This is a genomic window from Microbacterium jejuense (assembly GCF_019511665.1).
Classification (GTDB): Bacteria; Actinomycetota; Actinomycetes; order Actinomycetales; family Microbacteriaceae; genus Microbacterium; species Microbacterium jejuense_A.
On sequence record NZ_JAEUAW010000010.1, the window covers coordinates 1 to 113,244 of the forward strand.

Sequence of the window (113,244 nt, forward strand, 5' to 3'; positions counted from 1 at the left end):
CCCACACCCAAGGAGACCCCCATGCCCACCCCCAACGACGTCGCCAAGACGTCCAAGCCGCTCACCGTCGAGCCCACTCCCGAGGTCTCCGACGACGTCGTCGGAGAAGCGCCCGAGGCGCCGCAGAAGACCGCACCCGTGGCCGCACGCGACATCCGCCGCTGGGCCAAGCACGTCGGCGTCGACTGCCCTACGCACGGCCGCATCCCGACCGCCGTCCGCCAGGCGTACGACGACGCCCACCCGACCGCCCAGAACGCTGCACAGCCCCTTGCAGAGAGCGCTCAGGACCCCGAACCCCACGACATGCCCGGTGGTGAGCCGGAGGCAGTGGAAGAGGCCCCAGCAGAACGAACGCTGGACGCCGAGGGCGAGGCGATGGGGCACCCCGAACTCTGCTCGAAGACGTACGACGAGGAGTACAACGGGCAGCCGGTCATCGTTTGGTGCTCGCAGAAAGCCAACCACGACGGCGACTGTGGCCCGTTCGTTCGTCAGCTCGCATCCGACAACACCACGCCGATGGACCCGGCCGAGTTCGACGAGGCGATGGCAGCCGCACGGGAGCGCGCCGAGCTCGTCGAGCTCAACCGTGAGGCCGACGGAGAGCCCGACCTGCCCGTCGCGATCGGGCAGCAGGTTATCGTCGAGGCCCACCTCGATCGGGTGACCATCGTCCCCGAGCCGGCAGGGCCCCGACCCGAGTGGGCCGATGTCACGATCCCCGAGGACATCGAACGCGCCCGCGCACTGGCCGTGCGCCTCGAGCAGGAGCTCGCGCACACCGAGGAGCAGCTCGCCACGGCGCACGCCGCGCTCGACACCACCCTCGCCAAGTGGAACGCCGACACGTCGGTGCTGCAGGAGAAGATCACGCAGCTGACCGTCGACCTCCGAGCCGCGCTGCAGACGGCCTCCATCTGGTCCGGCCTCTACCATGACACCTCGAACGAGCTCATGCGCCACCGTCTCGCCGACGAGGAGCGGCTCGCCGGCGTCCTGCAGGACCTGTATGTCGAGGCCGCTCGACGCGAATCCATCACCTACGCGAAGCCGGCCCGCCGCCGCTGGTTCGGGGGCCGTCGATGAGTGCGACACTCCGCCACCGCATTGCCGGGGCCATCGCGTACCGCATGTGCCAGCGCGGAGGTCACATCCCAAATCGCGATCGCACACTCCCCGACGCGTGCGACTTCCACTACAGCGAAGCGCTCGCGCTCGCTGCACTCATCGAGCCCGTGGTCACCGTGCCACCCATCGACGTCGAGCGCGAGGAGCTGATCGAGAAGGCGACGTGGACGCTGATCGAGTGGGACACGGACACCGCCGACCGCGGTGTGCGCGACGAGCACTACCGGGAGCGTCGTACAGACGTCGAGCGCATCTTCCCGATCCTGTTCCGCCGACAGGGGCCGATCACCGACGCGGACGTAGAGCGCATCCGCGCGGCGCTGAACGCGGCCGACATCGACTACTCGGCGCGCGAGCAGCGCGCGGACGCTGGTGGCGCCGACAGGGAGCCGGGCGACTGGTTCACGTTCATGGCGCGCGCCGCTCTCGAAGCCGCGCAGGAGGCCGAGGAGTGAGCGCCGACCCGCGGCCCGACGCGCTTGCCGAGGACGAGCACCCGGTCACCATCGACCAGGTGCTCGCCCTCGTCGACGAGCTCGCCAACGTCTCCACACCCAACCCGGCATCCGGCATCGTCCGCCTCGGCCTCGTCACCGAACTCCGCGCAGAACTCCGCCCCTCACTCGGCTCCACCGGCACCGGCCGCGGCGGCACCACCCGGATCCCCATCGACGCCGCCGCCATGACCCTCTGGGAAGACATCACCACCCGCATCCAAGCGCTCCCCGTCGACCTCGGCGACGAACCCGCGACCAGAGGCAGCCTCGAACAGATCCTCAACACCTGGTCCCGCGGCCTCACCGCCGCCGACGCCGAAACCCGCCGCATCCAGCGCTACAACCACACACCCGAAACCGGCCTCAACACCGACGCGCTCCGCACCATGCACCGCCGCCTCGAACGCATCCGCGACCTCATCGACAACCACTTCAACCCACCCCGCCGCGTCGAACAGCCCTACTGCCCCGAATGCCGCAACACCCACGTCACCATCGACGACGACGGCGAAGACATCCAACAACGCGCCCTCACCATCACCTTCTGGCCCACCAACCCCGACCGCCCCGCGCTCGCCGCATGCGCCGTGTGCGGAGCCACCTGGACCGACGTCGCCGGCATCGAACGCCTCGTCGACCTGATCACCGAGATCGACAAGTGCGACGCCTTCAACCGGCAGTACTCGATCGGGCAGGCCGTCACCATCACCCGCGGCAACCGCCAGGGCCACGCCACCATCACCACTACCGAGGCGCACCTCGACGAGGACGAAAGGGCAGCCGTCTGGATCGACGTGGACAGCGGCGGAGAACTCATCCCGCTCGACCGCATCACCCCCACCGAAGGAGACCCGACATGACCGACTGCGGGATCCCCGAGCGCACCACGGGCGTCGACGCCCACTCGGCTGGCAACTCGAACGCATCGCGCAAGCGGCCGATCGTGCGATGACGCGGGGCGACGCGATGGGAGAGTCAGCCCCCGCTCGTGATCGCCGCCAGGATCGCAGTACCACCTTGAAGAACGCCGCTTGATAGCAGGCCAGCCGTGAACTGGACGCCGAGATCCCGCCAGAGCCCACTCGCCTTCGTGCTCGCTCCCGCAGCAGCCCGCACCGCGACGTAGAGCTGCTCCACGCCAGCGGCGAAGTCGTACGACGCCCCCACGGCAGCATCATCGAGAGCGCGCTCGATCTCAGACAGCAAGCGATGGATGTACATCTTCAAGCCGTCGTCGAGGCTGTCATCCTGCTCGAGGAGATCGCGAGCGGACCGAAGGATCTGGCGGATATTTGCCTCCCCACCAGTGTTGAAGACGGCCACCTTGCCATCGAGGTAGTTGGCGAAACCCTCGAGACTGTCGAAGTCGGCCTCAGGCATCACCGTCTCGGCGCCGATCTGGTTCTGCCACCCGCTGTAACCGACGACCGGAAGCACCCACCGCGGGAATTGGCGGCGGTACAGACCAACGTGCGCACCCTGGCGTTCCATCTCCGACAGCAAGTCGCTGATGCGCACGAGGTAGCGGGCTGCACGCAGAACTTGCCCCGCCCCATCTGCCGTTGTCGGATTGACAATCTGCTGCAACGCCAGCGTCCCGTTCGAACTCGCCGCCACGGTCGACCGCCACGCGCCGTACAGCTCGTGAAGCTCCCTTGCTGGATTCCCCATGACCAGCCACCCTAACGACGCTTGTCCGTCGAAGCCACCACAACTGCGACAAGATCGAACACGTGAAACCACTCCGCATGACCGACAAGGGGGATCTCGATCTCACCGAGCAAGTCCTGCGCAGACTCTCGATGATGGTCGCCGCGAACGCGCGATACGACGAGCTTCGAGGCGCGGAACCCCTGCCGCACTCCCAGCTCGCGGAGGACGACCGAGCGACCGCCTGGCTCAATCTCTCACACCAAGTGCGTAGCTACCTCAACCTCGCGTCGGACATGGTCCGCGCCCTCGAACGCCTCCTCATCGTCGACGACACGTTCCAACTCCCCCTCCACGCCCACTACCCCCTCCTGCGCTCCATCATCGAGGCGTCGGCGCAGGCGCTCTGGGTGCTCGAACCGGAGAGCCACAGGGAACGCGTCCAACGGTCCCTTCGCGCCCGCATCACCGAACAGAAGTGGGACGACGACATGCACGCGGAAGTCGTCAAGAGCGGCATACTCTTCGGGCAGGCGACAGCTGAATTCCTCGCCGCCGGACAAGCCAAGATCGACGAACGCCGTGAGACGCTGCGCGCGAAGGTGCGCGAACTCAGCGACAACGCAGGCCTCGTTTGGGGAACGACCGCATCAGGCCTCCCGGCCACCGTCACGATCCTTCGCAACGTCGGCAAGCTCGGCGACGTTCCCGGCGAATACGCCGCCAGCATCTGGCGACTGATCAGCGGGCTCACCCACCCATCCGCAAGCCGAGCCACCCATTACTCCTCAGTCGAGATACTCAGCGAGGACAGCAACGGCATCCTCTCAACCCGCATATCAGCTTCCGTCGACTGGACACACTCAGCACTGCTCCTCGCCCTCACGCTGTACGCCAGTGCCATCACCAAGTACCGCGTCCGCCGTACCAAACCCCACGCGCCCGAGCCCCACGCGCCCGAGGATCGACCCGCGCCGACACGCGCCCCGGAGAAGCGACACGCCGACGACTGACGCGCTCGCCGCGGCAAGCTGTCGTTTCGAAGTGCTACAGTGACGATCACGCGGTAGAAGTGTCTCTACCGCCAGACGCCCCGAGGCCAACGCCCGGGGCGTTCGTCATGTCAGGCCACCGTGCAGCATCCAAGAGCGCACGGTGCACGCCAGGGTGCGGGGGTTCCCGAGCGTGCAGCCCCTCGGCCCTTCGTCGGGTCGGGCCGAGGGGCACCATCGACGAGGAGGTCGCCATGCCGCGACGTCGCGCAACGGTACCGCAGCACATGGTCGCCTGCATCCACGGGAACAGCTGGCCCTCAGTCTGGGCGGCTGACGAGTGCGACTGCATCAACCCGGATGCCGCAGCAACCCAGCTCGTCTGAGATGCGCGTCGCGATCGCAAGCGCTGCAGGCCTGGTCGCCGGCGTCGTCGCCGCGACCTACTGCCGCCGCTATTTCGGCTCGTTCGTCTGGTGGCTGTTCACGACGGACCTGCGAGGTCGGCGGTGAGCTGGTTGCATCACACCCGCGAGTATCAGGCGTGTGTGCTCGAGCTCAAGAGCCGCGGGCGGTACCAGCAGTGCATCACGTGCCCCAAGATGCTCGACGCCACCAAGGGCCGCGGTCACCCCCAGCACATGACGCTCGGCCACCACATCGACGTGGACATAGCACCCGAGCTCGCCTACGACCCGAACAACTACGGCCCGCAATGCGAGCCGTGCAACGCCGCCGGAGGCGCAGCCATCACCAACGCCAAGCGCCGCGGCGCACGAGCCAACGACCTCACCGTCTCACCCGACTGGGCGTGAGCATGAGCGTGACCATGTGCTCGACGTCAGCCCCCGACGGGGCGATCCTGGCGGGCCGCGACCTTCTGCACCTCTTCGACCACATCCGTGACGCCCGTCGCGGGTTCGCCGCGCAGCACTGCATCCCACTGCCCAAGATCAATCCTCTCGATCCACGCGGACGTATCGCTCGGCATGTTGTTGGCGAAGTCCTTCGACGTGAGAACTCCGCGTAGCCAGAGTTCCAAGGCTGTCGCCACCCACAGCATCGTTCGACCCATGTTGCGCCTCGGGTACCGGTCGAATCGATCGACGACGACGCAGACGAACTTCGCTACCACGACATCGCGCTTCCCTAGGTACGCCGCGAAGGCGTTGAGTTCCTGCTCGTACTGTGCGTACACAGTGTTCGCGTCGTCCTCGTCGCTAAACGCGGTGCGCCCTAGCGCGTTCAACGCCTGGATGAGCTTCGCCGCTTGGGCGCGCACCTGGGCCTTATCTGAAGAGCGACGTTCGCCACCAGCGATGAAGATGGCGATCAATGCGCTGATGAGGATCGCCGCGACGGGGATCACCACGGCGGTGATGAAGTCGAACGGCTGCTCCACAACCACGGTGACATCAGGATTCATTGCCGCACTATATCCGTGATCGCGGCTGCTGAACCTGCCCAAGCGACGGCCGATTTTTAGCGTCTGACGGGACCGACCCGACCGCGCCGTGTTCATTTTCTCTCTCTCTTACCGTGGGGGCCGCGATGTCGTCACGGCAGAAATTGCCACCGCACGGCACGCCCGAGCGGTACCGGATCGAGCGCAAGACCGGCACAACCTGCGATCGCTGCAAGGCCCGCATGGCCGCGCTGCGCAAGGAGCAGCGCGCCAACGCGGCCGCTGCCGAGGCGCGCGCTCAGATGCACATCGTCGAGCCGCCGTCCGACGACACGGTTAACGACACGAAGCCGGCGACGACACGCAAGGCCGGGCAGAACGATCGCCGCAAGGTCGGCGAGATGGAGACCGCGGTCGAGAAGGACATCGAGGAGATCGACGCCGGCCTGCAGGTTCCGTTCCACCGGTCTCTCTCCGTCCTTGCCCGGCAGCTCGCACGCGACATCGACGAGCCGAGCACCCCGCCGAACGTGCGGTCGCAGTACTCCCGCCAACTCTTCGAGGTGCTCAGATCCCTGCGCACCCAGAAGGAGGGCGATGACAACTCGGCAGTCGCGGTCGCGCTCCAAGCTGCAGGCTTCGGGGTTCCCCTCGTACCTTGACATCCCGCCGCGGTTCGGCACCCTGCGCAATTTCAACAACCCCACGTACGGCACCCGCATGGGCATCACTGCCCGTCTGCTCAAGCAGCCGTTCATGCCATGGCAGCAGTACGTCGCCGACGTCATCGGCGAGGTCGACCCGAAGACCGGCATCCGGATCTATCGCGAGGCGTACCTGACGTGCATGCGTCAGGTCGGCAAGACCACGTTCGTCATTGTCCTCAAGGCGACGACGGCGCTCGACACCCCGAAGCCACTCACCATCCAGTTCGCCGCGCAGGAGGGCAAGTCCGCGGTGATCAAGATGATCGAGCACGCCGAGCTCGTCAAGTCGACGCCGCTCGGCAGGATGCTTGACCCGGGCGCACCCTCGAAGAACAACAACAACCCGCACGTGAAGTGGATCAACGGATCCGTCGAGAAGCCGCTCAACTCGAACGAGGAGTCGGGCCACGGCGACACGATCGCGCTCGGTGCGATCACCGAGGCCATGGCGCACAAGGACGACCGGTACATCCAGGCGATGCAGCCGGCCATGAAGACCAACCCGAACGCGCAGCTCTTCGTCGAGTCAACGCAGGGCAACGCCCGGTCGATCTACTGGAACGAACAGACCGCCGAGCTCCGCGAGCGGTTCGCCGCCAACGACGGCGACCTCGGCCGCGTCGCGTTCTTCGACTGGTCATTCGCAGACGACGAGGATCCCTTCGCCGAGTCGACCTGGCGCCGGCGGATCCCGTCACTCGGTCACACACTGCGCATCGAAGAGGTGCAGCACGAAGCGTCTCAGGCGACCACGCCCAAGAAGATCCGCGCGTTCAAGCGCGGTACGGGAAACATCGCCGACCTAGGTCTCGGTGAGGGTGCGCTCTTCAACGAGGAGTACTGGCAGGACACCGAGACAGACGACATCATCGTCGGCTTGCGCGCTCTCACCTTCGATGTCACCAACGATCGGTCGTGGGCGAGCCTCGCGTGGGCTGGCGTGAACCGCGCCGGCGACATGCAGTCCGAGCTCATCAAGCACGAGCGTGCCCCGCACTGGGTGGTCGCCGAGGCCGGCGCCATCTTCGACCGCAACCCGAAGATGCGTCGTCGGGTTTACTGCGTCGCAGGCGGGCAGGCCCCCACGCTCGAAGACGCGTTCACTCGCGCCGGCATCGAGCTCGTCGTGCTAAGCCGCGCTGACTACGCCGGCGCCGCTGGCGAGTACTTCGACGGGTGCGGCAACGCCGAAGAGTTCACCGCAGACGAGGACCCTGCGCCGCGGGTGTTCCACACCGGGCGCAAAGGGCAGGGCCCCCTGCACATCGCGATCGCCGGCGCGACGTGGACCAAGGAGAAGGGCCCGCGGATCTGGGACAGCATCCGTTCGACCACGGTCATCTCACCGCTCGTCGCGTGCTCGATCGCCCCCTGGGCCTACCAGGTCGAGCTCGAGGCGCAGCCCGTCGACGACCTGCTGCAGACGTTCGCCTGACCCGATGGAGGCACTCATGACCGCGAAGACGATCGCCGTTCTCACGACGGTGCTCGAGCTGATCGGCCTGGTGCTCATCGTCACCGGGATCTGGCTCGCGTTCGGCGCAGCCGTGGCGATCATCGCCGCTGGCGTGATGCTCATCGGTGTCTCGTTTCTGCTCGCATCACGTGGAGGTCGCAAGTGAGCTTCATGTTCCGTGAGCGTCGCGACGCCGATCTGTCCAGCCTCATCCCCAGTCGTGGGTGGCGGAAGTCGCGGACGACGAAGGGCGCGCTCGCCCAGTCCGCAGGCTGGGCGTGCATCCGTCTCCGCGGCGACCTGATCTCGACCCTCCCTGTCGACGCGTTCCGCAAGACGTCGTTCGGTCAGATCGAGGTGCCCAAGCCGCCCATCCTCGTCGAGCCGGGCGGGTCCGAGGTCGACATCGTCGAGTGGCTCTACTCGACGCAGTCGGATCTCGACAGTGTCGGCAACACCGTCGGGCTCATCACTGAACGCGACGGCGTCAACCTCCCGCGTCGCATCGACCTCGTCGCACAGGAGGACGTGCGCATCACCTCGGTCGCCGGGAAGGTGACCTACTACATCGCCGGCAAGAAGACCGAGCGCGAGCACCTCTGGCATGAGCGGCAGTTCACGGCATCCGGCGTCGTCGTGGGCCTCTCACCCGTGTTCTATGCCGCGCTCGCGCTACAGCAGCACGCGGCCGCACAGGAGTTCGCTGCCGCATGGTTCGGTGGCGGCCTGGTCCCTATCGGTCACCTGAAGTACTCCGAGGCGAAGGTGCCGACAAGGGAGGCCGAGGCGATCAAGCTGCGCCACAAGCTCTCGATCGAGAACGGCGACCCGATGGTCACCGGCAAGGACTGGGAGTACAAGCCCATCGAGGCCGCGCAAGCGCAGGCGAACTTCATCGCCGCGATGCAGTTCAGCGACGTCGAGATGTGCCGCTACTTCGGTGTCCCCGGCGACCTCATCGATGCGAACGTGTCGGGCGCCTCGATCACCTACGCGAACATCACGCAGCGCAACCTGCAGCTGCTCGTCATGAACCTCGGCCCAGCGATCAAGCGCCGTGAGACGGCGCTGTCGAAGCTGCTGCCGGCACCCCGGTTCGTGAAGCTCAACAGCGACGCGCTGCTCCGCATGGATCCCGAGACCGTCTCGCGGATGCTCGGCCAGCAGGTCCGCGATCGCCTCGCCGCGCCATCCGAGGCGCGCGAGCTCCTCAACCGTGGCCCCTACACCGAAGAGCAGATGGCCGAGTTCCAGGCTCTCTTCCCCGCCCAGTACCCGAACCAGTCCCAGCCGACCGACCGCGCCGGCTACACGATCGGAGTCGACGCATGACCTTCACCGCCACCATGGAAGCCGACATCGCCGGCCGCCGCGCGGCCTGCAGCGGCACACGTGCCATCCCCTCGTCGGAGCTGCGAAGTGAGGCATTCGCCGCGCAGCTGCGATCGAGCATCATCGAACAGAACGGCAAGGAGTTCGTGCAGCTCGAAGGCGTCGCCTCCGTCGTCGACACCTGGTACGAGATGTACGACTTCTGGGGCCCCTACTCCGAGAAGGTCGCCCGCGGCGCCTTCGACAAGACGCTCGCCGCGATGCCGGACGTCGCCTTCCTGCTCAACCACCGCGGCATGACGATGGCGCGCACCAAGGTCTCCCGAACCCTCACGCTCTGGACCGACGACGCCGGCAGCCTCGCCATGCGGGCGCTGCTGAACGCACAGCGCCAGGACGTGCAGGACCTGCGCCACGCCGTCGACGACGGTGACGTCGACCAGATGTCGTTCGCGTTCCGCATCACCGACGGCAACTGGAACATGGACTTCACCGAGTTCACCATCACCGAGGTCGACCTCGACCGCGGCGACGTGTCGGCCGTCAACTACGGAGCCAACCCGTACACGTCGATCAGCGCCCGGAGCAAGCAGGCGCTCGCATCCGTCGACGACCTTCCGGTGCCCGTGCTGCGCGCCCTCGTCGCGCGCGGGCAGGAGCGCCTCAGCGGCGCCGACGTCGACCAGGCGAGCGACGCCACCGTCGAGGAGCGGACGCAGCGCTCCGCGGCATCCCTCGCCCTGTCCGCCGCGCTCGCTCGCGACGAGCTCCGCGCCGCCATCGCCTGAACTTCCGTCGCCGACCGGCCACGGATCCACCGCGCACGCATTCGGCCCATGCAGATGACGGACGGCCGACGCCAGATGAGCGACGCACCGCGCACCCATGAATCCCACTACTTGAGGAGAGATCATGTTCGAACAGCTCATCGCGCGGCTCAACGCGCAGCGAGCAGCCCACGCCGCCCAGATCGAAGCCCTCCGCACCGAGGGCACCGCGCTCGCCGCACGCGAGGTGATGACCGACGACGAGCAGGCTCGCTCGCTCGCCATCGTCACCGAGCTCGCCCAGGCGCGCAGCGCACTCGCCGAGGTCGACACCCAGCTCGCCGCCGTGCGCGCCGAGCAGGAAGCCGACCAGCGCTCGACGGAGCAGGCGCAGGAGCGGCACTCCACCGCCGCCGATGCCCCGCTCGCGCGAGTCGGTGCCGAGCCTCGCACGTACACGCGCGAGAACGACCGCCGCGGCATGGAGTTCGCGCGCGACGTCGTGCTGCAGTTCATGCGCAACGACGCCGGTGCCAACGAGCGCCTCGCCCGTCACATGTCCGAGGAGCGCGTCGAGCGCGAACGCGCCGGCCACCCGCTCGTCGAGCGCGCCGGCGGCACGGCGAACTTCTCGGGCCTCGTCGTCCCGCAGTACCTGGTCGACGAGTTCGCGCCGCTCGCCCGCGCCGGCCGTCCGTTCGCCGACGCCTGCCGCCACCACGATCTGCCCGAGACGGGTATGACGGTGAACATCGGCAAGGTCACGACCGGCTCGACGGTTGACGACCAGGCGGCGGAGCACGCCGCGGCGTCGGAGACCGACATCGACGACACCCTGCTCACGATCAACGTGGCGACCGCATCGGGCGCCCAGACCGTGTCGCGGCAGGGCGTCGAGCGTGGCGTCGGCGTCGAGGACACGATCGTCCAGGATCTCTTCGGGGCCTGGGCGATGAACCTCGACAGCAAGCTGCTCAACAAGGCGACCATCGGTCTCACGAACGTGGCGACCGCGATCACCTACACGTCGGGTGCGCCGACCGCCACTGAGCTCTACCCGAAGCTCATCGGCGGCGCGGCTGCGGTCGAGGCAGCGCTGCTGAACGTGATGCTCGGCGACACCATCGCCGTCATGCACTCGCGTCGGTGGTACTGGCTGCAGACGCAGCTGTCGTCGACGTGGCCGCTGTTCGGGCAGCCGGGCGTCGCGGCGCAGCTGGCTGGCGAGAACTTCGGTGAGCGGTACGGTGCGGGCTTCCGTGGCGTGCTGCCCAACGGCACACCGGTGATCGTCGACAACAACGTCGCGACGAACCTCGGCGCGGGCACCAACCAGGACGAGATCTACTTCGGCGCCCAGTCGGAGAACCACCTCTGGGAGGACCCGAACGCGCCCGTGCTCATCAAGGCCGAGCAGTCGCAGGCCAAGAAGCTCGACATCGACCTGGTCGTGTACGGCTACTACGCCTACACCGCGACGCGTCGCGCGCACGCCCAGAAGATCTCGGGCACCGGTCTGGTGGCACCCACCTTCTGATCGTGACCGGCCGGGGCGGGCATCCGCCCGCTCCGGCCTCCACGATCCCGACCCCCAACGGGAGGAGCCGCCATGGCGGAGAGCAAGAAGCCGGCCGACAAGGAGTTCGCCGGCAACCAGCGCAAGGAGTACCTCGACGGCCTGAAGGTCGAGCTCGCGGGATACAAGCGCTACGGCAACAAGGAACGCGAGGCCGACGTCCTCGCCGAGATCAAGCGCGTCACTGGCGGCCGCGGCAACGCCCAGTCGGCGAAGGCGCCCACGTCGAACGCAGCGAGCACACCGCCCGCGCAGGCGTGACAGGAGGACGGTATGCCCATCGACATCGGAACCCAGACGGAGGTCCAGTGGACCCGGGGCGCTGGGCATACCGTCACCCTCGCCGTCACCAAGCCCGACGGCACAACCCTCACGCCGGCACCCACCGTCACTGAGACGAGCGGCGTCTACAAGGCGACGGTTCCGGGGGCCCAGCCCGGGCGCTACGTACTGCACTGGACCGACACCACCGCGCCCACCACCACCTACACCGACACGCTCGAGGTGTGGCCGGCGGATCCCCGGTTCCTCATCAGCGTCGCCGACGCCGTGCAGGGTCTCAAGTGGACGCCGGCGCAGGTGGCAGCCGAGGCCGACAAGCTGCGCCTCTACATCGCGACCGCGACCGAGGTCCTCGAAGACATCGCGGGCGCGCTGCTCGCACGCACCGTCGAGCAGTACGCCGACGGCGGCCGCACCGGCGTAGCCCTCTGGGAACGCCCCACGGAGATCCTCTCTGTCACCGTCGACGGCACCACGACCGAGAAGTACATCCCGAACCTCAACGCCGCGATCGTCTACTCGAAGCCCGCCGGGTCGCGCTTCTCGCCCGGGATCCAGAACGTCGTCATCACGTACCAGACCGGGTCCGAGCAGACATCGCCGTCGGTGCAGCTCGCCGCGCGCGAGCTCGTTCGACACCTGATCCAGGTCGGGCAGCAGGCACTCAGCGGAGCGCCTTCCGAGCCGGTCGTGCTCGACCCACGCCAGACGTCGCTCACCAGGTCCGGCTTCGCCGTCCCGAACCGGGTCATCGAGTTGATCGGCAACCATCACGCACTGCCTGGGACCGCCTGATGCCCGCTCAGCTCGCGATCGCTACGCACCAGTACAAGCTCGCGATGTTCACGGCGGCGAAGGAACTGTGGGCCACCAGCAACCCGGAGTTCCTCGTCTGCTGGGGCAGGGTCGGCACCAACGTCCCCGATCAGTACGTCGAGTTCCACGGCGTCGACAACGTCGACACCTTCGCGACCATGGATACGAAGCGCACCGCAGAGGAGACGCTCAACCTCGAGGTCACCTGGTGGGTGACGAGGTTCGGGGATCCCGAGTTCGCGGGCCCCGCTGCCGAGGAGTACATGTACGCCCGCATGGCTGAGTTCGAGCGATACGTGCGCGTGACCAACACGACCCTCGCCGGCATCCTCGACGGGTTCAACGTCCGCCACACTCGCCTCACACGGCAAGCCACCGACGACGCCCAGGTCGAACGCGACAGCGTGCAGGGACGTCTCGCGGCCGCAATCACCATCTTCGAAGCCAAGACCCGCCTCACCAGCTAGGAGCCGACCGTGACCAAGCAGCTCATCCACCGCTCACCACTCGGCGAGCTGGAGATCCCCACCGTCCTCGAACCCGTCGCGGCCGGCGTCCCCTTCGAGGTCGACGACGACATCGCCGCCAGCCTCCTCGAACAGCACGAGCTCTACGAGCTCGCCAAGAAGCCCACCGTCCCCGAGCTCAAGGCGATCGCCGCCGAACGCGGTATCGACATCACCGGCCTCAAGAAGGCCGCCGACATCAGCGCCGCGATCGCCGCGGCCGACGCCGAGGAGGAAGGCGAATGATCCAGGCGGACTGCTCCATCGGTTTCAAGAAGGAGACCACGTACGGCACCGCCGTCACGGTCGACCGCTTCGCCGAGTTCACCAGCGAGACCCTCGACTTCGAGCGCACCTTCTACCAGGGCAACGGCCTGCGGCCGGGATCCCGGCTCGCGCGCTCCGGACGCCGCTCGCTGGTCAAGGACGGCGGCGCCGGCGACATCGAGCTTGAGGTGCTGTCGAAAGGCCTCGGCACTCTCTACGAGGCGCTCTTCGGGACCGCGACCTCGACGCTCGTCTCGGCCGGCCTGTACCAGCAGCTGTTCACGCTGCAGAAGACGGACTACCTGCCGTCCCTCACGATCCAGAAGGGCATCCCGCGGCTCGGCGCCGACCTCGTCGACGCCTACACCTTCAAGGGTGCGACGAACACCTCGTGGGAAATGTCGATGGGCAACAGCGAGGTCCTCAAGCTGAAGACCTCGTGGACGGCCCGCGAGGTCGACACCACCATCGCCTACGCGACGCCGTCGTACCCGAGCGCTGCCGAGCTGTTCAGCTTCATCTCTGGGCAGATCGTCATCGGTGGGGCCGTCACCGTCCCCACCGCCACGGCACTCGCGACGGGCGGCACCGCGGCCGGCAACATCCGCGACTTCTCGCTGTCCGTCGACCAGAAGCTCGACGACAACGGGTACAACCTCGGGGGCAACGGCAAGCGATCCCGCCGCGGCGCGGTGCAGCTCGCGGAGGTGAAGGGCAAGGTGACAGCCGAGTACGACTCGACAACGCTGCGCGACGCTGTGCGCGACCAGCAGCCGATCGCGCTCGTCGCCACCTTCGCCGCGGCCGCCGACATCACCGCGGGGCAGAAGCCGACCGTGCAGATCACCATCCCCGACATCCGGTTCGAGGGCGAGCTGCCCAAGTCCAACGGCGGCGACGTGATCACGCAGGCGCTGGACTTCACCGCGTTCGACGGCCTCGTCGCGGCGCACGCCCTGTACCTCGCAGTCCGCACCGCCGACACCGCCCTCTGACGATGCCACTCAGCGGGCCCGAGTTCGACATCGAGACGCCCCGCCTGAAAGAGGTCATCGACCGCCTCAAGGCGATCAACCCGAAGCTCGCGACTAACCTCCGTCGCGAGCTTCGGGCGTCAGGCGAGGAGATCATCGCGGCACAGCGGGCCGAGCTCGCCAAGCGCCCACCGCGAGTCGGCTCGTCGCAGAAGAAGCTCCGGCTCATCACGCCGCGCAACGGCGACAAGCCTTACTTCGCCTTCCGCCGTACCTACCAGCCGGGCGACACCCGCGAGGGCGGCGTGAGCAACCTGCGCGACCAGATCGCCGCAGGGCTGCGCACCCGCGTCGTCACCGCAGCATCCCGCGACGGCGTCGAGGTGAAGACCAACGGGCCGCGCGTCGGCGGCTCGAACATGGCGCGCGTCTGGCAGTCGAAGGAGTTCCGTCACCCCGTGTTCGGGAACGACAGCGAGTGGGCCGTCCAGTTCGGCTCCCCGTACTTCTTCGGCCCCGTCACCGACGAGCTCCGCAACAACATGCGCGACCGCATCACCCGTGCTGTCGACGACGCCCTCGCCGCCGCTGGCGGCTGACGAAAGGAACCCCCGTGAAGGTCAAGATCAACGTGCGCCTCGAAAGCGCACCCGCAGCCGAGGGACACACCCTCGTCGTCAAACGCCGCACCCGTGACATCGCGAACTTCCAGCGCGCGACCGGCTGGACGATGGAGCGGATGCAGAACGAGGTCAGCGAGGCCGACGTGCTCGGCATCCCCATCGCCACGTTTTTCGCGCTCACCAACGCCGGCTTCACGCCGGACTGGGACGAGCTGCTCGACCAGGAGCCCGACGCGTTCGAAGCGATCGAGGAGCCCGGAGACGAGAGGGAGGCGGAGGAACCCGCGGACCCTCACCAGCTCCCCGCGGATTCCGCTCCGGACGGCGACGCGCCCGCACCGGCTCAGGCGTAGTCGATCAGTTCCTCGCCGCGGAACCGTGGATCGAGGAACAGATCATGCGCCGGTTCGTGGGGATCGGGCACGTCTTCCATCACACCCTGCACGACATCGAGCAGCTGGAGCTCCACCACTGGCTGCAGCTCGCGATCGCGTACGACGAGCACGTCGAAGAGACCAAGCGGCAAGCGGCCAAGCACCGCACATCCCGCACGCCCATCCGCAGGAGGTGACGCCACATGGCATCGAGCTCCACCGACTTCACCGTCCGCATTCTGGGCGACGCGAAGAACGCGAACAAGGTCGTCGACCAGTTCGGCAACGACCTCGGCACCAAAGCCGGCGGCTGGGGCTCCATCTTCAAGAACGCCGCCGCAGTCGCCGGCGGCGCGCTCGCTGCGATCGGGATCGAGAACGTCGCCCAGAAGGTGGTCGACTTCGGCCAGCAGAGCGTCGACGCCTTCAAGGAGGCGGAGCAGTCGCAGGCCGAGCTCGAGCGGGCGTACGAGAAGTTCCCGGCGATCGCGGACGTCAATATCTCGAAGCTGCGCGAACTCAACTCGGCCCTGCAGGCCAAGACCGGGTTCGACGACGACCAGATCGCAGCCTCCCAGGCGACCCTCGCTCAGTTCGGCCTGACGGGTGAGCAGATCCAGAAGCTCACCCCGCTCATGCTCGACTACGCCACCAAGACGGGGAGTGACCTGACCACCTCCGCGGAGGCGATGGGTAAAGCGGTGATGGGCCAGGGGCGGGCGCTCAAGGCGGTCGGCATCGACTTCACCGACACGGGATCTTCGGCCGGCAACTTCGATCAGATCGTGTCCGGACTCGACGGCACCGTCGGTGGCCTGGCCGAGACGATGGGCACCACGGGCGCAGGCAAGGCCAAGATCCTCGAAGCGACCTTCGGAGACCTGCAGGAGAGCATCGGCGAGAAGCTGCTCCCCGTCATCACGTCTGTGCAGTCCTTCCTCATCACTGACCTCATCCCGGCGTTCTCGTCCCTCATCGGCTGGATCAGCGACAACGCGTGGGTGTTCGCCACCGTCGGCGGCGTCATCCTCGCGCTGCTCGTGCCTGCCATCTGGGCGTGGGTCGCGTCGATCTGGGCGTCGACGATCGCGCTCCTCGCCAACCCGGTCGTGTGGATCGCACTCGCGATCATCGCCCTGATCGCCGTGATCGTGCTCCTGGTGCTCAATTGGGACACCGTCGTCAAATGGATCACCGACATCTGGTCTGGATTCATCACCTGGCTGACGACGGGTCTCGCCAACCTCGGGCTCGCCTGGAATTCGTTCTGGGCCGGGGTCGGCCGGTTCATCTCGGACGCGTGGAACAACTGGATCGTCGCGCCCATCCGTACTGCTTGGACGTGGGTCCAGAACATCATCGCCCTCGGCCTCGCGGCGATCGACAAGATCTGGAAGGACACCTGGAACGGATTCGTCGGCATCCTCCGCGGCATCTGGAACAGCATCATCGGCTTCATCGAGGGCGGCGTTAATGGCGCGATCGGACTCATCAACAACCTGATCCGCGGCGTGAACGCCGTGGGCGGGGCGTTCGGTGTCCACATCGACCTCATCCCGAATGTGCATATCCCACGTCTCGCGACGGGCACGATCACTTCGGGCCCGATGCTCGCGATGGTCGGAGACAACCCAGGCGGCCGCGAGGTGATCGCGCCATACGACTCCTACGTGGCCGAGCTGCAGCGCGCGGCCGCGGCTGGCGCGCGGTCGGCGTCCGCGAACGGGCCGGTGAGGATCGCACGTGAGGATCTCGACTACCTCGCGGGGAAGACGGCGGAGATGCTGCAGCCGCGCATCGTCGCGGGTGTGCAGAAGCAGATTGCCGCGTTCGCCCGTTGACCGGGAGGGATGACCAATGCCGGTGACTCTCACCGCGGTGCTGCTATCGGCAGCGGATCCGCAGCCCGTCCAGATCGCACTCAACGGCGCACCGGCGGGCGCTGCGTTCACGGTAGTGGGCACCGCGCCGGACGGGTCGCGCTGGCCGGTGCCGGGCGGCGAGGGTGTCTCCGGCGGGTCGCAGATCCTGCTCGTTGACAACAGGTCGGCACTGAACACCCCCATCACGTACTCGGCACTGGTCGCCGGCGTCACCTACACGGCGGCGCCGGTGACCGTGACGTCGACCGACGTGGCCGTGATTCAGACCGTCGACGGGCTCACCGTCGTCGGTGTCGAGGTCGCGTCCGTGACAGAGCCGCGCAAGCGGACGATCCGATCGTCGACGTTCGAGATCGCAGGTCGCACCGACCCGGCGGCCCGCCTCGACGTCCCGGGCTCCGCTGAGTACTCGTGGGTGCTCGAGACGCAGGGCGCCGACTCTGCCGTGCTGGAAGAGATCCTCGACTCGGGGCGCCCGATCGTCCGGCGACTCTCTCCGGGTATGCGCGACCTGAAGTCGGTCGTTCTTGGCGTCGTGCTGGATTGGAGCGACGAGCTCCTGACGACGGGCGGTGACACCTGGCGGCGATGGAATCTCACGGTGCGGGAGATCTCGGACCCGCAGCCGTCGACTCCACTGGCAGCGTTCACGTGGGAGGACTTCGACGTCGCGGTCGCCGACCGGGTGTGGTCGTGGCACACCCTGTTCGCATCGCTCGCGGGGTGGGCGGCCACCAACGGCACGCTGTCGCTGGTTACGTCCGGTGGGTACTCGACGCCGAACTACGCTCGGGCGTCCGCGACGGCCGCCGCGACCGCCGTGGACATCTTCGAGTCCGCGTTCACCGCGGCCGCGGCCAGCCTCGGCGGACCCGTTGCGCCGGGCGACGTGATCACCCTCACCTGCCGGGTGAAGGGCACCGCGGGCCGGTCTGCGTCGGCGGGGATCAAGTGGTCGGGCGGAACTGTCGTGACCGGCGCCGCGGCCACGCTCACGGGTGCATGGCAGATGGTGTCGGTCACCGCGACCGCCCCTGCTGGAATGACCGGGCTGGCGTTGGGTGCCCGCATGGCGGCGACCGGAGTCGTCGCCGGGAACCTGCTCGAGTACTCGGCGCCCACCATCTCTCGTGGCGCGACCGTCCCGAACGGGACCTTTGACGAGCTCTTCGACACGTGGGATGAGTTCGACGCGGCCGATTGGACGCTGATCTGAGGGAGCGCGAGTGATCGCACTGACCATCGCGGCCGCCTGTATGTGGCGCGGCCTGACCTCCGAAGAGACAGACGCTGTCGCAGCCGAGGTCCAGACGCAGCTCGCAGCGATCGGGCTCGAAACGCTCACGGCCGGCGTCGCGCGCGACGTCCTCGAAGCGGCCATATCGACAGTGCTGGCGGTCACCCGCCCCGGCTGAAGGAGAGCGCATGCGTGATGGTGCCCCCGACGAGGTGATCGCCGGCGCATGCTTCTGGTACTCCCGCGTGACGTCGTGGCTCGGCGGCCGCCTGCTCGCCAGCACGGTACCGATCATCTCCGGCCGAGCAACAGGCAAGGTCGACCAGGAGGTCATCGAGGAGGTCTCGCTCACGGTCCCGCGGTTCGCAGCTGCCGCTGAGGGCGAAGACGTCGCCGATTGGCGTCCGGGAACGGACACCCTGCACCCGCTGGCCAGGTACGGGCAGGTGCTGGACGTGACCGTCGTGGTCGTCTCCGTGATCACCGGCACCGCGTGGGAGACGCGGGTAGGCCGTTACCAGGTCAAGGACTGGGATGACGACGACGCCGGCCTGATCTCAGTGAAGGGTGAGTCGTTGCTCGCGCGGCCGCGCGACGACAAGCTCACCGCGCCGACATCTCCGTCAAGCACCGCGACGTTCATCTCGGAGGCGAGGCGCCTGGCCCCGGCGGGCATGGGTGTGAGTTTCGAGGCTGGCCTCATCGATCGCGCGCTGCCGCAGGCGTTCGCTTGGTCGGAGTCACGACTGGATGCGTGGCGCGAGCTCGCCGCCGCCTGGCCGGCACTGCTGCGCATCGACCCGTGGGGGCAGGCGCGTTTCCGCGCCCCGCTGCCGGCCGTCCCGGCTCCGGTGATCACGCTCACGGATGGGGCGCGAGGCACACTAATCTCTGCGCCGCGCGCCGATTCGCGCGCGGGCGCGCCCAACCTGGTGGCCGTCACCACGCAGGGCTCGGACACCGCCGACGTCGTGGGGATCTCCGCGATCACGTCGGGTCCGATGTCGGTCAACGGGGACTACGGCATCGTCACCAAGAAGTGGTCCTCGGGAGCCGTCACGAATCTGGCGGAGGCGACCGCCGCGGCGAAGGCCGACCTCGATGCGTCATCCCGCCCGGCGCAGATCGTGCCGGCGCAGATCGCGCCGGATCCACGGCTCGAACTCGACGACCCTGTCGAACTGCTCCGCGAGGGCGACCAGCTGTGGGGCTACGTCACTGCGTACGACATGCCGCTGACTGCCGGCGACGGTGCGATGCGGGTGGATGTGGGGCTCACGTGAACGACACGAGCATCCTCAACATCTCGGGCCTCCTGGCCCGGGCTACAGCTCAGGGCCCGGGCCAGGAGGACGACACTGCGCTCACGATCACGGCACCCGTCCTGGAAGTGGATCCGGCGAAGGCGCGTGTACGGGTCGCGGTCCGAGGCGGAGACGTGTGGCTGCCGGCGATCGCCGCCCGCTACTCGGTGAGCTCACTGGCTCGCGTGCAGTTGGACCCGACCAGCGCGCGTCCGGTTCTCGTGCTCGGCGCAGTTTTTCCCCGCAAGCCGGCGGAGCTCGGCGCGGTCACGGCCACCGGATCCGGCACCGTCACGGTCACCGTCGCGGGAGTCAGCGCCACGATCCCAGCACCGCTCGGCACGTATAGCGTCGGGCAGTCCGCCTGGGTCATGCTCGACGATTGGGGCGCGCCCGTCATCGCGCTCGGCCCGTCGACCACCACCGCACCGGGCGGCGGCGGCGGCGCGGCACCAGGCGGCGGGGGGACGGTCTCGGCGACCGCCACCATCACCCCGCAGTGGTCGGGCACGTACCGAACCGGCTACGGCTGGGACTCCTGGAACACCACGCGCTATGGCGGCCGCAGCGACATCTACCAGGGCAGCGGCTTCAACTCCGGGTTGCTGATCGGGCTCGCCACCTACGGCGACCAGCTCGTAAACCTCGGCGCTGTCTCGATCGACGAGATCACGATGGCCGCGAAAAAGACCGACACGAACGGCCTGTCCGCAGCGCTCGCCGTGCAGGGATCCGCGCACGCCTCGAAGCCCGGCGGCGCCCCGTCCGGGTCCGGCGAGACCGCAGCAACGGGCACCATTGCGCCCGGCGCATGGGGAGGTCTCGCGTTCACCGCGAACATGCGGAACGCGTTCCGCACCGGTGCAGCCAAGGGGCTCATTGCTGTCGGTGGCGCCTATGGCGGGTTCGGCGGCACGGGCACGCCTGGGTCGTTCGTCCTGCAAGTCCGCTACACGAAGAACGTCTAGGAGAAGCCGATGTCGACCGACGTCAAGAAGCACACAACCCTGGCGCCCGGCGAGGTTCCGTCTCGTGCCGCGATCGCTGCCGCCATCCTGTCGATCAACGACGTCATCCCGGTTGCGAATTCGGTCGAGGCCAACCAGGTCGCGGCCGCCATCGGCGTCTACCCGGTGTTCGTCGCGCGCGCCGATGCACGCGGCCTGCACCGCATCGAGTACACGTACAACGGCACCGTGTGGCTGCCGTTCTCCGGAACCCTGCAGTTCGCCAACGACGCCGCCCGTGACGCGTGGACCACCTCGAACAGTGCGTACCTCGTCGCGGGGGACCAGTGCATCAGCAACGGCTTCGATGGCTGGTGGGACGGCACTGCCTGGATCCAGGACTACGGTCCCACCGCTCCGTCGTACGCGGCGGGCTGGTCCGATTACGTCGCGTCCGGGTGGACGGGCGTGAGGATCCAGCGTCGTAGTCGGATTGTGTTCGGCACAGGCGCCGCAGCAAAGGCGACGATCACCGCTGGCGAGACGCTCATGACGCTGCCCGTCGGTTCGCGTCCCTCAGCTCAGACCAAGGGCGTCAATGTGCACGTCACAACGGCAGGGCTGGTGATCGCTGGCGCAGCGGGGTCCGTCGCCATGGACCTCTCCTTCGCGTTCCCGGTCTGAACCAGAGAAGGGGATGCCGACGATGACGATCGAATCTCTCAACCCGCCGGCGCCGGTCGAGCTGACTGCCGAGGCAGCCGATGCTCTCCGCGATCTCGACGCGAGCGACGACCGGTCGCCCTCGGCGTACGTCCTCCGCCACGGTCAGCCGACGTGGGTCGTCGTCTCGTGCGAGGGCGTCATCGCCAACGTGCCCGAGTCGATGATCGAGCCCGACGGGAGGGGCGGGTTCCGTGCCGTACTCCTATAGCAACGGACGCGTCCCCGAAGCGGCGCTGGTGCAGCTGGATTCCGGCACCACCGGTCGCGGCCGCCACGTCTCCACCCCCGCTTCCGCGCTGCGGTGGTACCTCGTGCGCCGCGATGTGCAACGCGAGACGGGCGTCACGCTGCACATCTCGCCGGGCATGAACGCCTACCGCGACTACGACGAACAGGTCATCGGCCGCACCAACGCGTGCGCCGCCGGCAACTGCCTCGCTGCAGCCTCCGCGGGGTCGTCGAGCCACGGCGGCAACATGGCCTACCCGTTCACCAACTGGGTGCGGGTCGACGCCATGGCGTTCGACATCGGCGACTACTGGCGCATCCCGTGGGCGACGTTCAAGGGCATCTGCGAGCGGTACGGCCTCGAGGTGGGGCTGATCACCCGCGCCATCGCCGGGATCGACGAGCCCTGGCACATCATCGACCGCCGCCCGTACCAGGCGCTCGCCGAACTCGAGGCGCAGTACGGCGTGACGCTCACCCGCGGCGCCGACGGCGTGTACCGCCTCACCGAACTCACACCCGAACCCAAGGGAGACGACGCCATGCAGATCTTCGTGGCAACCAGCGACGGCGCTCAGGGCCTCATCCAGAAGGGCGTGTCGTACGTCCAGGACGCGGAGGGCCCGCTCCGGCCGCTGTCGACCGACGAGTACAACTCGTACGTCTGGTGGCGCGACAAGGGACAGCCGCTGCCCGTGCCCGTGCGCATCACGACCTGGTCGGGCGATCTCATCGAAGGCCAGGTGAACCGGTACGGCCTCCGTGAGATGGTCGGCGGTTCCGCCGCCGATCCGGTCAACAACAGCCGCCTGTCCGGGCGGATCCGGTTCTCGGCGACCGACGTCCGCGCGGCCGTCGGGGTCGACCCCGCCCAACTGGCCATCGAAGTCTGGAAGCACGGCATCCAGGCGCAGGACCAGAACGGCAACTGGATCCCCGGCGTCTTCTGGGAGGCGCGCGGCTACCTCGCATCCATCGCAGCACAGGTCGGCGCCACCTCCGTAGACGTCGACGAGGCGGCCCTCGCGACGCAGCTTGCGCCGCTGCTCATCGGTTCGCTGGACCGGCTCTCCGCGGAGGACGTCGAGCGCCTCGCCGTCGCGGCCGCCGACGAACAGGACCGTCGCGAACGGGAACGGCTCGCCCAGTGACGGCTCGTCAATCCCGGGTACCGCGGTGGGTGTGGCCGGCCGTCACGGCTACGGCCTGCATCCTCGCGACTGTCTGGGTCATGGCGGCCACTCGCATCGACGCGCCGACGGCGGCAGCCATCGGCGCGATCACCACACCCACCGCGACCGTGCTCGTCGTGATCCTGCAACGCACCCGCACGGCAGACCACGAGCTGCGCCCCAACTCAGGGTCATCCACGAAGGACCAGATGAACCGCGTCGAGGCGATGGTCAAGACCCTCGTCATCGAACAGGGCGACATGCGTCGCGACATCGGCGGCCTGCGAGCGGAGAACCGGGACGACCGGAAGGCCGCGGCCGACGATCGTCGTGCGGCGTCCGATCAGTTCGAAGAACTCCGCGGCTGGGTCCGCCGCATCGAGAAGCAACTCAAGGAGAATCCGTGAATCTCGAAATTCCCACCGCGCCGGCCGGCGTGCTCGTGCTGCTGGCGTTCTTCTCGCCGTACGCGATCGGCGCACTCAACGGTGCGCTCCCGTTCGTCAAGAAGGCGTGGCAGCGCAAGCTGGTCGCGGTCGTCGTGTCGCTCCTGCTCACGGCGATCGTGCTCGCGTTCTACTACCTGCTCACCGGAGACACGATCCCGGCGTGGCCGGCGCTCGTACTCCTGGTGCTCGTCGTCGCGACCTCGTCGTATGCACTGGTCACCAAGGACTCGGCCAGCAAGCTCGAAGCGAAGCTATCCCCGCCCGCCTGAGCGCCCCGTACGCGAACGAATCGGCCCCGCCTGCACTCCGTGTGCAGGCGGGGCCGATTCGTCGTGTCTACGGGGCGCGCAGCGGTCAGTGGTTGTTGAGGACCGCCCAGCCGAGAAGGCTGTCGATGCGGCGGATGTCGGCACCCTTCGTGAGCTTGACCTTGATGTGGCCAGCCTTGGTCCAGAGCTCGACCTCGGCGTCGCGATCGAGCAGCCCGCCAGCGTTCTCCGTCGACCACATCTCGATCGAGCTGTATGGCAGGGAGTAGATCTCGATCTTCTTGCCGGTGATGCCCTGCGCGTCGCGAACGATGAGTCGCTTCGTCGTGAACGTGGCCGAGTCGCGGAAGGTCTTGAACGACGCGACGGCGGACTCGCCCTCGACGAGCAGTTCGTTGACGTCGGCGGGCGTCGGGATCTCCTGCTGCAGCGTCCAGGCGAGGATGGCGGCGGTTTCGGCCATGGTGGAGCACTCCTGTGAGCTCGGGGCGCGGACCCCAATGCCGCGCCAGTGCGCTCACGCTACCGGATCACAAGCGGCGACGACCGTTTCCTGTGAGCTCACCCCAGTCGGCCTTTGGCGCGCCACCAGGGCCGTGTGCCGCTATGAATGCGTAGTGCACCCGCGCGCACGCTTCCCGCAGCGTCGTCGACCAGCCGAGCAGCTCGCCATCGAACGCCGCCTTGTAGCGCACCTCGGCGCCGCCGGCCACGCGACGCAGCTCCACGAGCCCGTACTCGAGCCCTGCCGGGTCGACCATCCGCCACACGCCGGTCGGGCCTTCGACAGCGGCCATGATCGGATGCCAGTCGGCCACGAGGAGAACCCCACTTCCTCCGGCCGAGATCAACCAGGTTACTCGCCGTCACCCTCGTCGTAGGGAGGGCCGTCGTGCAGCGTTGGCCCGCGGAACGCAGGCGGCATCGAGATCTTCACGACGGGCGCGATCACGTGCCCGCACGACGGGCACTCCCAACCGCCGTCGATGTCGCGCATGACGATTCCATCGCGGGGGCATCGCAGCTGTGCACCATCGTCGATCACGATCCCGAGGATACGTCGCGGCCGCCGGCGTGGGGCAAACGTGGGGCATGATCCGGCTTCACCGCACCCCACACCGCTACACCGCACTTCACTGGATAAGCCGCCGCACCAGGTGTTTTGAACGTCGCACGTCACGGCGCTACACGACGCTACACCAGTCCAGAGGCATTCACACGGAAGAGGTCATCAGTTCGAGTCTGGTATCGCCCACCACAACGAGACCCCCGGTTCGCCGGGGGTTTTCGCGTATCGGCGTCACGAACCGCCGACCGACTGCAGCTCGCCGATCATGCCGAACACCTGGTCGTCGAGCTCGACCTGCGCCATCACGACGCACGCACTGCCGTCGGGGTCGACGAAGAAGTCGGTGCCCAGTCCGCCCGACCACCCGAACCGGCCGCGACGCGGGCCGTCCGTCGCCACCGAGACGCCGAACCCCCATCCCGTGCCGTCCCAGAACCCGGGGAAGAAGCTGTCGGGCGTCTTGGCGGCGGCTGGCACCTGATCGCGCCGCAGCTCGTCCACGAGCGCACGGTCGACCAGGCTGCCGCTTCCCAGCGCGCGCAGGAACGAACGGAAGTCGGGCACCGTCGACACGAGCTCGGAGTGGCTGACGTCGAACGGCGGCGCGACGAAGAAGCCGGCTCCGGCGGGCTCGGTCTGCACGAACCCGTCCGTCGTGCGCCGGAACGCGGCGACGAGGCGGTGCTCCTGACCTGGCCGCACGGTGAACCCGGTGTCGAGCATGCCCGCAGGATCGAACACGGTCGTCCGCAGCACGTCCTCCGTGGAGCCGGCGCCCACCCTGGCCAGCAGGATGCCGAGGATTCCGAAGGAGTGGTGGTAGCGCCATCCCTCCCCCGGTTCGAACGCGAGAGGCAGCGCCGCCAATGCGTCGAGCCAGTCCTGCGCGCTCAGCGGCACCGGTTCGGGGCCGGCGTGGATGCCGGCATGGACCATCGCCGTACGCAGCGGCGAATCCGTCGTCATCATGCCGTACCCCGACGTGTTCGTGAGCAGGTGGCGCACCGTGATGGGCCGGCGCGCCGGACGGGCGTGCTCGAGCGGGGCGTCCGGATGCGCAAGGACGTGTGGCGAGCTCAGCTCGGGAAGCCACGTCGAGATCGGATCGTCCAGTGCGAGCACGCCGTCCTGCACGAGCCGCAGCGTCGCCACGGCGGTCACCGGCTTCGTCATCGACTGGATTCGGAAGACGGCATCCGGCGGCAGCTCATCGCCGTCCGGCGCGTCGAGTCCCACCGCGACGGGCTCGTCGTCGCCGTAGACGCCCACGGCACCGGGGATCGTCCCGGCAGCGACATGACGGGCGAGGAGGGCTCGCAGGGTCTCGGACACGCGGGCGCCTTCCGTCGGTGGGCTGGGCGCGCTCAGCCTAGCGCGGCTCGCCGACCACCCAGCCGTAGCGGCGGTGCAGCTCGGCGGCGACGCGGACGAACCGTTCTGCGTCGAGCGCCGCGGCCTCGCGACGCATGCCGTCGTGGTGCACGAGGTAGAACTGGTCGATGTCGACCCACGACGGCCGGCCCTGCGGATCCCACGCGCCGGATCCGATCGGCAGGAAGTCGCGGCGACCGTCATGCGCCTTGCTCGTGAGCTTGACGGCGTACACGGTGTCGGCGTCTCGCCTGCCGATCACCAGGACGGGGCGGTCCTTGCCGCGACCGTCGTTCTCGGCGTACGGCACCCACGTCCAGACGATCTCGCCGGCGTCGGGATCCGAGTCCCGCACCGGAGCGTACGTGATGCGCAGCTCGCCCTTGCGGGGCGGTGCGATCTCGCGCGTCGCGCTCGCGCCGTAGCGGCCGGGCCCGGACGCTCCTGCCGCCGGCCCAGGCGCCGTGGACGTCGACGGCCGGCGGGAGGGAAGGAAGGCGTTCAAAAGGGATGAGAGGATGCCGCGGGCCACGGGATCACGATAACGGCCGTGTGCGGCATCCCTCGCCACGGGAACGCCGAAGGGGCGTCGCAGCGGGGGGAACCGCGACGCCCCTTCGGGGTCAGGATGGACGGATCAGGCGCGAGCGCCCTCGAGGACGTAGCCCTCTTCGCCGTGCACGACCGTGTCGATGCCGGCGACCTCGTCCTCGTTCTTCACGCGGAACCCGATCGTCTTCTGGATCACCCAGCCGATGGCGTAGGCGAGCACGAACGAGTACACGAGCACCGAGACGGCGGCGATCGCCTGCACCAGCAGCTGCGTCAGGTTGCCGCTGTAGATGAGGCCCGTGCTGTTCGCGAAGAATCCCAGGTAGAGCGTGCCGAGAAGGCCGCCGACCAGGTGGATGCCCACGACGTCGAGCGAGTCGTCGAAGCCCCACTTGTACTTGAGCTCGATGGCCAGGGCGCACACGGCGCCCGCGACGAGGCCGAGGATGATCGCCCAGAACGGCGTGAGCGACGCGCACGCCGGGGTGATCGCGACCAGGCCCGCGACGGCGCCCGACGCGGCACCGACCGACGTCGGCTTGCCGTCCTTGATCTTCTCGACGATGAGCCAGGCCAGCAGCGCGGCGGCCGGAGCGGCGATCGTGTTCACGAACGCCAGTGCGGCCGTGCCGTCGGCGGCGAGCTCGGAGCCCGCGTTGAAGCCGAACCAGCCGAACCACAGGAGGCCGGCGCCCAGCAGCACGAACGGCGGGTTGTGCGGGACGTGCACGCCCTTCTGGAAGCCGAGGCGCTTGCCGAGGACCAGCGCGAGCGCGAGGGCGGCCGCACCGGCGTTGATGTGGACTGCCGTGCCGCCGGCGAAGTCGATCGCACCGACGCCGAACCACTCCTGCATGCCGTACGTGATCCAGCCGCCGTAGGCGAAGCTGCCGTCCTCGGCGAGGCCGAAGTTGAAGACCCAGCTGGCGACCGGGAAGTAGACGATCGTCGCCCAGATCGCGGCGAAGATCATCCACGAGCCGAACTTGGCGCGGTCGGCGATCGCACCCGACACGAGCGCCACCGTGAGGATCGCGAACGTCGCCTGGAAGGCCACGAAGGCCAGCGGCGGGTAGGCGGCGCCCTCCGGCACCTCCAGCAGGCTGGTGAGGCCGATGGCCGACCAGTCGATCGACCACGGCGGCACGAGGCCCTCGGAGCCCGGGAACGCGATCGCGTAGCCGTAGACGACCCACAGCACGCCGATGAGGCCGAGGGCGCCGAAGCTGAGCATCATCATGCTGATGACGCTCTTGGCCTTGACCAGGCCGCCGTAGAAGAATGCGAGACCGGGCGTCATCAACAGGACGAGCGCAGCCGCTATGAGCATGAATGCGGTGTTGCCTTGATCCATCTCGGTGGAGAACCTCTCTGCGGGGGACGCAGGATAGCGTCGGGTCCCCTCAGTGTCGCGAGGCGCCGTTTCCGCAGCGGGCCATCCCGTGTTTCCCGTCGGTTACACGGGGGCTCTCCGCGTAAACATCGTGTTTCGGCGCGCCGAAGGGCGGCCGTGAATCGAGAAGGAACCGGCTGGGGTCCGGCGCGGCGGACTCAGGCGAGAGTGGATGCCACGAGACGCGAGATCGCGCGCAGATACTTCTTGCGGTATCCGCCGGCGAGCATCTCTTCGGGGAAGACGAGGTCGAGCGAGGTGCCGGTCGCCCGGATCGGCAGCTGCGCGTCGTACACGCGGTCGATGAACGCGACGAACCGCAGGGCGGCGGACTGGTCGGTGAACGGCTGCACGTCGCGCAGGCCGACCACGGCGAGGCCGTCGATGAGCCGGATGTAGCGCGAGGGGTGCACGTGCGCCAGATGCGCGACGAGCCCGTCGAAGCCGTCGTCCGACACGAGACCCGTGGTGGCGGCATCCGCCACCGCCGCCTCGTACGCGGGAGCCGACAGCACCGCCGCATGGCCGTCGACCGCGCGGTGCCGGTAGTCGGTGCCGTCGATGCGCACGGTCTGGAAGCTCGACGCCATGGCATGGATCTCGCGCAGGAAGTCCTGGGCGGCGAAGCGCCCCTCGCCCAGGGCGTTCGGCGGCGTGTTGGAGGTCGCGGCCAGGCGCGTGCCCGAGGCGACGAGCTCACCGAGCAGCCGGGTCATCACCATCGTGTCGCCGGGATCGTCGAGCTCGAACTCGTCGATGCACAGCAGATCGGAGCCGCGGAACAGCTCGACGGTGTTCTGGTAGCCGAGCGCCCCGACCAGGGCGGTGTACTCGATGAACGACCCGAAGTACTTCCGGCGTGCGGGCATCGCGTGGTACACGGACGCCAGGAGGTGGGTCTTCCCGACGCCGAACCCGCCGTCCAGATACACGCCCGGCTTGATCTCGGGGCGCTTGGCGCGGCGGAAGAGCCCTCCCTTGGCCGGTGCTCCCCCGCCGGTGAACGCGATGAGGAGGTCCTTGGCCTCCTGCTGCGACGCGTAGGCCGGATCGGCACGGTACGTCGCGAAGGTCGCGTCGGCGAACTGGGGCGGCGGAACGAGGGCAGCCACCATCTCGGCTCCGGTGAGCTGCGGTGTGCGCTCCGTGAGGTGGACGATGCCGGTGCGGGTGGCGGAGACGGTCATGCGGGTCCTCTGTCGCGGTCTCACGCGGCCTGTGACGGCGTCTTACGCTGCGCGGCCGCGCGGGCACGTGGGAATCTAGGGTCGGAGTCGACGGTTCAACCCTAACCGTCAGCCCGTCCTCCGAATCCGCAGGAGAAGCCATGCCCGTCGAGATCGACACGTCGTCCGAGAAGTTCGCAGAGTACGCAGAGCCCGGCCGGCTCGTCAGCGGAGACTGGCTGCAGGCGCGACTGGGCGAGCCGGGGCTCGTCGTCGTGGAGTCCGACGAGGACGTCCTGCTCTACGAGACCGGACACATCCCCGGTGCCGTCAAGGTGGACTGGCACACCGAGCTCAACGACCCCGTCGTCCGCGACTACGTCGACGGCGAGGGCTTCGCGGCGCTGCTGAGCCGCAAGGGCATCTCGCGCGACGACACCATCGTCATCTACGGCGACAAGAACAACTGGTGGGCCGCCTACGCGCTGTGGGTGTTCTCGCTCTTCGGGCACGAGGACGTGCGCCTGCTCGACGGCGGCCGCGACAAGTGGATCGCCGAGGGCCGGCCGATCACGACGGATGCCTCGGACCCGGCGCCCACGGACTACCCGGTCGTCGCGCGCGACGACTCGCTGCTGCGCGCCTACAAGGACGACGTCCTGGCGCACCTGGGTGCCGGACCGCTCATCGACGTGCGCTCGCCGGAGGAGTACGACGGCTCCCGCACGTCTGCTCCCGCGTATCCCGAGGAGGGCGCGCTGCGCGGCGGGCACATTCCCACGGCGCAGAGCGTGCCGTGGGCACGGGCCGTGGCCGAGGACGGCGGGTTCAAGACGCGTGCGGAGCTCGACGCCATCTACCGCGGCGATGCCGGGCTCGCCGACGGCGACGCGATCGTCGCCTACTGCCGCATCGGCGAGCGGTCGAGCCACACGTGGTTCGTGCTGAAGCACCTGCTCGGCTTCGAGGACGTGCGCAACTACGACGGCTCGTGGACGGAGTGGGGCAGTGCCGTGCGCGCGCCCATCGTCACCGGGTCCGAGCCCGGCGTCGTCCCGGGGCGCTGAAGCCGGCATCCCGCGTGGGAGACTGGTCGCGATGACCGATGCACTTCCCGAACGCCTCGCCGAGATCCGTGAGGAGTTCCTAGAGCTCCCGGAGCCCGACCGGCTCCAGCTTCTGCTGGAGTACTCCTACGAGCTGCCGGCGCTGCCCGCGGAATACGAGGGGCATCCGGAGCTCGCCGAGCGCGTGGTCGAGTGCCAGTCGCCGGTGTACATCATCGTGGACGTCGACGACGAGGGCACCGTCGCCATGCACGCGACCGCTCCCGCAGAGGCTCCGACGACGCGAGGATTCGCGAGCATCCTCGCGCAGGGGCTCACTGGGCTGACGGCGGATGAGGTCCTCGCCGTCCCGGGCGACTACCCGCAGACCCTCGGGCTCACGCGCGTCGTCTCGCCGCTGCGGATCTCGGGCATGACGGGCATGCTCCTTCGCGCGCAGCGTCAGGTGCGCGCGAAGTCCGCGATCTGAGCCGGGTGCCCCCTACTCGCCGGTGAGGCCGCGGCGCTCCAGCCACGTCCGGATGGCGTCCGACCAGCGCTCCTGGTCGTAGTTCCACAGCTTCGTGTGGCGGGCGACCTCGAAGACCTGCAGCTCGACGAGGTCCGGCCGCGCCGCGGCGAGCCCGTGCGACGCGTCCGACGGGACGAACCCGTCGTCGTCGCTGTGGAGGATGAGGATGGGATGCCGCAGCTCGGCCGCCCGCGACACCACATCCAGCCGGTCGAGATCGATCGGCCCGCCGGTGCGGGCCAGCGGCGCCGCCCACTCCGACTGCAGCGCGCCGATCGCGAACCGGCTGACGGCCCCGGGGACCCGCTCGGCCCGCGCCTGGAACTCCAGGACGACGCGCCAGTCGACGACGGGCGACTCGAGGATGAGCCCTGCGATCACGTCGCCGTGGGCGGAGTTGAGCGACAGCTGCAGCGCGATCGCGCCGCCCATCGACCAGCCCATCACGATGATCCGCCGGGCGCCGCGGCGGCGCGCGAAGCCGACGGCGGCGTCCACGTCGCGCCACTCGGTGTCGCCCAGCGCATAGGTTCCGGTGCGGCTGCGCGGCGCCTCGCCGTCGTTGCGGTACGAGACGACGAGGGACGTGATGCCGAGGCTGTGGAACACGGGCACGGCGCGCAGGCACTCGGCCCGCGTCGTGCCGCGGCCGTGCACCTGGATGACCCAGGTCCCGCCGTCGCCCGCCGGGAAGAGCCAGGCCGGGCACGGGCCGACGGTCGAGCCGATCAGCTCCGGGGTGAACGGCAGGTGCAGCTGCTCGGGGCGATCGAAGTACCAGCCGCTGAACGCGGCCTCCGGCGCCAGTCGCGCGTCGGGCCCCACGTGGGTGAGCAGCTTGCGCTTGACGCTCGTCGCATCCTCCGACAGCACCGACCCGAGCTTCACGTAGTCCGCGGTCCCAGTCGTGAAGAGGCCGTAGCGGCCGGGCAGCTCGGTATCGGGGGTGCGCGAGAGGGTGATCGTCTGCGCCGCGGTGTCGAGTGCGAGGATGCGGGTGTCGGGCTGCCGCCGCGCGGGCGTGACGACCTTGCGGGCCATGACGACCGAGCCGGCGGCCAGCGCGCCGAGGGCGGCGGCCAGACCGAGGCTCAGCACCGCAAGCGCCGCTCGGACGCCGGCGACGTACGCAGGTGCGCGGGGCCCGCGCTCGGGCTGCGAGTCCCTCAGCCGGCTGCGAGTGGGTGTTGCGCCGCCTCTCGCGGCGCGCCTGGAGACGACCATCGAGGCATCACTCTAGTCTGTCCGCGTGGTTGAGCAGCGTCCCCCCGCGGCACCTGGCTCGTTCGAGCAGGCGGCCGCCGCGGTGCGCGCCATCGTGTTCCGCGACGACCTGACGGTCCGCGAGATCGCCGCGCCCCAGGGGCTCGCCCCGGACGCGCTTGCTATCGCCGGCGACGTGCGCTCGGGGGCCGGTGAAGGCGACTCCCCGTACGGCACCGGACGCCTCGTGCTGCTGCACGACCGGGACGAGCCCGCCCCCTGGAACGGGGCGTGGCGGATCGTATGCTTCGCGCAGGCACCGCTCGAGCCCGAGATCGGCGTCGATCCGCTGCTCGCCGACGTCGCCTGGACCTGGCTGACCGACGCCCTCGAGTCGCGGCGGGCTGGGTTCCACTCGGCCTCGGGCACGGCGACCAAGACGCTGTCGAAGGGGTTCGGGTCCCTGGCCGCAGAAGGCGACGGCGCACAGATCGAGCTGCGGGCGTCGTGGTCGCCGGAGGGCGAGATCGCCCCGCACGTGGAAGCATGGGCGGAGTTGGTGTGCATGCTGGCGGGTCTTCCGCCGGGCTCAGAAGGGATCGCGATGCTCGATTCGCGCAGGTCGCCGCGTGGCTGACTACGACGTCATCGATGACGCAGAGGGCGCCGCCGAGGCCGCGCGACGTCTCGCGGACGGGACCGGCCCGGTCGCGGTGGACGTCGAGCGGGCCTCGGGCTTCCGCTATTCGCAGCGCGCCTATCTCGTGCAGGTGTACCGCCGCGGGGCGGGCGTCTTCCTCTTCGACCCGCCGCCGATCGGCGACTTCCGACCGCTGGAGGACGCCATCGGCGGCGAGGAGTGGGTGCTGCACGCCGCGAGCCAGGATCTGCCTTCGCTGCGCCAGCTCGGTCTCGAGCCGCCGCGGATCTTCGACACCGAGCTCGCGGCACGCCTGCTCGGCCACGAGCGCGTCGGGCTCGGCGCCGTCGTGGAGGACACGCTGGGCATCACGCTCGCCAAGGCGCACTCCGCGTCGGACTGGTCGACGCGTCCGCTCCCCCAGTCGTGGCTGGAGTACGCGGCGCTTGATGTCGAGCACCTGGTCGACGTGCGCGACAAGCTCGCGATCGAGCTCGACGAGCAGGGCAAGACGGAGTTCGCGGTGCAGGAGTTCCAGGCGGTGCTCGAGCGCGAGCCCAAACCGCCGCGCGAAGAGCCCTGGCGGCGCCTGAGCGGCCTGCACACCGTGCGCGGCCGCAAGGCGCTCGCGATCGCGCGCGAGCTGTGGACGGCGCGCGAGGAGTACGCCCGCGAAGAGGACGTCGCACCCGGTCGGCTGGTCCCTGATCGCGCGCTCGTCGCGGCGGTGCTCGCCGACCCCAAGTCCAAGAGCGCATTGGCCGCCGTCAAGGACTTCACGGGTCGCGCCAGTCGCACCCAGCTGGACCGGTGGTGGGCGGCGATCGAAGCGGGCCGCGCCGTCACGCAGCTCCCGCTGGAGCGCGCAAGCGGCGGTGACACGCTTCCTCCGCCTCGTGCGTGGATCGACCGCAACCCCGAGGCCGACGCGCGTCTGAAGGCGGCGCGGCCGCTCGTCGAGAAGCGCGCCGAAGAGCTGCGCATGCCGACTGAGAACCTGCTCACCCCCGAGCTGCTGCGGCGCGTGGCCTGGGCGCCGCCCCAGCCGCTGTCGGCGGCATCCATCGGCGACGCTCTCGCCGAGCTCGGTGCGCGACGGTGGCAGATTGAGCAGACCGCACAGGTGATCGCCGATGCCTTTGTGGGTTCCGTGCAAGAGGCCTCGAGGGCGTCGGAGGCGGCTTCGTAGGTTTCCGCCACCCGATTCCGGCCGCTCCGCAGCCCCTCCTAGGCTGGCGTCATCCCTATTTTTGGAGGCAGAGTGGCCGAGATCTCGGACGTCTTCTTCGTCGATGGAATGCGCACCCCGTTCGGGCGCGCCGGCGAGAAGGGCATGTACTGGAACACCCGAGCGGACGACCTCGCCGTCAAGGCGACGATCGGGCTCATGGAGCGCAACCCGAACGTTCCCAAGGACCGCATCGACGACGTCGCGATCGCCGCGACATCGCAGACCGGCGACCAGGGGCTCACCCTCGGCCGCAGCGTCGCGATCCTCGCCGGGCTGCCCCAGACGGTTCCGGGCTTCGCGATCGACCGCATGTGCGCCGGTGCCATGACGAGCGTGACCACGATGGCCGGCTCGATCGGCGTCGGCATGTACGACATCGCCCTCGCCGGCGGCGTGGAGCACATGGGGCACCACCCGATCGGCGGCAACGCCGACCCGAACCCGCGGTTCGTCGCGGAGCGCATGGTCGACCCGGGCGCGCTGAACATGGGTGTCACGGCGGAGCGCATCTTCGACCGATTCCCGCACCTGACCAAGGAGCGCTCCGACCGCTTCGGCATGCTGAGCCAGCACAAGGCGCAGGCCGCCTACGACGCGGGCAAGATCCAGCCCGACCTGGTGTCGGTCGCGATCAAGGACGCCGAGGGCTCGTGGGGTCTGGCCACCGAGGACGAGGGCCGTCGTCCGCAGACCACGATGGAGGACCTCGCCGCGCTCAAGACGCCGTTCCGTCCGCACGGCCGCGTCACCGCCGGCACGTCGTCGCCCCTCACCGACGGCGCGACGATGTCGCTGCTGGCCGGCGGCGGCGCCGTCAAGGAGCTGGGCCTGCGACCCAAGATGAAGCTCGTGTCGTTCGCCTTCGCGGGCGTGCAGCCCGAGATCATGGGCATCGGCCCGATCCCGTCGACCGAGAAGGCCCTCAAGAAGGCGGGTCTGACGATCGACGACATCGGCCTGTTCGAGCTCAACGAGGCTTTCGCCATCCAGGTGATCTCGCTGCTCGACCACTTCGGCATCGCCGACGACGACCCCCGCGTGAACCAGTGGGGCGGCGCGATCGCGCTCGGTCACCCGCTCGCCGCCTCGGGCGTGCGCCTGATGATCCAGCTCGCGGCGCAGTTCGCCGAGCGTCCCGACGTCCGCTACGGCCTCACCGCGATGTGCGTGGGTCTCGGCCAGGGCGGCTCGGTCATCTGGGAGAACCCGTTCTACGACGGCAAGAAGCGGAAGTAAGGGCAGCGCAGGAATGACGAACTACGACGACATCGACTTCTCGCCGATCCTCGCGCTCACCGAGGGCGAGGTGATCACGCACTCCCGCGTGCGTGACATCCGCCTCGCCTCCGGCAAGGTGCTCGCTCTCATCACGCTCGACAACGGCCGCGACCACACGCGGCCGAACACGCTCGGGCCGGCCACGATGTTCCAGCTCGGCGAAACGCTCGACGCGCTCAAGGCGCGCGCCGCGGCGGGCGAGATCCAGGCGGTCGGCATCACCGGCAAGCAGTACATCCTGGCCGCCGGCGCCGACCTGAGCGACATCACGAAGGTCGGATCGAAAGACAACGCCCGCCTCGTCGCACAGCTCGGGCACAAGGTGCTCGGCAAGCTCGGCGACCTCGGCGTGCCGACGTTCGCCTTCGTCAACGGGCTCGCCCTCGGCGGCGGCCTCGAGATCGCGCTCAACAGCGCGTACCGGACTGTGGATGCCTCGGCCGCGGCGATCGCGCTGCCCGAGGTGTTCCTCGGCATCATCCCGGGCTGGGGCGGCGCGTACCTGCTCCCGAACCTCATCGGCATCGAGAACGCGCTCGAGGTGGTCATCTCGAACCCGCTCAAGCAGAACCGGATGCTCAAGCCCCAGCAGGCCTTCGACTACGGCATCGTCGACGCCATCTTCCCGGCGGCGAACTACCTCGAGGACTCTCTGAACTGGGCCGACGGCGTGCTGACCGGCAAGATCAAGGTCGAGCGCAAGAACGAGCCCGGCAAGATCGAGCGGCTCACCAAGTGGCCGATCGCCATCAAGATGGCGCGCGGCATGCTCGAGTCCAAGATCGGAACGGTCCCGAAGTCGCCGTATGCGGCGCTCGAGCTGCTCGACAAGGCGAAGAGCGGCACGAAGGCGGAGGGGTTCGCCCGCGAGGACGAGGCACTGGCGGAGCTCGTCACGGGCGACCAGTTCGCGGCGTCGATGTACGCCTTCGACCTGGTGCAGAAGCGCGCCAAGCGCCCGGTCGGCGCTCCCGACAAGGAACTCGCCAAGAAGGTGACGAAGGTCGGCATCATCGGCGCCGGCCTCATGGCGAGCCAGTTCGCGCTGCTGTTCGTGCGCAAGCTGCAGGTGCCGGTGCTCATCACCGACCTGGATCAGGCGCGCGTCGACAAGGGTGTGGCGTACATCCACGAAGAGATCGGCAAGCTGGAGGCGAAGGGCCGTCTCGACGGCGACAGCGCCAACAAGCTCCGTGCGCTCGTCACGGGCACGACCGACAAGAGCCTCTACGCGGACTGCGACTTCGTCATCGAGGCCGTGTTCGAAGAGGTGGGCGTCAAGCAGCAGGTGTTCGGCGAGATCGAGCAGATCGTCGCCGAGGATGCGATCCTCGCGACCAACACCTCGTCCCTGTCGGTGGAGGAGATCGGCGCGAAGCTCGCGCACCCCGAGCGTCTCGTCGGCTTCCACTTCTTCAACCCGGTGGCGGTCATGCCGCTCATCGAGATCGTGAAGACGCCGCACACCGCCGACGCCGCCCTCTCGACGGCGTTCGTGGTCGCGAAGAACCTCGGCAAGAACGCGGTGCTCACCGCCGACGCGCCCGGGTTCGTCGTGAACCGCCTGCTGGCGAAGGTCATGGGCGAGGCGGCGCGCGCCGTGTACGAGGGCACGCCGGTCGCCGACGTCGAGAAGGCGTTCGCCCCGCTCGGGCTGCCGATGGGCCCGTTCCAGCTCATCGACCTGGTCGGCTGGAAGGTCGCCGCCCACGTGCAGGACACCATGGTGCACGCCTTCCCGGAGCGCTTCTACGCGAACGAGAACTTCCACGCGCTCGCCGAGCTGCCCGAGGTGGTCGAGAAGGACAAGGGCGGCCGCGTGACCGGCTGGACCAAGGCGGCGGAGAAGCTGCTCAAGCCGGCGGTGGGCTCTTCGCCCGCGTCGGCCGAGACGATACTCGCCGGCGTCCAGGACGGCCTCGCGCAGGAGATCAAGCTCATGCTCGACGAAGGTGTGGTGCCCGAGGTCGAAGACATCGACCTGTGCCTCATCCTCGGTGCCGGCTGGCCTTTCATCGACGGCGGCGCGTCGCCCTATCTCGACCGCGAGGGGGCGTCGCAGCGCGCGTTCGGCGACACGTTCCACCACCCGCCCATCCGCGGCATCGCGAGCTGACGCTCACGTGACACGGTGACCCCGGGCGCTCGCCCGGGGTCACCTGCATTTCGGCGCCCGTGCGTCAGGGCGCGGCGGGCTGGGCGGCACGGACCCTGAGATCGCGCGCGAGGCCGTCGCGCTGCTCGATCACCAGACGGTGCAGCGCGGCCGGGGCATCGTCGTTCCCGGCGAGCCATGCGTCCACGTCATCGAGCGAGTCGGACGAGGGGAACAGTCCCACCACGAGCCGCCGGGCGATCTCGATGCTCCGCGACGCCCACGTGGGGCGGATGCGGGCGAAGTAGTCGTCGTCGAAGCCCGCGATGAGATCCCGCCTGTCCCCGGCGCGCACGCCGGCGATCGTCGCGGCCAGGTGGTCGTTGGTGAGGCTGCTGTCCTCCCACGCCGCGTGCCACGCGGCCGCGCGCACCGCGGCGTCGGGGCGGGCGGCCAGCGCCGTCCGATATGCGACATGGCCCTGCGCCGACGGGTCGGCGGCGAGCTCGGCGTCGGCGTCCTCCGGCGATGCGTGTCCGGTCGCCGCCAGCGCGATGAGCCATGCCCAGCGCAGGTCGGGATCCAGCGCGAGGCCGGCGGGAGCGGGCGTACTGCCGTCGAGGATCGCGTGGATCTCGTCGGCTCTCGCCGCCGAGCGCGCCGCGGCTGCACCGACGGCGCGGGCCCACGCGAGCTGCGCGTCAGACCCCGGAGCCGCCTGCCACAGGGCGCGCCAGCACGTCTGGAGCCAGGCGTCCGCGAGCGTCCCGCGCGCGTCGGCGGCTGCGTAGTGCCCGATCGCCAGGTGGGTGTGCGCGAGGGCGTCGGCGAGCAGCGCGACGTTCGACTCGTGCGTCGCGTGTCGCGCCACGATGTCCACGAAGCGGCCGACCGGCAGGTCGCCGTCGCGCGTGGCGTTCCACAGGGAGGCCCAGACAACGGCGCGGGCCACAGGGTCGTCGAGGGACGAGAGGTGCGCGGCTGCGGCATCCGTCGAACGCGCGTCGAGGCGCACCTTCGCGTAGGTGCTGTCGTCGACGTTGGGCAGCACGAGGTCGACGTCACGCCCCGTCTCCCCTGCCAGCGGCGTACGCGCCTCGAAGACGTCGACCTCGACGCCGCCCTGCCGAACGAGACGACCGTCGACGAGCGAGAACAGCCCGCACGTGAGGCGATGCGGGCGCGGATCGGTCTGTGTCAGCACCAGCTCGCCGTCCGCCGCGCGGTCGACGGCGATCTCTGAGAGCCCGCTGGTCTGCAGCCACGCACGGCTCCACGCCGCCAGATCGCGACCGGACTCGGATTCGAGGGCCGACAGCAGATCGGGCAGCGTCGTGTTGCCGAATTCGTGGTCGGCGAAGTAGCGTCGCGCGCCGCGGAAGAAGGCGTCCTCGCCGACGAACGCCACCAGCTGCTTCAGCACCGACGCCCCCTTCGCGTAGGTGATGCCGTCGAAGTTCAGCTTGGCCGCTTCGAGGTCGGGGATGTCGGCGACGATGGGGTGCGTCGTGGGCAGCTGGTCCTGCACGTACGCCCACCCCTTTCGCCGGCTCGCGAAGGTCACCCACGCGTCAGGGAACCCGCCTGCGGCGACGGCGGCGTGCGCGCCCATGAAGTCGGCGAACGACTCCTTCAGCCACAGGTCGTCCCACCACCGCATCGTCACGAGGTCGCCGAACCACATGTGCGCCATCTCGTGCAGGATCGTGTTGGCGCGCCCCTCGTGCTGGGCTGCCGTCGAGGCGCCCCGGAACACGTAGGCCTCGGTGAAGGTCACCAGTCCGGGGTTCTCCATGGCGCCGAGGTTGTACTCGGGCACGAAGATCTGGTCGTACTTGCCCCACGGATACGGGTAGGCGAACGCCTGCTCGAAGAACTGCAGCCCGCGCCGAGTGATGTCGAGGATCTCGTCGGCGTCGAGGTGCGCGGCCAGCGAGGCACGGCACAGCACGCCCAGCGGCACCGGACGTCCGCCGCCGTCCCAGACGCCCTCCACGCGGTGGTACGGCCCCGCCGCGACCGCCGTGATGTAGCTCGACAGCGGCAGCGTCTCGGCGAACCCGACGCGCACGCCGCCCGGGACGCCGTCGCGTCCCGTCTCGGCGCCGCCCGAAAGGATCTGCCACCCGTCGGGCGCGCTCACCGTGAAGCGCCACCGGGCCTTCATGTCGGGCTGCTCGAACACGGGGTACACCCGGCGGGCGTCGGCGGGCTCGTACTGCGTGTAGAGGTAGACCTCGCCGTCGACCGGGTCGCGGAACCGGTGCAGGCCCTCGCCGGAGGTGCTGTAGCGCCCGTGCGCCCGGACCGTCACGACGTTGTGCGCCTGGAGTCCGTCGACGCGGATCCGGGCTCCGTCCCACTCGACGTCGCGCGGCGCGCCGTTGACGGTCACGCTCTCGACGGAGGCGCCGATGAAGTCGATCCACGTCGTCTCGGTCGTCGCGTCGAACGTCAGTGTGGCCGTGGTCGGAAAGGTCTGCACCGCGAGGTCGCGGGCGTCCCGCACGTCGAGGTCGACCTCGACGGTGTCGAGGCGGATGGTACGGGCGCGGGCCGCCGTCTCGTCGCGGGTGAGATTCGCCGAGGTCATGTCCCCCATGCTTTCACGCGGCACCCGTGTTAGCTTCTGAACATGTTCAGCATGGATGCCGCAGCCGCGAGTCCCCCGCTCACGAAGAGCGAGCGCACGCGGGCGAAGCTGCGCGAGATCGCCCTGGTCTCGTTCCGCGAACGGGGCTACGACGCCACGACCATCCGCTTCATCGCCGAAGAGGCCGGCGTCTCGGTGGGCACCACCCACTATCACTTCGCCACGAAGAACCATCTCGTGCAGGAGCTGTACCTCGACGTGCAGGAGAAGCATCGGCGCGCCGCGCAACCGGGGCTGGCGGCATCCACTGATCTCGTCGACCGGCTCGCGGTCGTCTACCGCACCGGCCTCGACCAGCTCACGCCGTTCCACGCGCACGCCCCGGAGTTCCTGTCGGCCGCGGTCTCGCCCCGGTCGCCGATCAACCCGCTGTCGGACGATTCGGCCGAGGCGCTCGGCATCACGCAGGAGCTGTTCCGCGAGGCGGTCGAGGGGGCCGCGGGATCGCCGCTCCCGGACGAGTTCCGCGCGGCACTCCCCCGGGCGCTCGTGCTCGCTCACCTGCTGCTCGCGCTGTTCTGGGTCTACGACCGGTCGGTCGGGCAGGAGCGCACGCGGGCGCTCCTCGACCGCGGACTGCGACTGCTGCGCCTGGCACTGCCGCTCACTCGGATGCCTCTGCTGCGCAAGCCGCTCCAGGAGCTGCTCGACCTCGTCGGATCCGTCGGGGTCTAGCCGCGGTCGTCGCGCGAGAACGTCGGGATGATGGGGATCTCGGTGGTCTGCGCGCCCCGCGCGACGGGGATGCGGGTGCCCAGCACCTGCGCCACCACGTCATGGGCGATCTTCGATGCCGTGAGTCCCGCGTCCTCCAGGATCTGCTCGCGGCTCGCGTGATCGATGAACTCGTCGGGGACGCCCAGCTCGTCGACGGCGGTGTCGACGCCCGCCTCGCGCAGCACCTGCCGCACGCGCGTGCCGATGCCGCCGACGCGGATGCCGTCCTCGATCGTGATGACGAGGCGATGGGATGCCGCCAGCTCGACGATCGACGGCTGCACGGGCACGACCCACCGGGGGTCGACCACGGTGGCGCCGATGCCCTGTGCGCGCAGACGGTCGGCGACCTCGACCGCGATGTGCGCCATGGGGCCGATGCCGACCAGCAGCACGTCCGGCGTGTCGGAGCGGACGAGGACGTCGACGCCGTCGGGCAGACGTTCCAGCGTCGGGATCTCGGCGCTCACGCCGCCCTTCGGGAAGCGGATGACGGTCGGTGCGTCGTCGACGGCGACCGCCTCGCGCAGCTCTTCGCGCAGCCGCGTCTCGTCGCGCGGGACCGCGATGCGGATGTGCGGCACGATCTGCAGCATCGCCAGATCCCAGATGCCGTGGTGGCTCGGTCCGTCCGGACCCGTCACGCCGGCACGATCGAGGACGAATGTGACGCCGGCCTTGTGCAGCGCGACGTCCATCAGCACCTGGTCGAAGGCGCGGTTCATGAACGTGGCGTAGATGGCGACGACGGGGTGCAGGCCGCCGAACGCCAGCCCGGCGGCCGAGGCGACAGCATGCTGCTCGGCGATGCCGACGTCGTAGACGCGGTCGGGGAAGCGCTGGGCGAACGGCAGGAGCCCCGTCGGGCGCAGCATGGCAGCCGTCATGGCGATGACGTCGGCGCGATCCTCGCCCACGGCGAGCAGCTCGTCGGCGAACACATCCGTCCACGCCGTTCCGCCCGAGCTGCCGAGGGCGGCGCCGGTGACGGGATCGATCTTGCCGACGGCGTGGAACTGGTCCGCCTCGTCCTCGAGCGCCGGCGCGTAGCCGCGGCCCTTCTCGGTGATCGCGTGCACGATGACCGGTGCGCCATAGGACTTGGCGAGTTCGAGGGTCTCCAGGAGCGCGGTCAGATCGTGGCCGTCGACCGGTCCCAAGTACTTGATGTCGAGGTTCGAGTACAGCGCGGCGTTGTTGGTGAAGCGCGAGAGGAACCCGTGCGTGCCGCCGCGGATGCCGCGGTACATCGCACGCCCGGCCGGTCCGAACCGGCGGAACAGCGTGTCGGAGCTGCGGTGGAGCGTGCGGTACGAGTCGGCGGTGCGCACCCGGTTGAGGTAGCGGGCCATCCCGCCGATGGTCGGTGCGTACGAGCGGCCGTTGTCGTTCACGACGATCACGAGGTTGCGGTCGTTGTCGTCGGAGATGTTGTTGAGCGCCTCCCACGTCATGCCGCCGGTGAGGGCGCCGTCGCCGACGACGGCCACGACGTGGCGGTCCTTGCGACCCGTGCGGGTGAGCGCGCGCGAGACGCCGTCGGCCCAGCTGAGCGAGCTCGACGCGTGCGAGGACTCGACGACGTCGTGCGGGCTCTCTGAGCGCTGCGGATAGCCGGCGAGGCCGCCGCGCGTGCGCAGCCCCGTGAAGTCCTGGCGTCCGGTCAGCAGCTTGTGGACGTACGACTGGTGTCCCGTGTCGAACACGATGGGGTCGTTCGGCGAGTCGAACACCCGGTGCAGGGCGATCGTCAGCTCGACGACGCCCAGATTGGGGCCGAGGTGGCCACCGGTGCGAGACACGTTCTCGACGAGGAACCCGCGGACCTCGTCCGCCAGTTGCTCCAGCTGATCGATGCTCAGGGCATCGAGGTCACGGGGCCCGGTGATGGACGACAGCAACGACATCCCCGCTCCTTTCCCGGCCCGGACGGGCCCTGTCAGTCTACCCGCGGCATGACGAAGGACCGGGTGCCGAGGCACCCGGTCCCCCGTGAATCCGCTGTCAGACGAGCGACCGCAGCACGTACTGCAGGATGCCGCCGTTGCGGTAGTAGTCGGCCTCACCAGGCGTGTCGATGCGGACCACCGCGTCGAACTCGACGGTCTGCTTGCCCTCGGGCGAGAACTCGCTCGGCTCTGCCGTCACGTGGACCGTCTTCGGGGTCACGCCCTCGTTGAGCTGCTCCAGGCCCGTGATCGAGACGATCTCGGTGCCGTCCAGGCCCAGCGACTTCCAGCTCTCGCCGGCCGGGAACTGCAGCGGCACGACGCCCATGCCGATGAGGTTCGAGCGGTGGATGCGCTCGAAGCTCTCGGTGATGACGGCCTTGACGCCCAGCAGGCTCGTGCCCTTGGCAGCCCAGTCGCGCGACGAGCCGGAGCCGTACTCCTTGCCGCCGAACACGACGAGCGGCGTGCCCTGCGCCTGGTAGTTCATGCTCGCGTCGTAGATGTACGACTGCGGGCCGCCCTCCTGCGTGAAGTCGCGCGTGAAGCCGCCCTCGACGATCTGGCCGTCGTTCACGGCGGCGACGAGCTCGTTCTTCAGGCGGATGTTCGCGAACGTGCCGCGGATCATGACCTCGTGGTTGCCGCGACGCGAGCCGTAGGAGTTGAAGTCCTTCTGCGCGACGCCGTGCTCCGTGAGGTACTGCGCGGCCGGCGTGCCGGCCTTGATGTTGCCGGCCGGCGAGATGTGGTCGGTGGTGACCGAGTCTCCGAGCGTCGCCATCACACGGGCGCCCGAGATGTCGGCGACCGGCGTCAGCTCCATCGACATGCCGTCGAAGTACGGCGCCTTGCGGACGTACGTCGAGTCGGCATCCCACTCGAACACGGGGCCTTCGGGCGTCGGCAGGTTCTGCCAGCGCTCGTCGCCGTCGAACACCGTCGCGTACTGCTTGATGAACTGCTCACGCGAGATCGACGTGTCGATGATCTGCTGAACCTCTTCGGGCGACGGCCAGATGTCCTTCAGGAAGACGTCGTTGCCCTCGGTGTCCTTGCCGAGCGCGTCGGTCTCGAAGTCGAAGTTCATCGAACCGGCCAGCGCGTACGCCACCACGAGGGGCGGCGAGGCGAGGTAGTTCATCTTCACATCGGGGCTGATGCGGCCCTCGAAGTTGCGGTTGCCCGAGAGGACGGCCGTCACGGCGAGGTCGTTCTCGTTGATCGCGGCCGACACCTCTTCGATGAGCGGACCCGAGTTGCCGATGCAGATCGTGCAGCCGTAGCCGACGGTGAAGAAGTCGAGGCCCTCGAGCGCCTTGTCGAGCCCGGACTTCTCGTAGTAGTCCGTGACGACCTTCGAGCCCGGGCCGAGCGTCGTCTTGACCCACGGCTTGCGCTTGAGGCCCTTGTCGACCGCCTTCTTGGCGAGGAGGCCGGCCGCGATCATGACCGACGGGTTCGACGTGTTGGTGCACGACGTGATGGCCGCGAGCGTCACCGCGCCGTTGTCGAGGATGTAGGCCTCGCCGTCGGGCGTCGTGACCTTGATCGGCTTGGAGGCCGACGCCGGCGCGCCGCTGTTGATGTGGACGGGGCGCGTCGACGGCTCCTCCTCACCGGGCACCTGGCCGGGGTCGGACGCCGGGAACGAGTGCTTGGACTCGAGGTCGACGATGTCGTCGCTCGTGGACGGGGTCGCGTAGTTGACGATGTCCTTCTCGAACTGCGCCTTGGCCTCGGACAGCAGGATGCGGTCCTGAGGACGCTTCGGGCCGGCGATCGAGGGGACGACCGTCGACAGGTCGAGCTCCATGTACTCGCTGAAGTTCGGCTCGTTGGCGGCGTCGTGCCAGAGGGACTGCTCCTTGGCGTACGCCTCGACGAGCGCCACGGCGTCCTCGTCGCGACCGGTCAGGCGGAGGTAGTCCAGGGTGACGTCGTCGATCGGGAAGATCGCGGCGGTCGAGCCGAACTCGGGGCTCATGTTGCCGATCGTGGCGCGGTTGGCCAGCGGCACCGAGGCCACGCCCTCACCGTAGAACTCGACGAACTTGCCGACCACGCCGTGCTTGCGCAGCATGTCGGTGATCGTCAGCACGACGTCGGTCGCGGTGACGCCGGCGGGGATCTCGCCGGTCAGCTTGAAGCCGACCACGCGCGGGATGAGCATGGAAACGGGCTGGCCGAGCATGGCAGCCTCGGCCTCGATGCCGCCGACGCCCCAGCCCAGGACGCCGAGGCCGTTGACCATCGTCGTGTGCGAGTCGGTGCCGACGCACGTGTCGGGGTAGGCGCGGAGCACACCGCCCACCTCGCGGTCGTAGATGACCTTCGCCAGGTGCTCGATGTTCACCTGGTGGACGATGCCGGTGCCCGGCGGGACGACCTTGAAGTCGTTGAACGCCGTCTGGCCCCAGCGCAGGAACTGGTAGCGCTCGCCGTTGCGCTCGTACTCGATCTCGACGTTGCGCTCGAGGGCGTCCTCGCGGCCGAACAGGTCGGCGATGACGGAGTGGTCGATGACCATCTCGGCGGGCGAGAGCGGATTGATCTTGTTGGGGTCGCCGCCCAGGGCGGTGACCGCCTCGCGCATCGTCGCGAGGTCGACGATGCAGGGCACGCCCGTGAAGTCCTGCATCACGACGCGGGCCGGCGTGAACTGGATCTCGGTGTCGGGCTCGGCGTCGGGGTTCCACGAGCCGAGCGCCTGGATCTGCTCCTTCGTCACGTTCGCGCCGTCCTCGGTGCGCAGAAGGTTCTCCAGCAGCACCTTGAGGCTGAACGGGAGCTTCTCGTAGCCCTCGACCGTCGCGATGCGGAAGATCTCGTAGTCGGTACTGCCGACCGTCAGGGTGCCCTTGGCACCGAAGCTGTCAACCGTGGACACGTCTGTCTCCTTCGTCGGCGGCGGGAGCTGGCCGGAACCCCGGCATCCCCATCTTCCCCCGCCGCGAGGCCCTCGGCTAGTGAGGTCGCCCTAAACCCGGCAGGGGAAATTTATCTTGATGTCAAGATAAATGTATCACTCGTCGGCGGGGCTCGCGTCCGCCTCACGGCGTGGGTACAGCGCCCGCACGGCGAGCCAGGTGACGGCGACGAGAGGCGCGAACAGCGGCAGCCCCATCACCAGCTTGAGCGTCCCGAGCGCGGTCACGTTGCCCGAGAAGTAGAGCGGGAGCTGCACGATGAGGCGCGCGGCGAACAGGCCGGCCCACGCGATCGACAGCCAGAAGAACACGCGGCGCTTGCGCTTGTCGGCGCGCCACGCGGTGCCCTCCCCCATCAGGAATCCGACGGCCAGGCCGATGAGGGGCCAGCCGATGAGCGCCGACACGAGGAAGGCCGTGCCGTAGACGGTGTTGGTGAGGAACCCGGGGATGAAGCTGTCCTCGCCGCGGCCGGTCCACAGCGACAGCGCGGCGGCCGCGGCCGCGGCGACGAGGCCGCCGATGGCGGCGCTCGCGGACTGCCGCTGGATGAGGCGCACGATGGTGAAGACCGCCGCGAGCCCGACCGACAGGCCGAGGCTGAGCAGCAGGTTGCCCGAGCGCACGTCGGGGTCGGGGTCGTATGTCGCGGTCCAGACCACGAGGAAGACGACGCCGGGGAGGACGGATTCGAGGATGCCGCGCCAGCCGCCCATGGCGGCCCAGACGACGTGCCCCGTGCTCTTGCCCGTCGTCGGGTCCAGTCCTGCGCGACGCGCGGCGCCGCCCAGGGCCGCGCCGAGGATCTCGGACGCAGACGCCGGCGCGTCGGGCGGGGTCGCCGACGGACGATCGCCCGTGGACTCGGGCGATGCGTCGTTGGGGCGCGAGGTGTCGCTCACGCGGTGCCCGGCGTGGCCGGCATCTTCAGCGGGATGAGGTCGCGCGGCGGCATGGGCGATCCGCCGCGCACGACGACGATCGAACGGAAGAGGTCCTCCACGGCGGCCGCGGCCTCGACGTCGGCGGTCGCGGCGCCGCCGATCACGCCGCGCAGGAACCAGCGCGGTCCGTCCACGCCGACGAAGCGCGCGAGGCGCTTGCCTGCGGTGGCCTCGGGCCCGGCGACGACGGGGACCTCGGCGAGCAGCTCGGGGCCGAGGGGCCCCTCGCGCTCTTCGACGCGGCCGCCCTGCTGGCGGATCTGCTGGCGGATCTGCTCGCGCGTCTCCTCCCACAGCCCGGCCGAGCGCGGCGCCGCGAACGGCTGCACCTGCAGCGTGGACCCCGAGTAGTCGAGCCCGACGGCGACGATGCGCTTGGTCTGCTCCTCGACCTCCAGGCGCAGGTTCAGGCCCTCGCGGGGCAGGATCTTGATGCCGCCGAGATCGATGTAGGGGCGGACCGGGTTCGCCTCGGACTCGTCGAACGGCCCGGCCGTCGAGCGGTCATCGGGCGCGATCTTGCGAGGGCCTTCGGCCGGCGTGGGGTCTGTCATGCGAGGACTCCGTCCTTCTGGTAGCCGGTCGAGCCGAAGCCGCCCTCGCCGCGGACGCTGTCGGGCAGCTCCTCCACGGGGATGAAGCGGGCCCGGGGCACCGGCATCACGATGATCTGTGCGATGCGGTCGCCGACCGCGATGTCGTGGGCGTGCTCGCGGTCGGTGTTGAGCAGGATGACCTTGATCTCGCCGCGGTAGCCGGCGTCGATGGTTCCGGGGGCGTTCACGACGGTGATCCCGTGCTTCGCGGCCAGGCCGCTGCGCGGCACCACGAAGGCGACGTGCCCGTCGGGCAGCGCGATGCGCACGCCGGTGCCGACGAGGGCGCGGGCGCCGGGCTCGAGGCGCACCGCCTCGGCGGCGACGAGGTCGGCTCCCGCGTCGCCCGGGTGCGCGTACACCGGGACGTCGGAGGCGATAATGGGGACGTCCACCGTTTCAGTCACCCAATGAGGGTAATGCAGAACACAGCGCGCAATGCCGGGCCCGCAGCGGCCACCGCCGGGGGTGCTCCGGCGGAGCGATATCGAGAGCGGCTCGGGCCGTCGCTGTGGTTCCTCGTGGCCGCGGCGCTGGCCGGTCCCATGGCGGCGCTGGTGTTCACGCCGATCGACACGACGGTCGCCCTCGTCATCGGCGCGGCCGTCAGCGTGCTGGTCATCGCGCTGCTGATCGTGGCGGCGCCGCTGGTGCGGGTCGACGGCGGCGAGCTGCGTGCCGGACGGGCGCACATCGATGTCGGCCTTCTCGGCGATCCGGCGGTGCACGTCGGCGACGACGCGCGCCACCAGCGGGGCGCGGGACTGGATCCCCGTGCGTGGCACCTCATCCGCGGGGGGATCGACGGCGTCGTGGTCGTACCCGTCGTAGATGCAGACGATCCGACGACCGCGTGGGTGATCTCCTCGCGGACGCCGGATCGGCTTGCTGCCGCAGTGCGGCGGGCTCAGGTCAGGCAGCGCACTCCGCGCAGATAGGTCCGTCTGCGCTCTCGTGGTCGAGCTGCGAGCGGTGCTTCACGAGGAAGCAGTTCGCACAGGTGAACTCGTCCTCCTGAGCGGGAAGAACGACGACGTCGAGCTCGAGGTCCGAAAGGTCGGCTCCCGGCAGCTCGAAGCCCGACGGGTTGTCGGCGTCCTCCACGTCGACCGAGCCGGAGAGCTTGTCGGGAACTCGCTCCTTGAGCGCTTCGATCGACTCGCTGTCGTCCTCGGTCTTGCGGGGGGCGTCGTAATCGGTGGCCATGCGTGAAGATCTCAACTTCCGGGGTATCGCGGTTGCGCTCGCCCTTACGGGCGGCGATAGTTTGCACGACGGCTCTGGTTTTCGCAAATGCGGAGTGCCGGCTTCGCACCGTGCGTTCGCGTGAAACTCGCGCCACGCGTGGGATATTCCCGGCCCACGCTGCGGCCTGTGACAGCATGGGCGGGACAGCTGGAAGGGGCGTTCGCATGGAACAGCTCAAGGTCATCGGAACCGAGGACGACAAGCTCATCCTGGCGACCGAGTCGGGCGACAGATTCTCGCTCGATGTCGACGACGTGCTGCGGGTGGAACTCCGCAAGGCGCGCCGCGACCGTGACCCCGAGGCGCAGGCGCCGCGGCCCAGTCCCCGCGAGATCCAGTCGCACATCCGCGCGGGTCTGTCCGCACGGGAGGTCGCCGAACTGCTCGGCGCCCGCGTCGAGGACGTGGAGCGCTTCGAGGGACCTGTCCTCGCGGAGCGCGAGCACATCGTCGGGCAGGCGCTGGCGGTCTCGGTGCTGCTGGGCGGCGATTTCGACAGCGACGGCCAGTCCACCTTCGGATCGGCGCTGCGCGTGAAGCTCGCCGAAGCCGGGGCGTCCGGTGAGCGGTGGACAAGCTGGAAGGAACCCACCGGCTGGATCGTGAAGCTCGAGTTCACCGCCGGTGAGATCGACCACGACGCCCGCTGGGGATTCGATCCTCGCCGCAGCACGCTGAGCCCGCTGAACTCGGACGCGATCCAGCTGTCACGTCAGGGATCCCTTCCGGACGGCCTCATCCCCCGCCTTCGGGCGCTCGACTCCGTGCACCCGAAGGACGACTCGCGCTTCGACAGCGGCGCGTTCGGTCCCCGCCGCCTGCCCGACGCCGACCTCGAGTCGCCCGATCTGCCGGCGCCCGCCGCACCCGCGGTGCAGGAGGCCGCGATCAAGCGCGCGACCGAGCCGACGGTCGTGACCTCGGCCGAGACCGCGGACCTGCTCGAGGCGCTGCGTCGCCGTCGCGGCCAGCGCGAGCCGCTTCCCGGCGCAGAAGAGGTCGCCCCGACGCCGCGCTCGTCCGCACCGGTGGCGTTGTTCGACGCCCTCGAGCCGGGGTACGACGAATCTTCCACCGACGACGAGCCCGCCACGACCGACTATCAGGCGCCCTCCCCCGCCGCCGTCGCGGAAGCCGGCCGGCGCAAGGGCCGCACCTCGATGCCGTCGTGGGACGAGATCGTCTTCGGGGCGCGGACCGAGGACTGAGTCAGGCGAACGCGCCGAGCCGGACCAGCGGCACGGTGCGCTCCTCATCGGTGAGCGACCCGTGCTGGCCGATCATCTTCTGCGGCGCCTTGTCGGCCAGGCGGTCGTCGTAGTACGCGATCCCTGCGCGCGGTGCGACGACCACGTCGCCGATCCGGTCGCGCACGTCGGCCGCGACGGCACCGAGCAGTCCCGACGCGATGAGCTCCTCGCGTGAGAGGACCCACGATCGGGATGCCTCGGCCTCGCGCCACCGGGCCAGGACCGCTTCGGCCTCGCCGGGCTCGGCATACAGGTGCAGCATCCGCGGTTCGCCGCCGATGAGGCGAACGCCCGCGACCAGTTCGTCGCCGTCCTGCAGCAGCACGTGGCGGTGGCGGGGCACATCGATCATGCCGTGGTCGGACGTCACCACGACGCCGGTGCCGCGATCGAGGGCCTTCGAGAGCGCGCGGGCCGCGGCATCCACCGTCTCGAGCGTCGCCACCCACTCGTCGGACTCCCACCCCCGCTTGTGGCCGACCGCGTCGAGGTCGGGGGCGTACAGATAGACCAGCGAGCCCGCGTTGCGCGCGGCGAGGTCGGCGGCGACGCGGACGCGCTCGTCGAGGTCGTCCGCGGCGTGGAACTGCGCGTCGCCGAGGGTGGCGGCGGTGAAGCCGGTGCCGGCGTACTCCCGGCGCGAGACCGCGAAGAACGGCCGGCCGAGGCTTGCCGAGAGGGGCGTCGCGCGCTGGAACGACAAGGGCAGACCGTCGGTGTCCCAGCCGCGCAGCTGGTTCACGACGTCGTCGGTGCCGGGCACGCGCGTGCGGTAGCCGACGATGCCGTGCTCGCCCGGGAGCGTGCCGGTCAGCAGAGTCGTGAGCGCCGCGGCGGTCGTCGACGGGAACACCGTGCGTGCGGCATCCCTCTTGGTCTTCGCCTCGGAGAGGAAGCGCGCGTGCCCGGCCCGCTGGGCGAGGTTGTGCGCACCCAGACCGTCGAGCACCCAGACGATCGCGCTGCGGGCCGGTGCGAACCACTCGGATGCCCCCTCCAGAGCCGCCGCCATCTCGGGGACGACACGGCTGAGGCTCCGGGCGCGCGGCGGGTCCGCGGGTAGGCTGAGTGACATCGGGGCCAGTCTCGCACACGCAGCCGCGCCCTTCTCTCCCGCCGTCACCCGAGGCTTCCAGGTCACATGCCCGCATCCCGCACCGACTCCTCTCCCGCCGACCACGGACGCATCGAGGACGTCGACGTCTCATCCGAGATGCAGACGTCGTTCCTCGAGTACGCGTACTCGGTGATCTACTCGCGCGCACTGCCCGACGCGCGCGACGGACTCAAGCCGGTGCAGCGCCGCATCCTGTTCCAGATGGCCGACATGGGACTGCGTCCCGACCGCGGCCACGTCAAGAGCGCGCGCGTGGTCGGCGAGGTGATGGGAAAGCTGCACCCGCACGGCGACGCCCCGATCTATGACGCGCTCGTGCGCCTCGCCCAGCCGTTCTCGCTGCGTGTGCCGCTCGTGGACGGGCACGGCAACTTCGGCTCGCTCGACGACGGCCCCGCGGCGCCGCGCTACACCGAGGCCCGACTCGCCCCGCCCGCGCTCGCCCTGACCGAGAACCTCGACGAGGACGTCGTCGACTTCATCCCCAACTACGACGGTCAGTTCCAGCAGCCCGAGGTGCTTCCTGCGGCCTTCCCGAACCTGCTCGTCAACGGCACGACAGGCATCGCGGTCGGCATGGCGACCAACATGGCGCCGCACAACCTCATCGAGGTCGTGGGGGCGGCGACGCATCTGCTTCAGAACCCAGAGGCGACCGTCGAAGAGCTCATGGAGTTCGTGCCGGGTCCGGATCTGCCCGGGGGCGGCATCATCGTCGGCCTCGACGGCATCAAGGATGCGTACACGAACGGCCGCGGCAGCTTCCGCACGCGCGCCAAGGTGTCGATCGAGTCGCTCGGGCCGCGCCGCACGGGTCTCGTCGTGACCGAGCTGCCGTATCTCGTCGGCCCCGAGCGCGTGATCGAGAAGATCAAGGACGCCGTCAACGCCAAGAAGCTGCAGGGCATCGCGGACGTCACCGACCTCACCGACCGCCACAAGGGCCTGCGCCTGGTCATCGGCATCAAGACCGGGTTCGACCCGCAGGCGGTCCTCGACCACCTCTATCGCCTGACGCCGCTCGAGGACTCGTTCAGCATCAACAACGTCGCGCTCGTCGAGGGGCAGCCGCAGACCCTCGGCCTGCGCGAGCTGCTGCGCGTCTACCTCGACCACCGCATCAGCGTCGTCACGCGCCGCAGCCGCTACCGCCTCGAGCGCCGCAAGGAGCGGCTGCACCTCGTCGAGGGCCTCCTCATCGCGATCCTCGACATCGACGAGGTGATCCAGGTCATCCGCGCCTCGGACGACGGCGAACAGGCACGCACGCGCCTCATGGACGTGTTCGACCTGTCACAGCCGCAGGCCGAGTACATCCTCGAGCTGCGCCTGCGCCGGCTCACGAAGTTCTCGCGCATCGAGCTCGAGACCGAGCGCGACAACCTGAAGGCCGAGATCGCACAGCTCGAGGAGCTGCTCGGCAGCGATGTGCTGCTGCGCGCCCAGGTCGCGAAGGAACTGGATGCCGCGGCCGAGGCCTTCGGCACCCCTCGGCGCACGCTGCTCCTCAACGGCGGCCCCGTGCAGCCCCGCTCGCGCGCGGCCGCTGCCGTGGCCGACCTGCAGATCGCCGACTCCCCGTGCCGCGTCTTCCTCTCGGCGACGGGGCGCATGGTCCGCGCCGAGCTCGACGCCGATGCCCCGGGCGGCGGCATCGTCGCCCCGGCGCGCCGGTCCAAGCACGACGCCGTCCGCTCCGCCGTCGACACGACGACGCGCGGCGACATCGGCGCCGTCACGAACCTCGGACGCCTCGTGCGCTTCTCGCCCGTCGACCTGCCGTCGGTGCCGGGCAACTCCGTGCAGCTCGCCGCCGGCACGCGCGTCGACCAGTACCTCGGGCTCGGCTCGGGCGAGCATGTCGTCGCCCTCGTCCCGCTGACGGATGCGCCGCCGATCGCCCTCGGCACGGCGCAGGGCATCGTCAAGCGCGTCGCAGCGAGCGAGATCGGCAGCAAGCACGACATCGAGATCATCACGCTCAGGGACGGCGACCGCGTGATCGGCGCCGCGCCCGCCTCCGACGGGGCCGAACTGGTCTTCGTCACCTCGGACGCTCAGCTGCTGCGGTTCGACGCCTCGTCGGTGCGGCCGCAGGGCCGCTCCGCCGGCGGGATGGCGGGCATCCGGCTGACGGACGGCGCCACCGTCATCGCGTTCGACGTCGTCGGCCCGACGGCCTTCGACGCCGTCGTCGTCACGGTGGCCGGGTCGACGAGCGCCCTGGCGGGCACCGATGCGGGCAGCGCCAAGGTGTCGCTGTTCAGCGAGTTCCCCGCGAAGGGCCGCGCGACCGGCGGTGTGCGCGCGCAGCGACTGCTGAAGGGCGAGGACGCCCTGACACTCGCGTGGGTCGGCTCCGACCCGCGCGCCGTGGGCGCCGACGGCGCCACGCGCACGCTGCCCGAGTCCGGCGCGAAGCGCGACGCCTCCGGCACGCCGCTCGACGGCGTGATCGGCGCCGTGGGCACCGGCATCCGCTGATCACGAAAGAGAGGCGCACCGGTCGAACCGGTGCGCCTCTGTCGTGCGCGATTCGCGGCGACGGGTCAGGCGTCGATGCGCTCGCGCACCAGACGGTCGCTGGAGTCGATGATGAACTCCTTGCGCGGTGCGACGTCGTTGCCCATGAGCAGTTCGAAGACGGATGCCGCGGCCTCGGCGTCCTGCATCCGGACGCGGCGCAGCGTGCGCCCGGCGCGATCCATGGTCGTCACCGCGAGCTGGTCGGCGTCCATCTCGCCCAGGCCCTTGTAGCGCTGCACCGGCTCCTGCCAGCGCTTGCCGGCCTTCGTGAGCTTCGTGAGCAGGGCGTGGAGCTCTTGCTCGGAGTAGGTGTAGATCGTCTCGTTCGGCTTCGAGCCGGGATTCATCACGACGACGCGGTGCAGCGGCGGCACGGCGGCGTACACGCGGCCTTCGTCGATGAGCGGACGCATGTACCGGAAGAACAGCGTGAGCAGCAGCGTGCGGATGTGCGCGCCGTCGACGTCGGCATCGCTCATCAGGATGATCTTGCCGTAGCGCGCGGCGTCGAGGTCGAACGAGCGCCCTGATCCCGCGCCGATCACCTGGATGATCGCGGCGCACTCGGCGTTCGAGAGCATGTCGCTGATCGACGCCTTCTGCACGTTGAGGATCTTGCCGCGGATCGGCAGCAGCGCCTGGAACTCGCTGTTGCGCGCCAGCTTGGCCGTGCCGAGCGCCGAGTCGCCCTCGACGATGAACAGCTCGGACTCGGCCACGTCGTTGGAGCGGCAGTCGGCGAGCTTCGCGGGCAGCGACGAGGACTCGAGCGCGTTCTTGCGGCGCTGCGTCTCTTTGTGGGTGCGCGCCGAGATGCGCGCCTTCATCTCGGAGACGACCTTGTCGAGCAGCAGCGCGGTCTGCGCCTTGTCGTCGCGCTTGGCGGAGGTGAAGCGCGCCGTCAGCTCGCGCGTGACGACGTTGGTGACGATCTGCCGCACCGCGGGTGTGCCGAGCACCTCCTTCGTCTGACCCTCGAACTGCGGTTCGGGCAGACGCACCGTGAGCACGGCGGTGAGGCCCGCGAGGATGTCGTCCTTCTCGAGCTTGTCGTTTCCGACCTTGAGACGGCGGGCGTTCTGCGCCACCTGGTCGCGCAGCACCTTCATGAGCCCCTGCTCGAAGCCCTGCTGGTGCGTGCCGCCCTTGGGGGTGGCGATGATGTTGACGAACGACCGTGAGACGGTCTCGTAGCCGGTGCCCCAGCGCACCGCGATGTCGACGTGGCACTCGCGCTCGACCTCGGTCGGCAGCATCGCGCCCGACGGCTGCAGCACGGGCACCGTCTCGGTGAAAGACCCCGTGCCTGTGAGGCGCCACGTGTCGGTCACGGCCGTGTCGGGGGCGAGGAAGTCGGCGAACTCCGAGATGCCGCCGTCGAAGCGGTAGCTGGTCTCGACCGGCTCCTCGGTCTCGCGTCCGGGACGCTCGTCGCGGATGACGATCTCGAGGCCCGGAACGAGGAACGCCGTCTGACGTGCGCGCTGCTCCAGCTCCTGCAGGTTGAACGTCGCGTCCTTCGTGAAGATCTGGCGATCGGCCCAGTACCGGATGCGCGTGCCGGTGGCGCCCTTCGGGGCGCGGCCCGCGACGCGCAGCTCACTGCGCTCCTGGAACGGCGTGAAGGCCGACTCGGGGCTGCCGTTGGTGAAGACGCCCGGCTCGCCGCGGTGGAACGACATGGCCCACGTCTTGCCGCCGCGGTCGACCTCGACGTCGAGGCGCTCCGACAGTGCATTGACGACCGACGCGCCCACACCGTGCAGACCGCCCGAGGCCGCGTACGACCCGCCGCCGAACTTGCCGCCGGCGTGAAGCTTGGTGAAGACGACCTCGACGCCGGAGAGGCCGGTGCGGGGCTCGATGTCGACCGGGATGCCGCGCGCGCGGTCCTGCACCTCGACGCTGCCATCGGCGTGCAGGATGACGTCGATGCGCGTGCCGAAGCCGCCGAGCGCTTCGTCCACCGCGTTGTCGATGATCTCCCACAGGCAGTGCATGAGGCCGCGCGAATCGGTCGAGCCGATGTACATGCCGGGACGCTTGCGGACGGCTTCGAGCCCTTCGAGCACCTGGAGATGATGGGCGGAGTACTCGGCGGTCACAATCTCCCATCGTAATCGGGGCGCCCGAGACCCTCGCGCCGACACGCTCCCCACGGCACCAGCGCTACGCGCACAGCGAACTGGCAGGCGTCAAGGGCATTCTCCCCGCTCCGGCGTGGTTGTATTTCTTGACCGATACGGATGTTCTACGTACACGAGGAGGCACCGAGATGAACACGCTATCGACACCCACCGAGACCGCCGCCGTCCTCGAGTACCGCCTCACGGCGATGGATCGCTGCGACTCGTGCGGCGCCCAGGCTTACATCGCCGCCGAGGTCAACGGCACCGAGATGCTCTTCTGCGCCCACCACGGTCGCAAGTACGAAGAGAAGCTGCGCTCGGTGGCGACATCGTGGCACGACGAGACGGCGCGCCTCTCGGAGTGACCCGCTCCGCCGCGCGTCAGCTCTCGTAGACGCGAGGCACCAGCGGTGACACGCGCACCGCGATCTCTTCGCCGATCGTGCCGATGAGCTCGGCGAGGTCGGTGCTGGACCCCTCCCCTTGCAGGCCCGGTCCGAACACCGTGACGGTGTCTCCCACGGCGGCGCCGGGCCAGGTCTCGACGACGGAGCGCGTCTCGCCGACGAGCTCCAGTCGTCGACGACCCTCCGCCGTTCCCACGTGCGCACCCGTGCCGGCCAGTGACGTCGGCAGCCCGTCCAGCGCGCCGATCCCGAGCTCCGCCGCGTCGCCGTGCACGGCGGTGACCTCGGCCTCCAGCCGTGCGATCGGTCGCAGTCCGAGGTCCCCGGCCGACGGCCCGCCCGCCGAGCGGATGCCGTAGCAGAACGCACCCACGCGCACGAGGTCGTACCGGAACTCAGGCCGCGCGAACGACGCGGCACTGGCGGCCAGATGACGGACGGGCGGGTGGATGCCGGCGGCCGCGGCCTCGTCCAGCGCCCACTCGTACACCGTGCGCGCGTCGTCGTCCTCGGCGTCCGATGCCTCCGCGATATGACTCCAGACGCCGACGACATCGATCGCGCCGTCCGCCTGCAGCTGCGCGGCCCGTCGCACGAACGCGGGCCAGGCCTCGGGCCGCACGCCGTTGCGGTGCAGCCCGGTGTCGATCTTGAGGTGCACCCGGACGGTCGCGCCGGCGTCGCGTGCGGCATCCCCGAGTTCTTCGAGCAGCTCCGCGTCGCCGATGCCGAGGTCGAGGCCGGCGCAGATCGCGGTGTCGAGGTCGTCGCGCGAAGCGGCGATCCACGCGAAGACGCGCGGGCCCGAGCCGACGACGGCGCGGACCGCCGCCCCGGTGCGGGTGTCGAACGCGCCGAACCAGTCCACGCCAGCGGCCGCCGCCGCGCGCACCACCGGGTCCAGGCCGTGCCCGTAGGCGTCGTCCTTCACGACGAGCATCAGCTCGGCAGGTGCGACGGTGTCGCGCACGCGGTCGAGGTTCGCCGTCAGCGCGGTCAGGTCGACATGCAGTCGCGCGGTCACGGCGCCTCCTCGCGGATCGTCCGCAGGCCGACCGTCGTGATCAGCTCGGACGGCAGCAGTCCCGTCGCGCGCACCCAGTCCGCCAGGGAGGGCTCGCCCGCGGACGCGTCGCCGAGGAACAGCGCCTCAGCGCCACGCCGGACGACGGCATCCCGGATCTCGACGACGCACACGTCCATCGCGACGCGTCCGACGATCGGGTGCCGCTCCCCCGCGATCGCCACGTCGACGGCGCCGCCCAGTGAGCGGACGATGCCCTGGGCGTAGCCGCCGGTCACCAGCGCGACGCGCGTGTCGGCCGGGGCGCGGAACGTGAACCCGTAGGACACGCCCTCGCCCGCGCGGAGGTCCTTGACCGACAGCACCGTGCCGGTGAGACGCAGAGCGGGGGTCGTGCCCGGTGCGACGCCGAGCAGTTCCTCCCCGCCGAGGACGGACGCGGGCGTCGCGCCGCCGACCTGATCGTCGGGCCTGAACCCCTCGGCCTCCAGCACGCCCCGGACGAGCTCGGCATCGTGACCCCAGGCATCCGCGTCGAAGATCGACGGAGAGAACGAGTGGATGCCGCGGGCCCGTGCCGCGCGGGCGTTCGCGGTCAGCGCCGACCGCGAGACACGGGCGACGGGGGCGCTGCGGGGTCCGGTTCCGGGCGTCGACATGTCGTGCCCAGAGATAGCGGAACTCACGCCTCTAGACTATCGGGGTCCCCGAACCGAACCCGGAGCACGCATGTCTTCTCAGGGCCTCGCCCTCTCGAACCGCCTTCGCTACCTCGCCTGGCGCGTCCGCCGCATCGACATCGGATCCGTGCTGGAGCGCGCGAAAGAGACCGCGCACGAGCACGGCAAGTGGACCCCGGCGGTGGTGGTCGACATGCTGTGGTCGGCCGGGTTCAAGCAGGTCGGCTTCCAGGACTACGTCGACTACGACTTCGCGATCCTCAACCGCGCCGAGCGCGCCACGTATATGACGCACCCGGTGTCGAACGAGCTGTCGCAGAAGTACGACCACCCCGACTACCGCGGTCTGTTCCAGGACAAGATCGAGTTCGACCGCACGTTCAGCGAGTTCCTCCGCCGTGACTGGATGGTCGTCGAGGAGGGCAACGCCGACGAGGTGCGCGCGTTCGCCGAGAAGCACGGCACCATCGTCACGAAGGAGCCCGTCGGCCAGGCCGGAACCGGCGTCCACCGCTACCACGCGGCCGACATCTCGGAATGGGACGCCTTCCACCGCGGCCTGCTCGATCGCGGCGAGCTGCTCATCGAAGAGGTCATCCGTCAGCACGCCGACCTTGCAGCGGTCTGCCCGGGCACGGTCAACACGACGCGAGTGACCGCGTTCTTCGACGGAGAGAAGACGCACATCCTCGCGATGGCGCAGAAGTTCGGGCGCGGCGCGGTGAGCGACCAGATGACGTTCGGCGGCTTCTACACGATGCTCGACGAGGACGGCCATGCGGTCGGGCCGGGGTACGACTCGCACGCGCACGTGCATGTCACCCACCCCGACAGCGGGTTCGTGATCGCCGACTTCCAGCTGCCCATGATCGACGAGGTGAAGGCGTTCGTCGACCAGGTGGCTCGCGTCGTGCCGCAGGTCCAGTACGTCGGCTGGGACATCGTGGTGACCCCTGACGGCCCCGTCCTCGTCGAGGGCAACTGGGGCGCGGGCGTGTACGAGAACAAGCCCAGCGTCACCGGCATCCGCACCGGCCACAAGCCGCGCTACCGCGCCGCCATCGGGTTCTGAGCCCGCATCACGTGCGGAGGCGGGAGCGTCCCGCGGCGACCAGGATGAGTCCCGCGACCACGGCCCCGGTCCCCGCGCCCACCGTGTTCCAAACCACGTCCTGAAGGTCGGGCACGCGTCCCGGGATGCGCGACTGCGCGTACTCGACGGCGAACGAGACGGCGAAGCCCACCACGGGTGCCAGCAGCCACAGCCGGCGCCCCAGCAGCAGGGCCACCGCCGCGCCCAGGGGGATGAACAGGAGCGCGTTGAGCAGGCTCTCCAGCTGCGGCGTGGTCAGATCCACGACGAGCGGCCCGAGCCAGCGGTCGGCCGCTGCCAGGAAGACGCCGCGCGCGGGAGCGACGATCCGGCGCGGAGCGAGCGTCAAGGCGAGGACGAGCGCCGACGCGAGCGCGGAGAGGAAGAGCCGGGGTGCCAGGGTGGACTCGCTGCGAGGTGTGGTCATCCTCACACCTCACCCCAGCCGATGTTGCGTGAGCGTATGCATCCGCTCCGTCGGCTCAACGGAGAAGGCGCGGCACCCCGAGGGGTGCCGCGCCTCTCTATCCCGTGACGCCTCAGACCGCGCGAACGACGCCGAGCGGCGTCGACTGGTGGCCCTGGCCGAGCGGGTTGTCTTTGAGGATGGCGACGAGCTGCTTCTCGCCGGCCTTGTCGAGCGTCGAGCCGAGGATGTTGCCGCCGAGGTCGTTGATGTCGACCACCGCGACCTCGGGGACGCCGCCGAGCAGCGCCTTGAGGTGCTCGGCCACCTCGCGCGGACGCTCCGGCCCGAGCACGACCGCCTTGTTGTACGGCGGGATGGTCCCCGACGTCGGGCCGTCGATCGCGCGCGCCTTGTCGCCGGCGATGCGGTAGAAGTCCCCCTTGCGACCGAACAGCTTCGTGACCGCCGACACCGCCGCCGCGAAGAGGATCCGCAGGGTGCCGCACTCGCGCAGCGCCATCTCCATCGTCTCGGGCATCCCCAGTCCGATGCCGTACGGCGTGCGGGTCACGTACTTCGAGAGGAAGAACGCCAGCTTGCGCGGCTTGATGTCTTCCACGAGGTACGAGCGTCCCTGTGTGATGGCGACGATCTTCTCGGTCACGAACAGCAGGTCACCGTCGCGCACGACGTCGGTCGCGTACTCGCGGACGAACTCGTCGAGGTCGTCGCCCGGCATCACGACCCGGGTGCGGATCGGGATGCGGGCGAACGACGACCCTTCGACCTGGACGGTGAGCGCCTTGCCGGCGTTCGCCTCACTCACTCGAGGTAGTCCCGCAGCGACTGCGAACGCGACGGGTGACGCAGCTTCGCCATCGTCTTCGACTCGATCTGGCGGATCCGCTCACGGGTCACCCCGAACGTGTCGCCGATCTGGTCCAGCGTCTTGGGCTGGCCGTCGCCGAGTCCGAAGCGCATGCGGATCACGCCCGCCTCACGCTCCGAGAGCGAGTCGAGGAGCGACTCGAGCTGACGCTGCAGCATCGTGAAGCCCACGGCATCGGCGGGGACCACGGCCTCGGTGTCCTCGATGAGGTCGCCGAACTCGCTGTCGCCGTCCTCGCCGAGAGGCGTGTGCAGCGAGATCGGCTCGCGACCGTACTTCTGCACCTCGATGACCTTCTCGGGGGTCATGTCGAGCTCGCGGCTGAGCTCCTCGGGCGTGGGCTCGCGGCCCAGGTCCTGCAGCATCTGGCGCTGGACGCGCGCGAGCTTGTTGATGACCTCGACCATGTGGACGGGGATGCGGATCGTGCGGGCCTGGTCGGCCATGGCGCGCGTGATCGCCTGACGGATCCACCACGTCGCGTACGTCGAGAACTTGAAGCCCTTGGTGTAGTCGAACTTCTCCACCGCGCGGATCAGGCCCAGGTTGCCCTCCTGGATGAGGTCCAGGAACTGCATGCCGCGACCCGTGTAGCGCTTGGCGAGCGAGACCACGAGGCGCAGGTTCGCTCCGAGCAGGTGACTCTTGGCGCGCTGGCCGTCGCGGGCGACCCATTGCAGGTCGAGCCCGAGCTGCGAGGTCTTCTCGGCCGCCGACATGTGCGACAGCTTCTCTTCGGCGAACAGACCCGCCTCGATGCGCATCGCGAGCTCGACCTCTTCGGCCGCGTTCAGGAGCGGCACCTTGCCGATCTGCTTGAGGTAGTCCTTGACCGGGTCGGCGGTGGCGCCGGTGATCTGCGTCGAGTAGACGGGGACGTCGTCCTCATCGCTCGACGTGATGACGATCGCGCCGGTGGGCAGCGGCTCGGTGAACGCAGGCTTGGTGCTCTCCTCGTCCTCCTCCTCGTCCTCGCCGGAGGCGTCGTCACCCGACGCCGTCTTGCCGCCCGTCTTGGCGTCCGTCGCCTCGGCGGACTCGTCGTCTGCGGCCACGTCCTCATCGGCGTCGAGTTCGACGTCCTCGTCGAGCTCTTCGACGTCGTCCTCGAACTCGTCGTCCGACTTCTTTGCGCGCTTGGACGCGGTCTTCGGCGCAGCCTTCGCCTTCGTGGCGCCCTTCGCTGCGGGAGCCTTCTTGGCGGCTGTGGTCTTGGTCTCGTCCGACTCGGTGTCCTTCGCGGCCGAGCGAGCCTTGGTGTTCGTGCCTGGAGTCACGTTTCGCCTTTCACCGGTCGACGCGCTCGGCGCGTCTCCGGTCGGTTTCGGACACTAGTAAGACCCTTGTCAAGTCCCGAGCTTCGCAGAGTGCTCTCGAAGACGGTTGACAACGGGTCAGAGCGTCTAGTATCTCATACTTGCCGTGCGCCGCCAGCATCGCCCCGCCAAGGCCGGCGCACCTCCATGCAGGAGACAACGCGCAGGCGGGAACCAGAATTCCGCGCGACGGCGACCGCGGAGGCCGCGCGCCGTCAGGAGCCGCGCTTGTCGTCCTCGCCGGGGCGCGTCGCCAGGAACCGCTCGAGCTCGGCAGCGAGTTCGTCCGCGCTCGGCAGATCGCCGGTGTGGATCATCGGCGTCGCGAGCGTGGAGCCGGCCATATAGGCGTCATAGCGCTCCTCGAGACCCTGGACCATGCGTGCCAGCTCGTCGCTGCCGTCGATCTGCTCGGTCACCTTCTCGAGGTACTCGCGGTTCTCGTCGCGCAGCTCATCACCGGCGAAGACCAGTCCGGTCGCGACGGTCAGGCTGTCGAGCGCGGCGAGGGCCGCGGCGGGGTACTCGGAGTCGCCCAGATAGTGAGGAACGAGCAGCACGAACCCCGCGACCCGCACGCCCGCCTCGGCGAGACGGTACTCCAGCAGGTGACCCGCCGTCGCCGGAACCTGCGTGTGCGGCTGCCACACCGAGTGCGCCTCGGTGAGCTCGGTCCGCGTGCCGCTCACCGTCGTGCCGATGGGACGCGTGTGCGGCACCGGCATCGGGATGGCGTGCACCCACGTGACCGTCGACACGCCGTACAGCTCGGCGAGCTCGAGGACCGCCGCGGCGAAGGCGTCCCACGCGAAGTCCGGCTCATAGCCGGCGAGCACGAGGAACGGCTGGCCGAGCGAGTCGTGGGCGAACGAGAGCTCGAGCCGGGGCGGACGGTAGTCGGTCAGGTGGTCCTTCTCGAAGGCGACGATCGGGCGCCGTGCGCGGTAGTCGAGCAGCGTGTCGTTCGAGAACACCACGAGCGGCGACGGGGACAGGTCGTCGCGCACATAGTCGATGACACGGCTCACGGCGCTGCCCGCGTCGGTGAACCCGGTCAGGGCGATCACCAGCGGCAGACCGCGCGGTACCGGGGGCGCGGAGACCGCGCGCTCGAACAGCGGGCCGGAGAAAGGCATGGTTCCATGCTACGAGTCGTCGGCGGGGCCGGGGTCGAGGTTTCGCGCTCAGAGCGAACACGCATGCTCCGTAGGATGGACACCATGTCGTTCCCCGACCTCGAGTACCGCACCACCCCCGTCCGAGAGTCCGAAGCCGACGCACTCCTGCTGGCACTGCCCCCGATCGAGGGGGACGGCGCTCCTGACCTGTCCGACTGGCCGGGACTGCGCGACGCACTGTCAGCTGTCGGCTTCAGCGGTGCGACCGGGTCTTTCCTCCGCGTCTATGCGCCCGAGGCGACGACGCTCCCGCTGGCCGTCGTCGGCACGGGTGCGGATCCGGATGCCGCGGCTCTGCGTGATGCCGTCGGCGCCGGCATCCGCTCGCTCACGGGGTACACGACGGTCGCCGTCGCCGCACCGCTCGCCGACCCGGCGCTGTGGACCGCGGCCGCGGAGGGCGCGGGCCTGGGGGGGTACCGGTTCGACGGCTACAAGTCCGAGGCGCCGAAGGCCCGCGCTTCGCGCGTGCTCGTGCACGGCACCGCCGAGCCCGACGAGAGCGCGCTTCGGCTCGCCGTCGAGACCGCGGCCTCGGTCGCGCTCGTGAAGGATCTCGTCAACATCCCGGCCGAGTGGCTCGGCCCGGCAGACGTCGCCGATAAAGCCGCCGAGGCGGTCGCCGATCTGCCCGTGCAGGTCGAGGTGCTCGACGAGGAGGCGTTGCGCGAGCAGGGCTTCGGCGGCATCCTCGGCGTCGGCCAGGGGTCGGAGCGTCCGCCGCGTCTCGTCCGCCTCGACTATGCGCCCGCCGGCGCCACGCGCCACGTCGCGCTCGTCGGCAAGGGCATCACGTTCGACACCGGCGGGCTGTCACTCAAGCCCGCGGCTTCGATGGTCGGCATGAAGTACGACATGGCGGGTGCCGCCACCGTCCTCGCGGTGCTTCGAGCCGCGGCATCCGTCGGCGCCCCCGTCCGCGTCACCGCATGGCTGTGCGTCGCCGACAACATGCCCTCCGGCGGGGCCATCCGTCCCGGCGACGTGCTGCGTCTGCTCGACGGGACGACGGTCGAGGTGCTCAACACCGACGCCGAGGGGCGCCTCGTGCTCGCCGACGGCATCGCCGCCGCGAGCCGCGAGCACCCGGACGTGATCGTCGACGTCGCCACGCTCACGGGCGCCATCCTCGTCGCGCTCGGCACCCGTCACACCGGCGTCATGGGCGATGACGACGCCGTCGCCGACTATCTGGCGGCGGCGGCCGAAGCCGGTGAGCCGGCGTGGCAGCTGCCGCTTCCGTCGCACATGGTGGAGGAGCTCGACTCCCCCATCGCCGACCTGCAGAACGCCAAGATCGGCGATCCCGCGGGAGGCTCGCTCTTCGCAGGACTGTTCCTGCGTCATTTCGTCGGCCGAACGGGCGACGAAGCCGATGCCCCGCGAATCCCGTGGGTGCATCTCGACATCGCCGGCAGCGGGCTCCACAAGGGCGCACCGTACGGCTACACCGACAAGGGACCGACTGCCGCGACCGTGCGCAGCCTGATCCGCTTCGTCCTTGACCTCGAAGAGGAGGCACGATGACCGACCACACCTTCGATCTCGTCGTTCTGGGCGGTGGCAGCGGCGGCTACGCGGCTGCGCTGCGGGCCGCGGAGCTCGGCAAGACCGTGGCGCTCATCGAGAAGGACAAGGTAGGCGGCACCTGCCTGCACCGCGGCTGCATCCCCACCAAGGCGCTCCTGCACGCCGCCGAGGTGGCCGACGGCGCACGCGAGGCAGCCGCGTACGGCATCCGGGCGACGCTGGAAGGCATCGATCCTCGGGGGGTGCGCAGCTACCGCGAGGGCATCGTCGCAAAGAAGTACAAGGGACTCGAGGGCCTCGTGAAGGCGCGCGGTATCACGGTCGTGGCGGGCGAGGGCAGCCTCGAAGCCGGCCCCGCCGTCCGTGTCGGCGACGACCTCTACCGCGGCACGGACGTGATCCTCGCCACAGGCTCGTACAGTCGCACGCTGCCCGGCCTCGAGATCGGTGGCCGCATCCTCACCAGCGAGCACGCGCTCGAACTCGACGAGATTCCGTCGAGCGTCGTCATCCTCGGCGGCGGCGTGATCGGCGTCGAGTTCGCGAGCGTCTGGCAGTCCTTCGGGGCGCAGGTCACGATCGTCGAGGCGCTCGATCACCTCGTACCCAACGAGGACCTCGCCCTCAGCAAGGCTCTGGAACGCGCGTACCGGCGTCGCGGCATCCAGTATTCGCTCGGCGTGAGATTCCAGTCCGCGACGCAGACGGCGGATGCCGTCACGGTGACCCTCGAAGACGGCAAGACCTTCACCGCCGACTACCTGCTCGTGGCCGTCGGCCGCGGTCCTGCAACGGCAGGCCTCGGCTACGAGGAGGCGGGCGTCGCCCTCGATCGCGGGTTCGTCGTCACCGACGAGCGGCTGCGCACCGGCGTTCCGCACGTGTGGGCCGTGGGCGACATCGTGCCGGGCCTTCAGCTGGCGCACCGCGGATTCCAGCAGGGCATCTTCGTCGCCGAAGAGATCGCCGGCCTGTCGCCCGTCCTGATCCCCGACACCCAGATCCCGAAGGTCACCTACAGCCATCCCGAGGTCGCCTCGGTCGGACTGACCGAGGCGCAGGCGTCCGACCGGCTCGGCGCCGACGGCATCGTCGCCTACGAGTACAACCTGGCGGGCAACGGCAAGAGCGAGATCCTCGGCACGAGCGGCATCGTCAAGGTGGTCCGCCAGAAGGACGGGCCGGTCCTGGGCGTGCACCTCATCGGCGATCGCGTCGGCGAGCTGATCACCGAGGGCCAGCTCGCCGTCGGCTGGGAGGCGCATCCCGAAGACATCGCGCCGTTCATCCACGCGCACCCCACTCAGTCCGAAGCGCTCGGCGAGGCCTTCCTCGCCCTCGCAGGCAAGCCCCTGCACGCGCTCTGACCCTCGCGCCCGCCCCCGATCACTAAGCTAGATCCGATATTCATTCAGAAGGAGACTTCCTCATGAGCACATCCGTGGTCCTCCCCGCTCTCGGAGAGAGCGTCACCGAGGGTACGGTCACCCGCTGGCTCAAGAACGTCGGCGACACGGTCCAGGCCGACGAAGGCTTGCTCGAGATCTCCACGGACAAGGTGGACACCGAGATCCCCTCGCCGGTGAGCGGCGTCATCGAGGAGATCCTCGTGCAGGAGGACGAGACCGTCGAGGTCGGCGCCGTGCTCGCGAAGATCGGCGACGGCTCCAGCGCCCCCGCCGCAGCTCCGGCCCCCGCGGCCGCCGCGGCCGAGGCCGCGCCCGCCGCCCCGGCGGAGCCTGCGCCCGCCGCTCCGGCGCCCGCTGCAGAGGCCGCCGCGCCTGCGGCCGAGGCTCCCGCTGCTGCTCCGGCCCCCGCGGCCGGCGGCACCGGCAAGGAGGTCGTGCTGCCCGAACTCGGCGAGAGCGTCACCGAGGGCACCGTGACCCGCTGGCTGAAGCAGGTCGGCGACGAGGTCGCCGTGGACGAGCCGCTCCTCGAGATCTCGACCGACAAGGTCGACACCGAGATCCCGTCGCCGTTCGCCGGCGTGCTGCAGGAGATCCTCGTGAGCGAGGACGAGACCGTCGAGGTCGGAGCGGCGCTCGCCCGCATCGGCGAGGCCGGCGCAGCGACCGCGGCTCCGGCACCCGCCGCCGCTCCGGCACCTGCCGCCGAGGCGCCGGCTACTGCTCCGGCTGCCGCCCCGGCTGCGGCGCCCGCGCCCGCTCCCGCCGCTGCGCCTGCTCCGGCTGCGGCACCCGCCCCTGCCGCAGCGTCCGCTCCCGCGGCTGCGCCCGCCCCGGCTGCGCCGGCACCCGCTCCGGCGCCGGCCGCCGCTCCGGCGCCCGCCGTGGTCGCCGACGATGACGCCGTCACGTACGTGACCCCGCTCGTGCGCCGCCTCGCCCAGCAGCAGGGTGTCGACCTCGCGACGGTCAAGGGAACCGGCGTGGGGGGCCGCATCCGCAAGGAAGACGTGCTCAAGGCCGCCGAGTCGGCTGCCACCCCGGCCGCTGCGGCACCTGCAGCCGCCGCCGCGCCGGCGCCCCTCGAGGTCTCGCCGCTGCGGGGTACGACGCAGCCCATGTCGCGCCTGCGCAAGGTGCTCGCCTCGCGCGCCGTCGAGTCGATGCAGTCGACGGCGCAGCTGACGACGGTGGTCGAGGTCGACGTCACGAAGCTCGCGAGCTTCCGCGACAAGGTGAAGAACGACTTCCTCGCGAAGACCGGAGACAAGCTGTCGTTCCTTCCCTTCTTCGCCCTGGCCGCCGCTGAGGCGCTGCAGGCGTACCCGGTGATCAACTCGACCGTCGACGGCGACCAGATCGTCTACCCGGCGACCGAGAACCTGTCGATCGCCGTCGACACCGAGCGTGGCCTGCTCACTCCGGTGCTGCGTGATGCCGCGACGAAGAACCTGGCTCAGATCGCCCACGAGATCGCCGACCTCGCCGCGCGCACGCGCGACAACAAGCTGAAGCCGGACGAGCTCGCCGGCGGCACGTTCACGCTGACCAACACGGGTTCGCGCGGTGCGCTGTTCGACACGCCTGTCGTGTTCCTGCCGCAGTCGGCCATCCTCGGCACGGGCGTCGTCGTGAAGCGGCCCGGCGTCGTGACGGTCGACGGCAAGGATGCGATCTCGGTGCGCTCGTACGTGTACCTCGCGCTGTCGTACGACCACCGGGTCGTCGACGGTGCCGACGCCGCCCGCTTCCTCGGCGCGGTGAAGGCCCGTCTGGAGGCCGCGGCATTCGAGAGCCAGCTCGGCATCTGATCCGCGACGCGGACAGTCACGGCTGCTGCGCGACGTCATGGACGTCGCGCAGCAGCCATTTCTCGTCTATGCGCACGATCACCACGAGCTGAGCCGCGGCGCCGCCGTCGGCAGCATCGACGCGCAGCACGGCGACATCGCCGAAGTCGTCGAGGAGTGTGACGGTGCGCTCCGACGAGGTGAGGTCGATCGCGCCGGAAGCACGCGCGACGGCCCGCGGGTCCACCGCCACGTCAGAGAGGCATGCCTCGTCCCCCGCGCAGGCTAGGCGCGCATCGAGCAGCGCCCCGGTGTCCGCGGCGAGATCGGCCGGCGCATCGGCGGTGGACGCCGGCATCGCCTCACCGCCGCTCGCGTCGACGACATCCGACCCGCTGGTGGCGGAGGTCGTCGGCGCGGCCCCGGTTGCCGGTCCGCCGCTGCCGTCGGCCGTCGCCGGACCGCCACCCGGCCACAGCGCGCCGGCGGCGAGCACCGCCGCGGCGACGGCTCCGCCGACGATCCACGGCATCCGCCGGGACCCCTTGGCCTCCCCCGCGTCCGCCCGTCGACCGCTCCACCGGCGCCACACGGCGGTCGTCGCCTGGGACACCGAATCGGCGAGGTCTGCATCCACTCCGTGCACCAGCGTCTGCCAGAGCGAACGCGGCGCCTCGGGTTCCGGCGCACCGCGGTCGGCCCGCGCCGCCGTGGCGACCTCGGCCGCTGCTCGCGGGCCGAGGATCGTCGTCCCGAGCGGCTCCGGTGTCGCCAGTGCGAACAGGGCGTCTTCGGCGGCTGTCAGGTCCGTCGCCGAGAGGCGCTCGGCCGCGACCGCGCGCAGCGCGATGTCCCACGTCCGGCGCAGCGCGGGCTCGAGTTCGAGCGACGCCATCGCCTCCGCCGCCGCGTCGCGTGCGCGCGAGGGTGAGGCCTCCGTCGCGAGCACCGGCCGTCCGCCGTCGTCCAGCCACCACTCCCCGACGGTGTCGGGCCTCGCCACGAGCTGCGCGCACCCCCGCAGCAGACTCACGCCCAGGGTGACGGCCTCCCCCGCGGTGAGCGGGAGCCGTGCGGCCCGTCGGCGCAGGAAGTCGTCGAGCCGTTCCACGCACACCGGCAGCACCACGTCGTGCCCGTCTCGGCGCCGTGCCACGTCGACCGGGGCCAGCACGTGGCCGTGGGGGTCGGCATCCCATCCGCCCCAGTCGTCACCGAACTGGTCCGCATCCACGAGCAGGCGCATCGCGCCGTCCGCCTCGCGGGCGAGCACACCCGGCCACGGCGCATCCTCCTTCGCGCGCACGGTGCGGACCGGGCGGTAGGGAGCGCCGAGCAGGCTGTCGTCGGTGGTCACGCACCCAGTGTCCGCGCGCGCCGGGGCGATCTGCGGTGTGAGGGGCGGATCTGTGGATGACGGCGACCGGAGTCCCGCTGGGGAGGAGCCGAGGCAGGCCTCTCCGAAAAGGTAGGCTGGAACGTATGGCCGCGCGCAGTTCCGCACCCGAGAAGAGCCCTGGCTTCTTCTCCCAGATCCGTACCCTGTACACCTTCACGCAGAAGGAGTTCCGCTGGCTGCCGTATCTGCTCGGCGGCATCCTCCTGGTCGGCGCCGCGATCGGCGTCGGCATCGGGCTGCTGATCCCCCCGGTGGCGATCTGGAGCGTCATCCTGTGGGGCATCACAGGTCTCATGCTGGGCATCCTGGCGTCGATGATGACGATGACGCGGCTGTCGACGCGGGCGATGTACAAGAAGATCGACGGGATGCCGGGGGCCACGGGTCACGTGCTCTCGACCTCGCTCGGACGTGCCTGGCAGGCCAGCGAGATGCCCGTCGGCATCAACCCCAAGACGCAGGAGGCCGTCTATCGCGCGGTCGGCAAGGGCGGCGTCGTGATCGTGGGCGAGGGCGCCCGCGGGCGCCTGACCCGCCTCGTGAACGACGAGCGGGCCAAGGTGCAGCGCGTCGCCGCGGGCGTGCCGGTCACCGTGCTGTACGTGGGTCACGGCGACGGTGAGGGCGAGGTGCCGATCGCCAAGCTCGCCTCGACCATCAAGGCGCTTCCCAAGAAGATCGACCGCACCACGCAGGCGGCGGTCATCAAGCGCATCGAATCGGTCTCGCAGTCGCTGACGTCGCTGCCCATCCCGAAGGGCATCGACCCGACCAAGGCCCGCGCTCCGCGTCCGCGCTGACCTTTCCCTCGACGGCTCCACGTCGCGCTCGGCACTGCGCCGGGCGCGACGTCGTCTTCGGGGCGAAGGCCACGCGCGCCGGAAGCCGGGTCAGGCGCGCAGCAGCACCGTGCCGGCCGCCTTGTCGTGCAGACCACGGTGGTCGGCGTCCCAGATGACGGCGGGGATCACCACGATCAGGAGCGCCGTGCGGATGATCGGCCGCCACACCCCTACCCAGGCGCCGTCGAGCCGCACCAGGCGAAGCCCGAAGAGCCGGTGCCCGGGGCTCCCCTGCAGCGTCGGAAGGAACACCAGCTGGATGGCGGCGAACAGCGCGAGGATCGCGAGCGGGTCCCAGCCGAAGAACCCCGAGATCAGGTAGGCGGCGCCGTAGTCGATGAACAGCGCGCCGACGCGACGGCCCAGGTGCCCGATCGAGCCGCTGCCCTCTTGAGGGAGTCCGAGCCGTTCGCCGGGATAGTCCTGAGTGCTCTGCGTCACTTCTCCAGCGTACCCAGGCCGCCGTAACATCCCCGAAACACAAGTGATACTGCCGGGCAATGCCCTGCAGGTACTTTGCCAAGGAGCCCGACCCGCACGGGCGGATCCGAATGCCCTACCTCTGGAGTCTTCATGTTCAAAGATTCATCCGAGGTGCTGAAGTTCATCAAGGACGAGGACGTCAAGTTCCTCGACATCCGTTTCACGGACCTTCCTGGCGTGCAGCAGCACTTCAACATCCCGGCCTCGACCGTCGACGAAGAGTTCTTCACGGTCGGCCAGCTGTTCGACGGCTCCTCCATCCGAGGCTTCGCGAACATCCACGAATCTGACATGCAGCTCATCCCCGACGTGTCGACGGCGTACCTCGACCCGTTCCGCGAGGCGAAGACGCTCATCATGGTCTTCGACATCTACAACCCGCGCAACGGCGAGATCTACTCGAAGGACCCGCGCCAGGTGGCCAAGAAGGCGGAGAAGTACCTCGCCTCGACCGGCATCGCCGACACCGCGTTCTTCGCTCCCGAGGCCGAGTTCTACATCTTCGACGACGTCCGCTACGAGGTGAAGCAGAACTCCAGCTTCTACTCGGTGGACTCCGAGGAGGGCGCGTGGAACACCGGTCGCGTCGAAGAGGGCGGCAACCTGGCCAACAAGACCCCGTACAAGGGCGGCTACTTCCCGGTCTCGCCGGTCGACAAGACGGCGGACCTGCGCGACGACATCAGCCTGCGTCTCATCGAGGCGGGTCTGCACCTCGAGCGCGCGCACCACGAGGTGGGCACCGGCGGTCAGCAGGAGATCAACTACCGCTTCGACACCATGGTGCACGCGGCCGACGACATCCTGAAGTTCAAGTACATCGTCAAGAACGTGGCCGAGGAGTGGGGCAAGGTCGCGACCTTCATGCCGAAGCCGCTGTTCGGCGACAACGGCTCGGGCATGCACACGCACCAGTCGCTGTGGCTCGAGGGCAAGCCGCTGTTCTACGACGAGAAGGGCTACGCGCAGCTCTCGGACGTCGCCCGCTGGTACATCGGCGGCATCCTGGCGCACGCGCCGGCACTGCTCGCGTTCACCAACCCGACGCTCAACTCCTACAAGCGACTCGTCAAGGGCTATGAGGCGCCGGTGAACCTGGTCTACTCGGCCGGCAACCGCTCGGCGGCGATCCGCATCCCGATCACGGGCTCGAACCCGAAGGCCAAGCGCATCGAGTTCCGCGCGCCGGACGCCTCGGGCAACCCCTACCTCGCCTTCGCGGCACAGCTGATGGCGGGTCTCGACGGCATCCAGAACCGCATCGAGCCGCACGAGCCGGTCGACAAGGACCTGTACGAGCTTCCCCCCGAGGAGGCGAAGAACATCCCGCAGGTGCCGAACTCGCTGCTCGACTCGCTCGAGGCGCTGCGCGCCGACCACGAGTTCCTGCTGAAGGGCGGCGTCTTCACGCCGGAGCTCATCGAGACCTGGATCGAGTACAAGATCGAGAACGAGATCCAGCCGCTCAACGCGCGTCCGCACCCGTTCGAGTACGAGCTGTACTTCGGCGTCTGACGTTCCAGCACCGCAGCTCCTGCACGACAGAAGAGGCCCCGGGCAACCGGGGCCTCTTCCGTCGGTGGGTGGGACGGACGCGGCGCCCGGTGGGCGCGTAGGCTGGACGGACGCGTCCGCACCTCCCCGACCGAAGGCGACGACGATGCCTCCCCGCACCTCCGCGACGACGCCTGCGCGCCGCGTCCGTCCCGCGAAGGCGGCACCGCGACGGCGGCGGTCCCGTCCTGCGCGTGCACGCACGCGCAGGCGACGGGTGCGGCTCGCGTGGGCGATCGCGGTGCCCGTCGCGCTCATCGCCGCGTTCCTCGTGGGCACCACGCACCTCGCGCGATCGCTCGACCAGACCTTCCCCGACTACGGATCGCACGTCTCGGTCCCGGCCGTGGCCGGGTACCGGGCCGAACAGCTCCAGAACGCGTGCACGATCCTCGCCGCCGGACGGGATCTCGGGTTCGACGAGCGCGATCAGACCATCGCGGTGATGACGGCGATGGGCGAGTCGTCGCTGCGCAACATCGACTATGGCGATTGGGAGACCAGCGGCCAGACGAATCCCGACGGCACCCGCACCACGTCGATCGGCCTGTTCCAGCAGCAGGATTCGTGGGGTCCGCGAGAGGCACGCCTGGATCCGTACACCGCCGCAGCCGTGTTCTTCCGTGCCATGGCGGAACGGGTTCCCGATCGTGCGGGACTCGAGCCCACGCTCGTCGCACACCGGACGCAGGTGAACGACGATCCGCTGCACTACGAGCGCTTCTGGGACCGTGCCGTCCGTGTGGTGGCCGCGGTCAGCGGCGCACCGCTTCCGGGTGACAGCGCCGACGGCATCCCGCAGTGCCCGGTCTCGTGACGCGGCCTGTGACGTGAAGGATGCCGGGGGCCGCGGCATCCCCTATCCGTAGAAGAGCTTCTCGAAGACGCGGCGTGCGCGACGCGTCGCGCCGAGGTAGTCCTCCTCGACGCGCGTGGCCGATCGTGGCGGGTACTCCAGGAGGCGCCCGATGCCGTCGAGCCGGTTGCGGTCGACGGGGAGCACGTCGCTCGTCTGGCCCGACAGCAGCGTGTTCGCGGAGCGCAGCCGGCTCGCCAGTCGCCACGCCGCGGCCAGCCGGTCGGCGGCGTTGGACGGAACGAGCCCGGCATCGACGGCTGCCTGCAGGGCGTCGAGCGTCGAGGTCGTCCGCATCGCCGGAACCTCATGGGCGTGCTGCAGCTGCAGCAGCTGCACGAGCCACTCGACGTCGCTCAGCGAGCCCGGACCGAGCTTGAGATGCCGTGAGGGGTCGACGCCCTGCGGCAGGCGCTCGCTCTCGACGCGGGCCTTGATGCGCTTGATCTCGCGCACCGCGGTCGGGTCGATCTTCTCGGGGTAGCGCACCTGATCGGCCAGCTCCATGAAGTCGCGGATCAGCTTGACGCTGCCCGCGACGCCGCGCGCCCGCAGCAGCGCCTGCGCCTCCCACGACAGCGCCCAGCGCCGGTAGTACTCCGCGTAGGCGTCGAGGGACCGCGCGAGCGGGCCGTTGCGTCCCTCGGGCCGCAGATCCGCGTCGAGCTCGAGGGGCACCCGGTGGTCCTCGGAATGCGTGCGCAGTCCCGCCACGAGCTTGAGGGCGAGCTCGTGCGCGCGCTGCGGGTCGACGCCGTTGGCACGGTACACGTACATGACGTCGGCATCCGATCCGAAGCCGAGCTCGGCGCCGCCGAACCTGCCCATCGCGATGACCGAGAAATCGAGCGACTCGTCCTCCGGCGGCACGACGTCCCGTCTCACCGCCCGCAGGGTCGCCTGGATGGTCACCTCGGTGATGGTGGTGAGCGCCTCGGCGACCTCCTCGATCGTGACCGCGCCGAGGATCGCCGCCAGCGCGAGACGCAGCTGCTCACGGCGCCGGAGCGCGCGGACCGCCCGCATCGCGTCGACGAGGCCGGCGTGGCGCGTCTGGATCGCGCGCGCCTCCTCCTGCAGCGCGAGTCCCGACCGCGGGCGCAGCAGCTCAGGGTCGTCGAGCCAGGCGGCGGACTCGGGGATCCACTCCATGAGCTCGCCCACATAGCGAGACCCCGACAGCACGCGCGACAGACTCTCGGCGGCGCCGGACGAGTCGCGCAGCATCCTCAGGAACCAATGCGTGTCGCCCAGGCGCTCGCTGAGTCGCCGGAACGCGAGCAGTCCGTAGTCCGGGTCGACACCGTCGGCGAACCACCGGATCATGACCGGCATGAGGTGGCGCTGGATCGTGGCCTTGCGGCTCAGGCCGCTCGTCAGCGCCGCGATGTGACGCAGCGCTCCTGCCGGGTCGGCGAAGCCGATCGCCGCGAGCCGGTCGTGCGCCTGCTCGGTCGACAGCACGCGCTCATCGGCGGGAAGCGCCGCGACCGCCGACAGGAGCGGGCGGTAGAACAGCCGCACGTGGATGTCGCGCACCTCGCGCTTGACGGATTCCCACAGGTCCCACACGCCCTGCCCGGTGTCGGCGAGGCCGCTGGCCCTGGCGAGCACGCGCAGGTCGTCCTGCCGCCCCGGCATGAGGTGCGTGCGGCGCAGGTGGCGCAGCTGCACCCGGTGCTCGAGCAGGCGGAGCACCCGGTAGTCGCGTGAGAAGGCGGAGGCCTCGGTCCGGCCGATGTAGCCCTCCGCGACGAGCGCGTCGAGGGCGTGAAGCGTGCCGCGCTGGCGGATGCGATCGTCGGACAGGCCGTGGACCAGCTGCAGAAGCTGCACGGTGAACTCGATGTCGCGGATGCCGCCCGGCCCGAGCTTCAGCTGGTACGGGATGTCGGACGCCGGGATGTGCTCGGTCACGCGCTCGCGCATGCGCTGCACGCTGTCGACGAAGTTCTCGCGCGCCGCGCTCGTCCACACCTTCGGCTGCACGGCGGCGATGTACTGCGCGGCCAGTGCCGGGTCGCCGGCGATCGGGCGCGCCTTGAGCAGCGCCTGGAACTCCCAGCTCTTCGCCCACCGCTCGTAGTACGCCACGTGGGAGTCCACCGTGCGGACGAGGGCGCCCTGCTTGCCCTCGGGGCGCAGGTTGGCGTCGACCTCCCACAGCGGCGGCTCGATCTCGACCCCGGAGATGCCGCGCATGGTCTGCACCGCCAGCCGCGTGGCGATGTCGACGATGCGGCTCTCGCCGTAGTCCGCCATCGCCTGTTCCGACCCGCCGGCGACGAAGATGACGTCGACGTCGCTGACGTAGTTGAGTTCGCGCGCACCCGTCTTGCCCATGCCGATGACGGCCAGACCGGTCTGGGCGACCTGCTCGCGCGGGAACAGTCCCGCGCCGGCCGCGCCGCCGGACACCCGCGTGCGGGCGACCGCGAGGGATGCCTCCAGCGCCGCACCCGCGGCATCCGCGAGTCGCGCGGACACGGCCGCGATCTCGTCCACCGGCGACGGGCTCAGCAGGTCGTAGGCGGCGATCCGCGCCAGCAGGCGCCGGTACCGCACGCGCAAGGACACCCACGCGCTCTCGCCGCCCTCGGCAGCGAACCCGTCCACCGCGCCGACGGCGTCCAGCATCGACGTGCGCAGCTCGTCCTCGGTCGGAAGCCGCACACCCGCGTGGACCAGCTCATCGAGCTCGGCCGGATGGCGCGAGAAGAAGTCGCCGAACCCGGTGGAGGCCCCGAGGAGCGCCCACATCGCCCGCCAGGCGCCAGCATGCCGGTGTGCGCGCTGCACGGCCTGGTCGTCGCGACGTGCGAGCTTGGTGACGGCGTGCAGCGCCTCGTCGGGATCGGCTGCGGTCGCCGCGCTGTCCAGGACCTCCTGTCGAGGGATGCCGGTCAGCTCGGTGAGCTCGTCGAGCAGCTGTTCGGCATCGCCGAGCCGGCTGAAGCCGACGCGCGCGAGCGGCGTGAGGGAGCCGGACCGGTCGCTCGCACTCATCCGTCAGACGGCCTCAGAGCAGTTCGAGGTTGCTCTTGAGCTCGAAGGCGGTGACCTGCGAGCGGTACTCCTGCCACTCGCGGCGCTTGTTCAGCAGCACGTGGTTGAAGACCTGCTCGCCGAGCGTCTCGGCCACGAGCTCGGACTCCTCCATGTACTCGAGTGCGTGGTCGAGGCTCGCCGGGAGCGGCGCGTAGCCGAGCGCGCGGCGCTCGGCGTCCGTCAGCGACCACACGTTGTCTTCGGCCTCGGCCGGCAGCTCGTACTCCTCCTCGATGCCCTTGAGGCCCGCAGCGAGCATCAGCGCGTAGGCGAGGTACGGGTTGGCGGCGGAGTCCAGCGCACGGTATTCGACGCGCGAGGACTGGCCCTTGCTCGGCTTGTAGAGCGGCACGCGCACGAGCGCGGACCGGTTGTTGTGGCCCCAGCAGATGAAGCTCGGCGCCTCGTCGCCGCCCCACAGGCGCTTGTACGAGTTGACGAACTGGTTCGTCACGGCCGAGATCTCGTTGGCGTGGCGCAGCAGGCCGGCGATGAACTGCCGGCCGACTTTCGACAGCTGGTACTGCGCGCCCTCTTCGTAGAAGGCGTTCACGTCGCCCTCGAACAGTGACATGTGCGTGTGCATGCCGCTGCCCGGCTTGCCGGTCATCGGCTTCGGCATGAACGTCGCGTAGACGCCCTGCTCGATCGCGACCTCTTTGATGACGGTGCGGAACGTCATGATGTTGTCGGCCGTGGTCAGGGCGTCCGCGTAGCGCAGATCGATCTCGTTCTGGCCGGGTCCGCCCTCGTGGTGGCTGTACTCCACCGAGATGCCGAGGTCTTCGAGCATGCGCACGGACCGACGACGGAAATCGTGGGCGGTTCCGCCGGGCACGTTGTCGAAGTAGCCGGCCGAGTCGACGGGCTCGGGGCCGTCGGTGCCGTACGACGACGACTTGAGCAGGTAGAACTCGATCTCGGGGTGCGTGTAGAACGTGAAGCCGGCGTCGGCGGCCTTCGCCAGGGTGCGCTTGAGCACGTGGCGGGGATCGGCGACCGCGGGCTGGCCGTCGGGCGTCGTGAGGTCGCAGAACATGCGCGCGGTCGGATCGATCTCGCCGCGCCACGGCAGGATCTGGAACGTCGTGGGGTCGGGGTGCGCGAGCAGATCCGACTCGTACGAGCGCGTCAGGCCCTCGATGGCCGAGCCGTCGAAGCCCAGTCCCTCTCCGAAGGCGCCCTCGACCTCGGCCGGCGCGATCGCCACCGACTTGAGCGTGCCGATCACGTCCGTGAACCACAGTCGCACGAACTTGACGCCTCGTTCTTCGATGGTCCTCAGAACGAAGTCACGCTGCTTGTCCATCGCGTCCTCTCCGGTGCCCTGATCCGGCCCGCTCGCCCTGTGAGCGGGGTCGAAGCCAGACTACTGGTCGGCGTCGGACTCGTCGGACACGGGGGCGCTCCCCCACGAGTCCTCGCGGGCCTCCTCGTCGGCCCACGCCCGCGAACGCTCGCGGATCACGTCGGGGGCCTTCGCGGCCTCCTCAGGAGTGTCGAACGGGCCGGCGCGGTCGGGCGCGGGCGATTCGAAGCCCTTCTCGACCTCGCCGGTCTTGAGGTTGTACCAGTACTTCTCGCTGCCGTCCGTCATCGTGCGCTCCTCGGATCGCGGGGCTGGCCGTCAGGACGATCCTACTGACGCCGGCTCCGGTTCGGCGGCGCGTCGTGGATAGGCTGAAGGCATGGCATCTGACGCGGCACGCGCCGTCGGCGTGGACATCGGCGGCACCGGCATCAAGGCCGGCATCGTGGACCTCGAGCGGGGCGAGCTCATCAGCGACCGGGTCAAGGTCGCGACGCCGGCCGGGGCACACCCGCCGGATGTGCTGGCAGCCGTCACCGAGGTGCTGTCGACGCTCGGCGTCGCCGATGACGAGTCGGTCCCGCTGGGCGTGGCGTTCCCCGCGATCGTCAAGAACGGGCGCACGCTGTCGGCGGCGAACGTGTCGGACCAGTGGATCGGCTTCGAGGCCGAGAAGTTCTTCGAGGACGGCCTCGGCCGCGACATCCACTTCGCGAACGACGCCGACGTGGCCGGCGTCGCCGAGGTGCGCTACGGCGCCGCGAAGGACCAGCCGGGCCTCACGATCCTCACGACGCTCGGCACCGGCATCGGCTCCGCGCTGCTGTACGACGGCGTGCTGGTCCCGAACTCCGAGCTCGGTCACGTGCAGCGGGCGAAGCACGGCGGCGACGCCGAATCGTATGCCGCCTACTCGGCGATGGAGCGGCACAGCCTGTCGTGGGAGAAGTGGGCGAAGCGCCTGCAGTGGTACTACAGCCACATCGAGTTCCTGTTCAGCCCCGACCTGTTCGTGGTGGGCGGGGGCGTCTCGAAGCACGCCGACCAGTTCCTTCACCTGCTCGATCTGAAGACGCCCATCGTCCCGGCGGTGCACCGCAACAACGCGGGGATCATCGGCGCGGCGGCGCTCGCCCGCGGCTGACACCGCGCGGTCGCCACGCGAGCGAGGGGCGAATGGGCCGGCCTGTACGCCGGGTTCTGTCCGGGGGCGCGAGCCCCGTGGACGGTCATCTCTCTCGGCGACACGTTGCCGTGCCGCTCCAGCGGCCTACCCGGGGACTCGGCGGGCCGCGTCGTCATCCCCTGTCTGGCCTTGCTCCGGGCGAGGTTTGCCGTGCGGGTCGTGTCACCACGACCCCGGTGGTCTCTTACACCGCCCTTTCACCCTTACCCGGCCGAAGCCGGGCGGTCTGCTCTCTGTGGCACTGTCTCGCGGATCGCTCCGGGTGGGTGTTACCCACCGCCCTGCCCTGTGGAGCCCGGACGTTCCTCGGCGCGGGAGTCCCGCGACGCGACCGTCCAGCCGACCCATTCGCGTCTCGGAGTCTATCGCCGCGGGCTGTGACCCCGCTCCGCGTCAGTCCTTGAGGGCGGTCTCGGCGATGCGCACGTCGAGCCGGAAGTCGAGCGGAAAGCCGCCGAACAGCAGGCGGCCCGCGGATGCCGCGGCCTCGCTCACCGCCTGGGCGGCGGCATCCGCGTGCTCTTCGGGCGTGTGGACGATGACCTCGTCGTGCAGGAAGAACGCGAGGTGGGGCCGGCGCGCGAACACCGGACCCGACCGCGGCGCTGCCTTCGCGGGATCGACGGGCGGCATCGCGGCCAAGCGGGTGCGCAGGTCTGCGAGCCACGCGAGCGCCCACTCGGCCGCCGTCCCCTGGACGACGAAGTTGCGGGTGAACCGGCCCCGATCGCGCGCCCACCGCTTGGCGCGCGTCTCGTCGGATCGGGATGCCTCCGCCTCCGTCGCCCGCGACTGCAGGGCCGACCAGTCCGACGAGGGCGCCGGTGACGTCCGGCCCAGCCACGTCGAGACGACGCCGCCGTCCTCGCCGGTGCGCGCCGCCTCGTCGACGAGCCCCATGGCGCGCGGATACGCGCGGCGCAGCCGCGGCACGAGTCGTCCGGACTCCCCCGTCGTCGCGCCGTACATCGCGCCGAGCAGGGCGATCTTCGCCTCCTGGCGCGAGGCGACCGCCCCGCTGTCGACGATGCCCGCGTAGAGGTCGCGGCCGCGCGCGGCGGCGGCGAGCGCGGTGTCGCCCGACATGGCCGCCAGCACGCGCGGCTCGAGCTGGGCGACATCGGCGACGACGAGCCGCCACCCGGGGTCGGCGCGCACGGCCTCACGCAGTTGCCGTGGCAGCTGCAGGGCGCCGCCGCCCGACGACGCCCACCGCCCCGTGACCACGCCGCCGGGGATGTAGACGGGCCGGAAGCGGCCGTCGGCCACCCATTCCCCGAGCCACGACCAGCCGTTCGCCGAGAGAAGTCGCGAGAGCTTCTTGTACTCCAGCAGCGGTTCGATGACGGGATGCCGCTGCTCGGCCAGTTCCCATCGGTTGGTCGATTCGACCAGGACACCGACGCGATGCAGCGAGCGCAGCAGCTTCGGCTGCGAGTCGAGGCTCGCCGACGGATCGCCCAGCGCCTCGCGGACGCGGGCGGCGGCCGCTGCGAGGAGGGCCGGCTGTCCGCCGGCGAGCGGGCGCTCCCCCAAGGTCTCGACCAGGATCCGGTCGTGCACGGCCGCGTCCCAGGGCAGCCCGGCGGCGCGCATCTCGACGGCCACCAGGGCGCCCGCCGACTCCGCCGCCGTCAGCAGCCGGAGCCGGCCGTGGTCGCGCGCGCCCGCGACGACGGCGCGCTGGCGCGAGAACTCGAGCAGCGCATCGTCGGCACCGTCGGGCAGCCCGGTGCGCTTGGCGGGACCTTCGAGCTCGAACAGGGTCGGCGTGTCGTCATCGGGCACGTGGGGTGCGGCATCCCACCCGTTCGCACTTCGGAGGGGCGCCTCGCGGTCGACGAGCGCCGAGTCCCGCAGGATCGCGTGACACAGCCGCAGGTCGTGGCACCGTGCGACGCGCACCCCCGCCGCGAGAAGCGGCGCGTACCACCGGGCGGTGTCGTTCCAGACCCACCGCGGAGCGTCGGCGGCCTCGAGCTCGGCGATCCAGGAGGCGAGGTCGCCCTCGTCGAGTTCGACACGACGCGACTCACCGCCATCGGCGTCGAGCAGCAGTGCGGTCGCACCGTGCGGAGCGCGACCCAGGACGACCCAGGCGGGTGCGTCAGCGGCGTCCACGACGAGGGCGACCGGAGCGGCTCACAGCCCGGACTCCCCGTCGCGGACGAGGATGCAGCCGCACTCCGGGCAGTACACGACCGCGTCCTCTGCAGCCTGGCGCAGCACCTGCAGGTCGGTGCCGGCGAGCACCATGTGACAGCCCTCGCACGTGCGGGCCCGGAGGAACGCGGCACCCGCGCTGCGGGTGGCGAGGCGGTCGTACGCGGCCAGGAGCTCGGCGGGAACGGTACCCGCGATCGCGGCGCGGTCGCGTTGCGCGGCCTCGTAGGCGGCGGTGGCCTCGGCCACGGCGCGCTTGCCGTCAGCGCTGAGCTCTGCGCCCTCGGCGTTCGTCGTGGCGATCAGCGCCTCCTGCTCGGCGACGGCCGCCTCGGCGGACTCGAGTCGTTCCATGACGGCCAGCTCGGCGTCTTCGAGGTCGCTCTTGCGGCGCGCCAGCGACGCGAGCTCGCTCTCGAGGCTCTGCGCCTCCTTGGGGTTGGTGGAGGCGGCCAGGCGCGCGCTGTCGCGCGCGGCCCGGGCCTCGACGACCGCGACGTCGGACTCGATGCGCGAGAGCTCCGTACGGATGTCGTCGCGGGCGCCCAGGCGGACCGACAGCTCCTGCGAGAGCTCTTGGCGCCTGCCCAACAGCTCCTGCACCCGCGCGGCCTGCGGCGGGTTCTTGCGCGCATGGTCGGCCTGTCGGATGCGGGCGTCGAGCTGCGCGACCTCGACGAGGCGGCGCTGGTCTGCGGGGCTGGCGTTCACGGAACAAACCTATCGCGGGGCGTCGACGCCGCGAGCGGTGAGGACTAGCATTCGACGACCGGCCCTTCCGATGACGAAAGGTGCGAACGATGGGTGTCCTCCGTACCAAGTCCGTCGAGCAGTCGATCGCGGACACCGACGAGCCGGAGTACCGGCTCAAGAAGTCGCTGACGGCGCTCGACCTGACGGTGTTCGGCATCGGCGTCGTGATCGGCGCCGGCATCTTCACGCTCACCGGACGCGCCGCGCACGAGGTCGCAGGCCCCGCGATCGTCATCAGCTTCGTGGTCGCCGCGATCGCGTGCACGCTGGCGGCGCTCTGCTACGCCGAGTTCGCGTCGACGGTGCCGGTGTCGGGGTCGGCGTACACCTTCTCGTACTCCTCGCTCGGCGAGCTGTTCGCCTGGATCATCGGCTGGGACCTGATCCTGGAGATGTTCCTCGGCGCGAGCGTCGTCGCCCAGGGATGGAGCGCGTACCTCGGCACACTGCTCGCCCAGCTCGGCATCCCGATCCCCGCCGAGATCGGGTACGGCGGCACGGTCGACCTCATGGCCATCCTGCTGGTGCTCGTCCTCGGCGGACTCATGACGTTCGGGATCAAGGAGTCGCTGCGGGTGAACCTGGTCCTGGTCGCGGTGAAGATCTTCATCGTGCTCTTCGTGATCGTCGCAGGGCTGCTGTTCGTCAACCCCGCGAACTGGTCGCCCTTCGTGCCGGATCCGGCGCCGCGCGAGGCCGCGACCGGGCTCAGCCAGCCGCTCCTGCAGTTCTTCGCGGGTATCGAGCCGACGGCGTTCGGCGTGGGCGGCATCTTCGCCGGCGCGGCACTGGTGTTCTTCGCCTACATCGGGTTCGACGTGGTCGCCACGACCGCCGAGGAGACCCGCAATCCGCAGCGCGACATGCCGATCGGCATCATCGCCTCGCTGCTCATCTGCACGCTGCTGTACTGCGCCGTGGCGCTGGTGGTCACCGGCATGGTCCCGTATCAGGATCTCGATCCCGCGGCCGCGCTCGCGAACGCGTTCGCCTTCCACGGGGCGACCTGGATGGCGACGCTCATCTCGGCGGGAGCCGTCGCCGGCCTCACGACCGTCGTGCTCACGCTGCTGATCGGGGCGACGCGCATCATCTTCGCGATGTCGCGCGACGCGCTGCTGCCGATGGGGCTCGCGAAGGTGCATCCGCGGTTCCGCACACCGTGGGTGATCTCGATCGTCGTCACCGTGATCGTCGCGGTCGTGGCCGGCTTCACGCCGGTCGGCCTGCTGGAGGAGATGGTCAACATCGGCACGCTCTCGGCGTTCGTGCTGGTCTCGGTGGGCGTCATCGTGCTGCGACGCAAGCGCCCCGACCTGCGCCGCAGCTTCCGCGTCCCGCTCAACCCCTGGCTGCCTGGCCTGTCGGCGGCCATCTGCGTGTATCTCATGGTGAATCTCACCGTCGAGACGTGGTTGCGCTTCCTGGTGTGGCTGGTGCTCGGATTCGCGATCTACTTCACCTATTCGCACCGGCACTCGCGCGTCGGGCAGCCCGGCTACGAGGAGTTCGCCCTGCCCCACGTCGTCTCGCACGAACGCGAATCGGACGAGGACGGCCGGTGAGCGGCATCCACTGATCAGAAGAGTGGGCCCTGCCGGGATCGAACCGACGACATCCACGGTGTAAACGTGGCGCTCTACCAGCTGAGCTAAAGGCCCTCGCGGTCAGTCTACGAGGTGCGTCCGCTGGCTCCCGAACTCGCTAGGCTGGCAGATGGTGCGTTGTGGCGGGCAGACAAAGCCCGCCCCGCTCCGGTAGCGATTCCCTGGCACGATCTGCCAGACGACGAAAGGTCTTCTGTGACTGTCAACGATCAGGATCCGTACTCGCAGGACTCCCTCGACAGCGATCCCGACGAGACCTCCGAGTGGCAGGAATCCCTGCAGCAGCTCGTGCAGGCCAAGGGCCACGGTCGTGGCCGCGAGATCATGCTGAGCCTGCTGCAGACCTCGCATGAGCTCCAGCTGAACGTGCCGCAGGTGCCCACCACGGACTACATCAACACGATCGCGCCCGAGAACGAGCCCGAGTTCCCCGGCGACGAGGAGCTGGAGCGCCGGTACCGCCGCTGGATCCGCTGGAACGCCGCCATCACGGTGCACCGTGCGCAGCGCCCGGGCATCGGCGTGGGCGGCCACATCTCGACGTACGCGTCGTCGGCCGCCCTGTACGAGGTCGGCTTCAACCACTTCTTCCGTGGCCTCGACCACCCGTCGGGCGGCGACCAGGTGTTCTTCCAGGGCCACGCCTCCCCCGGCATGTACGCCCGCTCGTTCCTCGAGGGCCGCCTCGGCGAGGACGACCTCGACGGCTTCCGGCAGGAGAAGTCGCACGCGCCGCACGCGGTGCCGTCGTACCCCCACCCGCGCCTCATGCCGGACTACTGGCAGTTCCCCACGGTGTCGATGGGCCTGGGCCCCATCAACGCCATCTACCAGGCTCAGGCCAACAAGTACCTCACCAACCGCGGCATCAAGGACCTGTCGGACTCGCACGTCTGGGCGTTCCTGGGCGACGGCGAGATGGACGAGGTCGAGAGCCGCGGGCAGCTGCAGGTCGCCGCGAACGAGGGACTCGACAACCTCACGTTCGTCGTCAACTGCAACCTGCAGCGCCTCGACGGCCCGGTCCGCGGAAACGGCAAGATCATCCAGGAGCTCGAGGCGTTCTTCCGCGGTGCGGGCTGGAACGTCATCAAGGTCGTGTGGGGCCGCGAGTGGGACGACCTGCTCGCCCGCGACGACTCGGGCGCCCTGCTCAACCTCATGAACGTCACCCCCGACGGCGACTACCAGACCTACAAGGCCGAGAACGGCGCGTACGTCCGGGAACACTTCTTCGGCCGGGACGAGCGGGCCGCCGCGCTGGTCAAGGACTACTCGGACGAGCAGATCTGGAACCTCAAGCGCGGTGGACACGACTACCGCAAGGTGTACGCGGCCTTCAAGGCGGCCGTCGAGCACAAGGGCCAGCCGACCGTCATCCTCGCCAAGACCATCAAGGGCTACGGCCTGGGACCCCACTTCGAGGGCCGCAACGCGACCCACCAGATGAAGAAGATGACGCTCGAGGACCTCAAGCACTTCCGCGACGGCATGCAGATCCCGATCTCGGACGCGCAGCTGGAGGCCAACCCGTACCTTCCGCCGTACTTCCACCCCGGCGAGCAGGACGAGACCATCCAGTACATGCTGGACCGTCGCCGCAGTCTCGGCGGCTACCTGCCCGAGCGCCGCAGCCACCACGTGCCGATCTCGCTTCCCGGCGACGAGGCGTACGCGCTGCCGAAGAAGGGCTCGGGCAACCAGGAGATCGCCACCACGATGGCCTTCGTCCGCCTGCTCAAGGACCTTCTGCGCTCGAAGGACTTCGGCCACCGCATCGTGCCGATCATCCCGGACGAGGCGCGCACGTTCGGCATGGACGCGTACTTCCCGACCGCGAAGATCTACAACCCCAACGGTCAGCACTACACGTCGGTCGACCGCGAGCTGCTGCTGGCCTACAAAGAGAGCCCGCAGGGGCAGATCGTGCACGTCGGCATCAACGAGGCCGGCGCGATGGCGGCCTTCACCGCCGCCGGCACGTCGTACGCGACGCACGGCGAGCCGCTGATCCCGGTGTACATCTTCTACTCGATGTTCGGCTTCCAGCGCACGGGCGACGCGAACTGGGCCGCCGGCGACCAGATGGCGCGCGGCTTCGTGGTGGGCGCGACGGCCGGCCGTACGACGCTGACCGGTGAGGGCCTGCAGCACGCCGACGGCCACTCCCCGCTGCTCGCGTCGACGAACCCGGCGACGGTCGCCTACGACCCGGCGTACGGGTACGAGATCGCGCACATCGTGCGCGCCGGCCTCGACCGCATGTACGGCGGCAACCACCCCGACCCGAACGTCATGTACTACCTCACGGTGTACAACGAGCCCCTCGTGCAGCCGGCCGAGCCGGCCGATGTGGACGTCGACGGCATCGTGCGCGGCATCCACCGCATCTCGGTCGCCGAGGGCGAGGGTCCGCGCGCGCAGATCTTCGCGTCGGGCGTCGGCGTGCCGTGGGCACTCGAGGCGCAGCAGCTGCTGCGCGACGACTGGGGCGTGCAGGCCGATGTGTGGTCGGTCACGTCGTGGTCGGAGCTGCGCCGCGACGGCCTCGCCGCCGACGAGCACAACTTCCTCTTCCCCGGCGAGGAGCCGCGCACGGCGTACCTCACCGAGAAGCTGAAGGATGCCGCCGGCCCCGTGGTCGCCGTGAGCGACTACATGCACGCGGTCCAGGACCAGATCCGCCCGTGGGTGCCGAACCGCTACGCCACGCTGGGCGCCGACGGCTTCGGCTTCTCGGACACGCGCGCCGCCGCTCGCCGCTTCTTCAAGATCGACGGTCCGTCGGTCGTCGTGCGCACGCTCCAGGCGCTGGCCGAGGAGGGCGCGGTCGACCGCGGCCTCGCCGCCCAGGCGATCGAGAAGTACCGTCTGCACGACGTGACCGCCGGGACGAGCGGGAACGCGGGCGGCGAGAGCTGATCCGCGGATGGGCAAGCCTGTCGAGGTGATGGACAAAACCGAGACGCTGGCGTGGCTGCGTCGCATCTCGGGCGACATCGCGACCGTCACGATCAAGCGCCTCGAAGACACGCTGCCCTGGTACGCCGAGATGCCACCGGCCCGACGCTCCGCCGTCGGGCTGGTGGCTCAGGCAGGCATCACGTCGTTCATCCAGTGGTACGACGACCCCGGCTCCACCCCCTGGATCGCCTCGGACATCTTCGCCGCGGCTCCCCGTGAACTGCTGCGCAGCGTCAGCCTGCAGCAGACCCTGCAGCTCATCCGCGTGACCGTCGAGGTCACCGAGGAGCGCGTCGCGGGCAAGGGCGACGACCTCCGCGAGGCGATCCTGCTGTACTCCCGCGAGGTCGCGTTCGCCGCGGCGGACGTCTACGCGCGCGCCGCAGAGGCACGAGGGCTGTGGGATGCGCGGCTGGAGGCGCTCGTCGTCGACTCGATCCTCACGGGCGAGGCCGACGAAGAGCTGCCCAGCCGAATCGCCGCGCTCGGCTGGCACGGCCACGGCGAGGTCGCGGTGCTCGTGGGGACGACCCCCGCGCAGTTCGACGTCGACCAGCTGCGCCGCACCGCGCGCAAGCTGGGCGTCGACGTGCTCATCGGCGTGCAGGGCTCGAGGCTCGTTCTGGTCGTCGGGCGCGCCGAGCCGTCGGCCTCCGACGACGCGGCCACCGACCTGCCGTTCGCCGAGATCGCCAAGCGCCTCGAGCCGGGGTTCGGTGCCGGGTACCTCGTTCTCGGACCGACGGTGCCGGCGCTCGTCGACGCCAGCCAGTCCGCACGTGCGGCGCTGGCCGGCTTCGCCGTCGCGCGGGCGTGGCGTCACGCGCCGCGCCCCGTCGAGGCCGACGACCTGCTCCCCGAGCGTGCGCTCGCGGGCGACCCGCTTGCCAAGCTGACCCTCGTGGAGCGGATCTACCGCCCGCTGCAGTCCCACAGCGCCGACCTCGTATCGACGCTGTGGGCGTACCTCGACAACGGCCGCTCGCTCGAAGCGACTGCGCGCGAGCTGTTCGTCCACCCCAACACGGTGCGCTACCGCCTGAAGCGCGTGTCCGAGGTGATCGGGTGGGACGCCACGGGACCCCGCGAGGCGCTCATCCTGCAGACGGCGCTGATCCTCGGATCCATCGGGACGGATGCCACCCGCCGGCGTCCGACGGCCGCCAGGCGCGGTCCGCTCTGACTCCCCGTGTGGGACGCGCACAAAGGTCCGCGCAATTCTTGTGACGGTGTCGCCAGAACCCGCGTCCTGATCCTTGGCAGGATGGAACGGTGCGTATCGCTGTCTTCCCGGGGCAGGGCTCCCAGTCCCCCGGCTTCCTGACTCCCTGGCTCGAACTCGACGGCACCGCCGATCGGCTGGCGCAGTACTCCGAGTGGTCGGGTGTCGATCTCGTCGCCGCCGGCACCGAGTGGGACGCCGACCGGATCCGCGACACCCAGGTGGCGCAGCCGCTCATCGTCGCCGCCAGCCTGCTGTCGTGGAACGCGCTCCCCGACCGTTCGGGCATCGCCGGTGTCGCCGGCCACTCGGTGGGCGAGTTCGCCGCCGCGGCGGCGGCCGGCATCCTGAGCGAGCAGGACGCCCTCACCCTCGTCGGCATCCGCGGACGCGCCATGGCCGAGGCCGCCGCGGCCGCCGAGACCGGCATGAGCGCCGTGATCGGCGGTGACGAGGCCGCCGTGCTCGCCCGTCTCACCGAGCTCGGACTGGCACCGGCCAACTACAACGGCGGCGGACAGCTCGTCGTCGCGGGCGCCGTCGAGGCGCTGAAGTCCCTGGCCGCGGAGCCGGTCGCCGGCACGCGCGTCATCCCGCTGCAGGTCGCCGGCGCGTTCCACACCCACTACATGACTCCGGCTGTCGAGGCGCTCCGTGCCGCCGCGGCAGAGGTCGCGGCGTCCGACCCGTCCGTCACCATCTGGACCAACCGCGACGGCTCGGCGGTCGCGTCGGGCGCCGCGTTCGTCGAGCTGCTGGTCGACCAGGTCGCTTCGCCGGTGCGCTGGGACCTGTGCATGACGTCTTTCGCCGACGCCGGCGTATCGGGCATCGTGGAACTGTCGCCGGCGGGCACGCTCGTCGGGCTCGCGAAGCGCGCGCTGCGGGGAACCCCCGCCGTGGCCGTGAAGACACCCGACGACTTGGAGGCCGCCGCCGCACTGGCGGCCGTCGACGCCTGACCGGAGAGAAGCATGACCCGCACCCTCGTCCAGCCCACCGGGGCCGCTCACACGCGCATCTACGCCTTCGGCGCCGCCCGCGGTGAGGTGGCCGTTCCCAACGAGGACCTCATCGGCCCGATCGACTCGAGCGACGAGTGGATCCGCCAGCGCACGGGCATCGTGACCCGCACGCGTGCGGTGCCCGAGACGGACGCCATCGATCTCGCGACGGATGCCGCCCGCGAGGCGATCGAGCGCTCCGGTGTCGACCCGAGCAAGGTGGACGCCGTCATCGTCGCGACCATCAGCAACCCCAAGCAGACGCCGTCGGTCTCGGCCATCGTCGCGGACCGCGTGGGAGCCAACCCCGCCGCGGCGTACGACGTCAACGCCGCGTGCGCCGGATTCGCCTACGGCATCGCGCAGGCCGACGCGCTCATCCGCGCCGGAGCAGCCCACTACGCCCTGGTGATCGGCACCGAGAAGCTCAGCGACGTCGTCGACCCGACCGACCGGAGCATCTCGTTCCTGCTCGGCGACGGCGCCGGCGCCGCGGTCGTGGGTCCGAGCGACACCCCCGGCATCGGCCCGACCGTGTGGGGCTCCGACGGCTCCAAGGCCGACGCCGTGGGCATGAACCACACGCTCACCGAGTTCCGCGACGGCGTCGCCCCGTGGCCGACGCTCCGCCAGGAGGGCCCGACGGTGTTCCGCTGGGCGGTGTGGGAGATGGTGAAGGTCGCACGTCAGGCGCTCGAGGAGGCCGGGGTCGAGGCATCCGATCTCGCCGCCTTCGTCCCCCACCAGGCGAACATGCGCATCATCGACGAGTTCGCCAAGCAGCTGAAGCTGCCGGAGAGCGTCGTCATCGCCCGCGACATCGAGACCACGGGCAACACCTCGGCCGCGTCGATCCCGCTGGCCACGCATCGCCTGCTCGAAGAGCACCCCGAGCTCAGCGGCGGACTCGCGCTGCAGATCGGCTTCGGCGCGGGACTCGTGTTCGGCGCCCAGGTCGTCGTCCTCCCGTGACGCGGCGAACGGCGACTCTAGACTGATTCCCGGCCCGTCCGGGCACCGCACAATCCCTGAAAACAGGCCCCTAACAAACAGGAGAATCCCATGGCATTCACCAACGACGAGGTCCTCGCCGGACTCGCCGAGCTCATCACCGACGAGACGGGCATCTCAGCCGACGAGGTCGCGCTCGAGAAGTCGTTCACCGACGACCTCGACATCGACTCGATCTCGATGATGACGATCGTCGTCAACGCCGAGGAGAAGTTCGGCGTGACGATCCCCGATGACGAGGTCAAGAACCTCAAGACCGTCGGCGACGCCGTCACCTTCATCACGTCGAACCAGGCGTGAGTCCTGTGGGGCATCGCCCCACACCCCGGCTCGCTGACGCGAGGCCATCCTCCGGTGGGGGCTGCGGCCCCCACCGGCATGAACCCACGAGGATCTAGAACGACATGAGCAACTCCCGCATCGTCGTGACCGGCATCGGCGCCTCGTCGCCGCTGGGCGGCACGGCACCCGAGAGCTGGTCCGCGCTCCTGGACGGCGTCTCCGGCACCCGCACCCTCGAGCACGACTGGGTCGAGCAGCACCAGCTGCCCGTCACTTTCGCGGCAGAGGCCAAGGTGCGCCCCGACACCGTGCTCGAGCGGCCGATCGCCAAGCGCCTCGACCCGTCGTCCCAGTTCGCGCTCGTCGCGGCGATGGAGGCGTGGGCGGATGCCGGCAGCCCCGAGGTCGAACCCGAGCGCCTGGGCGTCGACTTCGCGACCGGCATCGGCGGCGTGTGGACCCTCCTGGACGCGTGGGACACCCTGCGTGAGAAGGGTCCGCGCCGGGTGCTCCCGATGACGGTCCCGATGCTCATGCCCAACGCCGCGGCGGGCAACCTGTCGCTGCACTTCAACGCCCGCGCCTATGCCCGCACCGTCGCCAGCGCGTGCGCCTCCAGCACGGAATCGATCGTGAACGCCATCGAGCACATCCGCGCGGGCTATGCCGACGTGGTGATCGCCGGCGGCACCGAGTCGGCCATCCACCCGATCACGATCGCGGCGTTCGCCTCGATGCAGGCGCTGTCCAAGCGCAACGACGATCCGGCGACCGCGTCGCGGCCGACCAGCATCGACCGTGACGGCTTCGTCATGGGCGAGGGCGCCGGCGCGCTCGTGCTCGAGACCGAGGAGCACGCCCGTGCCCGTGGCGCGAAGATCTACGCGGCGGTCGTGGGCGGCGGCGTCACCGCCGACTCGTACCACATCACCGCGAACGACCCCGAGGGCCTCGGCGCCGCGCGGGCCGTGAAGCTCGCGCTGGAGATGGCGGATGCCGCACCCGGCGACGTCACCCACATCAACGCGCACGCGACCTCGACGCCGGTCGGCGACCCGAACGAGTACACGGCCCTGAAGGCGGTGTTCGGCAACCGGATCGACGACATCGTCGTGTCGGCCACCAAGGCGTCGACCGGGCACCTGCTGGGCGGCACGGGTGCGCTGGAGGCGATCTTCACCGTGCTGGCGCTGCGCGACCGCGTCGCTCCCCCGACGATCAATCTCACGACGCAGGATCCCGAGGTGCCGTTCCGCGTGTCCGGCACGCCGACTCCGCTCGGCGACGGGCCGCAGCTCGCGATCAGCAACTCGTTCGGCTTCGGCGGGCACAACGCCGTCGCCGCGTTCGCGTCGGTCTGAGGAATCCGCTCGACCGCCGCGCAGACGACGAAGACGCCCCCCGGGAAGCCGCCGGGGGGCGTCTGTCGTGTCAGGCGGTGGTTCGCGGTCCCGCGGCCCGGGATTCATGGCCTCCGAGCCTCGGTAGTGGCGCCTCGCACCGCCTGCGCCTGTGTCACCCCACGTTCATGTCACCCTCAGCCCACCTTGTGCAGCCACACGACGGGGGCGTCGTCGCTGGCGTGGCGGAACGGCTCGAGCTCCTCGTCCCACGCCGAGCCGAGCGCGACCTGCAGCTCGCGGCCGAGCTCGAGCGGATCGTTGCCCGCGATCTCCATGGCGTACCGGATGCGGTCCTCGCCGATGACCACGTTGCCCGCGGTGTCTGTCTGTGCGTAGTGGATGCCGAGGCCCGGTGTGTGAAGCCAGCGACCGCCGTCACTGCGGGGCGTGGGATCTTCGGTGACCTCGAAGCGCAGATGCTCCCAACCGCGGATCGCTGTGGCGAGGGCGGCGCCGGTACCGGCCGCCCCCTCCCAGTAGAACTCGGCACGACGGCTGCCGGCGAGGACAGGCTGGTCGGCCCAGTCGAAGCTCACCGCGCGGCCGAGGGCACGGCCCACTGCCCACTCCAGGTGGGGGCACAACGCTCGTGGCGCGGAGTGGATGAAGATCACCCCACGCGCCTGTGTTGTCGCCATGATCTCTCCGTTCGTCAGGTGCGTCTTCCCCTACGACCTGAAACGGGTTCATGGCTGCTGTTCGGTTGTGCTGCCGCCATTATCGCCGAGAGGGCGGGGGAATCACAAGACTGTGATTCCCCCGCCCTCTCAGAACGGGGTGCGGAGGCTCAGGCCTCGCTCATGGCCTGGACCTCGGCCTTGCCCTTGGCGGCGTAGTAGGCGGCGCGAGCGGCGTCACGTCGCGCCTGCTCGGCCTGGCCCGCGTCGAGCACTTCCTGCGCGACCTCGAACTGCGGCGCGGTCGGCACACCGTGGTACTTCTCGATGTAGGCGTCCAGCTCGGGGCCGGACTCCCACGAGGTGATGAGGCAGTAGCGGGGCTCGGTGCCGTCGTGGTGCACGGCGTGCCACAGACGCTGCGTGTCGACGATGAGCTGGGCGCCGGCGGGCAGCGCCACGCGGTACTCGATGCTCGGGTCCGTGCGGTTCTCACGCAGCACGAAGTAGCTGTTCTTGTCGTCGGTGAGGTTGAAGAAGCCGCGCACGACCCAGCCGGTGCCGTCGGGGTTGAGGCGGTTGTTATCGTCCTGGTGCAGGTTGTACAGCGCGTCGGCGTACGAGTTCGGCTGCAGCTCGATGATGCGGCAGCGGCCCACGTTGGCGCCGGGCTCCTGCGCGCGACGCGTCAGCGTCGGGGCCTTCTCGGTCTGCTCGGGGATCCAGACGCCGTCCTTGTCGGTACGCGGCGGCGTGTGGTTCCAGAAGCCGTTGCACTCGATCTCGCCCTTGGCCGAGGCCAGCGGTGCGAAGCGGGTGTCACCCGACGACTTCCAGTCGACGTACTCGATCGACAGCCACTCCTGCGGGTCGATCTCCTCGTTGTAGGAGTCGAGCACCACGAAGCCGGTCTCATCGAGAGCGGCGGACTTGATGTAACCCATGACGAATCATGCCTTTCGGTCAGTGAGCCAGCACGTTTTAACAGGCTCAACTTAGGCAAGCCTACATCGGGCTCTTCGGGGGCTCCGGTGGCCCGGCCGTGAATAACCGGAGGCCGCCCGTCGCCCGGCTCGCCGCGGCGCCGGCCTCCTAGACTGGAACGGCTATGGTCACTGCCACGAACGTCGACGCAACTGCTGTCAACACGGTCGGGTGGCTGTCAGCCGCGGACTGGACGATCGTCGTCCCGGTCTATCAGCGGCAGTACCGGTGGGACATCGGCGGGTGCGAGCAGCTCCTGGCCGACATCCGCGCGGTGGCAGACCTCGACGACCGTCACATGCACTTCATCGGGTCCATCCTCTCGTCGGCCAGCGGTGAAGGTCCGGACGCCGAGCTCGTGCTGATCGACGGTCAGCAGCGGACGACGACACTGATGCTGCTCGTGGCGGCGCTGCACCACACGGTGCGTGAGTCCGACCCCGCCCTCGCGGACGAGCTGCAGCGGGTGCTCGTCCACTCGCATGACGCGACGCGCACCAAGCTGCGCCCGCACCGCGCGTGGGCCTCCGTCTTCGAACGGGTCGTCCTCGACCTGCCCCTCCCGCCCGGCGAGCAGCGCGATTCGCGGTTCGACGACAACTACGCGTTCTTCCGCAGTCAGATCAGCGTCGACGAGGCAGCCCACATCTGGCGCGGTCTGCAGAAGCTCGAGCACGTCGCGATCACCCTCGGCGCGGGAGCGAACGCGCAGCAGATCTTCGAGAGCCTCAACTCCACCGGCGAGCCGCTGCGCGACCACGAGCTCATCCACAACTACGTGCTGATGGGGCTCACGCACGCCGAGCAGCGAGAGGTCGAGTCCGACTACTGGCAGCCGATCGAGCAGAACACGGGTGACGCGATCGCCGAGTTCTGGCGCCAGTACCTCGTCATGCGCGCGGGCCGCGAGGTGACCGTCGTGGGCGGACGCGGCGTGTACGACGCGTTCCGCGCCGAATTCCCGCGGCTCGAGTTCGCCGACCTCATCGCGCACGCCGACGAATGGCGCGCGTTCTCGCGTGTGTACCGCGTGCTGCTGCATCCGGATGAGGCGACGGATGCCGTCCTCGCGCGCCACCTCGGCTACCTCAGCACGTTCGGCTCGGGCATGTATCCTCTCGTGATGCGGGCCTACCGCGACTACGAGCTCCGCGCGATCGGGCGCGACGAGCTGATCGAGACCCTCGAGATGGTGCAGTCCCTGCTCGCCCGTCGATCGGTGGTCGGGACCGGGACCGACCGGCTCGTGGCGCGCCTGTGCCGCGCGCGCGAACAGGGGCCTGCGGCGCTCGTGTCGGCGATCTCGCGGATCACGCCGTCCGACGAGCGCGTCGCGGTCGCGCTCAAGTACTCCGAGCTCCCGCACGCCGCCTACCTCCTGGGCCGGATCGCCGGGGTCGACGACGTCTCGTCCCTGGACGTGGAGCACATCTTCCCGCTCGCGCCCGGGGACGGCTGGTCGGGCGACGGCGTGCGCGAGTGGTCGTCGTACAGCGACGACGAGCAGAACAGCCATCGCGCCCTCGCGAAGACCATCGGCAACCTGACCGTGCTCGAGGAGGACCTCGCGCTGCGCGCCTTCGACCGTTCGTTCCCCGAGAAACGCGAGCTCTACGCACGCAGCGCGGTGCCGATCACGGCCGACCTCGCTGCTCTGCCGTCGTGGGGCACGGCGGCGATCGCCGAGCGTTCGGCCCGGCTCACCGAGCGGTTCGTGCAGGTGTGGCGCCGCCCCGGCGGTCCGGCCATCGACGACGACGGGCTCACCCCGATCCTGGACGCCGTGCGCCGTCGCGGCTGGCCGGCCGGCTGGCACCGGGAGTGGTCGTACGTGGAGTACTGCGGCGAGCACTGGGAGGTGCCCGACGTCAAGTACCTCTTCAACCGCGTCTTCAAGCGCCTGTGGGCGGACGCACGGGAGGCCGTCGTCGCGTACAGCGCACGACGAGGCGGACCGGTGTACACCGCGCAGTCGTGGAACGGTCAGTGGGACCGCCTCGACGACGAGCACTCGCTCTACATGGGGTGGGACTCCAGCTACATGCTGGCCGCCGTCCAGGGGGTGCTCGAAGAGGCCGGTCTCGCGCCCGAGGTCTTCGTGAAGTACTCGTACATCGGCGCCGCGATGTGAGAGAGGGAGTGGATGCCGGGCCCCCGGCATCCACTCCCCCTCTGTCGTTCGGACTACTCGAACGCCACAGTTCTACTCGAAAGCGACAGTGGCGTTCTCGTTGTTGAGGACGATCACCGGAGTGATCGCGGGGTGGCCGGCCGCCTGGATCTTCGCGAGGTCGAAGCGCAGCAGCGGGGTGCCCGCCGTGACCTTCTGCCCCTTCTCGACCAGGGTCTGGAAGCCGTCGCCCTTCATGTTGACGGTGTCGATGCCGACGTGGATGAGCAGCTCGGTGCCGTCTTCGAGCACGAGGGCCACGGCGTGGCTCGTGTCGAAGGTCGCGCCGATGGTGCCGTCCGCGGGGGCGACGACCGTGTCGCCCGTCGGCTCGATCGCGAGACCCGGGCCCATGATCCCCTGCGCGAACGTGGCGTCGGGCACCTTCGAGAGCGGCACGACCCTGCCGGTCAGCGGCTGGCGCAGCGTCACCGTCGCCGTGGCGGTGTCGGTCAGCACCGCAGTGCTTCCCGACGCGGGCTCGACGGCGGGCTCGGGCGTGGCGCCCTGCGGCGCCTCGGCCTGCCCGTTCATGATCGCCTCCATGGCGTCCTTCACGAACTGCACGTTCGTGCCGTAGACGACCTGCACGGACTTGCCGCCGGGCTTCATCGTCCCGGCCGCGCCGGCGCGCTTGAGGGCGGCGTCGTCGACCTTGCTGACGTCGTCGACCTCGAGCCGCAGGCGGGTGGCGCAGTTCTCCAGGTCCGTGATGTTCTCCTTGCCGCCGAGGGCGGTGAGGAACCGGCCGGCCGTCACGAGGTACTTGTCGTCGGTCGACGAGGTGTCGTACTCGGTGCCCTGAGACAGGGTGTCGTCGTCCTCTCGGCCCGGCGTCTTCAGGTTGAACCGCTTGATGAGGAAGTAGAACACCCCGAAGTAGATGAAGAACCAGAACACGCCCATCACCGGGATGAGCCACGGGTTCTGCGCCATGGGGTTCATCCACCCGAGCACGAGGTCGATGAAGCCGCCGGAGAATCCGAAGCCCATGCGCACCGGCAGGATCTGGCTGATCGCCATCGAGATGCCGGTGAACACGGCGTGGACCACGTACAGCAGCGGGGCGACGAACATGAAGGCGAACTCGAGCGGCTCGGTCACGCCGACGAAGAACGACGAGATCGCGCCGCCCAGCAGGATGCCGTACGCGATCTTCTTCTTCGTCGTCTTGGCCGTGAGGTACATCGCCAGCGCCGCGCCGGGGAGGCCGAACATCATGACCGGGAAGAAGCCGGTCATGTACTGACCCGTCACCCCGTACGTGCCCTCTCCCGCCAGGAAGTTGTTGAGGTCGTTGATGCCGGCGACGTCGAACCAGAACACCGAGTTGAGCGCGTGATGCAGGCCGACCGGGATCAGCAGGCGGTTGAGGAAGCCGTAGATGCCCGTGCCGAACGGTCCGAGCGTCACGATCCACTCGCCGAACGTGACGAGGCCGGTGTACACGAACGGCCACACGAAGAACAGCACGATCGCGACCACCAGCGAGAAGCCGGCGGTGACGATGGCGACCGAGCGCTTGCCCGAGAAGAACGACAGGGCGTCGGGCAGGCGGGTGTCCTTGAACTTGTTGTAGCAGTAGGCGCCGATGAGGCCGCAGATGATGCCGACGAACACGTTCTGCACCTTGAGGAACGCCGGGTCGACCTCGTTCACGTCGCCCGCGCCCGTGAACAGCATGACGGTCTCGGGCTTGAGCAGCGTGGTGACCGTCAGCCACGAGACCAGGCCCGCCAGCGCCGAGGTGCCGTCGGACTTGTTCGCCATGCCGATCGAGATGCCGACCGCGAACAGCAGCGCCATGTTGTCGAGCAGGGCGCCACCGGCGGCGCCCAGGAACGCCGAGAAGATGTTCGCGCCGCCCGTGGCGCTGCTGATCCAGTAGCTGATGCCTGACAGGATCGCGGCGACCGGCAGCACAGCCACCGGGAGCATGATCGATCTGCCGAGCCTCTGCAGGAACTTCATTGTTGCCTCCATCGAGGAGTCAGGGACAGGTTGCTGTCGATGACGCTACAGCCAACGGAGGGACGAAGTCAGTAGCAGTCCCCCCGAAAGTTAGGGGACTGAACGAAATGGTTCCGACAAAGACGCCGGACGCCGCTGTCCGAAGAGCAGCGGCGTCCGTATCGGTAGGGCGGGTGGGACTTGAACCCACGATCGTCGGGTTATGAGCCCGCTGCCTTGACCAGCTTGGCCACCGCCCCGCACGCCTGCGTGCGTCTCGAGCCTAGCGTTTGCGGCGGTCGGGGTCGTCTGCGGGATCCTTGACCCGCGGCTCGGGCCACACCTTCGACACGGCCTCGGTGACCTTGACCGACCCGGTGCGCGGGTGGGCGGCATCCGCCGGTCCGCCGTGGCTGCCGCGCTGGATCGGCAGCTCCTGGCTGTCGCTCACGACCTGCGGGTGATGGCGGGCGAGCTGGAACACGCCCCACACCGCGATCGCGCCGACGACGCCGAACGAGATGAACACCCACAGCGGGGCGCCGGCAGCCTCCTGCAGGATCGTGAGGCCGATGATGATGGCGACGATCGGATCCACGACCGTCAGCCCCGCCACGACGAGGTCGGGCGGACCCGAGGCGTAGGCGCTCTGCACGAAGTACGCCCCGACGATGGCGGCCACCAGGAGCGCGCCGAGACACGTGAAGGTCAGCCAATCGAAGTCGGAGGCCTTGATGCGCTCGATGATCACCTTCGCCAGCGTCGCGACGAAGCCGTAGAGCACGCCGGCGGCGATGATGTAGAACAGCGGCCCGATCCGCTTGCGCAGCCAGATCCACAGTCCGGTGAAGACGATGGCGACGATCGCCAGCAGCACCAGGATCGTGATCAGCTCGGTGTTCGACACCGGCTTCTCGGTCGCGAAGAGCGCGGCGATCGCCACGAACACGAAGATGCCGCCGACGCACGCGCTGATCGCGATCAGCGACCGCTTCGTCGGCTTGTGCCCGCTGATCTGCGCATTCAGCAGCGTCGTGATCACGAGCGCGATCGCGCCGAGCGGCTGCACCACGATGAGGGGTGCGAAGGCCAGCGCCGACAGCTGGCACACGATCGCCAGGCCCAGCATGACGGTGCCGATCACCCACGACGGACGGGCGAGCAAGCGCAGCAGATGGCTGAACTCGAGGCCGCTGCTGCCGGAGGAGCCGGTGAGCCGCTCGACCTTCGTCACGCCGCGGTGCTGGTACTGCGCGCCGAAGGACATGAACACCGCGCCGAGCAGCGCCAGCGGGATGCCGATGAGGATTCCGGGGTTCTGGAAGGCGCCGACGAGCTGATCGCCGACGTCCCCGAGCTCATCCGCAGTCCACACCACCCTTCGACACTAGCCGGAGGTGCCGCTCGGTAGGCTCAAGGCGTGGCTGTTCTTCCGATTCGCATCATGGGCGACCCCGTCCTGCACTCCCCCGCGTCGCCGGTCGGCGAGATCACGGACGAGATCCGGACGCTCGTCGCCGACATGTTCGAGACGATGGATGCCGCACCCGGCGTGGGCCTGGCCGCTCCGCAGGTGGGCGTGCCGCTGCGGATCTACACGTACACGTACGCCGACGACGACGGCAACCCGTGGCGCGGCGTGATCATCAACCCCGAGCTCTGGATGCGCCCGACCGAGCCGGGTGCCCCCGATCCCGACGACGAGTCCGAGGGCTGTCTGTCCTTCCCTGGCGAGCGCTTCCCGCTGCGCCGCTCGGACGAGGTGCTCGTGACCGGCATCGATCTGGAGGGCGAGCCCGTGCGCATCCAGGTCGACGGCTGGCGCGCCCGGATCATGCAGCACGAGTTCGACCATCTCGACGGGATCCTCTATGTCGACCGCCTCGACGACGGCGACTGGAAGACCGTCCAGAAGATCGCGCGCAAGCGCGGCTGGGGTCGGCCCGGCAGCGCCTGGACGCCGGGGATCGACGACCTCGAGGCCTGATCCCACCGCCCGCTCGATACCCTGCCGGGGTATGTCGTAGAGTGGTGCGCACGCAGGACCGTGCGCGCAGCGGGAGGAGAGTGGATGCCGCATCCCCACGTCCTCCTTCGGCCACGGCTCGCGCCGCTCGTCGTGCGTCTCGCACTGGCCGCCGCCATCATCGCCGGGCTGTTGGGCATGCACGTCATGATGACGCCGAGCGCACACGCGGCCCATGCCACCTCGGCAGCGGCACCGGCGGCCGTCGCCGAGCGGTCCGACGCCTCGCACCATGACGCGGCGTCGGCCGTGACGCCGAACGCGGCCGCGGACGCGACGGTGCCCGCGCACGAACTGGGCCCGCGCGGCACATCCGCCGGGTGGGCCGTCGCCTGCGTCCTGGCGCTGCTGCTGACCGTGCTCGTCGCCGCGCGCCCGCTCGGATGGTGGCCGACGTCGCGCCGCGCACCCGTGTGGACGGCGGCGGGCCGCGCCGCGCGGTGCCTCGGACCGCGGCATCCCTCGTCCCTCATCGCCCTCTGCATCAGTCGGACCTGATGCGGCCCCCGCCCGGCACATCGCCGGGCCAGGCGCCGCCGCGCATCCGCGCGGACATCAGACACCGAATGGAAGAGAGACCGATGAACACCCCTACCCGCGCGCTGCTCGCAGCGCTCCCCCTCGTCGCCGCCCTGGCACTCGCCGGCTGCGCCGCAACCACGGACGACGGCGACATGCCCGGAATGGACCACGGCAGCGGGGGCCATACCGAAGCATCCTCCACGGCCGCGACGCCGGCGGACGTCATGTTCGTGACCATGATGATCCCGCATCACGAGCAGGCCGTGGAGATGGCAGACCTGGTGCTCGCGAAGGACGGCGTCGATCCCCGGGTCGTCATGATCGCGGAGCGCATCCAGGCAGCGCAGGGGCCTGAGATCCAGGTCATGCAGGGCTGGCTCGAGGAATGGGGCGTCGATCCGGGGACGGCCGAGGGCATGGAGCACGGCGACGGCATGATGTCGGCAGACGACATGGCCGCCCTGGAGGCGGCGGACGGCGCGGCGGCCGGGCGACTGTTCCTCGAGCAGATGGTCGTGCATCACGAGGGCGCCGTCGAGATGGCGCAGGACGCGCTCGACGACGCGGCCGACCCCGATGTGCGCACGCTCGCGCAGCAGGTGATCGACGACCAGTCGGCCGAGATCGCCGAGATGCAGGAGCTCGCGGCACAGCTGTGACGGCGGGGCGTGGGGGCCGGACACGCCGGCTCCCTCGCCCCGGCGTGTCAGCGAGCGGACGCGTCTGCGCGCCGGTTCTGGCGGTCGACCCAGCGGCGCAGCTCCACGTCGGCTCCCGGCGGCGCCTGGGCGATGACGTTCATGCCCTGGCGCACGAGGTGCGTCCCCACGCGGACCGGCCCCCACACGCGTGCCGTGGTCAGCGCGCCGGTATCCACGTCGCGCACCTGCACCTGCGTCGTGTCGGTCGCGGATCGGCGCTTCGCCTTGCCTGCGACGTGCTGCACGACGAGCACGGGGAGGCCGTGCGCCGACGCCGTCGCGAGCACCGTGTCGAGGTCATGGGCCGCCCACTGCCGGCGGATGGCTCGCACGACGACCAGCGCGACCACGACGACGGCGATCGTCGCGACACCCGTCGGCACGACCCACAGGCTCGCGACGGCGAGCAGCGCCGACCACGGCACGTTGCCTCGGAACGCCAGGAGGATCGCGGCGAGAGACGGCACGAGCGCCAGGAAGAGCCAGGGAGCCGGCACCGAGACGGCGAACATGGACGGCTGCTGCCCGAACAGGACCATCACGCCCACCCACGCCACGACGCCGGCATAGACCGCCAGCACCGTCAGCAGCACCGCCGAGCGGTAGATCGGCCGCGGCGCGGGCACGGATCCTTCGACCGCGACGAGCGGCGAGGACTTCGCGCGACCCGGCATGACACCCCTCGATGAATCGGACGGAGTCGTCCTGAGAACGAAGAAAGCCCCGGGGGTGGAGCCCCGAGGCCTTCGCTCCCCCACTTGGACTCGAACCAAGAACCTATCGGTTAACAGCCGATTGCTCTGCCAATTGAGCTATGGAGGAATGTTCCGCACTCTCGTGCGGGCAACCAGTCCATACTAGCAAAGCTCGAGCCGTGCTCATGACCATCGACGCCATTTCACGAGCCGACGAGGCGCCGGTCGGCATCCGCGCTCGGCGTCCACAGCAGGTCGTTCGTGCCGTGCCCGTACGCGACCGGGTGGCCGCCGCGCAGCACGAGGACGTCGGCATCCAGTTCCTTCACGACCTCGGGTTCGTTCGTGACGACGAGAGCGGCCATGCCGAGCTCGCGCCGGCGCCGCAGGATCGCGTCGCGCGCCGCCTTGCGCACCTCGACGTCCATGTTGGCGAACGGCTCGTCGGCGATCAGCACGCGCGGCTGCAGCACCAGGGCACGGGCGAAGGCGACGCGCTGGCGCATGCCGGCGCTCAGCTCGTACGGATACTTCGCCGATGCGCCCAGCGGCAGCATCATCTCGTCCAGCAGCGAGGCGATCCTCACCGCCAGCCCACGGGGGCTCACCCGCCGGTCGCGGCTGGTGATCGGCTCGCCGATGACCTCCGAGACCGTCAGACGTGCGGGCAGCTGCGCCCCGGCGGACTGCGGCAGGTATCCGGCGTAGTAGGTCAGGTAGCGATGGGCGCGTCCCGGATGCCGCACCGAGACGCCTGCGACGGTGCCGGCCCCGCCGACGACGGTCAGGCCGTGCTCGTCGGCGCCGGCGAGCACCGCCGCCAGGGAGGACTTGCCGGACCCGGTCGGGCCCATGACCGCGAGGGTGCCGCCGTGCGGCACGCGGAAGGTCACCCCGTCGACGACGCGCTGCGCCGGCCCGCCTCGTCCTGCCCGGGCGATCGACAGATCCGAGCAGTCGATCGCCATCTCTGCATCTCGTCGGCGAGCCATTCCCTCATCCTGCCCTGCGGGGCGCGCACGCACCAGCCGACGCCGCGCATGGATCGCCGCAGCGGATCAGGACGCCTCGTCGACGATCGTCTGCCGGCGGGCGTCGAGCTCGCGCAGGCGCAGGCGGATGCTGCGCCCTTCTTCGGAGTCCGCCGGCACCCGCTGGATGGCGCCGAGCAGTTCGGCCTTCTCGCGATCGAGCCCCCTCAGCACCAGGCGGCGCAGCAGATCGCTCGTGGAAGCGACGGCGGCGTCGTCGTCGAGCGCCGGGAAGTTGCCGGCGAGCAGCTCGGCCGCCAGCGACCGATACGGCTCCCGCACGGTGGCGACGGCATCCACCGACCATCCGGGGCGCTGCATCGTCGCCGACGCGCCGGCCACGGCGACCCGCACCGCATCGAGCGGGGGCAGCCGGAACGGCAGCTCGAGTGCTCGGGCAACGAGTGACGGATCCATCCGGTGGCCGAACTGCAGCACACCCATGAGGGCATCGCGCTCCAGCGCGGCCTCAGGCGTGCGGGGCAGCGTGGCCAGAGTCACGCGCAGCGCACCGTCGTCCGACGGCTCGCCGGCGCCTGTTGTCGGCTGGGGGTCGCGGCGCCGGTCGTCGCGTGCGCCGCCCCGGCCGGCGCGCTCAACCTCGCGACGCACGTCCTCGGTGTCCATGCCGAGGCGCCGCGCGAGCACCCGGATGTACTCCGGCTGCAGCAGCGGATCGCGCAGTTCGGCGACCACGGGCGCCGCGGTCCGCAGCGCTCCGACGCGCCCCTCGACGCTCGCGAGGTCGTAGCCGCCGATGCGCTGGTCGAGCACGAACTCCACCATGGGGACCTTGGTCTCCAGCAGCGCCCGCACCGCCCCGTCGCCCCGGGCCAGGCGCAGATCGCATGGATCCAGCCCTTCGGGGCCGGTGGCGACGTACGTCTGCGCGTTGAACCGCTTGGCGTCGGCGAACGCGCGCAGTGCGGCCTTCTGGCCGGCCGCGTCGGGGTCAAAGGTGAAGACGACCTCCCCTGCGGTCGAGTCGTCGCCCATCACGCGACGCAGCACCGTGATGTGGTCGGCGCCGAACGCCGTGCCGCACGTCGCGATCGCCGTCGTGATCCCGGCGAGATGGCACGCCATGACGTCGGTGTAGCCCTCGACGACGACGACCCGGTGCTCGCGCGAGATGTCGCGCTTGGCGAGGTCCAGGCCGTACAGCACGTTCGTCTTCTTGTAGAGCGTCGTCTCGGGCGTGTTGAGGTACTTGGGGCCGTTGTCGTCGTCGTACAGCTTGCGCGCGCCGAATCCGATCACCTGGCCCGTGACGTCGCGGATCGGCCACACGACGCGGCCGCGGAACCGGTCGTAGACGCCGCGCTGGCCCTGCGACACGAGCCCTGCCGACGAGAGCTCCTCGTCGGTGAAGCCCTGGGCGCGCAGAGCCTTGGTCATGCCCTCCCAGCCCTTCGGCGCGTAGCCGACGCCGAAGTGCCCGGCGGCACCGGCGTCGAAGCCGCGCTGCCCGAGGAAGCGCCGCGCGGTGTCGGCCTCGGGCGTCATGAGCTGACCACGGAAGAACTCGGCCGCCGCAGCGTTGGCGGCGAAGAGGCGTGCACGGCCCGTGTGCTCGGGTGCAGCGCCTCCGTCCTCGTAGTGGAGCGCGTAGCCGATGCGGCCGGCCAGGCGCTCGACGGCCTCGGTGAAGGTCACATGGTCCATCGCGCGCAGGAACGAGTACACGTCGCCGGACTCACCGCATCCGAAGCAGTGGTAGAACCCCGCCTGCGGCCTGACGTTGAAGCTGGGGCTGCGCTCGTCGTGGAAGGGGCACAGGCCCTTGAGCGATCCGACGCCGGCCGACTTGAGCGCCACGCGCTCTCCGATGATGTCGGCGATGTTCGTGCGCGCCTTGACCTCGTCGACGTCGGCCTGACGGATGCGCCCCGGCATCAGCGACCCCCGCGTGACGCCGACGCCGGGTGCGCAGGCACGTCCATCGGTCGCGCGCCGGGCGACCACACTCCGACGGATGCCGCGTCCACGGGCGCGACGAGGCTGCCGTGCCACGCGATGGCGAGCTGGTCGGTGAGGCTCGCGACCTGGTCGACGACGACACGCCGGCGGGAGGCATCCGATTCCGCCGCCGCGAAGTCCTGCGCGTGGATGGCGTCCAGCGCCTCCGGGCGCTCCCACAGCGCGGACGCGAGGCGTTTGAGCACCCGGCGCTGCTCCTTGTAGAGGTCTTTGCGGCCCTCGATCGACACGACCGCGGCGCCGATGATGCCCTTGAGCACAGCCATCTCGGCCTCGACGATGCGGGGCACGACCAGGTGGCCCCGATAACGCGTGAGCACCGCGAGGTCGTACGACTCCCGCGTCGCCGTCGTGGCGGCCCGGGCGAAGCGCCCGATCAGGTCGGACGTGAGGTTCTTGAGGCTCGCCAGCGCCGCCCGCGTGCCGTCGAACGCGTCGATCCACTCGGGCATGCGGGTGAGCCGGAACAGCGCGTCCTCGAGCTCGTCGCGGGCGAAGTCGAAGCCGACCCACGACTGGATCGCCGTGAGGAGCGCCTCATGCTCGCGCGGGTCGACCAGACGCGCGGGGTCGAGGTATCCGTTGACGATGGCGTCCTCGAAGTCGTGCACCGAGTACGCGATGTCGTCCGAGAGGTCCATCACCTCGGCCTCGATGCAGCGCACGCGGCCGGGCGCGTCGGCGCGCAGCCAGCGGAACACGTCCTCGTCCTCGGGGTACACGCCGAACTTGAGCCGCCCGCCCGGGTCGGGAAGCGGGTGGTCGGCCGTCCACGGGTACTTGCACGAGGCGTCCAGGCTCGCGCGCGTGAGGTTCAGGCCGAAGCTGCGGCCGTCCGCGTCGATGACCTTGGGCTCCAGACGCGTGAGGATGCGGAGCGTCTGGGCATTGCCCTCGAAGCCGCCGACGTCCTCTGCCCACTCGTTGAGCGCACGCTCGCCGTTGTGGCCGAACGGCGGATGCCCGAGGTCGTGGCTCAGGCATGCCGTGTCGACCACGTCGGCCGCGAGGTGCAGCGCGGTCGCGAGCTCGCGACCGACCTGCGCGACCTCGAGCGAGTGCGTCAGGCGGTTGCGGGCGAAGTCCGCCGGGCTGGCGGGGCTCAGGACCTGCGTCTTGGCGGCGAGGCGCCGGAGGGCCGCCGAGTGCAGCACGCGCGCGCGGTCGCGGGCGAAGTCGTCGCGCTGCGAGCGGTGGCGTTCGGCGTGGAAGCGTGCGGCATCCGCGTCGTCGTACCCGAAGGGCCGTTCCGACGCGCCGGCGGCGTCACCCGCCACTGTGGTCGAGTTCCGCTTCGGCGAGGGCGATGGATGCCTCCGCCCCGAGCTCGCGCGAGTTCAGCCAGCCGTCGGGCAGGGCGGGGCGCTTCGGCGTGCCGGCACGGCCGCGCTGGCCCTCGGCCGCCGCACCCGGATAGGGCGCGTCCAGGTCGAGGGTCGACAGGAGGTCGTCGATCTCGGCGAGGCTGGACGCGGTCGCAAGGCTCGCACGCAGCTCGCCGCCGACCGGGTAGCCCTTGAAGTACCAGGCGACGTGCTTGCGGATGTCGCGGCACCCGCGCCCTTCGTCGTCGAAGAACTCGACGAGCAGCTCGGCGTGACGGCGGAACGCAGCGGCGACGAAGCCGAGCGTCGCGTCCACCGGCTCTGCGGGCGCAGCCTGCGGACCGCCCAGCGCGCGGGCGAGGTCTCCGAACAGCCACGGGCGGCCGAGGCAGCCGCGCCCCACGACGACGCCGTCGCAGCCGGTCTCGGCCATCATGCGCGCCGCGTCGTCGGCCGACCAGATGTCGCCGTTGCCGAGCACCGGCACGCTCGTGACGGTCTCTTTGAGCTTCGTGATCGCCGACCAGTCAGCGGTGCCGGAGTAGAACTCGGACGCGGTGCGGGCGTGCAGCGCGACGGCCGCCACCCCGGCGTCCTCGGCGATGCGTCCCGCGTCGAGGTAGGTCAGGTGGTCGCCGTCGATGCCCTTGCGCATCTTCACGGTGAGCGGGATGTCGCCGGCGGCGCGGGCGGCGCGGGTGACGATCTCACGGAACAGCCCGAGCTTCCACGGCAGCGCCGCTCCCCCGCCCTTGCGGGTCACCTTGGGGACAGGACAGCCGAAGTTCAGGTCGATGTGGTCGGCGCGGTCCTCTTCGACGAGAAGGCGCACCGCCGCCTCGGTCGTGGCCGGATCCACGCCGTAGAGCTGGATGGATCGCGGCTTCTCGGACTCGTGGTGGGTGATGAGCCGCATCGTGGTCGCGTTCCGCTCGACCAGTGCGCGCGTGGTGATCATCTCGCTCACGTACAGCCCCGCGCCATACTCGCGGCACAGCCGGCGGAAGGCGGTGTTGGTGATGCCCGCCATCGGCGCGAGCACCACGGGGGCGTCGAGTTCGATGGGCCCGATGCGCAGCGTGCGTTCGGGAGCGAGAGCGGTCGTCACCCCTCCATTCTCTTACAGGAATCCTGCCCTTGGCTGAACGCGAAGGCTTAGCCTGGGGATATGACCGAGGCCACCGCGACGGACCTTCGCCAGATCTCCTTCCAGACCGCCGACGGAGGCACCGCGACGCTCGCGGATTACGGCGATCAGGTGCTGCTCGTCGTGAACGTCGCCTCCAGATGCGGGCTCACCCCGCAGTACGAGCAGCTCGAGGAGCTGCAGCGTGCGTACGCCGACCGTGGATTCACGGTGCTCGGCTTCCCGTGCAACCAGTTCATGGGCCAGGAGCCCGGCTCGATCGAAGAGATCCTCGAGTACTGCTCCGTGACGTGGGGTGTCACGTTCCCCGTCTTCGACAAGGTCAAGGTCAACGGCGGCAGCGCTGCACCGCTGTACAAGGCGCTCAAGAAGTCGAGGGACGCCGAGGGCGCGCGCGGCCCCATCCTGTGGAACTTCGAGAAGTTCGTGGTCACGCCGGATGGCGGCATCCACCGATTCCGTCCCACCGTGAAGCCCGACGACCCGGCCATCGTCGAGGTCATCGAGTCGAACCTGCCGCGCTGAGGCAGCACGCACAACGGCCCGCCGCGATGGATCGCGGCGGGCCGTTCTGATGTCTGGGCGTCAGGCGACGGCTTCGTCCGCCTCGGCGGGTTCACGGTGCTCGGCCCACACCTGACGGACGATCTGCGCGAAGGCGTCCGCGGGCTGCGCGCCCGACACGCCGTACTTGCCGTCGATCACGAAGAACGGCACGCCGTTGATGCCGTACGCGCTTGCCTGTGCCTGGTCGGCGCGGACGGCATCCAGGTAGCGGCCGCTCTGCAGCGCGTCACGCGCCGCATCGGCGTCGAGGCCGACGTCCGCGGCGAGTGCGACGAGCTCGTCCTCGCGGCCGAGGTGGCGACCCTCGGTGAAGTAGGCGGCCATGAGGCGCTCCGCCAGCTCGTGCTGCCGGCCCTGCTCCTTCGCGAAGTGCAGCAGCTCGTGCGCCTTGACGGTGTTGGTGTGCTTGAGCAGGTCGAACCGGTACTCCAGCCCGGCGTCAGCGGCGACGCCGGTGACGCGCTCCAGCATCTGCTGCACCTGCTCGCGCGGCATGCCCTTGTGCTTCGCCAGGAAGTCGAGCTCGTCGCCCTCGAAGTCCACGGGCGTGTCGGGCGAGAGCTCGAACGAGTGGAAGGTCACCTCGACGGCGGGGGCGTCCTCATCGGTGGATGCCGCGGCCAGGCCGTTCTCGAGGTTGCGCTTGCCGATGTAGCACCACGGGCAGGCGATGTCGCTCCACACGTCGATCTTGATGGCGTCTGTCATGTCAGGCACAACCGCTGCGGCGGAGCGATCTATTCCGCCGCATGCGCCGAGGCGGCGTCGGGCGTGTCGACCGCGCCGCCGAACCGGCGGTCGCGCCCCAGGTACACGTCGATGCCGTGCCACAGGTCCGCGCGTGTGAAGTCCGGCCACAGCGTGTCGAGGAACACGTATTCGGCGTACGCGGACTCCCACAGCAGGAAGTTCGAGGTGCGCTGCTCGCCGCTCGAGCGCAGGAAGAGGTCGACATCGGGCATGCCAGGCTGATACAGCCGCCGCTGGATCAGCTTCTCTGAGACGGCGGACGGCTTCAGCCGGCCGGCGGCGACGTCATCGGCGATCGACCGCATGGCGTCGACCAGTTCGACCCGCCCCCCGTAGTTGACGCACATCGTGAGGGTCAGCACGTCGTTGCCTGCCGTGAGGCGCTCGGCGAACTGCAGCTCCTTGATGACCGAGCCCCACAGCCGCGGCTTGCGGCCGGCCCACTGGATGCGCACGCCCCACTCGTTGAGCTGATCGCGTCTCCGGTGCAGCACATCGCGGTTGTATCCCATGAGGAACCGCACCTCGTCGGGCGACCGCGACCAGTTCTCGGTCGAGAACGCGTACACCGACAGGTGCTTCACGCCCGCCTGGATGGCACCGGCGACCACGTCCAGCAGCGCCGCCTCGCCCGCCTTGTGTCCCTCGATCCGCGTCAGCCCCCGGCGGTTCGCCCAGCGCCCGTTGCCGTCCATCACGATCGCGACGTGGTTCGGCACGGCGCCCCTGGGGTAGGCCGGCGGGTACACCCCCGTCCAGTCGAGGGGGCGGTACGGCACCGCATCGCGGTGCGTGTAGGGCTTCGGAGTCACCGGTGGCCTTCCTGCGGGGCTGTCGCGACGTGAGAGAGCGAGCGGATGCCGCGTTCCAGATGCCACTGGGCGTACGCGGCGATGAGACCCGACGCCGCCGCCGTCGAGCCCGGGGCGGCGGCATCCACCACGTCCCACTCCCCCGCCATGAGCGATTGCAGGAGTGCGACGGTGGAGGCGTCGACCCGTGCGGCGCCGACCGGTGCGCAGTCGCGGCACACGATGCCGCCTTGCTGCGCCACGAACGTGTCGTGCGGTCCGGTGCGCCCGCACCGTGCGCACTCGCCGAGGCCGGGCGCCCAGCCCGACAGCGCCATGGCCCGCAGCAGGTACGAGTCCAGCACGCTGCGCGCCGCGTGCTCGCCGCGCGAGAGCGCGCGCAGACCGCCGACGAGCAGCAGGTACTGCTGCGGCGTCGCCTCGGCCTCGTTGAGCCGGTCGGCCGCCTCGACCATCGCGTGCGCCGACGTGTAGCGGTCGTAGTGCGCGACGATGTCGGCGCCGTACGACCCGAGCGACTCGGCCTGCTGCACGATGTCGAGCGAGCGGCCCTGGTACAGCTGCACATCGGCCACCATGAAGGGCTCCAGGCGGGAGCCGAACCGCGACGACGTGCGGCGCACGCCCTTCGCGACAGCGCGCACCTTGCCGTGACGACGGCTGAGCATCGTCACGATCCTGTCGGCCTCACCCAGCTTGTGGGTGCGCAGGACCACGACTTCATCGCGGTAGGTGGGCACACGACCATTATCGCCGTGGGCGCATCGTCGTGGCGTCGCCCGCTCCGGGCGCCGCCACGGCGAGAATGGAGGGGTGAACGAGCCGGTCTTCGTGATTCCGCTGTGGGCGGACCTCACCGCCGTCGGCCTCGGCGGCATCCAGGGGGCGCTGTTCGCGTCGGGATTCCGCGGTCAGCGGCGACTCGACATGCTGGGCGTCGCCATCATCGGCATCGTCGTCGGCATGGGCGGCGGGCTCATCCGCGACCTCCTGCTGAACGTGGCGCCGACGACGCTGCAGAGCAACTGGTACCTGCTGACGGCGACGGGTGCGGCGTTGTTCGGGATGCTGCTGGCCGGGCTCTTCCAGCGCCTCAACGCCGTCATCGTCGGGCTCGATGCGCTCGTGATCGGCCTGTTCGGCGCCTTCGGCACCAGCAAGGCGCTCGTCCTCGGTCTGCCGCTGGTTCCCGCCGTGTTCGTGGGCGTCTGCTCGGCCGTCGGCGGCGGCATCCTCCGCGACATGATCATGGGCCTGCCCGTCGCGATCATGCACGTCGGCTCGCTGTACGCCGTGGCCGCCGGCGCAGGATGCCTCGTCCTCGCCTCCGCGCACGAACTGGGCGTCAACATCGTCGCGGCGGCCATCATCGGCATCATCGTGACGGCCGTCATCCGCCTGCTCGCGGTGATCTTCGACATCTCGCTGCCCGAGCAGCGGGCGCTCTACCGCCGCAAGGTGGCCGTGGAGACCTCGACGATCCCGATCGTCAAGCCCTGAGGCATCCCCTCAGCCGACGACGCCATCGGCGGACGTCGGCGGGCGAACACCGACGGGTGCACGCGGGGATCGCCCGCGCACACCCGTCGACGGTCAGCGCTCAGACGCCCGCGAAGGCCTCGGAGCGCTCCCGCGTACGGATGGCGCGGTTCACGCCCGACACGATCGCCTTGAGCGATGCGGTCGAGATGTCGGAGTCGATGCCGACGCCCCACAGGCGCTCGCCGTCGACCTGAAGCTCGATGTAGGCGGCCGCCTGCGCGTCGCCGCCGGCGCTGAGCGCGTGCTCGACGTAGTCGTAGAGGGTCACGTCGAAGCCCTGGGCTCGGATGATCTCGAGGAATGCCGCCACCGGGCCGTTGCCGCGGCCGGACTCGTTGCGTCGCTCGTCGCCGTCTCGCAGCGTGATGTCGAGCTCGACGTCGCCCGACAGGTCGCTGCGCGTGCTGGTGGCCAGCAGCTCGAAACGGCCCCAGCGCTCGTCGGCGACCTCCGACGGCAGGTACTCGTCGGTGAAGATCCGCCAGATCTGATCGCTCGTGACCTCGCCGCCCTCCGCGTCGGTCTTCGCCTGCACGACCCCCGAGAAGTCGATCTGCAGCTTGCGCGGCAGGTCGAGCGAGTGGTCGGTCTTCAGCAGGTACGCGACGCCGCCCTTGCCGGACTGCGAGTTGACACGGATGACCGCCTCGTACGAACGGCCCAGGTCCTTCGGGTCGATGGGCAGGTACGGCACCGCCCACTCGATCTCGTCCACGGTGACGCCGGCCTCGGCCGCGCGCGCCTCCATCGCCTCGAAGCCCTTCTTGATGGCGTCCTGGTGCGAGCCGCTGAAGGCGGTGAACACCAGATCGCCCGCCCAGGGGCTGCGCTCGTGCACCGGCAGCTGGTTGCAGTACTCGACGGTGCGCTTCACGTGGTCGACGTCGCTGAAGTCGATCTGCGGGTCGATGCCCTGCGTCAGCAGGTTGATGCCGAGCGCGACCAGGTCGACGTTGCCCGTCCGCTCGCCGTTGCCGAAGAGGCACCCCTCGATGCGGTCGGCGCCGGCCATGTACCCGAGCTCGGCGGCCGCGATCGCGGTGCCGCGGTCGTTGTGCGGATGCAGCGAGAGGATGATGTTCTCGCGGTGGGCGAGCCGGCGGCTCATCCACTCGATCGAATCCGCGTAGACGTTGGGCGTGGCCATCTCGACGGTCGCCGGCAGGTTGATGATGACCTTGCGATCGGGCGTCGGCTCGAAGACCTCGATCACCTGGTTGCAGACGTTCAGGGCGAACTCGAGCTCGGTGCCGGTGTAGCTCTCGGGCGAGTACTCGTAGAAGACCTTGGTCTCGGGAATGCGCTTCTCGAACTCGCGGCACAGGCGAGCGCCCTCGAGCGCGATGTCGATGATGCCCTGCTCATCCGTGCGGAAGACGACTTCGCGCTGGAGCACGCTCGTCGAGTTGTAGAGGTGGACGATCGCCTGCTTGGCGCCGGCGATCGACTCGTACGTGCGCTCGATGAGGTGTGCGCGCGCCTGCGTCAGCACCTGGATGGTGACATCGTCGGGGATCAGGTCCTCTTCGATCAGCTGGCGCACGAAGTCGAAGTCGGTCTGGCTCGCCGACGGGAAGCCGACCTCGATCTCTTTGTAGCCCATCTTCACGAGCAGGTCGAACATGATGCGCTTGCGCTCGGGGCTCATCGGGTCGATGAGCGCCTGGTTGCCGTCGCGCAGGTCGACGGCGCACCAGCGCGGCGCGGTCGTGATCCGCTGATCGGGCCACGTGCGGTCCGGCAGATCCACGCGGATCTGCTCGTGGAACGGGCGGTACTTGTGGACCGGCATGCCCGAGGGCTTCTGGGTGTTCTGCATGATTCGTCGCTTCTCTCGTCGCCGACGCCCCGAGTGGGGCTGTCGATGCCTGGGGTTGCGGGCCAACAAGAAGCTCCGCGACGAGGAAGGCCCTAGAACGAGGTCTCGTCGCGGCGGCTAAGAAGAAGGAGCCCGCCGAAGCGCATGCCCTCAGGCTACACCCGCGATCGCCGCCTGCGCGAACCGGGACCGATCGGGATGCCGCGCACGCGGTTGTGAGACGATCCGTGTCGCGCCGACACCTGCAGGGTATGAGACGTCTCGTCAGGCCGCTCGGCATCGTCGCCGCCGGCGCCCTCGTCCTCCTCGCCGCGACGGCGTGCGCCACCTCGTCCTCGGGTGCGGGCACACCGCATCCGTCGCTCGGAGCGGTCACGCCGGTGCCTCCGCAGGGCGAGGTGACGGCGACAGGAACCGTGCTCGACGCCGGCGGCGACGTCCGGCTGTGCCTGGGCCCCGTCGCCGAGTCCTTCCCGCCGCAGTGTTCCGGCATCCCGCTCGAGGGCTGGTCGTGGGACGGCGTCGAGGGCGCCGAGACCTCCGGCGACACGACGTGGGGCGCGTATGCCGTGCGCGGCACGTACGACGGCGAGTCGTTCACCGCCACGCAGCCGCCGGTCCTCCTGGCGCTGTACGACCCCATCGCCCTCCCCGATCCGACGGATGGGAAGCCCGGGGCGGGTGACGACGCCACGCTCGCCGCGATCCAGGCCGAACTGCCCGGCCGGCTGGGCGACTCCTACCTGGGCTCGACGCCGCAGGACGGCTGGCTGTGGGTCGACGTCGTGTGGGACGACGGCACCTGGCAGGACGCCGCGGACGCGGAGTACGGCGCCGACCTCGTCGTCGTCCGTTCGGCGATCCGCGACATGGACGGCTGAGCGCGAGGGCTCAGAAGCCGAGGCGTCCGAGCTGCTTCGGATCGCGCTGCCACTCCTTCGCGACGCGCACGTGGAGCTTCAGGAACACCCTCGTGCCCAGCAGCGGCTCGATCTGCGCGCGAGCGCGCGTGCCGACGTCCTTCAGCCGCGAGCCCTTGTGGCCGATGATGATCGCCTTCTGGCTGTCGCGCTCGACGACGATGTTCGCGTAGACGTCGGTGAGGTCGCCGTCCTCGCGCTCGGCGATGTCTTCGATCGTCACGGCGATCGAGTGCGGCAGCTCGTCACGCACGCCCTCGAGCGCGGCTTCGCGGATGATCTCGGCGACGCGGTCCTCGGTGGACTCGTCGGTCACGACGTCCTCGGGGTACAGCGCGGGGCCCACGGGCATGAGCGCCAGCAGCTCGTCGCTCAGGACGTCCAGCTGCTCCCGCGTGAACGCCGACAGCGGGATGACCGCCGCCCAGTCCTCGCGCAGACTGTCGACCTCCATGAGGCGCTCGGTGATCTGATCGCGCGAGGCCGCATCCGTCTTCGTGACGATCGCGACCTTCTTGGCGCGGCCGTAGCCGTCCAGCGACTCCGCGATGCGACGGTCGCCCGGTCCGACCTTCTCGGTCGCGGGGACGCAGAATCCGATCACGTCGACGTCGCCCAGCACCTGCTCGACGAGGTCGTTGAGTCGCTGGCCGAGCAGGGTGCGCGGCTTGTGGAGACCCGGCGTGTCGACGATCACGAGCTGACCGCCGGGGCGGTTCAGGATGCCGCGGATCGCGCGCCTCGTGGTCTGGGGCTTGTCGCTCGTGATGGCGACCTTCTCGCCCACGAGCGCGTTCGTGAGGGTCGACTTGCCGACGTTCGGGCGGCCGACGAACGTGACGAAGCCGGAGCGCCCGTCGGCGGAGCCGGCAGGCGCATCGGACGGCGGGGTGCTCGGGTACTCGGTCACGACGTCTCCTCCTTCTTCGGCAGCCGGATCTCGCCGGACCGCGGGTTCACGATGCGGATCTCGCCGGTGCGCGGCGAGCGGCCGGGATCGGGCGCGGAGGCGCCGCGCTCGACGAACACGGTCGAGATCCCCCGGCCACGGCCTCGCGAGGCTCCGCCGGTCATGACGAGACCGGCGTACTCCGCCGTCGCGCCGGGCTGCGGAACCCGGCCGAGCGCCTTGCCGAGCAGGCCGCCGATGGAGTCGACGTCCTCATCCTCGAGGTCAAGCCCGAACAGGTCGCCGACCTCGTCGAGGCCGAGCCGCGCGCTGACGCGATAGTGACCGGGCTCCAGCTCGGTCACCTCCGCGGCGCGGGGGTCGTACTCGTCCGAGATGTCGCCGACCAGCTCCTCGATGAGGTCCTCCAGCGTCACGAGCCCCGACACGCCGCCGTACTCGTCGACGACCAGGCACACGTGCACGGCGTCGCGCTTCATCTGCTGCAGCAGGGTCTCGGCCTTCATCGACTCCGGCACGAACACCGCGGGCCGCGCGATGCGTGCGATGGGGGCGTCCCGCCAGCCGGACTCGTCGCGGAACCCGAACTGCACGAGGTCCTTGAGGTAGAGCACCCCGACGACGTCGTCCGCGTCGTCGTCGACGATCGGCACACGCGACACGCCCTTCTCGAGGAAGATCGTCATCGCCTCACGCGTCGAGGTCGAGGCATCCACCGTCACCATGTCGGTGCGGGGCACCATGACGGCGCGCACGAAGG

The 113,244-nt window shown here is 69.9% G+C and carries 110 protein-coding genes, 3 tRNA genes and 1 other RNA gene (1 of these 114 only partly in view); 63 read left to right on the forward strand and 51 right to left on the reverse strand.

Annotation, left to right across the window (positions count from 1 at the left end):
• Positions 1-21 precede the first annotated feature (21 nt).
• The 3 genes from JNB62_RS13065 to JNB62_RS13075 are packed head-to-tail and all read left to right on the forward strand — an operon-like array spanning position 22 to position 2,488.
• Complete coding sequence (locus JNB62_RS13065) at positions 22-1,089, forward strand: Lsr2 family protein (RefSeq protein WP_220301345.1); 1,068 nt, start codon at positions 22-24, stop codon at positions 1,087-1,089.
• A complete protein-coding gene (locus JNB62_RS13070) occupies positions 1,086-1,586 on the forward strand; it encodes a hypothetical protein (RefSeq protein WP_220301346.1) in 501 nt (166 codons plus the stop codon). The genes JNB62_RS13065 and JNB62_RS13070 overlap by 4 nt, the downstream gene beginning before the upstream one ends.
• Positions 1,583-2,488 carry a hypothetical protein gene (locus tag JNB62_RS13075; protein WP_220301347.1) on the forward strand — a complete coding sequence of 302 codons (906 nt, stop codon included), beginning with the start codon at positions 1,583-1,585 and terminating at the stop codon, positions 2,486-2,488. Before JNB62_RS13070 ends, JNB62_RS13075 begins: the two co-directional genes overlap by 4 nt.
• Positions 2,489-2,603: 115 nt before the next feature.
• Here JNB62_RS13075 and JNB62_RS13080 read toward each other — a convergent pair whose 3' ends face one another.
• The gene (locus tag JNB62_RS13080; RefSeq protein WP_220301348.1) at positions 2,604-3,299 is read right to left on the reverse strand and encodes a hypothetical protein; all 696 of its coding nucleotides are present in this window, start codon (positions 3,297-3,299) and stop codon (positions 2,604-2,606) included.
• A gap of 77 nt (positions 3,300-3,376) precedes the next feature.
• On the opposite strand from JNB62_RS13080, the gene JNB62_RS13085 reads away from it, so the two are divergent.
• The 3 genes from JNB62_RS13085 (at position 3,377) to JNB62_RS13095 (ending at position 5,085) form a co-directional block, all read left to right on the forward strand.
• Complete coding sequence (locus tag JNB62_RS13085) at positions 3,377-4,291, forward strand: hypothetical protein (protein ID WP_220301349.1); 915 nt, start codon at positions 3,377-3,379, stop codon at positions 4,289-4,291.
• Between the two features lie 339 nt (positions 4,292-4,630).
• Positions 4,631-4,783 (forward strand): hypothetical protein, encoded by a 153-nt coding sequence (locus tag JNB62_RS13090; RefSeq protein WP_220301350.1) that lies wholly within the window; start codon positions 4,631-4,633, stop codon positions 4,781-4,783.
• Entirely contained in the window at positions 4,780-5,085 is a 306-nt protein-coding gene (locus JNB62_RS13095; protein ID WP_220301351.1) for a recombination protein NinG, read from the forward strand. Before JNB62_RS13090 ends, JNB62_RS13095 begins: the two co-directional genes overlap by 4 nt.
• 26 nt (positions 5,086-5,111) lie before the next feature.
• Here JNB62_RS13095 and JNB62_RS13100 read toward each other — a convergent pair whose 3' ends face one another.
• Positions 5,112-5,696: a hypothetical protein gene (locus tag JNB62_RS13100; protein WP_220301352.1), complete on the reverse strand. Its 585-nt coding sequence runs from the start codon at positions 5,694-5,696 to the stop codon at positions 5,112-5,114.
• A gap of 125 nt (positions 5,697-5,821) precedes the next feature.
• Here JNB62_RS13100 and JNB62_RS13105 point away from each other — a divergent pair, with 125 nt between their 5' ends.
• From JNB62_RS13105 to JNB62_RS13220, 24 genes are all read left to right on the forward strand, one after another.
• Positions 5,822-6,337, forward strand: coding sequence for a hypothetical protein (locus tag JNB62_RS13105; RefSeq protein WP_220301353.1), 516 nt, complete (start codon positions 5,822-5,824; stop codon positions 6,335-6,337).
• Positions 6,273-7,817 (forward strand): terminase large subunit, encoded by a 1,545-nt coding sequence (locus JNB62_RS13110; RefSeq protein ID WP_220301354.1) that lies wholly within the window; start codon positions 6,273-6,275, stop codon positions 7,815-7,817. The genes JNB62_RS13105 and JNB62_RS13110 overlap by 65 nt, the downstream gene beginning before the upstream one ends.
• Positions 7,818-7,833: 16 nt before the next feature.
• Positions 7,834-8,004 (forward strand): hypothetical protein, encoded by a 171-nt coding sequence (locus tag JNB62_RS13115; protein ID WP_220301355.1) that lies wholly within the window; start codon positions 7,834-7,836, stop codon positions 8,002-8,004.
• A gap of 5 nt (positions 8,005-8,009) precedes the next feature.
• The gene (locus tag JNB62_RS13120; RefSeq protein WP_223231140.1) at positions 8,010-9,170 is read left to right on the forward strand and encodes a phage portal protein; all 1,161 of its coding nucleotides are present in this window, start codon (positions 8,010-8,012) and stop codon (positions 9,168-9,170) included.
• On the forward strand, positions 9,167-9,958 hold the full coding sequence (locus JNB62_RS13125; protein ID WP_220301357.1) for an HK97 family phage prohead protease: 792 nt from the start codon (positions 9,167-9,169) through the stop codon (positions 9,956-9,958). Before JNB62_RS13120 ends, JNB62_RS13125 begins: the two co-directional genes overlap by 4 nt.
• Positions 9,959-10,082: 124 nt before the next feature.
• On the forward strand, positions 10,083-11,474 hold the full coding sequence (locus JNB62_RS13130) for a TMF family protein (RefSeq protein ID WP_220301358.1): 1,392 nt from the start codon (positions 10,083-10,085) through the stop codon (positions 11,472-11,474).
• A gap of 72 nt (positions 11,475-11,546) precedes the next feature.
• Complete coding sequence (locus JNB62_RS13135) at positions 11,547-11,774, forward strand: hypothetical protein (protein ID WP_220301359.1); 228 nt, start codon at positions 11,547-11,549, stop codon at positions 11,772-11,774.
• 12 nt (positions 11,775-11,786) lie between these two features.
• A complete protein-coding gene (locus tag JNB62_RS13140) occupies positions 11,787-12,590 on the forward strand; it encodes a hypothetical protein (protein ID WP_220301360.1) in 804 nt (267 codons plus the stop codon).
• Positions 12,590-13,078 (forward strand): hypothetical protein, encoded by a 489-nt coding sequence (locus tag JNB62_RS13145; RefSeq protein WP_220301361.1) that lies wholly within the window; start codon positions 12,590-12,592, stop codon positions 13,076-13,078. The genes JNB62_RS13140 and JNB62_RS13145 overlap by 1 nt, the downstream gene beginning before the upstream one ends.
• Before the next feature lie 9 nt (positions 13,079-13,087).
• Positions 13,088-13,363: an SAP domain-containing protein gene (locus JNB62_RS13150; protein WP_220301362.1), complete on the forward strand. Its 276-nt coding sequence runs from the start codon at positions 13,088-13,090 to the stop codon at positions 13,361-13,363.
• Positions 13,360-14,379: a phage tail tube protein gene (locus JNB62_RS13155; RefSeq protein WP_220301363.1), complete on the forward strand. Its 1,020-nt coding sequence runs from the start codon at positions 13,360-13,362 to the stop codon at positions 14,377-14,379. Before JNB62_RS13150 ends, JNB62_RS13155 begins: the two co-directional genes overlap by 4 nt.
• A gap of 2 nt (positions 14,380-14,381) precedes the next feature.
• The gene (locus tag JNB62_RS13160) at positions 14,382-14,957 is read left to right on the forward strand and encodes a hypothetical protein (protein ID WP_220301364.1); all 576 of its coding nucleotides are present in this window, start codon (positions 14,382-14,384) and stop codon (positions 14,955-14,957) included.
• A gap of 14 nt (positions 14,958-14,971) precedes the next feature.
• Positions 14,972-15,334, forward strand: a complete 363-nt coding sequence (locus JNB62_RS13165) for a hypothetical protein (protein WP_220301365.1) — start codon at positions 14,972-14,974, stop codon at positions 15,332-15,334.
• Positions 15,335-15,378: 44 nt separating this feature from the next.
• Positions 15,379-15,552, forward strand: coding sequence for a hypothetical protein (locus tag JNB62_RS13170; RefSeq protein ID WP_220301366.1), 174 nt, complete (start codon positions 15,379-15,381; stop codon positions 15,550-15,552).
• 6 nt (positions 15,553-15,558) lie between these two features.
• Entirely contained in the window at positions 15,559-17,196 is a 1,638-nt protein-coding gene (locus JNB62_RS13175; RefSeq protein ID WP_220301367.1) for a phage tail tape measure protein, read from the forward strand.
• A 16-nt stretch (positions 17,197-17,212) separates the two neighbouring features.
• Complete coding sequence (locus tag JNB62_RS13180) at positions 17,213-18,454, forward strand: hypothetical protein (RefSeq protein ID WP_220301368.1); 1,242 nt, start codon at positions 17,213-17,215, stop codon at positions 18,452-18,454.
• Positions 18,455-18,464: 10 nt separating this feature from the next.
• Positions 18,465-18,653: a hypothetical protein gene (locus JNB62_RS13185; protein ID WP_220301369.1), complete on the forward strand. Its 189-nt coding sequence runs from the start codon at positions 18,465-18,467 to the stop codon at positions 18,651-18,653.
• A gap of 10 nt (positions 18,654-18,663) precedes the next feature.
• Positions 18,664-19,758, forward strand: a complete 1,095-nt coding sequence (locus JNB62_RS13190; protein ID WP_220301370.1) for a hypothetical protein — start codon at positions 18,664-18,666, stop codon at positions 19,756-19,758.
• Positions 19,755-20,747 (forward strand): hypothetical protein, encoded by a 993-nt coding sequence (locus tag JNB62_RS13195; protein WP_220301371.1) that lies wholly within the window; start codon positions 19,755-19,757, stop codon positions 20,745-20,747. The genes JNB62_RS13190 and JNB62_RS13195 overlap by 4 nt, the downstream gene beginning before the upstream one ends.
• A gap of 9 nt (positions 20,748-20,756) precedes the next feature.
• Positions 20,757-21,410: a hypothetical protein gene (locus JNB62_RS13200; protein WP_220301372.1), complete on the forward strand. Its 654-nt coding sequence runs from the start codon at positions 20,757-20,759 to the stop codon at positions 21,408-21,410.
• A gap of 22 nt (positions 21,411-21,432) precedes the next feature.
• Complete coding sequence (locus JNB62_RS13205; RefSeq protein ID WP_220301373.1) at positions 21,433-21,660, forward strand: hypothetical protein; 228 nt, start codon at positions 21,433-21,435, stop codon at positions 21,658-21,660.
• The gene (locus JNB62_RS13210; protein WP_220301374.1) at positions 21,644-22,831 is read left to right on the forward strand and encodes a hypothetical protein; all 1,188 of its coding nucleotides are present in this window, start codon (positions 21,644-21,646) and stop codon (positions 22,829-22,831) included. Before JNB62_RS13205 ends, JNB62_RS13210 begins: the two co-directional genes overlap by 17 nt.
• Before the next feature lie 29 nt (positions 22,832-22,860).
• Positions 22,861-23,259 (forward strand): hypothetical protein, encoded by a 399-nt coding sequence (locus JNB62_RS13215; RefSeq protein ID WP_220301375.1) that lies wholly within the window; start codon positions 22,861-22,863, stop codon positions 23,257-23,259.
• The gene (locus tag JNB62_RS13220; protein WP_220301376.1) at positions 23,256-23,570 is read left to right on the forward strand and encodes a hypothetical protein; all 315 of its coding nucleotides are present in this window, start codon (positions 23,256-23,258) and stop codon (positions 23,568-23,570) included. The genes JNB62_RS13215 and JNB62_RS13220 overlap by 4 nt, the downstream gene beginning before the upstream one ends.
• A gap of 85 nt (positions 23,571-23,655) precedes the next feature.
• Here the strand turns inward: JNB62_RS13220 and JNB62_RS13225 are convergent, their stop codons facing one another.
• The 7 genes from JNB62_RS13225 to zapE all read right to left on the reverse strand — a co-directional run bounded on the left by JNB62_RS13225 (position 23,656) and on the right by zapE (position 29,142).
• On the reverse strand, positions 23,656-24,033 hold the full coding sequence (locus JNB62_RS13225) for a PH domain-containing protein (protein WP_220301377.1): 378 nt from the start codon (positions 24,031-24,033) through the stop codon (positions 23,656-23,658).
• A gap of 67 nt (positions 24,034-24,100) precedes the next feature.
• Positions 24,101-24,388 (reverse strand): hypothetical protein, encoded by a 288-nt coding sequence (locus JNB62_RS13230; protein ID WP_220301378.1) that lies wholly within the window; start codon positions 24,386-24,388, stop codon positions 24,101-24,103.
• 38 nt (positions 24,389-24,426) lie between these two features.
• Positions 24,427-24,567 (reverse strand): hypothetical protein, encoded by a 141-nt coding sequence (locus tag JNB62_RS13235; RefSeq protein ID WP_220301379.1) that lies wholly within the window; start codon positions 24,565-24,567, stop codon positions 24,427-24,429.
• Positions 24,568-24,870: 303 nt separating this feature from the next.
• Positions 24,871-25,971, reverse strand: a complete 1,101-nt coding sequence (locus JNB62_RS13240) for a serine hydrolase domain-containing protein (protein WP_220301380.1) — start codon at positions 25,969-25,971, stop codon at positions 24,871-24,873.
• A 37-nt stretch (positions 25,972-26,008) separates the two neighbouring features.
• On the reverse strand, positions 26,009-26,542 hold the full coding sequence (locus JNB62_RS13245; RefSeq protein ID WP_220301381.1) for a type II toxin-antitoxin system PemK/MazF family toxin: 534 nt from the start codon (positions 26,540-26,542) through the stop codon (positions 26,009-26,011).
• Positions 26,543-26,647: 105 nt separating this feature from the next.
• Positions 26,648-27,916 carry an ammonium transporter gene (locus JNB62_RS13250; RefSeq protein WP_220301382.1) on the reverse strand — a complete coding sequence of 423 codons (1,269 nt, stop codon included), beginning with the start codon at positions 27,914-27,916 and terminating at the stop codon, positions 26,648-26,650.
• A 197-nt stretch (positions 27,917-28,113) separates the two neighbouring features.
• Positions 28,114-29,142 (reverse strand): cell division protein ZapE, encoded by a 1,029-nt coding sequence (gene zapE, locus JNB62_RS13255; protein ID WP_220301383.1) that lies wholly within the window; start codon positions 29,140-29,142, stop codon positions 28,114-28,116.
• A 140-nt stretch (positions 29,143-29,282) separates the two neighbouring features.
• On the opposite strand from zapE, the gene JNB62_RS13260 reads away from it, so the two are divergent.
• Together JNB62_RS13260 and JNB62_RS13265 are read left to right on the forward strand one after the other, a co-directional pair.
• A complete protein-coding gene (locus tag JNB62_RS13260) occupies positions 29,283-30,188 on the forward strand; it encodes a sulfurtransferase (RefSeq protein WP_220301384.1) in 906 nt (301 codons plus the stop codon).
• A gap of 31 nt (positions 30,189-30,219) precedes the next feature.
• Positions 30,220-30,657 carry a SufE family protein gene (locus JNB62_RS13265; RefSeq protein ID WP_220301385.1) on the forward strand — a complete coding sequence of 146 codons (438 nt, stop codon included), beginning with the start codon at positions 30,220-30,222 and terminating at the stop codon, positions 30,655-30,657.
• Between the two features lie 12 nt (positions 30,658-30,669).
• Here the strand turns inward: JNB62_RS13265 and JNB62_RS13270 are convergent, their stop codons facing one another.
• On the reverse strand, positions 30,670-31,923 hold the full coding sequence (locus JNB62_RS13270; RefSeq protein WP_223231139.1) for an alpha/beta hydrolase family protein: 1,254 nt from the start codon (positions 31,921-31,923) through the stop codon (positions 30,670-30,672).
• A gap of 25 nt (positions 31,924-31,948) precedes the next feature.
• On the opposite strand from JNB62_RS13270, the gene JNB62_RS13275 reads away from it, so the two are divergent.
• From JNB62_RS13275 to JNB62_RS13290, 4 genes are all read left to right on the forward strand, one after another.
• The gene (locus tag JNB62_RS13275) at positions 31,949-32,539 is read left to right on the forward strand and encodes a DUF3000 domain-containing protein (protein ID WP_220301386.1); all 591 of its coding nucleotides are present in this window, start codon (positions 31,949-31,951) and stop codon (positions 32,537-32,539) included.
• Positions 32,532-33,731 (forward strand): ribonuclease D, encoded by a 1,200-nt coding sequence (locus JNB62_RS13280; protein ID WP_220301387.1) that lies wholly within the window; start codon positions 32,532-32,534, stop codon positions 33,729-33,731. Before JNB62_RS13275 ends, JNB62_RS13280 begins: the two co-directional genes overlap by 8 nt.
• A gap of 72 nt (positions 33,732-33,803) precedes the next feature.
• Positions 33,804-35,009, forward strand: coding sequence for a thiolase family protein (locus tag JNB62_RS13285; protein ID WP_220301388.1), 1,206 nt, complete (start codon positions 33,804-33,806; stop codon positions 35,007-35,009).
• A gap of 13 nt (positions 35,010-35,022) precedes the next feature.
• Positions 35,023-37,167, forward strand: coding sequence for a 3-hydroxyacyl-CoA dehydrogenase NAD-binding domain-containing protein (locus tag JNB62_RS13290; protein ID WP_220301389.1), 2,145 nt, complete (start codon positions 35,023-35,025; stop codon positions 37,165-37,167).
• A 64-nt stretch (positions 37,168-37,231) separates the two neighbouring features.
• Here the strand turns inward: JNB62_RS13290 and pepN are convergent, their stop codons facing one another.
• Positions 37,232-39,739 carry an aminopeptidase N gene (pepN, locus tag JNB62_RS13295; RefSeq protein ID WP_220301390.1) on the reverse strand — a complete coding sequence of 836 codons (2,508 nt, stop codon included), beginning with the start codon at positions 39,737-39,739 and terminating at the stop codon, positions 37,232-37,234.
• Between the two features lie 42 nt (positions 39,740-39,781).
• Between pepN and JNB62_RS13300 the strand changes: the two genes are divergently transcribed.
• A complete protein-coding gene (locus JNB62_RS13300) occupies positions 39,782-40,474 on the forward strand; it encodes a TetR/AcrR family transcriptional regulator (protein WP_220301391.1) in 693 nt (230 codons plus the stop codon).
• On the opposite strand, the gene dxs is transcribed toward JNB62_RS13300, so the two are convergent.
• The 5 genes from dxs to dut all read right to left on the reverse strand — a co-directional run bounded on the left by dxs (position 40,471) and on the right by dut (position 47,342).
• On the reverse strand, positions 40,471-42,423 hold the full coding sequence (dxs, locus tag JNB62_RS13305) for a 1-deoxy-D-xylulose-5-phosphate synthase (RefSeq protein ID WP_220301392.1): 1,953 nt from the start codon (positions 42,421-42,423) through the stop codon (positions 40,471-40,473). The two genes, JNB62_RS13300 and dxs, sit on opposite strands and share 4 nt — an antisense overlap.
• Before the next feature lie 97 nt (positions 42,424-42,520).
• Positions 42,521-45,355 (reverse strand): aconitate hydratase AcnA, encoded by a 2,835-nt coding sequence (gene acnA, locus JNB62_RS13310; protein ID WP_220301393.1) that lies wholly within the window; start codon positions 45,353-45,355, stop codon positions 42,521-42,523.
• Positions 45,356-45,490: 135 nt separating this feature from the next.
• Positions 45,491-46,297: a DUF3159 domain-containing protein gene (locus tag JNB62_RS13315; RefSeq protein WP_220301394.1), complete on the reverse strand. Its 807-nt coding sequence runs from the start codon at positions 46,295-46,297 to the stop codon at positions 45,491-45,493.
• A complete protein-coding gene (locus JNB62_RS13320) occupies positions 46,294-46,893 on the reverse strand; it encodes a DUF3710 domain-containing protein (RefSeq protein ID WP_220301395.1) in 600 nt (199 codons plus the stop codon). Before JNB62_RS13320 ends, JNB62_RS13315 begins: the two co-directional genes overlap by 4 nt.
• Complete coding sequence (dut, locus tag JNB62_RS13325) at positions 46,890-47,342, reverse strand: dUTP diphosphatase (RefSeq protein ID WP_220301396.1); 453 nt, start codon at positions 47,340-47,342, stop codon at positions 46,890-46,892. The genes JNB62_RS13320 and dut overlap by 4 nt, the downstream gene beginning before the upstream one ends.
• 12 nt (positions 47,343-47,354) lie before the next feature.
• Here dut and JNB62_RS13330 point away from each other — a divergent pair, with 12 nt between their 5' ends.
• Entirely contained in the window at positions 47,355-47,873 is a 519-nt protein-coding gene (locus JNB62_RS13330; protein WP_220301397.1) for a DUF3093 family protein, read from the forward strand.
• On the opposite strand, the gene JNB62_RS13335 is transcribed toward JNB62_RS13330, so the two are convergent.
• Positions 47,848-48,141: a DUF4193 domain-containing protein gene (locus tag JNB62_RS13335; protein WP_141894496.1), complete on the reverse strand. Its 294-nt coding sequence runs from the start codon at positions 48,139-48,141 to the stop codon at positions 47,848-47,850. The genes JNB62_RS13330 and JNB62_RS13335 overlap by 26 nt on opposite strands.
• A gap of 206 nt (positions 48,142-48,347) precedes the next feature.
• Between JNB62_RS13335 and sepH the strand changes: the two genes are divergently transcribed.
• Entirely contained in the window at positions 48,348-49,391 is a 1,044-nt protein-coding gene (gene sepH, locus JNB62_RS13340) for a septation protein SepH (RefSeq protein WP_220301398.1), read from the forward strand.
• Between the two features lies 1 nt (position 49,392).
• Here sepH and JNB62_RS13345 read toward each other — a convergent pair whose 3' ends face one another.
• The gene (locus JNB62_RS13345; RefSeq protein WP_220301399.1) at positions 49,393-50,508 is read right to left on the reverse strand and encodes an alkaline phosphatase family protein; all 1,116 of its coding nucleotides are present in this window, start codon (positions 50,506-50,508) and stop codon (positions 49,393-49,395) included.
• Positions 50,509-50,574: 66 nt separating this feature from the next.
• Between JNB62_RS13345 and JNB62_RS13350 the strand changes: the two genes are divergently transcribed.
• Positions 50,575-53,034, forward strand: coding sequence for a DNA gyrase/topoisomerase IV subunit A (locus JNB62_RS13350; RefSeq protein ID WP_220301400.1), 2,460 nt, complete (start codon positions 50,575-50,577; stop codon positions 53,032-53,034).
• 65 nt (positions 53,035-53,099) lie between these two features.
• On the opposite strand, the gene JNB62_RS13355 is transcribed toward JNB62_RS13350, so the two are convergent.
• Positions 53,100-55,181 (reverse strand): DNA gyrase/topoisomerase IV subunit B, encoded by a 2,082-nt coding sequence (locus tag JNB62_RS13355; protein ID WP_374450946.1) that lies wholly within the window; start codon positions 55,179-55,181, stop codon positions 53,100-53,102.
• Between the two features lie 170 nt (positions 55,182-55,351).
• Between JNB62_RS13355 and JNB62_RS13360 the strand changes: the two genes are divergently transcribed.
• Entirely contained in the window at positions 55,352-55,570 is a 219-nt protein-coding gene (locus JNB62_RS13360) for a DUF7455 domain-containing protein (RefSeq protein WP_220301401.1), read from the forward strand.
• 16 nt (positions 55,571-55,586) lie between these two features.
• Here JNB62_RS13360 and JNB62_RS13365 read toward each other — a convergent pair whose 3' ends face one another.
• Both JNB62_RS13365 and JNB62_RS13370 read right to left on the reverse strand, forming a co-directional pair.
• Positions 55,587-56,636: an alanine racemase gene (locus JNB62_RS13365; protein ID WP_220301402.1), complete on the reverse strand. Its 1,050-nt coding sequence runs from the start codon at positions 56,634-56,636 to the stop codon at positions 55,587-55,589.
• Complete coding sequence (locus JNB62_RS13370; RefSeq protein ID WP_308291806.1) at positions 56,633-57,322, reverse strand: alanine racemase C-terminal domain-containing protein; 690 nt, start codon at positions 57,320-57,322, stop codon at positions 56,633-56,635. Before JNB62_RS13370 ends, JNB62_RS13365 begins: the two co-directional genes overlap by 4 nt.
• A 43-nt stretch (positions 57,323-57,365) precedes the next feature.
• Here JNB62_RS13370 and JNB62_RS13375 point away from each other — a divergent pair, with 43 nt between their 5' ends.
• Positions 57,366-58,388 carry a sugar-transfer associated ATP-grasp domain-containing protein gene (locus JNB62_RS13375; RefSeq protein ID WP_220301403.1) on the forward strand — a complete coding sequence of 341 codons (1,023 nt, stop codon included), beginning with the start codon at positions 57,366-57,368 and terminating at the stop codon, positions 58,386-58,388.
• A 7-nt stretch (positions 58,389-58,395) separates the two neighbouring features.
• On the opposite strand, the gene JNB62_RS13380 is transcribed toward JNB62_RS13375, so the two are convergent.
• The 4 genes from JNB62_RS13380 to JNB62_RS13395 form a co-directional block, all read right to left on the reverse strand.
• Entirely contained in the window at positions 58,396-58,836 is a 441-nt protein-coding gene (locus JNB62_RS13380; RefSeq protein WP_220301404.1) for a VanZ family protein, read from the reverse strand.
• A 112-nt stretch (positions 58,837-58,948) separates the two neighbouring features.
• The gene (locus tag JNB62_RS13385) at positions 58,949-59,644 is read right to left on the reverse strand and encodes a coenzyme F420-0:L-glutamate ligase (RefSeq protein WP_220301405.1); all 696 of its coding nucleotides are present in this window, start codon (positions 59,642-59,644) and stop codon (positions 58,949-58,951) included.
• Positions 59,641-60,984 (reverse strand): RNA polymerase sigma factor, encoded by a 1,344-nt coding sequence (locus JNB62_RS13390; RefSeq protein ID WP_220301406.1) that lies wholly within the window; start codon positions 60,982-60,984, stop codon positions 59,641-59,643. Before JNB62_RS13390 ends, JNB62_RS13385 begins: the two co-directional genes overlap by 4 nt.
• Positions 60,985-61,238: 254 nt before the next feature.
• Positions 61,239-62,159: a PAC2 family protein gene (locus JNB62_RS13395; RefSeq protein ID WP_220301407.1), complete on the reverse strand. Its 921-nt coding sequence runs from the start codon at positions 62,157-62,159 to the stop codon at positions 61,239-61,241.
• A gap of 84 nt (positions 62,160-62,243) precedes the next feature.
• Here JNB62_RS13395 and JNB62_RS13400 point away from each other — a divergent pair, with 84 nt between their 5' ends.
• The 3 genes from JNB62_RS13400 to sucB all read left to right on the forward strand — a co-directional run bounded on the left by JNB62_RS13400 (position 62,244) and on the right by sucB (position 66,951).
• Positions 62,244-63,728 (forward strand): leucyl aminopeptidase, encoded by a 1,485-nt coding sequence (locus tag JNB62_RS13400; RefSeq protein WP_220301408.1) that lies wholly within the window; start codon positions 62,244-62,246, stop codon positions 63,726-63,728.
• Complete coding sequence (gene lpdA / locus JNB62_RS13405) at positions 63,725-65,098, forward strand: dihydrolipoyl dehydrogenase (RefSeq protein WP_220301409.1); 1,374 nt, start codon at positions 63,725-63,727, stop codon at positions 65,096-65,098. Before JNB62_RS13400 ends, lpdA begins: the two co-directional genes overlap by 4 nt.
• A 62-nt stretch (positions 65,099-65,160) precedes the next feature.
• Entirely contained in the window at positions 65,161-66,951 is a 1,791-nt protein-coding gene (sucB, locus tag JNB62_RS13410; protein ID WP_220301410.1) for a 2-oxoglutarate dehydrogenase, E2 component, dihydrolipoamide succinyltransferase, read from the forward strand.
• Positions 66,952-66,967: 16 nt separating this feature from the next.
• On the opposite strand, the gene JNB62_RS13415 is transcribed toward sucB, so the two are convergent.
• A complete protein-coding gene (locus JNB62_RS13415; protein ID WP_220301411.1) occupies positions 66,968-68,287 on the reverse strand; it encodes a hypothetical protein in 1,320 nt (439 codons plus the stop codon).
• A gap of 125 nt (positions 68,288-68,412) precedes the next feature.
• On the opposite strand from JNB62_RS13415, the gene JNB62_RS13420 reads away from it, so the two are divergent.
• Positions 68,413-69,129, forward strand: coding sequence for a DUF4191 family protein (locus tag JNB62_RS13420; RefSeq protein WP_220301412.1), 717 nt, complete (start codon positions 68,413-68,415; stop codon positions 69,127-69,129).
• Positions 69,130-69,219: 90 nt separating this feature from the next.
• Here the strand turns inward: JNB62_RS13420 and JNB62_RS13425 are convergent, their stop codons facing one another.
• The gene (locus tag JNB62_RS13425; protein WP_308291807.1) at positions 69,220-69,612 is read right to left on the reverse strand and encodes an RDD family protein; all 393 of its coding nucleotides are present in this window, start codon (positions 69,610-69,612) and stop codon (positions 69,220-69,222) included.
• Between the two features lie 132 nt (positions 69,613-69,744).
• On the opposite strand from JNB62_RS13425, the gene glnA reads away from it, so the two are divergent.
• Positions 69,745-71,169, forward strand: a complete 1,425-nt coding sequence (gene glnA, locus JNB62_RS13430) for a type I glutamate--ammonia ligase (RefSeq protein ID WP_220301414.1) — start codon at positions 69,745-69,747, stop codon at positions 71,167-71,169.
• Positions 71,170-71,314: 145 nt separating this feature from the next.
• A complete protein-coding gene (locus tag JNB62_RS13435; RefSeq protein WP_220301415.1) occupies positions 71,315-72,025 on the forward strand; it encodes a peptidase M23 in 711 nt (236 codons plus the stop codon).
• Between the two features lie 42 nt (positions 72,026-72,067).
• Here JNB62_RS13435 and JNB62_RS13440 read toward each other — a convergent pair whose 3' ends face one another.
• From JNB62_RS13440 to JNB62_RS13450, 3 genes are read right to left on the reverse strand one after another with little or no spacing between them, the layout of a single operon-like run.
• Positions 72,068-75,070 (reverse strand): bifunctional [glutamine synthetase] adenylyltransferase/[glutamine synthetase]-adenylyl-L-tyrosine phosphorylase, encoded by a 3,003-nt coding sequence (locus JNB62_RS13440; protein WP_220301416.1) that lies wholly within the window; start codon positions 75,068-75,070, stop codon positions 72,068-72,070.
• Positions 75,071-75,083: 13 nt separating this feature from the next.
• Positions 75,084-76,421: a glutamine synthetase family protein gene (locus JNB62_RS13445; RefSeq protein ID WP_220301417.1), complete on the reverse strand. Its 1,338-nt coding sequence runs from the start codon at positions 76,419-76,421 to the stop codon at positions 75,084-75,086.
• A 60-nt stretch (positions 76,422-76,481) separates the two neighbouring features.
• The gene (locus tag JNB62_RS13450; protein ID WP_220301418.1) at positions 76,482-76,709 is read right to left on the reverse strand and encodes an SPOR domain-containing protein; all 228 of its coding nucleotides are present in this window, start codon (positions 76,707-76,709) and stop codon (positions 76,482-76,484) included.
• A gap of 91 nt (positions 76,710-76,800) precedes the next feature.
• On the opposite strand from JNB62_RS13450, the gene ppgK reads away from it, so the two are divergent.
• Entirely contained in the window at positions 76,801-77,565 is a 765-nt protein-coding gene (ppgK, locus tag JNB62_RS13455; RefSeq protein WP_220301419.1) for a polyphosphate--glucose phosphotransferase, read from the forward strand.
• A 29-nt stretch (positions 77,566-77,594) separates the two neighbouring features.
• On the opposite strand, the gene rnpB is transcribed toward ppgK, so the two are convergent.
• From rnpB to JNB62_RS19615, 3 genes are all read right to left on the reverse strand, one after another.
• An RNA gene (gene rnpB / locus JNB62_RS13460) (RNase P RNA component class A) lies at positions 77,595-77,954 on the reverse strand.
• 46 nt (positions 77,955-78,000) lie between these two features.
• Positions 78,001-79,728 carry a bifunctional 3'-5' exonuclease/DNA polymerase gene (locus JNB62_RS13465; RefSeq protein WP_220301420.1) on the reverse strand — a complete coding sequence of 576 codons (1,728 nt, stop codon included), beginning with the start codon at positions 79,726-79,728 and terminating at the stop codon, positions 78,001-78,003.
• Positions 79,729-79,749: 21 nt separating this feature from the next.
• Positions 79,750-80,481 carry a zinc ribbon domain-containing protein gene (locus JNB62_RS19615; protein ID WP_220301421.1) on the reverse strand — a complete coding sequence of 244 codons (732 nt, stop codon included), beginning with the start codon at positions 80,479-80,481 and terminating at the stop codon, positions 79,750-79,752.
• Positions 80,482-80,570: 89 nt separating this feature from the next.
• On the opposite strand from JNB62_RS19615, the gene JNB62_RS13475 reads away from it, so the two are divergent.
• Positions 80,571-82,088: an amino acid permease gene (locus JNB62_RS13475; protein WP_220301422.1), complete on the forward strand. Its 1,518-nt coding sequence runs from the start codon at positions 80,571-80,573 to the stop codon at positions 82,086-82,088.
• A gap of 23 nt (positions 82,089-82,111) precedes the next feature.
• On the opposite strand, the gene JNB62_RS13480 is transcribed toward JNB62_RS13475, so the two are convergent.
• Positions 82,112-82,184, reverse strand: a tRNA-Val gene (locus JNB62_RS13480).
• A 141-nt stretch (positions 82,185-82,325) separates the two neighbouring features.
• On the opposite strand from JNB62_RS13480, the gene aceE reads away from it, so the two are divergent.
• The 6 genes from aceE to JNB62_RS13510 all read left to right on the forward strand — a co-directional run bounded on the left by aceE (position 82,326) and on the right by JNB62_RS13510 (position 89,974).
• Positions 82,326-85,052, forward strand: coding sequence for a pyruvate dehydrogenase (acetyl-transferring), homodimeric type (gene aceE / locus JNB62_RS13485; RefSeq protein WP_220301423.1), 2,727 nt, complete (start codon positions 82,326-82,328; stop codon positions 85,050-85,052).
• Positions 85,053-85,080: 28 nt separating this feature from the next.
• On the forward strand, positions 85,081-86,277 hold the full coding sequence (locus tag JNB62_RS13490; RefSeq protein WP_220301488.1) for a PucR family transcriptional regulator: 1,197 nt from the start codon (positions 85,081-85,083) through the stop codon (positions 86,275-86,277).
• A gap of 89 nt (positions 86,278-86,366) precedes the next feature.
• On the forward strand, positions 86,367-87,278 hold the full coding sequence (locus tag JNB62_RS13495; protein WP_220301424.1) for an ACP S-malonyltransferase: 912 nt from the start codon (positions 86,367-86,369) through the stop codon (positions 87,276-87,278).
• 12 nt (positions 87,279-87,290) lie between these two features.
• Positions 87,291-88,292 (forward strand): beta-ketoacyl-ACP synthase III, encoded by a 1,002-nt coding sequence (locus JNB62_RS13500; RefSeq protein WP_220301425.1) that lies wholly within the window; start codon positions 87,291-87,293, stop codon positions 88,290-88,292.
• Positions 88,293-88,382: 90 nt separating this feature from the next.
• Positions 88,383-88,631, forward strand: a complete 249-nt coding sequence (locus JNB62_RS13505; RefSeq protein WP_013586517.1) for an acyl carrier protein — start codon at positions 88,383-88,385, stop codon at positions 88,629-88,631.
• A 104-nt stretch (positions 88,632-88,735) separates the two neighbouring features.
• Positions 88,736-89,974, forward strand: a complete 1,239-nt coding sequence (locus JNB62_RS13510) for a beta-ketoacyl-[acyl-carrier-protein] synthase family protein (protein ID WP_220301426.1) — start codon at positions 88,736-88,738, stop codon at positions 89,972-89,974.
• A gap of 176 nt (positions 89,975-90,150) precedes the next feature.
• Here the strand turns inward: JNB62_RS13510 and JNB62_RS13515 are convergent, their stop codons facing one another.
• Together JNB62_RS13515 and JNB62_RS13520 are read right to left on the reverse strand one after the other, a co-directional pair.
• Positions 90,151-90,654, reverse strand: a complete 504-nt coding sequence (locus JNB62_RS13515) for a DUF3145 domain-containing protein (protein WP_220301427.1) — start codon at positions 90,652-90,654, stop codon at positions 90,151-90,153.
• A gap of 149 nt (positions 90,655-90,803) precedes the next feature.
• A complete protein-coding gene (locus JNB62_RS13520; RefSeq protein WP_220301428.1) occupies positions 90,804-91,577 on the reverse strand; it encodes a hypothetical protein in 774 nt (257 codons plus the stop codon).
• Between the two features lie 164 nt (positions 91,578-91,741).
• Here JNB62_RS13520 and JNB62_RS13525 point away from each other — a divergent pair, with 164 nt between their 5' ends.
• Positions 91,742-93,748 carry a DUF262 domain-containing protein gene (locus JNB62_RS13525; protein ID WP_220301429.1) on the forward strand — a complete coding sequence of 669 codons (2,007 nt, stop codon included), beginning with the start codon at positions 91,742-91,744 and terminating at the stop codon, positions 93,746-93,748.
• Positions 93,749-93,820: 72 nt separating this feature from the next.
• On the opposite strand, the gene nagE is transcribed toward JNB62_RS13525, so the two are convergent.
• The 3 genes from nagE to JNB62_RS13540 form a co-directional block, all read right to left on the reverse strand.
• Positions 93,821-95,758 carry an N-acetylglucosamine-specific PTS transporter subunit IIBC gene (gene nagE / locus JNB62_RS13530; protein WP_220301430.1) on the reverse strand — a complete coding sequence of 646 codons (1,938 nt, stop codon included), beginning with the start codon at positions 95,756-95,758 and terminating at the stop codon, positions 93,821-93,823.
• 165 nt (positions 95,759-95,923) lie between these two features.
• Positions 95,924-95,997: transfer RNA gene (locus JNB62_RS13535), tRNA-Ile, on the reverse strand.
• A 23-nt stretch (positions 95,998-96,020) separates the two neighbouring features.
• Positions 96,021-97,115, reverse strand: a complete 1,095-nt coding sequence (locus JNB62_RS13540) for a DMT family transporter (protein ID WP_220301431.1) — start codon at positions 97,113-97,115, stop codon at positions 96,021-96,023.
• A 42-nt stretch (positions 97,116-97,157) separates the two neighbouring features.
• On the opposite strand from JNB62_RS13540, the gene def reads away from it, so the two are divergent.
• The 3 genes from def (at position 97,158) to JNB62_RS13555 (ending at position 98,944) form a co-directional block, all read left to right on the forward strand.
• Complete coding sequence (gene def, locus JNB62_RS13545; RefSeq protein ID WP_220301432.1) at positions 97,158-97,724, forward strand: peptide deformylase; 567 nt, start codon at positions 97,158-97,160, stop codon at positions 97,722-97,724.
• Positions 97,725-97,808: 84 nt separating this feature from the next.
• Positions 97,809-98,261 (forward strand): DUF6153 family protein, encoded by a 453-nt coding sequence (locus tag JNB62_RS13550; protein WP_220301433.1) that lies wholly within the window; start codon positions 97,809-97,811, stop codon positions 98,259-98,261.
• An 83-nt stretch (positions 98,262-98,344) separates the two neighbouring features.
• Positions 98,345-98,944 (forward strand): DUF305 domain-containing protein, encoded by a 600-nt coding sequence (locus JNB62_RS13555; protein ID WP_220301434.1) that lies wholly within the window; start codon positions 98,345-98,347, stop codon positions 98,942-98,944.
• A 47-nt stretch (positions 98,945-98,991) separates the two neighbouring features.
• On the opposite strand, the gene JNB62_RS13560 is transcribed toward JNB62_RS13555, so the two are convergent.
• The 6 genes from JNB62_RS13560 to dusB all read right to left on the reverse strand — a co-directional run bounded on the left by JNB62_RS13560 (position 98,992) and on the right by dusB (position 105,125).
• Complete coding sequence (locus tag JNB62_RS13560; RefSeq protein ID WP_220301435.1) at positions 98,992-99,660, reverse strand: hypothetical protein; 669 nt, start codon at positions 99,658-99,660, stop codon at positions 98,992-98,994.
• Positions 99,661-99,735: 75 nt separating this feature from the next.
• Positions 99,736-99,808: transfer RNA gene (locus tag JNB62_RS13565), tRNA-Asn, on the reverse strand.
• 76 nt (positions 99,809-99,884) lie between these two features.
• Positions 99,885-100,673 carry an ATP-binding cassette domain-containing protein gene (locus JNB62_RS13570; RefSeq protein ID WP_220301436.1) on the reverse strand — a complete coding sequence of 263 codons (789 nt, stop codon included), beginning with the start codon at positions 100,671-100,673 and terminating at the stop codon, positions 99,885-99,887.
• A 66-nt stretch (positions 100,674-100,739) separates the two neighbouring features.
• Positions 100,740-102,608, reverse strand: coding sequence for a DNA primase (gene dnaG, locus JNB62_RS13575; RefSeq protein WP_220301437.1), 1,869 nt, complete (start codon positions 102,606-102,608; stop codon positions 100,740-100,742).
• Positions 102,608-103,969: a deoxyguanosinetriphosphate triphosphohydrolase gene (locus JNB62_RS13580; RefSeq protein ID WP_220301438.1), complete on the reverse strand. Its 1,362-nt coding sequence runs from the start codon at positions 103,967-103,969 to the stop codon at positions 102,608-102,610. The genes dnaG and JNB62_RS13580 overlap by 1 nt, the downstream gene beginning before the upstream one ends.
• Positions 103,959-105,125: a tRNA dihydrouridine synthase DusB gene (gene dusB, locus JNB62_RS13585; protein WP_220301439.1), complete on the reverse strand. Its 1,167-nt coding sequence runs from the start codon at positions 105,123-105,125 to the stop codon at positions 103,959-103,961. The genes JNB62_RS13580 and dusB overlap by 11 nt, the downstream gene beginning before the upstream one ends.
• A gap of 60 nt (positions 105,126-105,185) precedes the next feature.
• Between dusB and JNB62_RS13590 the strand changes: the two genes are divergently transcribed.
• A complete protein-coding gene (locus tag JNB62_RS13590; protein ID WP_220301440.1) occupies positions 105,186-105,689 on the forward strand; it encodes a glutathione peroxidase in 504 nt (167 codons plus the stop codon).
• Positions 105,690-105,749: 60 nt separating this feature from the next.
• Here the strand turns inward: JNB62_RS13590 and JNB62_RS13595 are convergent, their stop codons facing one another.
• From JNB62_RS13595 to recO, 3 genes are read right to left on the reverse strand one after another with little or no spacing between them, the layout of a single operon-like run.
• Entirely contained in the window at positions 105,750-106,439 is a 690-nt protein-coding gene (locus JNB62_RS13595; RefSeq protein ID WP_220301441.1) for a DsbA family oxidoreductase, read from the reverse strand.
• Between the two features lie 29 nt (positions 106,440-106,468).
• Positions 106,469-107,293, reverse strand: a complete 825-nt coding sequence (locus JNB62_RS13600; protein WP_220301442.1) for an isoprenyl transferase — start codon at positions 107,291-107,293, stop codon at positions 106,469-106,471.
• On the reverse strand, positions 107,290-108,033 hold the full coding sequence (gene recO, locus JNB62_RS13605) for a DNA repair protein RecO (RefSeq protein WP_220301443.1): 744 nt from the start codon (positions 108,031-108,033) through the stop codon (positions 107,290-107,292). Before recO ends, JNB62_RS13600 begins: the two co-directional genes overlap by 4 nt.
• Before the next feature lie 73 nt (positions 108,034-108,106).
• Between recO and JNB62_RS13610 the strand changes: the two genes are divergently transcribed.
• The gene (locus tag JNB62_RS13610; RefSeq protein ID WP_220301444.1) at positions 108,107-108,793 is read left to right on the forward strand and encodes a trimeric intracellular cation channel family protein; all 687 of its coding nucleotides are present in this window, start codon (positions 108,107-108,109) and stop codon (positions 108,791-108,793) included.
• Between the two features lie 100 nt (positions 108,794-108,893).
• Here JNB62_RS13610 and leuA read toward each other — a convergent pair whose 3' ends face one another.
• On the reverse strand, positions 108,894-110,654 hold the full coding sequence (gene leuA, locus JNB62_RS13615) for a 2-isopropylmalate synthase (protein ID WP_220301445.1): 1,761 nt from the start codon (positions 110,652-110,654) through the stop codon (positions 108,894-108,896).
• A 251-nt stretch (positions 110,655-110,905) separates the two neighbouring features.
• Between leuA and JNB62_RS13620 the strand changes: the two genes are divergently transcribed.
• A complete protein-coding gene (locus tag JNB62_RS13620; protein ID WP_220301446.1) occupies positions 110,906-111,535 on the forward strand; it encodes a hypothetical protein in 630 nt (209 codons plus the stop codon).
• Between the two features lie 10 nt (positions 111,536-111,545).
• Here JNB62_RS13620 and era read toward each other — a convergent pair whose 3' ends face one another.
• Positions 111,546-112,484 (reverse strand): GTPase Era, encoded by a 939-nt coding sequence (gene era / locus JNB62_RS13625; protein ID WP_220301447.1) that lies wholly within the window; start codon positions 112,482-112,484, stop codon positions 111,546-111,548.
• Positions 112,481-113,244 carry the 3' portion of a hemolysin family protein gene (locus JNB62_RS13630; RefSeq protein WP_220301448.1) on the reverse strand. 589 nt of this gene lie beyond the right edge of the window, so the window shows 764 of its 1,353 coding nt (coding positions 590-1,353); its start codon lies off the right edge, out of view — the gene reads right to left on this strand; the stop codon is at positions 112,481-112,483. The genes era and JNB62_RS13630 overlap by 4 nt, the downstream gene beginning before the upstream one ends.

Coding starts and splice junctions, on each gene's coding strand:
- JNB62_RS13065 (WP_220301345.1), top strand. CDS start 22: ATGCCCACCCCCAACGACGTCGCCAAGACGTCCAAGCCGCTCACCGTC.
- JNB62_RS13070 (WP_220301346.1), top strand. CDS start 1,086: ATGAGTGCGACACTCCGCCACCGCATTGCCGGGGCCATCGCGTACCGC.
- JNB62_RS13080 (WP_220301348.1), bottom strand. CDS start 3,299: ATGGGGAATCCAGCAAGGGAGCTTCACGAGCTGTACGGCGCGTGGCGG.
- JNB62_RS13085 (WP_220301349.1), top strand. CDS start 3,377: ATGACCGACAAGGGGGATCTCGATCTCACCGAGCAAGTCCTGCGCAGA.
- JNB62_RS13090 (WP_220301350.1), top strand. CDS start 4,631: ATGCCGCAGCAACCCAGCTCGTCTGAGATGCGCGTCGCGATCGCAAGC.
- JNB62_RS13100 (WP_220301352.1), bottom strand. CDS start 5,696: ATGAATCCTGATGTCACCGTGGTTGTGGAGCAGCCGTTCGACTTCATC.
- JNB62_RS13105 (WP_220301353.1), top strand. CDS start 5,822: ATGTCGTCACGGCAGAAATTGCCACCGCACGGCACGCCCGAGCGGTAC.
- JNB62_RS13110 (WP_220301354.1), top strand. CDS start 6,273: ATGACAACTCGGCAGTCGCGGTCGCGCTCCAAGCTGCAGGCTTCGGGG.
- JNB62_RS13115 (WP_220301355.1), top strand. CDS start 7,834: ATGACCGCGAAGACGATCGCCGTTCTCACGACGGTGCTCGAGCTGATC.
- JNB62_RS13120 (WP_223231140.1), top strand. CDS start 8,010: ATGTTCCGTGAGCGTCGCGACGCCGATCTGTCCAGCCTCATCCCCAGT.
- JNB62_RS13125 (WP_220301357.1), top strand. CDS start 9,167: ATGACCTTCACCGCCACCATGGAAGCCGACATCGCCGGCCGCCGCGCG.
- JNB62_RS13130 (WP_220301358.1), top strand. CDS start 10,083: ATGTTCGAACAGCTCATCGCGCGGCTCAACGCGCAGCGAGCAGCCCAC.
- JNB62_RS13135 (WP_220301359.1), top strand. CDS start 11,547: ATGGCGGAGAGCAAGAAGCCGGCCGACAAGGAGTTCGCCGGCAACCAG.
- JNB62_RS13140 (WP_220301360.1), top strand. CDS start 11,787: ATGCCCATCGACATCGGAACCCAGACGGAGGTCCAGTGGACCCGGGGC.
- JNB62_RS13145 (WP_220301361.1), top strand. CDS start 12,590: ATGCCCGCTCAGCTCGCGATCGCTACGCACCAGTACAAGCTCGCGATG.
- JNB62_RS13155 (WP_220301363.1), top strand. CDS start 13,360: ATGATCCAGGCGGACTGCTCCATCGGTTTCAAGAAGGAGACCACGTAC.
- JNB62_RS13160 (WP_220301364.1), top strand. CDS start 14,382: ATGCCACTCAGCGGGCCCGAGTTCGACATCGAGACGCCCCGCCTGAAA.
- JNB62_RS13170 (WP_220301366.1), top strand. CDS start 15,379: ATGCGCCGGTTCGTGGGGATCGGGCACGTCTTCCATCACACCCTGCAC.
- JNB62_RS13175 (WP_220301367.1), top strand. CDS start 15,559: ATGGCATCGAGCTCCACCGACTTCACCGTCCGCATTCTGGGCGACGCG.
- JNB62_RS13180 (WP_220301368.1), top strand. CDS start 17,213: ATGCCGGTGACTCTCACCGCGGTGCTGCTATCGGCAGCGGATCCGCAG.
- JNB62_RS13190 (WP_220301370.1), top strand. CDS start 18,664: ATGCGTGATGGTGCCCCCGACGAGGTGATCGCCGGCGCATGCTTCTGG.
- JNB62_RS13200 (WP_220301372.1), top strand. CDS start 20,757: ATGTCGACCGACGTCAAGAAGCACACAACCCTGGCGCCCGGCGAGGTT.
- JNB62_RS13205 (WP_220301373.1), top strand. CDS start 21,433: ATGACGATCGAATCTCTCAACCCGCCGGCGCCGGTCGAGCTGACTGCC.
- JNB62_RS13225 (WP_220301377.1), bottom strand. CDS start 24,033: ATGGCCGAAACCGCCGCCATCCTCGCCTGGACGCTGCAGCAGGAGATC.
- JNB62_RS13235 (WP_220301379.1), bottom strand. CDS start 24,567: ATGCGCGACATCGACGGCGGTTGGGAGTGCCCGTCGTGCGGGCACGTG.
- JNB62_RS13250 (WP_220301382.1), bottom strand. CDS start 27,916: ATGGATCAAGGCAACACCGCATTCATGCTCATAGCGGCTGCGCTCGTC.
- zapE (WP_220301383.1), bottom strand. CDS start 29,142: ATGACCGTCTCCGCCACCCGCACCGGCATCGTCCACCTCACGGAGCGC.
- JNB62_RS13260 (WP_220301384.1), top strand. CDS start 29,283: ATGCCCGTCGAGATCGACACGTCGTCCGAGAAGTTCGCAGAGTACGCA.
- JNB62_RS13265 (WP_220301385.1), top strand. CDS start 30,220: ATGACCGATGCACTTCCCGAACGCCTCGCCGAGATCCGTGAGGAGTTC.
- JNB62_RS13270 (WP_223231139.1), bottom strand. CDS start 31,923: ATGGTCGTCTCCAGGCGCGCCGCGAGAGGCGGCGCAACACCCACTCGC.
- JNB62_RS13290 (WP_220301389.1), top strand. CDS start 35,023: ATGACGAACTACGACGACATCGACTTCTCGCCGATCCTCGCGCTCACC.
- pepN (WP_220301390.1), bottom strand. CDS start 39,739: ATGACCTCGGCGAATCTCACCCGCGACGAGACGGCGGCCCGCGCCCGT.
- JNB62_RS13300 (WP_220301391.1), top strand. CDS start 39,782: ATGTTCAGCATGGATGCCGCAGCCGCGAGTCCCCCGCTCACGAAGAGC.
- dxs (WP_220301392.1), bottom strand. CDS start 42,423: ATGTCGTTGCTGTCGTCCATCACCGGGCCCCGTGACCTCGATGCCCTG.
- JNB62_RS13320 (WP_220301395.1), bottom strand. CDS start 46,893: ATGACAGACCCCACGCCGGCCGAAGGCCCTCGCAAGATCGCGCCCGAT.
- JNB62_RS13330 (WP_220301397.1), top strand. CDS start 47,355: ATGCAGAACACAGCGCGCAATGCCGGGCCCGCAGCGGCCACCGCCGGG.
- JNB62_RS13335 (WP_141894496.1), bottom strand. CDS start 48,141: ATGGCCACCGATTACGACGCCCCCCGCAAGACCGAGGACGACAGCGAG.
- sepH (WP_220301398.1), top strand. CDS start 48,348: ATGGAACAGCTCAAGGTCATCGGAACCGAGGACGACAAGCTCATCCTG.
- JNB62_RS13345 (WP_220301399.1), bottom strand. CDS start 50,508: ATGTCACTCAGCCTACCCGCGGACCCGCCGCGCGCCCGGAGCCTCAGC.
- JNB62_RS13350 (WP_220301400.1), top strand. CDS start 50,575: ATGCCCGCATCCCGCACCGACTCCTCTCCCGCCGACCACGGACGCATC.
- JNB62_RS13360 (WP_220301401.1), top strand. CDS start 55,352: ATGAACACGCTATCGACACCCACCGAGACCGCCGCCGTCCTCGAGTAC.
- JNB62_RS13375 (WP_220301403.1), top strand. CDS start 57,366: ATGTCTTCTCAGGGCCTCGCCCTCTCGAACCGCCTTCGCTACCTCGCC.
- JNB62_RS13380 (WP_220301404.1), bottom strand. CDS start 58,836: ATGACCACACCTCGCAGCGAGTCCACCCTGGCACCCCGGCTCTTCCTC.
- JNB62_RS13395 (WP_220301407.1), bottom strand. CDS start 62,159: ATGCCTTTCTCCGGCCCGCTGTTCGAGCGCGCGGTCTCCGCGCCCCCG.
- JNB62_RS13400 (WP_220301408.1), top strand. CDS start 62,244: ATGTCGTTCCCCGACCTCGAGTACCGCACCACCCCCGTCCGAGAGTCC.
- lpdA (WP_220301409.1), top strand. CDS start 63,725: ATGACCGACCACACCTTCGATCTCGTCGTTCTGGGCGGTGGCAGCGGC.
- sucB (WP_220301410.1), top strand. CDS start 65,161: ATGAGCACATCCGTGGTCCTCCCCGCTCTCGGAGAGAGCGTCACCGAG.
- JNB62_RS13420 (WP_220301412.1), top strand. CDS start 68,413: ATGGCCGCGCGCAGTTCCGCACCCGAGAAGAGCCCTGGCTTCTTCTCC.
- glnA (WP_220301414.1), top strand. CDS start 69,745: ATGTTCAAAGATTCATCCGAGGTGCTGAAGTTCATCAAGGACGAGGAC.
- JNB62_RS13435 (WP_220301415.1), top strand. CDS start 71,315: ATGCCTCCCCGCACCTCCGCGACGACGCCTGCGCGCCGCGTCCGTCCC.
- JNB62_RS13440 (WP_220301416.1), bottom strand. CDS start 75,070: ATGAGTGCGAGCGACCGGTCCGGCTCCCTCACGCCGCTCGCGCGCGTC.
- JNB62_RS13445 (WP_220301417.1), bottom strand. CDS start 76,421: ATGGACAAGCAGCGTGACTTCGTTCTGAGGACCATCGAAGAACGAGGC.
- JNB62_RS13450 (WP_220301418.1), bottom strand. CDS start 76,709: ATGACGGACGGCAGCGAGAAGTACTGGTACAACCTCAAGACCGGCGAG.
- ppgK (WP_220301419.1), top strand. CDS start 76,801: ATGGCATCTGACGCGGCACGCGCCGTCGGCGTGGACATCGGCGGCACC.
- JNB62_RS13475 (WP_220301422.1), top strand. CDS start 80,571: ATGGGTGTCCTCCGTACCAAGTCCGTCGAGCAGTCGATCGCGGACACC.
- JNB62_RS13490 (WP_220301488.1), top strand. CDS start 85,081: ATGGACAAAACCGAGACGCTGGCGTGGCTGCGTCGCATCTCGGGCGAC.
- JNB62_RS13500 (WP_220301425.1), top strand. CDS start 87,291: ATGACCCGCACCCTCGTCCAGCCCACCGGGGCCGCTCACACGCGCATC.
- JNB62_RS13505 (WP_013586517.1), top strand. CDS start 88,383: ATGGCATTCACCAACGACGAGGTCCTCGCCGGACTCGCCGAGCTCATC.
- JNB62_RS13510 (WP_220301426.1), top strand. CDS start 88,736: ATGAGCAACTCCCGCATCGTCGTGACCGGCATCGGCGCCTCGTCGCCG.
- JNB62_RS13515 (WP_220301427.1), bottom strand. CDS start 90,654: ATGGCGACAACACAGGCGCGTGGGGTGATCTTCATCCACTCCGCGCCA.
- JNB62_RS13520 (WP_220301428.1), bottom strand. CDS start 91,577: ATGGGTTACATCAAGTCCGCCGCTCTCGATGAGACCGGCTTCGTGGTG.
- JNB62_RS13525 (WP_220301429.1), top strand. CDS start 91,742: ATGGTCACTGCCACGAACGTCGACGCAACTGCTGTCAACACGGTCGGG.
- nagE (WP_220301430.1), bottom strand. CDS start 95,758: ATGAAGTTCCTGCAGAGGCTCGGCAGATCGATCATGCTCCCGGTGGCT.
- JNB62_RS13550 (WP_220301433.1), top strand. CDS start 97,809: ATGCCGCATCCCCACGTCCTCCTTCGGCCACGGCTCGCGCCGCTCGTC.
- JNB62_RS13555 (WP_220301434.1), top strand. CDS start 98,345: ATGAACACCCCTACCCGCGCGCTGCTCGCAGCGCTCCCCCTCGTCGCC.
- JNB62_RS13560 (WP_220301435.1), bottom strand. CDS start 99,660: ATGCCGGGTCGCGCGAAGTCCTCGCCGCTCGTCGCGGTCGAAGGATCC.
- JNB62_RS13570 (WP_220301436.1), bottom strand. CDS start 100,673: ATGGCTCGCCGACGAGATGCAGAGATGGCGATCGACTGCTCGGATCTG.
- dnaG (WP_220301437.1), bottom strand. CDS start 102,608: ATGCCGGGGCGCATCCGTCAGGCCGACGTCGACGAGGTCAAGGCGCGC.
- JNB62_RS13590 (WP_220301440.1), top strand. CDS start 105,186: ATGACCGAGGCCACCGCGACGGACCTTCGCCAGATCTCCTTCCAGACC.
- JNB62_RS13595 (WP_220301441.1), bottom strand. CDS start 106,439: ATGACAGACGCCATCAAGATCGACGTGTGGAGCGACATCGCCTGCCCG.
- leuA (WP_220301445.1), bottom strand. CDS start 110,654: ATGCAGAACACCCAGAAGCCCTCGGGCATGCCGGTCCACAAGTACCGC.
- JNB62_RS13620 (WP_220301446.1), top strand. CDS start 110,906: ATGAGACGTCTCGTCAGGCCGCTCGGCATCGTCGCCGCCGGCGCCCTC.